Origin of the sequence: Faecalicatena faecalis, assembly GCF_012524165.2 — a bacterium.
Lineage (GTDB): Bacteria > Bacillota > Clostridia > Lachnospirales > Lachnospiraceae > Faecalicatena_A > Faecalicatena_A faecalis.
Genome location: NZ_JABACJ020000010.1, coordinates 1 through 115,343, shown reverse-complemented (window position 1 = coordinate 115,343; position 115,343 = coordinate 1). Strand labels below are relative to the sequence as shown.

101 protein-coding genes are annotated in these 115,343 nt (G+C 43.0%); 90 read left to right on the top strand and 11 right to left on the bottom strand.

Features of this window, described 5'->3' with window-relative positions; all coding sequences use genetic code 11:
• Positions 1-4: 4 nt before the first annotated feature.
• The 18 genes from HGO97_RS11990 to HGO97_RS11905 all read left to right on the top strand — a co-directional run bounded on the left by HGO97_RS11990 (position 5) and on the right by HGO97_RS11905 (position 15,749).
• Positions 5-274 (top strand): hypothetical protein, encoded by a 270-nt coding sequence (locus HGO97_RS11990; RefSeq protein ID WP_216241945.1) that lies wholly within the window; start codon positions 5-7, stop codon positions 272-274.
• A gap of 112 nt (positions 275-386) precedes the next feature.
• The gene (locus HGO97_RS11985) at positions 387-2,402 is read left to right on the top strand and encodes a glycosyl hydrolase family 18 protein (RefSeq protein ID WP_216241943.1); all 2,016 of its coding nucleotides are present in this window, start codon (positions 387-389) and stop codon (positions 2,400-2,402) included.
• Positions 2,403-2,522: 120 nt separating this feature from the next.
• Positions 2,523-3,224: an N-acetylmuramoyl-L-alanine amidase gene (locus HGO97_RS11980; protein ID WP_246597424.1), complete on the top strand. Its 702-nt coding sequence runs from the start codon at positions 2,523-2,525 to the stop codon at positions 3,222-3,224.
• A gap of 96 nt (positions 3,225-3,320) precedes the next feature.
• The gene (locus HGO97_RS11975) at positions 3,321-4,847 is read left to right on the top strand and encodes an L-threonylcarbamoyladenylate synthase (protein ID WP_216241941.1); all 1,527 of its coding nucleotides are present in this window, start codon (positions 3,321-3,323) and stop codon (positions 4,845-4,847) included.
• Entirely contained in the window at positions 4,847-5,476 is a 630-nt protein-coding gene (gene upp / locus HGO97_RS11970; RefSeq protein WP_216241939.1) for a uracil phosphoribosyltransferase, read from the top strand. The genes HGO97_RS11975 and upp overlap by 1 nt, the downstream gene beginning before the upstream one ends.
• Before the next feature lie 20 nt (positions 5,477-5,496).
• On the top strand, positions 5,497-5,985 hold the full coding sequence (locus HGO97_RS11965; protein ID WP_216241937.1) for a deoxycytidylate deaminase: 489 nt from the start codon (positions 5,497-5,499) through the stop codon (positions 5,983-5,985).
• Between the two features lie 215 nt (positions 5,986-6,200).
• On the top strand, positions 6,201-6,410 hold the full coding sequence (locus tag HGO97_RS11960; protein ID WP_216241935.1) for a pro-sigmaK processing inhibitor BofA family protein: 210 nt from the start codon (positions 6,201-6,203) through the stop codon (positions 6,408-6,410).
• Positions 6,411-6,683: 273 nt separating this feature from the next.
• On the top strand, positions 6,684-7,607 hold the full coding sequence (locus HGO97_RS11955) for a P-loop NTPase family protein (RefSeq protein WP_216241932.1): 924 nt from the start codon (positions 6,684-6,686) through the stop codon (positions 7,605-7,607).
• On the top strand, positions 7,607-8,818 hold the full coding sequence (locus HGO97_RS11950) for a CpaF family protein (RefSeq protein ID WP_216241931.1): 1,212 nt from the start codon (positions 7,607-7,609) through the stop codon (positions 8,816-8,818). Before HGO97_RS11955 ends, HGO97_RS11950 begins: the two co-directional genes overlap by 1 nt.
• On the top strand, positions 8,784-9,524 hold the full coding sequence (locus tag HGO97_RS11945) for a type II secretion system F family protein (RefSeq protein WP_330654250.1): 741 nt from the start codon (positions 8,784-8,786) through the stop codon (positions 9,522-9,524). Before HGO97_RS11950 ends, HGO97_RS11945 begins: the two co-directional genes overlap by 35 nt.
• A 59-nt stretch (positions 9,525-9,583) precedes the next feature.
• Positions 9,584-10,828 carry a secretion protein F gene (locus tag HGO97_RS11940; RefSeq protein WP_216241928.1) on the top strand — a complete coding sequence of 415 codons (1,245 nt, stop codon included), beginning with the start codon at positions 9,584-9,586 and terminating at the stop codon, positions 10,826-10,828.
• A 145-nt stretch (positions 10,829-10,973) separates the two neighbouring features.
• A complete protein-coding gene (locus HGO97_RS11935) occupies positions 10,974-11,138 on the top strand; it encodes a Flp1 family type IVb pilin (RefSeq protein ID WP_246597423.1) in 165 nt (54 codons plus the stop codon).
• 1 nt (position 11,139) lies between these two features.
• Positions 11,140-12,513: a DUF5702 domain-containing protein gene (locus tag HGO97_RS11930; RefSeq protein ID WP_216241924.1), complete on the top strand. Its 1,374-nt coding sequence runs from the start codon at positions 11,140-11,142 to the stop codon at positions 12,511-12,513.
• Positions 12,514-12,635: 122 nt separating this feature from the next.
• A complete protein-coding gene (locus tag HGO97_RS11925; RefSeq protein WP_216241922.1) occupies positions 12,636-13,433 on the top strand; it encodes a pilus assembly protein in 798 nt (265 codons plus the stop codon).
• Complete coding sequence (locus tag HGO97_RS11920; RefSeq protein WP_216241920.1) at positions 13,421-13,852, top strand: prepilin peptidase; 432 nt, start codon at positions 13,421-13,423, stop codon at positions 13,850-13,852. Before HGO97_RS11925 ends, HGO97_RS11920 begins: the two co-directional genes overlap by 13 nt.
• Positions 13,853-14,320 carry a TadE/TadG family type IV pilus assembly protein gene (locus HGO97_RS11915; protein ID WP_216241918.1) on the top strand — a complete coding sequence of 156 codons (468 nt, stop codon included), beginning with the start codon at positions 13,853-13,855 and terminating at the stop codon, positions 14,318-14,320. It abuts the gene before it with no gap.
• Between the two features lie 10 nt (positions 14,321-14,330).
• Positions 14,331-15,116: a DUF6382 domain-containing protein gene (locus HGO97_RS11910; protein WP_246597422.1), complete on the top strand. Its 786-nt coding sequence runs from the start codon at positions 14,331-14,333 to the stop codon at positions 15,114-15,116.
• Positions 15,117-15,149: 33 nt separating this feature from the next.
• Entirely contained in the window at positions 15,150-15,749 is a 600-nt protein-coding gene (locus HGO97_RS11905; RefSeq protein ID WP_216241916.1) for a rhomboid family intramembrane serine protease, read from the top strand.
• A gap of 48 nt (positions 15,750-15,797) precedes the next feature.
• Here the strand turns inward: HGO97_RS11905 and HGO97_RS11900 are convergent, their stop codons facing one another.
• Positions 15,798-16,529, bottom strand: a complete 732-nt coding sequence (locus HGO97_RS11900) for a sensor histidine kinase (RefSeq protein WP_216241914.1) — start codon at positions 16,527-16,529, stop codon at positions 15,798-15,800.
• A 342-nt stretch (positions 16,530-16,871) separates the two neighbouring features.
• Here HGO97_RS11900 and HGO97_RS11895 point away from each other — a divergent pair, with 342 nt between their 5' ends.
• Both HGO97_RS11895 and HGO97_RS11890 read left to right on the top strand, forming a co-directional pair.
• Entirely contained in the window at positions 16,872-17,279 is a 408-nt protein-coding gene (locus HGO97_RS11895) for an HIT family protein (RefSeq protein ID WP_168866616.1), read from the top strand.
• Between the two features lie 13 nt (positions 17,280-17,292).
• On the top strand, positions 17,293-17,838 hold the full coding sequence (locus HGO97_RS11890; protein ID WP_168866617.1) for an RNA polymerase sigma factor: 546 nt from the start codon (positions 17,293-17,295) through the stop codon (positions 17,836-17,838).
• A 53-nt stretch (positions 17,839-17,891) separates the two neighbouring features.
• Here HGO97_RS11890 and HGO97_RS11885 read toward each other — a convergent pair whose 3' ends face one another.
• A complete protein-coding gene (locus tag HGO97_RS11885; protein WP_216241912.1) occupies positions 17,892-18,959 on the bottom strand; it encodes an undecaprenyldiphospho-muramoylpentapeptide beta-N-acetylglucosaminyltransferase in 1,068 nt (355 codons plus the stop codon).
• Between the two features lie 151 nt (positions 18,960-19,110).
• Here HGO97_RS11885 and HGO97_RS11880 point away from each other — a divergent pair, with 151 nt between their 5' ends.
• Positions 19,111-20,130 carry a DUF4367 domain-containing protein gene (locus HGO97_RS11880; protein WP_216241910.1) on the top strand — a complete coding sequence of 340 codons (1,020 nt, stop codon included), beginning with the start codon at positions 19,111-19,113 and terminating at the stop codon, positions 20,128-20,130.
• Between the two features lie 65 nt (positions 20,131-20,195).
• Positions 20,196-20,702, top strand: coding sequence for a DUF6147 family protein (locus tag HGO97_RS11875; protein WP_168866421.1), 507 nt, complete (start codon positions 20,196-20,198; stop codon positions 20,700-20,702).
• A 244-nt stretch (positions 20,703-20,946) separates the two neighbouring features.
• Here HGO97_RS11875 and HGO97_RS11870 read toward each other — a convergent pair whose 3' ends face one another.
• A complete protein-coding gene (locus tag HGO97_RS11870) occupies positions 20,947-21,189 on the bottom strand; it encodes a TIGR03905 family TSCPD domain-containing protein (protein ID WP_168866420.1) in 243 nt (80 codons plus the stop codon).
• A gap of 358 nt (positions 21,190-21,547) precedes the next feature.
• On the opposite strand from HGO97_RS11870, the gene HGO97_RS11865 reads away from it, so the two are divergent.
• The 16 genes from HGO97_RS11865 to HGO97_RS11790 all read left to right on the top strand — a co-directional run bounded on the left by HGO97_RS11865 (position 21,548) and on the right by HGO97_RS11790 (position 39,654).
• A complete protein-coding gene (locus HGO97_RS11865; RefSeq protein ID WP_168866419.1) occupies positions 21,548-22,315 on the top strand; it encodes a hypothetical protein in 768 nt (255 codons plus the stop codon).
• 62 nt (positions 22,316-22,377) lie between these two features.
• On the top strand, positions 22,378-23,727 hold the full coding sequence (locus HGO97_RS11860; RefSeq protein WP_168866418.1) for a glucose-6-phosphate isomerase: 1,350 nt from the start codon (positions 22,378-22,380) through the stop codon (positions 23,725-23,727).
• Between the two features lie 226 nt (positions 23,728-23,953).
• Positions 23,954-24,283 (top strand): hypothetical protein, encoded by a 330-nt coding sequence (locus tag HGO97_RS11855; RefSeq protein WP_216241908.1) that lies wholly within the window; start codon positions 23,954-23,956, stop codon positions 24,281-24,283.
• A 57-nt stretch (positions 24,284-24,340) separates the two neighbouring features.
• The gene (locus HGO97_RS11850; protein ID WP_168866416.1) at positions 24,341-25,195 is read left to right on the top strand and encodes a C-type lectin domain-containing protein; all 855 of its coding nucleotides are present in this window, start codon (positions 24,341-24,343) and stop codon (positions 25,193-25,195) included.
• A 143-nt stretch (positions 25,196-25,338) separates the two neighbouring features.
• Positions 25,339-25,893 (top strand): FHA domain-containing protein, encoded by a 555-nt coding sequence (locus HGO97_RS11845; RefSeq protein WP_216241906.1) that lies wholly within the window; start codon positions 25,339-25,341, stop codon positions 25,891-25,893.
• Between the two features lie 183 nt (positions 25,894-26,076).
• Positions 26,077-28,344 (top strand): hydratase, encoded by a 2,268-nt coding sequence (locus HGO97_RS11840; protein ID WP_216241904.1) that lies wholly within the window; start codon positions 26,077-26,079, stop codon positions 28,342-28,344.
• A gap of 229 nt (positions 28,345-28,573) precedes the next feature.
• On the top strand, positions 28,574-29,086 hold the full coding sequence (locus tag HGO97_RS11835; protein WP_216241902.1) for an RNA polymerase sigma factor: 513 nt from the start codon (positions 28,574-28,576) through the stop codon (positions 29,084-29,086).
• Positions 29,087-29,101: 15 nt separating this feature from the next.
• Entirely contained in the window at positions 29,102-31,231 is a 2,130-nt protein-coding gene (locus HGO97_RS11830) for a beta-propeller domain-containing protein (RefSeq protein ID WP_216241899.1), read from the top strand.
• 107 nt (positions 31,232-31,338) lie between these two features.
• Positions 31,339-32,103, top strand: a complete 765-nt coding sequence (locus HGO97_RS11825; protein ID WP_216241897.1) for a TatD family hydrolase — start codon at positions 31,339-31,341, stop codon at positions 32,101-32,103.
• Positions 32,104-32,238: 135 nt separating this feature from the next.
• Positions 32,239-33,114 carry a 16S rRNA (adenine(1518)-N(6)/adenine(1519)-N(6))-dimethyltransferase RsmA gene (rsmA, locus tag HGO97_RS11820; RefSeq protein WP_216241895.1) on the top strand — a complete coding sequence of 292 codons (876 nt, stop codon included), beginning with the start codon at positions 32,239-32,241 and terminating at the stop codon, positions 33,112-33,114.
• A 244-nt stretch (positions 33,115-33,358) separates the two neighbouring features.
• Positions 33,359-34,738: a citrate/2-methylcitrate synthase gene (locus HGO97_RS11815; RefSeq protein ID WP_216241893.1), complete on the top strand. Its 1,380-nt coding sequence runs from the start codon at positions 33,359-33,361 to the stop codon at positions 34,736-34,738.
• Positions 34,739-34,746: 8 nt separating this feature from the next.
• Complete coding sequence (locus HGO97_RS11810) at positions 34,747-35,682, top strand: alpha/beta fold hydrolase (RefSeq protein ID WP_216241891.1); 936 nt, start codon at positions 34,747-34,749, stop codon at positions 35,680-35,682.
• Between the two features lie 172 nt (positions 35,683-35,854).
• Entirely contained in the window at positions 35,855-36,001 is a 147-nt protein-coding gene (locus HGO97_RS11805; protein ID WP_216241889.1) for a hypothetical protein, read from the top strand.
• A gap of 461 nt (positions 36,002-36,462) precedes the next feature.
• Entirely contained in the window at positions 36,463-37,119 is a 657-nt protein-coding gene (locus tag HGO97_RS11800; RefSeq protein ID WP_216241887.1) for a GntR family transcriptional regulator, read from the top strand.
• A gap of 218 nt (positions 37,120-37,337) precedes the next feature.
• Positions 37,338-38,453, top strand: a complete 1,116-nt coding sequence (locus tag HGO97_RS11795; protein WP_216241885.1) for an MBL fold metallo-hydrolase — start codon at positions 37,338-37,340, stop codon at positions 38,451-38,453.
• 19 nt (positions 38,454-38,472) lie between these two features.
• A complete protein-coding gene (locus HGO97_RS11790) occupies positions 38,473-39,654 on the top strand; it encodes a substrate-binding domain-containing protein (protein WP_216241883.1) in 1,182 nt (393 codons plus the stop codon).
• A 259-nt stretch (positions 39,655-39,913) separates the two neighbouring features.
• Here the strand turns inward: HGO97_RS11790 and HGO97_RS11785 are convergent, their stop codons facing one another.
• Positions 39,914-40,876, bottom strand: coding sequence for a LysM peptidoglycan-binding domain-containing protein (locus HGO97_RS11785; protein WP_216241881.1), 963 nt, complete (start codon positions 40,874-40,876; stop codon positions 39,914-39,916).
• A 155-nt stretch (positions 40,877-41,031) separates the two neighbouring features.
• Between HGO97_RS11785 and HGO97_RS11780 the strand changes: the two genes are divergently transcribed.
• Positions 41,032-41,715, top strand: coding sequence for a YczE/YyaS/YitT family protein (locus tag HGO97_RS11780; RefSeq protein ID WP_216241879.1), 684 nt, complete (start codon positions 41,032-41,034; stop codon positions 41,713-41,715).
• A 141-nt stretch (positions 41,716-41,856) separates the two neighbouring features.
• On the opposite strand, the gene HGO97_RS11775 is transcribed toward HGO97_RS11780, so the two are convergent.
• Both HGO97_RS11775 and HGO97_RS11770 read right to left on the bottom strand, forming a co-directional pair.
• A complete protein-coding gene (locus HGO97_RS11775; protein ID WP_216241877.1) occupies positions 41,857-42,327 on the bottom strand; it encodes an ImmA/IrrE family metallo-endopeptidase in 471 nt (156 codons plus the stop codon).
• Positions 42,328-42,382: 55 nt separating this feature from the next.
• Complete coding sequence (locus tag HGO97_RS11770) at positions 42,383-42,709, bottom strand: helix-turn-helix domain-containing protein (RefSeq protein WP_216241875.1); 327 nt, start codon at positions 42,707-42,709, stop codon at positions 42,383-42,385.
• A 422-nt stretch (positions 42,710-43,131) separates the two neighbouring features.
• Between HGO97_RS11770 and gp17 the strand changes: the two genes are divergently transcribed.
• The 17 genes from gp17 to HGO97_RS11685 all read left to right on the top strand — a co-directional run bounded on the left by gp17 (position 43,132) and on the right by HGO97_RS11685 (position 65,939).
• Positions 43,132-43,521, top strand: coding sequence for a tail completion protein gp17 (gene gp17 / locus HGO97_RS11765; protein WP_216241873.1), 390 nt, complete (start codon positions 43,132-43,134; stop codon positions 43,519-43,521).
• A gap of 87 nt (positions 43,522-43,608) precedes the next feature.
• Positions 43,609-44,127, top strand: coding sequence for a phage major tail protein, TP901-1 family (locus tag HGO97_RS11760; protein ID WP_216241871.1), 519 nt, complete (start codon positions 43,609-43,611; stop codon positions 44,125-44,127).
• 72 nt (positions 44,128-44,199) lie between these two features.
• On the top strand, positions 44,200-44,583 hold the full coding sequence (locus HGO97_RS11755; protein WP_216241869.1) for a tail assembly chaperone: 384 nt from the start codon (positions 44,200-44,202) through the stop codon (positions 44,581-44,583).
• 83 nt (positions 44,584-44,666) lie between these two features.
• A complete protein-coding gene (locus HGO97_RS11750) occupies positions 44,667-44,933 on the top strand; it encodes a hypothetical protein (protein WP_216241867.1) in 267 nt (88 codons plus the stop codon).
• The gene (locus tag HGO97_RS11745) at positions 44,934-47,555 is read left to right on the top strand and encodes a hypothetical protein (RefSeq protein ID WP_216241865.1); all 2,622 of its coding nucleotides are present in this window, start codon (positions 44,934-44,936) and stop codon (positions 47,553-47,555) included.
• A gap of 10 nt (positions 47,556-47,565) precedes the next feature.
• Entirely contained in the window at positions 47,566-49,095 is a 1,530-nt protein-coding gene (locus tag HGO97_RS11740; RefSeq protein WP_216241863.1) for a distal tail protein Dit, read from the top strand.
• Complete coding sequence (locus tag HGO97_RS11735; protein WP_216241861.1) at positions 49,095-52,433, top strand: phage tail spike protein; 3,339 nt, start codon at positions 49,095-49,097, stop codon at positions 52,431-52,433. Before HGO97_RS11740 ends, HGO97_RS11735 begins: the two co-directional genes overlap by 1 nt.
• Before the next feature lie 7 nt (positions 52,434-52,440).
• Positions 52,441-54,279, top strand: coding sequence for a DUF859 family phage minor structural protein (locus HGO97_RS11730; RefSeq protein WP_216241859.1), 1,839 nt, complete (start codon positions 52,441-52,443; stop codon positions 54,277-54,279).
• 26 nt (positions 54,280-54,305) lie between these two features.
• Entirely contained in the window at positions 54,306-54,620 is a 315-nt protein-coding gene (locus HGO97_RS11725; RefSeq protein ID WP_246597421.1) for a hypothetical protein, read from the top strand.
• Positions 54,610-54,885 carry a phage holin gene (locus HGO97_RS11720; RefSeq protein ID WP_216241857.1) on the top strand — a complete coding sequence of 92 codons (276 nt, stop codon included), beginning with the start codon at positions 54,610-54,612 and terminating at the stop codon, positions 54,883-54,885. The genes HGO97_RS11725 and HGO97_RS11720 overlap by 11 nt, the downstream gene beginning before the upstream one ends.
• A gap of 43 nt (positions 54,886-54,928) precedes the next feature.
• The gene (locus HGO97_RS11715; protein WP_216241855.1) at positions 54,929-55,669 is read left to right on the top strand and encodes a peptidoglycan recognition protein family protein; all 741 of its coding nucleotides are present in this window, start codon (positions 54,929-54,931) and stop codon (positions 55,667-55,669) included.
• A gap of 103 nt (positions 55,670-55,772) precedes the next feature.
• On the top strand, positions 55,773-56,981 hold the full coding sequence (locus tag HGO97_RS11710; protein ID WP_216241853.1) for an S-layer homology domain-containing protein: 1,209 nt from the start codon (positions 55,773-55,775) through the stop codon (positions 56,979-56,981).
• A gap of 50 nt (positions 56,982-57,031) precedes the next feature.
• Complete coding sequence (locus HGO97_RS11705) at positions 57,032-58,507, top strand: S-layer homology domain-containing protein (protein WP_216241850.1); 1,476 nt, start codon at positions 57,032-57,034, stop codon at positions 58,505-58,507.
• 254 nt (positions 58,508-58,761) lie between these two features.
• Positions 58,762-59,457, top strand: coding sequence for a response regulator transcription factor (locus HGO97_RS11700; protein WP_216241848.1), 696 nt, complete (start codon positions 58,762-58,764; stop codon positions 59,455-59,457).
• Positions 59,458-59,468: 11 nt separating this feature from the next.
• Positions 59,469-62,054, top strand: a complete 2,586-nt coding sequence (locus HGO97_RS11695) for a sensor histidine kinase (RefSeq protein ID WP_216241846.1) — start codon at positions 59,469-59,471, stop codon at positions 62,052-62,054.
• A 239-nt stretch (positions 62,055-62,293) separates the two neighbouring features.
• The gene (locus HGO97_RS11690; protein ID WP_216241844.1) at positions 62,294-63,445 is read left to right on the top strand and encodes a class I SAM-dependent methyltransferase; all 1,152 of its coding nucleotides are present in this window, start codon (positions 62,294-62,296) and stop codon (positions 63,443-63,445) included.
• A 58-nt stretch (positions 63,446-63,503) separates the two neighbouring features.
• Positions 63,504-65,939, top strand: coding sequence for a C39 family peptidase (locus HGO97_RS11685; RefSeq protein WP_216241843.1), 2,436 nt, complete (start codon positions 63,504-63,506; stop codon positions 65,937-65,939).
• A gap of 116 nt (positions 65,940-66,055) precedes the next feature.
• On the opposite strand, the gene HGO97_RS11680 is transcribed toward HGO97_RS11685, so the two are convergent.
• Positions 66,056-66,553 carry a QueT transporter family protein gene (locus HGO97_RS11680; RefSeq protein WP_216241842.1) on the bottom strand — a complete coding sequence of 166 codons (498 nt, stop codon included), beginning with the start codon at positions 66,551-66,553 and terminating at the stop codon, positions 66,056-66,058.
• A gap of 334 nt (positions 66,554-66,887) precedes the next feature.
• Here HGO97_RS11680 and HGO97_RS11675 point away from each other — a divergent pair, with 334 nt between their 5' ends.
• From HGO97_RS11675 to HGO97_RS11635, 9 genes are all read left to right on the top strand, one after another.
• Complete coding sequence (locus tag HGO97_RS11675; protein WP_246597420.1) at positions 66,888-67,865, top strand: Gfo/Idh/MocA family protein; 978 nt, start codon at positions 66,888-66,890, stop codon at positions 67,863-67,865.
• A 125-nt stretch (positions 67,866-67,990) separates the two neighbouring features.
• Positions 67,991-69,382 carry an asparagine--tRNA ligase gene (gene asnS / locus HGO97_RS11670; protein WP_216241840.1) on the top strand — a complete coding sequence of 464 codons (1,392 nt, stop codon included), beginning with the start codon at positions 67,991-67,993 and terminating at the stop codon, positions 69,380-69,382.
• A 113-nt stretch (positions 69,383-69,495) separates the two neighbouring features.
• Complete coding sequence (locus HGO97_RS11665) at positions 69,496-70,548, top strand: metallophosphoesterase family protein (protein WP_216241838.1); 1,053 nt, start codon at positions 69,496-69,498, stop codon at positions 70,546-70,548.
• 28 nt (positions 70,549-70,576) lie between these two features.
• Positions 70,577-72,187 (top strand): ATP-binding protein, encoded by a 1,611-nt coding sequence (locus HGO97_RS11660; RefSeq protein ID WP_216241997.1) that lies wholly within the window; start codon positions 70,577-70,579, stop codon positions 72,185-72,187.
• 115 nt (positions 72,188-72,302) lie between these two features.
• Positions 72,303-73,637, top strand: coding sequence for a CCA tRNA nucleotidyltransferase (locus tag HGO97_RS11655; protein WP_216241836.1), 1,335 nt, complete (start codon positions 72,303-72,305; stop codon positions 73,635-73,637).
• Positions 73,638-73,701: 64 nt separating this feature from the next.
• Positions 73,702-74,724 carry a CotS family spore coat protein gene (locus tag HGO97_RS11650; protein WP_216241834.1) on the top strand — a complete coding sequence of 341 codons (1,023 nt, stop codon included), beginning with the start codon at positions 73,702-73,704 and terminating at the stop codon, positions 74,722-74,724.
• A gap of 48 nt (positions 74,725-74,772) precedes the next feature.
• Entirely contained in the window at positions 74,773-76,503 is a 1,731-nt protein-coding gene (locus HGO97_RS11645) for a phospho-sugar mutase (RefSeq protein WP_216241832.1), read from the top strand.
• 239 nt (positions 76,504-76,742) lie between these two features.
• A complete protein-coding gene (locus HGO97_RS11640) occupies positions 76,743-77,018 on the top strand; it encodes an HU family DNA-binding protein (protein WP_216241830.1) in 276 nt (91 codons plus the stop codon).
• 95 nt (positions 77,019-77,113) lie between these two features.
• Positions 77,114-77,353 (top strand): RNA-binding S4 domain-containing protein, encoded by a 240-nt coding sequence (locus HGO97_RS11635; RefSeq protein WP_216241828.1) that lies wholly within the window; start codon positions 77,114-77,116, stop codon positions 77,351-77,353.
• A 152-nt stretch (positions 77,354-77,505) separates the two neighbouring features.
• Here HGO97_RS11635 and HGO97_RS11630 read toward each other — a convergent pair whose 3' ends face one another.
• Positions 77,506-78,792 (bottom strand): ABC transporter substrate-binding protein, encoded by a 1,287-nt coding sequence (locus HGO97_RS11630; protein WP_216241827.1) that lies wholly within the window; start codon positions 78,790-78,792, stop codon positions 77,506-77,508.
• Positions 78,789-81,719: an ATP-binding response regulator gene (locus tag HGO97_RS11625; protein ID WP_216241825.1), complete on the bottom strand. Its 2,931-nt coding sequence runs from the start codon at positions 81,717-81,719 to the stop codon at positions 78,789-78,791. Before HGO97_RS11625 ends, HGO97_RS11630 begins: the two co-directional genes overlap by 4 nt.
• Before the next feature lie 221 nt (positions 81,720-81,940).
• Here HGO97_RS11625 and yabP point away from each other — a divergent pair, with 221 nt between their 5' ends.
• The 4 genes from yabP to HGO97_RS11605 all read left to right on the top strand — a co-directional run bounded on the left by yabP (position 81,941) and on the right by HGO97_RS11605 (position 84,539).
• Complete coding sequence (gene yabP, locus HGO97_RS11620) at positions 81,941-82,225, top strand: sporulation protein YabP (RefSeq protein ID WP_216241823.1); 285 nt, start codon at positions 81,941-81,943, stop codon at positions 82,223-82,225.
• Between the two features lie 8 nt (positions 82,226-82,233).
• Positions 82,234-82,566, top strand: a complete 333-nt coding sequence (yabQ, locus tag HGO97_RS11615) for a spore cortex biosynthesis protein YabQ (protein WP_216241821.1) — start codon at positions 82,234-82,236, stop codon at positions 82,564-82,566.
• A gap of 86 nt (positions 82,567-82,652) precedes the next feature.
• The gene (locus HGO97_RS11610; protein ID WP_216241818.1) at positions 82,653-82,991 is read left to right on the top strand and encodes an FtsB family cell division protein; all 339 of its coding nucleotides are present in this window, start codon (positions 82,653-82,655) and stop codon (positions 82,989-82,991) included.
• Positions 82,992-83,141: 150 nt separating this feature from the next.
• Positions 83,142-84,539 carry a SpoIIE family protein phosphatase gene (locus HGO97_RS11605; RefSeq protein ID WP_216241816.1) on the top strand — a complete coding sequence of 466 codons (1,398 nt, stop codon included), beginning with the start codon at positions 83,142-83,144 and terminating at the stop codon, positions 84,537-84,539.
• Between the two features lie 105 nt (positions 84,540-84,644).
• On the opposite strand, the gene HGO97_RS11600 is transcribed toward HGO97_RS11605, so the two are convergent.
• Positions 84,645-85,754, bottom strand: coding sequence for an ROK family transcriptional regulator (locus tag HGO97_RS11600; protein ID WP_216241814.1), 1,110 nt, complete (start codon positions 85,752-85,754; stop codon positions 84,645-84,647).
• A 275-nt stretch (positions 85,755-86,029) separates the two neighbouring features.
• Here HGO97_RS11600 and HGO97_RS11595 point away from each other — a divergent pair, with 275 nt between their 5' ends.
• The 9 genes from HGO97_RS11595 (at position 86,030) to HGO97_RS11555 (ending at position 98,505) form a co-directional block, all read left to right on the top strand.
• On the top strand, positions 86,030-87,562 hold the full coding sequence (locus HGO97_RS11595; RefSeq protein ID WP_330654249.1) for a sugar ABC transporter ATP-binding protein: 1,533 nt from the start codon (positions 86,030-86,032) through the stop codon (positions 87,560-87,562).
• 1 nt (position 87,563) lies between these two features.
• A complete protein-coding gene (locus HGO97_RS11590) occupies positions 87,564-88,544 on the top strand; it encodes an ABC transporter permease (RefSeq protein WP_168866307.1) in 981 nt (326 codons plus the stop codon).
• A 73-nt stretch (positions 88,545-88,617) separates the two neighbouring features.
• Positions 88,618-89,694 carry a sugar ABC transporter substrate-binding protein gene (locus HGO97_RS11585; RefSeq protein WP_168866309.1) on the top strand — a complete coding sequence of 359 codons (1,077 nt, stop codon included), beginning with the start codon at positions 88,618-88,620 and terminating at the stop codon, positions 89,692-89,694.
• A gap of 185 nt (positions 89,695-89,879) precedes the next feature.
• Positions 89,880-90,929 carry an NAD(P)-dependent alcohol dehydrogenase gene (locus HGO97_RS11580; protein ID WP_168866311.1) on the top strand — a complete coding sequence of 350 codons (1,050 nt, stop codon included), beginning with the start codon at positions 89,880-89,882 and terminating at the stop codon, positions 90,927-90,929.
• Between the two features lies 1 nt (position 90,930).
• On the top strand, positions 90,931-92,394 hold the full coding sequence (gene xylB, locus HGO97_RS11575) for a xylulokinase (protein ID WP_168866313.1): 1,464 nt from the start codon (positions 90,931-90,933) through the stop codon (positions 92,392-92,394).
• A gap of 217 nt (positions 92,395-92,611) precedes the next feature.
• Positions 92,612-94,042 (top strand): tRNA lysidine(34) synthetase TilS, encoded by a 1,431-nt coding sequence (gene tilS, locus HGO97_RS11570; RefSeq protein ID WP_246597419.1) that lies wholly within the window; start codon positions 92,612-92,614, stop codon positions 94,040-94,042.
• Positions 94,026-94,553 carry a hypoxanthine phosphoribosyltransferase gene (hpt, locus tag HGO97_RS11565; protein WP_168866317.1) on the top strand — a complete coding sequence of 176 codons (528 nt, stop codon included), beginning with the start codon at positions 94,026-94,028 and terminating at the stop codon, positions 94,551-94,553. The genes tilS and hpt overlap by 17 nt, the downstream gene beginning before the upstream one ends.
• Before the next feature lie 16 nt (positions 94,554-94,569).
• On the top strand, positions 94,570-96,417 hold the full coding sequence (gene ftsH / locus HGO97_RS11560) for an ATP-dependent zinc metalloprotease FtsH (RefSeq protein ID WP_216241813.1): 1,848 nt from the start codon (positions 94,570-94,572) through the stop codon (positions 96,415-96,417).
• A 30-nt stretch (positions 96,418-96,447) separates the two neighbouring features.
• Positions 96,448-98,505 carry a glycoside hydrolase family 13 protein gene (locus HGO97_RS11555; protein WP_216241811.1) on the top strand — a complete coding sequence of 686 codons (2,058 nt, stop codon included), beginning with the start codon at positions 96,448-96,450 and terminating at the stop codon, positions 98,503-98,505.
• 99 nt (positions 98,506-98,604) lie between these two features.
• Here the strand turns inward: HGO97_RS11555 and HGO97_RS11550 are convergent, their stop codons facing one another.
• Positions 98,605-99,444 (bottom strand): AraC family transcriptional regulator, encoded by an 840-nt coding sequence (locus tag HGO97_RS11550; RefSeq protein WP_216241810.1) that lies wholly within the window; start codon positions 99,442-99,444, stop codon positions 98,605-98,607.
• Positions 99,445-99,639: 195 nt separating this feature from the next.
• Between HGO97_RS11550 and HGO97_RS11545 the strand changes: the two genes are divergently transcribed.
• From HGO97_RS11545 to HGO97_RS11490, 12 genes are all read left to right on the top strand, one after another.
• Positions 99,640-100,491, top strand: a complete 852-nt coding sequence (locus tag HGO97_RS11545; RefSeq protein WP_216241808.1) for an MFS transporter — start codon at positions 99,640-99,642, stop codon at positions 100,489-100,491.
• 214 nt (positions 100,492-100,705) lie between these two features.
• A complete protein-coding gene (locus HGO97_RS11540) occupies positions 100,706-101,656 on the top strand; it encodes an aldo/keto reductase (RefSeq protein ID WP_216241806.1) in 951 nt (316 codons plus the stop codon).
• Between the two features lie 45 nt (positions 101,657-101,701).
• A complete protein-coding gene (locus tag HGO97_RS11535) occupies positions 101,702-102,727 on the top strand; it encodes a hypothetical protein (RefSeq protein ID WP_216241804.1) in 1,026 nt (341 codons plus the stop codon).
• Positions 102,690-104,165 carry a serine hydrolase domain-containing protein gene (locus HGO97_RS11530; protein WP_216241802.1) on the top strand — a complete coding sequence of 492 codons (1,476 nt, stop codon included), beginning with the start codon at positions 102,690-102,692 and terminating at the stop codon, positions 104,163-104,165. The genes HGO97_RS11535 and HGO97_RS11530 overlap by 38 nt, the downstream gene beginning before the upstream one ends.
• 134 nt (positions 104,166-104,299) lie before the next feature.
• The gene (locus tag HGO97_RS11525; protein WP_216241800.1) at positions 104,300-105,523 is read left to right on the top strand and encodes an amidohydrolase family protein; all 1,224 of its coding nucleotides are present in this window, start codon (positions 104,300-104,302) and stop codon (positions 105,521-105,523) included.
• An 11-nt stretch (positions 105,524-105,534) separates the two neighbouring features.
• Positions 105,535-106,866 carry an ABC transporter substrate-binding protein gene (locus HGO97_RS11520; RefSeq protein WP_216241799.1) on the top strand — a complete coding sequence of 444 codons (1,332 nt, stop codon included), beginning with the start codon at positions 105,535-105,537 and terminating at the stop codon, positions 106,864-106,866.
• A gap of 79 nt (positions 106,867-106,945) precedes the next feature.
• Positions 106,946-107,836 carry a carbohydrate ABC transporter permease gene (locus HGO97_RS11515; RefSeq protein WP_216241797.1) on the top strand — a complete coding sequence of 297 codons (891 nt, stop codon included), beginning with the start codon at positions 106,946-106,948 and terminating at the stop codon, positions 107,834-107,836.
• A gap of 1 nt (position 107,837) precedes the next feature.
• On the top strand, positions 107,838-108,671 hold the full coding sequence (locus tag HGO97_RS11510) for a carbohydrate ABC transporter permease (protein ID WP_216241795.1): 834 nt from the start codon (positions 107,838-107,840) through the stop codon (positions 108,669-108,671).
• Positions 108,672-108,717: 46 nt separating this feature from the next.
• Positions 108,718-109,716 carry an aldo/keto reductase gene (locus HGO97_RS11505; protein ID WP_168866775.1) on the top strand — a complete coding sequence of 333 codons (999 nt, stop codon included), beginning with the start codon at positions 108,718-108,720 and terminating at the stop codon, positions 109,714-109,716.
• Positions 109,717-109,728: 12 nt separating this feature from the next.
• Positions 109,729-110,892 (top strand): iron-containing alcohol dehydrogenase, encoded by a 1,164-nt coding sequence (locus HGO97_RS11500; RefSeq protein ID WP_216241793.1) that lies wholly within the window; start codon positions 109,729-109,731, stop codon positions 110,890-110,892.
• A gap of 16 nt (positions 110,893-110,908) precedes the next feature.
• A complete protein-coding gene (gene gnpA / locus HGO97_RS11495) occupies positions 110,909-113,065 on the top strand; it encodes a 1,3-beta-galactosyl-N-acetylhexosamine phosphorylase (protein WP_216241790.1) in 2,157 nt (718 codons plus the stop codon).
• Positions 113,066-113,288: 223 nt separating this feature from the next.
• On the top strand, positions 113,289-115,091 hold the full coding sequence (locus tag HGO97_RS11490) for a glycoside hydrolase family 2 protein (protein WP_216241789.1): 1,803 nt from the start codon (positions 113,289-113,291) through the stop codon (positions 115,089-115,091).
• The last annotated feature ends 252 nt before the right edge of the window (positions 115,092-115,343 follow it).

The following is a 115,343-nucleotide window of genomic DNA, read 5'->3' as shown; positions in this document are numbered from 1 at the left end:
AACCATGGAAAGCAGCAGTACAGTATATAGTTACAGAGAGTTATACACCGAATTGGAGGATTATGAAAGAAATGGGATATGCATGTTGATGGATGGAGGTAAAGTCAGTCCTCTGCAGATTGTCACGGCACATATGATTCAGGAGGAAGGCAGCTATATGCGGGATTATATCATCGATCCGGAAGGATACATAAAATCACTTGTTTTTGTGAACATTAATGAAGATAACCAGGCGGAAAATCCCCTCATACTGCCGGACAGCCCATATTTATAGAGCATTTAGCAGAGCAGGAGATAAGCAGTGCTGACAGATAGAAAAAATATATGATATTTATTGAACTACCAATGCCTCATAAGGTATAATAGGGTCTAATAGGAGGTGCGGCATGGACGAAAGAGAAAGAAGAGCTGCGAATGTCCAGAGGACAAGACAGCAGAATGCACAGAGAAGACGCCCAGGCAGCAGTGCTTTAGGAGCGGGAAATTCCCGGACCAAAAGTGCAGGAACAGAAGGACCCGGAGCAAGTAATCCAAGATCAGGAGGTCCAAGACCAAGTGGTTCCAGACCAGGCAGCCAAAGACCAGGCGGGCAGAATCCGAGAAGAAGAAGCAGCCGTGCAAGGAGAAGAAGAAGGAATATGATCATCCGAGTCATTCTTCTCGTTGTTTTGATTATTGTAGTATTAGGCGGATTATTATTTTGGAAAAGATATGGCTCATCCAAAGAGAAAGCCGATTTGAAACAATATTATGGGATACAAAGTGATGATGATCTTGCTGTTGTAGTAAATAATCAGGTAATTGGCGCATTGGAGAACAGCTCAGCCGGAGGAAAAGTATTTGATGGAGTTCCATATATAGAATATTCTGTTGTGCGCGATTATATCAATGAGCGCTTTTACTGGGATTCCAACGAAAGTGTCCTGTTATATACACTGCCGAATGGCAGCGTATCAGTAAATGTGGGCAGCAAAGAGTATTCGGATATTAAAGAAAAGAAAAGTGAAGATTATGTAATCTTAAAGACTGAAGGGAAGACAGCATATATTGCTCTTGCTTTTATCCAGGAATATACGAATATGGAATATAAGGTATATGAAAGCAAGGACAAAGCAGTACCGGACAGGGCTGTGATTGAGAGTGACTGGGGCGAGCATACCGTCGCTTCTTTAAAGAGAGATACTCAGGTCAGAGTACTGGGCGGTGTAAAGAGCCCAATCCTGACGGAGGTCAAGAAGTCTGACAAGGTCAGGGTGCTGGAAGATGAAGATGACTGGATGAAGGTACGTACCAGTGATGGTTTTGTTGGTTATGTGAAGACAAGCTCTTTGAAGAAACAAGAGAAGGAAGTGACAAGCCGGAAGTTCGACGAGCCGGTATATACGAATATATCAACCGACTATAAGATCAATATGGCATGGCATAATGTGGAGAATGACACGGCCAACGGTTATATGCTTGAGACCATAGCAGGTACGAAAGGCCTGACGACAATTGCACCAACATGGTTTAATATTTCTGACACAGATGGTAATATTTCATCTATTGCCAATTCTGATTATGTAAACTATGCACATCAGTCCAATTTGGATGTATGGGCTGTGCTGAGGGATTTTCATGGGGGAATCAACTCCTATGACGAGACATATGAAGTATTGAGTTATACCTCAAAGAGAGAGAACCTGATCAACCAGGTGATCGCAGAGGCACTGCAGAAAAAAATTGACGGAATCAATCTGGATTTTGAATTGATTTCCCAGGAGTGCGGAGAGCACTATATTCAGTTTGTCAGGGAATTATCTGTGAAGTGCAGACAGAATGACCTCGTATTTTCTGTAAATGATTATGTACCAATGCCGTATAATGAGCATTATAATCTGAAGGAACAGGGAATTGTAGCCGATTATGTTATCATCATGGGATATGATGAGCACACGGATGGTTCTTATGAGGCTGGTTCCGTTGCTTCCTATAATTACGTGAAGGACGGAATTGAGAATGCATTGAAGGTGATTCCAAAGAAGAAGCTTGTTGATGCCATTCCATTCTATACAAGATTGTGGCTTGAGACGCCGAAGACTGCCTCCGAATTGGAAGAAGAGGCTGGGACAGAGGCGGCTGAGTACCCAGACAAGGTGACCAGTACAGCTATGGGAATGGAAGAGGCCGAAGAGACCGTCAAGTCTGCCGGAGCAGAGGCAGTATGGGATGATAAGACAAGGCAGAACTACGCTGAATGGGAGACTGACGACGGGACCTATAAGATTTGGCTTGAAGACAGTAAGTCAATAGAAGAGAAGTTAAAGCTGATCAAGGAGAATGATCTTGCCGGAGTAGCCGAATGGAGACTTGGATGGGAAAAATCAGGTATCTGGGATCTCATCCTTCAATATGTAAATTAAGATACTGCAGGTCACTGGAGGTATTCTGATCAAGACACTGCTGTATCGTGTGAGTTTCATGAAAGAAACATCCTTTTTCCGCATATATTAGCAATAGTATATGGGAAAGGGGATGTTTTTTTGCGCCGCAAATTAGGAATACTGGCACTTATGGTGCTGTTGGGATGTGCAGTTGTAGGCAGCCAGAAGGCAGGAGAATATCTGTATCAGAATTACATGGCGGATGAGGGAATCCAGACAGCAGCACAGGCAAAAGCAGAGGGAAAGCAGGTCATAGTCGTGGATGCAGGGCACGGAGGCAGCGATCCCGGAAAGGTGGGTATCAATCAGGCACTAGAAAAGGATGTAAATCTTCAGATTTCAAAGAAAGTAAAGGCAAATCTGGAAAAGCAGGGATATGTTGTTGTTATGACGAGGGAGGATGAAAATGGAATTGCAGATTCAAAGGCAGAGGACCTAAAAAAGAGGGTATCCATCATTAATGAGACAAAGCCGGTTTTAGCTTTGAGTATCCATCAGAATAGTTATCCAGGAGAGAGTATTCACGGTTCACAAGTATTTTATTATACGCATTCCAAGGATGGAGAAAACATAGCAAAAACAATGCAGGAAGCGCTTCTTGCCGCAGATCCCGAGAATAAAAGACAGGCGAAAGCAAATGATACATATTATGTACTGAAAAAGACGGAAGTACCTGTCATTATTGTGGAATGTGGTTTTTTAAGTAATTCACAGGAGGCGGAAAAACTTATTAATGATGAATATCAGGAGACACTTGCAGAGGCAATTTGTAACGGAGTTCAGAAAAGTCTGGCGAAATAGGTGAATAACTTACAGAAATCAGGCGTGGGATGTGAATAAGTTTTATCGCTAAAAAGAGAGTTTTTTTTTAGAGTGAAAAATGGTATAATGGACCCTATGAAAACTATTATAAAAAAAATTGATGTAAATCAAATTGACGAAACAGTCATATCAGAAGCAGGAAGCATTTTAAAACAGGGCGGTCTTGTTGCATTTCCAACGGAAACAGTCTATGGGCTGGGAGCGAATGCCTTGGATGAGGAGGCGGCAAAAAAGACTTATGCAGCAAAGGGACGTCCATCAGATAATCCATTGATCGTGCATATTGCTGATATACAGGCGCTGGAAGAGATTGCCGTGAATATTCCGCCGGAGACAGAAGAATTGGCATTTCATTTCTGGCCGGGCCCATTGACCATGATATTTGAAAAAAGTGAAAAAGTTCCATACGGCACCACAGGAGGGCTGGATACTGTTGCAGTAAGGATGCCCAGCGACCTGATCGCGCGGGAGCTGATCCTTGCAGCAGGAGGATTTGTCTCCGCGCCGAGTGCCAATACCTCTGGTCGTCCAAGCCCTACAACAGCAGAACATGTAAGGGAAGATCTGGACGGAAAGATCGAGATGATTCTGGATGGAGGAAGTGTGGATATCGGTCTGGAATCCACCATTTTGGATATGACGGTCACACCGCCTATGATTCTGCGTCCAGGTGCGATTACCGCTGATATGCTGGAAAAGGTGATTGGACCGGTCAGTGTGGATGAGACCATCCTGGGAAGTGAGAGCGAACAAGCTCCAAAGGCTCCGGGAATGAAGTACCGTCACTATGCCCCAAAGGCAAAGCTGACGATTGTGGAGGGTACCCTTAGAGAGGAGGTCCTTGCAATCCGCCAACTTGCATATGCAGCATTTCGTGAGGGGAAAAATGTGGGAATTATTGCCACGAATGAGACGGAAAAATTTTATACACATGGGCTTGTGAAAAACATTGGAACTCGTGAGAATGAGAAGACAATTGCAAGGAATCTTTATGCGGTGCTCCGTGAATTTGATGAGGAAGAGGTAGAAGCAATCTACAGTGAGTCCTTTGCGATTCAGGGAATCGGTAACGCTATTATGAACCGTTTAGAGAAAGCAGCAGGACATACACGCATTGCCGCCGCACCCATTGTAGAGCAGCAGAAATACCGCAGGGTCATATTTTTAAGCAACACAGATACAAGCAGAGGACCAATGGCGGCGGAGCTTTTAAAGCATCAGGACTTGGTGCAGGAGTATGCAATTGACTCCCGCGGCCTGATCGTTCTGTTCCCCGAGCCTGCCAATCAGAAAGCGGAAGCGATTATGAAAAGCGGTCAGATGACTTTAGAGGGGCATTCTTCTGTTGCTTTTGCGGAAGAAGATATGCAAGAGGATACGCTGATTCTGGCAATGGACGAGGGGCAGAAAAGCAAGGTGGTCTCTGAGTATGAAAACACAAAAAATGTCTATACTTTAAATGAATTCCTGGAGGATGACACCCAGATTCCCAATCCATATGGTCAGCCACTGACTGCATATGGAGAATGTTATGAGATACTTATGAAGTTAATAGAAAAGCTAACAAATAAACTAAACGCATTTACAAAAGGAGGAGAATAATGTCAAAAGTACATGTTATGGATCACCCACTGATTCAGCACAAAATTAACCACATCAGAAAGGAAGAGGTGGGGACAAAGGAATTTCGTGAGGTAGTCGGAGAGATCGCCTGCCTGATGTGCTACGAAGCGACCAGGGATTTAAAGCTTGAGGATGTCAAGATTAAAACACCGATCTGTGAGATGACTGGAAAAGAGCTTGCAGGGAAAAAGTTGGCTGTTGTACCGATTCTGCGGGCAGGCCTTGGTATGGTGGATGGGATGTTGACCCTTATTCCAGCAGCAAAGGTCGGACATATTGGTCTTTACCGTGACCCAGAGACATTTGAACCAGTTGAATATTACTGCAAGCTGCCGGCAGACTGTGATGAGAGAGAAGTATTTGTCGTAGATCCAATGCTGGCCACCGGTGGATCCAGTACAGCAGCGATTCAGATGCTGAAGGATAAAGGGGTAAAAAGAATCCGCTTTATGTGTATAATTGCAGCACCAGAGGGTGTAAAACGTATGCAGGAGGAGCATCCAGATGTGGATATCTACATTGGTGCATTGGATGATCATCTCAATGAGCATAAGTATATTGTGCCGGGGCTTGGAGATGCGGGGGACCGTATTTTTGGAACGAAATAATTCGAAAGGGGCAGATGTAAATGTCAAACAAAAGAGAGGATTATTTATCGTGGGATGAGTATTTTATGGGGGTGGCAATGCTCTCAGGAATGCGTTCCAAAGATCCGAATACACAGGTTGGATGCTGTATCGTCAGTCAGGATAATAAGATTTTATCCATGGGTTACAATGGATTTCCAATCGGCTGTTCTGACGATGAATTCCCTTGGGATAGAGAAGGGGATGACCCGCTGGAGACAAAATATGTCTATTCGACCCACAGTGAGCTCAATGCGATCCTGAATTATAACGGAGGCAGCTTGGCTGGTGCAAAACTGTATGTATCCCTGTTTCCATGCAATGAGTGCGCAAAAGCGATCATACAGGCTGGAATCAAGGAGGTCATATATGATTGTGATAAATACGCGGACACTCCGGCAGTACTGGCATCCAAGAGGATGATGGATGCAGCGGGAGTACGCTATCATCAGTATCACAGGACGAATCGGGAAGTGACGATCAAGCTGTGATCAAAGCGGTCAGATGTGAATAACCAGATATGAAAATGTAGTTTAAAGTTGAAAAGTAAGGCAGGTTCTTGGAAGGGAATCTGTCTTTTTTGTGTGAAAAAATTCAAGAGGTCTGCCCCCTTGAATTTTTATTGTGTGAATATAAAATGGGCCGTATAAATCAGGAACCTGACGAATAAAATATCATATATGCAAATGGTGGAGGATATGTGATTATGGAAAATAAATTGGCGTCTGCGGTTGTAAATTTTGTAGTCCGCGCAATTCTGGGGATGGGGTTAATTTACTTCATCAACCAGTATCTTCTGCCGGGAGATAACACATTAAATGTGGGTCTGAATGCAGTCTCCTTTTTGACAACCGGAAGCCTTGGTATTCCTGGGGTCTGCCTGCTTTATGGGATTTTGTTCTACCAAAATTTGTGACATTTTCACAAAAAGAGAAGATTTTAAAATTGGGTATAGACTTTTGGAAAAAGCGTGTTTATAATACGAGTCACACAGCAGTTGTTCGAGCCGCTGTCTCATTCAGGCACAAGGGAAAGTGCCGGATGTATCTTAGGTTAGGCGAATAGGGAAGTTCTAACCATCATCATCGAGTCATGCTGCATGGTTCGCAGCAGTAAATTCAATTCATTGATTTGTAAAAAGATAAGTTTAACAGATTTCACACATTGATAACTGAACAGGAGGGATACGTTGCATCCAAAGAATTTTGTGATTTGTGATGTGGAGAAAGAGTATGCCAGGAATCTGATGCAGGCGGTGGGAGCGCGCAGGGAATTGGGATTCCAGATGCATTTGTTCCAGAGCTTGGAGCATTTGGAGGCATTTTCGAAGAAAAAGAAGATTCACATCTTGTTGTTGGGAGAGGAATTCCCAATAGATAAACGGCAGGAAATCTGCGCAGATGAGCGCTATGTTCTTGTGAAAGGAAAAGAAAAGGAACTCCTTTCTGGTGAGAGGGGGATATATAAATATCAGTCTGTTGATGCCATTTTGGCACAGATTCTGGAAGAATCTATGGACAAAGGAGAGCTGGGATACGGAAGAGACACAAAGGATGGGCAGTTGATCGGGATTTATTCGCCCATACATAGGATTGGAAAGACTAAATTTGCGTTAGAACTGGGAAAGGAACTTTTGAAGGACGGCCCTGTATTGTATCTGAATCTGGAGGAATATTCAGGAGGAGGTTTTTATTTTCCAGAGCAGACAGGACAGAATCTGGGCGATTTGCTGTATTATATCCGCCAGGAAAAGGGCAATCTGGGATTGCGAATCAGTACTATGGCAGGACAGATCGGGGAGATGGACTATATTACACCGATGCCCGTCATTCAGGATTTAAGGGAAGTGGAAGAGGAGGTGTGGCTGAAATTACTAAGAGAAGTATTTTCAAACTGCATTTATAAAACTGTCATCCTGGACTTAGGGGACGGTATAAAAGGGTTGTTTCCAGTTTTGAGGAATTGTCAGACCGTCTATACACTGTATACAGACGATCCTGTATCTCTGGCAAAGCTTCAGCAGTATACAGAGAATCTGCGGTTAATGGGATTCGAGGATGTCTTGGAGCATACCGTACAGAAAAAGGTTCAGATGAAGGCAGGTGATGCTTAATGGATACGATGGAACAGATGTATGACAGAGTTCTTAAAAAAATGGATATGGGGCATGAGATGACAGATGAGGAATTGTTAGATCTGATTCACATCGCCCTCAACGAAGCGGGACAGGAGAAGTACATGCCTCTGCAGGAAAAAATCCAAATAAGCAGAGAACTGTTCAATGCATTTCGGAAGCTGGATATCTTACAGGACCTTGTCGAAGATGAAGAGATTACGGAGATCATGATTAATGGAACGGAAAGTATTTTCCTGGAGAAAAGTGGTCAGCTATTCCAGTCAGATAAGAGATTTGTATCGGGAACTAAGCTGGAGGATGTGATTCAGCAGATTGTAGCAGGGACGAACAGATATGTAAATGAGGCCTCTCCTATAGTGGATGCCAGGCTGGAAGATGGGTCCCGTGTGAATGTGGTGTTAAAGCCAGTTGCACTGAACGGCCCAATTATGACGATCCGTAAGTTCCCGAAAGAAAAAGTGACGATGGAACAGTTGATTCAGTGGGGGAGTATTAGTCAGGAGGCCGTAGAGTTTTTAAAGACACTGGTATGTGCAAAATATAATATTTTTGTGAGCGGCGGGACCGGGTCAGGGAAGACGACATTTTTGAATGCACTGTCAGATTATATTCCAAAGGATGAAAGGCTGATCACGATTGAGGATAATGCGGAATTGCAGATCAAAGGAGTCCCGAACCTGGTCAGGCTTGAGGCAAGGAATGCCAATCTGGAAGGGGAGGGAGCAGTGACGATACGTGACTTGATCAAATCAGCACTCAGGATGAGACCGGACAGAATACTGGTGGGAGAGGTCCGGGGGGATGAGACGGTGGATATGATTTCTTCTGCGATGTTAAATGGACACAGTGGTTCTATGTCTACAGGCCATGCAAATAATCCGATGGACATGCTGCATCGTTTGGAAACCATGATGATGATGGGAATTGATATGCCGTTGACCGCAATACAAAGACAGGTCGCTTCTGCAATAGATATCATCATTCATCTAGGAAGACTGCGGGATAAGAGCAGAAAGGTCCTGGAGATCGCGGAAGTCCTGGGATATGCGGATGGGGTGATACGGATACAGAGCTTATACGAATTTCGGGAGGAGGGGATGGAGAATGGGAAGATTAAAGGATGCCTTGTGAAGGTGGAAGAACTTACTCATTGTGAAAAGCTGCTGGCAGCAGGATATCAGACCTAAAGAATATCTGTTGGCATTGGGAAGAGGAATCTTGTTAATGGGAATGGCGGGCTATCTGTTCTATGACTCTTGGCTGGCGGTATTTCTTGTAATTCCAGGCGTGTGCGTATATCTGGTTCAATGGCAGAAGGAGCAGTGCCATAATAAGGAACAGGAATTCCGCGAACAATTTAGGACCGGGATTCAGGCGATGGCTGCAGCTATGAATGTAGGATATTCCGTAGAGAATGCTATTCGTGAAGCAGCCAGGGATATGAAACCTCTTTTTCAAAAACAATGCAGGATACAGAAAGAGTTTAACAGGATGATCTATCAGCTTGATATGAATCGGACGGCAGAACAGGTGCTGGATGAATTTGCAAGAAGGGTCGGCCAGGAGGATGTAGATAGCTTTGTAACTGTTTTTATCACTGCAAAACGGACTGGCGGAGACAGCATAACTATTATTCGGAATGCGGTCCACGATATCGGTGAAAAAATAGAGGTAGAGAAGGAAATACAGACCCTCTTAGCAGCAAAAAAGCTGGAATTTAACGTGATGTGCATCATTCCATTTGGAATTATCCTTTATATGCGGCTGGCCTTTCCGGAGTTCATGGGCGTCTTGTATGGCAACGTGCTTGGAGCCGCGTTGATGAGCGGATGCCTTGGAATTTATGCTGTGGCCTATAAATTAGGGAAAAATCTGGTGGATATTGAGGTATAGAGGACGAAACTCTGCTGCAGTAAAAAGATGGGACAAAAAGGAGTAGAGGAGGGAACAGCATGGGAAGGATAAGGTGGAATTCGCTATCGGTATATGGAAGGATGGGAGTGGTATTTCTGTCGGCGAGTGCTGTCACGCTTCTTGTATTTTTGGCCGATAATAACCGGGCACCGGATCAAAATAAAGCAGGAAAGAGCATTCTTGAACGAGGGGAATATGGCTCCGGGAAACAGGAGATTGACCTAGAGGCTCAGATCGATGGAGAAAAGGAGCCTTTGACGGTGACTGTTTCGGGGAAGGAATTCAGCAAGGAGAAGCTTCCAGAGGTCTTTGAACAGGCAGGAAGTCAGTTGGAGACTCTCATACTTGGGGAAAATACCAGTTTGGATGAAGTCAGATATGACCTGAAGCTGATTGAAAAAATTCCCGATACTGGAATTCAGGTATCCTGGGAATTGGGGGACTATTCTGTTCTGAATCTAATGGGTGAAATTCAGGAGGACAAGCTAAAAGAGGAGGGGACTCTTGTAGAACTTCGGGCAATTCTTTCCAGCGGAGAGGAAGAGGCAGTACATACATTTTATGCAAAGATACTTCCGCCTAAGCTGAGTAAAAAAGAAAAAATGGCACAAAAGCTGGCACAGCAGGTTCAAAAGAATGAGGCCGAAAGCAAGGAGAAAAAATATCTGGTACTTCCAGATACTCTGGATGGAAAGCCGGTGAAGTGGAAATATGCAAAAGATGCCCGCTCGGCAGGTCTATTTGTACTGGGAATTGCGGCAGCCGGAGCAGTTTTTGCACTGGATAAGCAGAAGAAAAAGCAGGCGAAGGAGATGCGGAATAAACAGTTGACTGCAGATTACCCTCAGTTGATCAGCCAGTTCACCCTGTTTTTGGGCGCGGGAATGACGGTTAGAAAGGCATGGTTTAAGATTGCCCGGGATTATGAAAGGCAGAAGGCAGAAAGAGGAGAGCGGACAGCCTATGAAGAAATGGTCTATACAATGCATGAGATTCAGGGAGGTGTATCTGAAGGAGAGAGTTATGAAAGATTTGGAGGAAGGTGCGGACTCATTTCTTACCGGAAATTCGGCGCAATGCTGTCCCAAAATCTGCGAAAAGGAACAAAGGGACTTACAGATCTATTGAAAAAAGAGACTGTAGATGCCTTTGAGGACAGAAAAAATCAGGCCAGGAAACTAGGGGAAGAGGCGGGCACAAAGCTGTTAGGCCCTATGTTCATGATGTTAGCGGTAGTATTAGTGATTATTGTCGTTCCAGCGTTTTTTACGATACAAATATAACGTCATCAAGAAAGCGGCAAAGCGGATTTGGAATATCTACTTTGACAGAGAATATTGGGAGCAGCAGGAGAAAAGAAAAAGGAAAGGGAAAGAGAATATGAAAGAAAAAGCAAGAAGGATTAAATATAAGGTGCTGCAGAAATTTATGCATATAAGATATGTATTGGAAGACAATTCGGGGCTGTCTGTGGTCGAGATGATCCTGATTTTAGTCGTGATCATCGCGCTCGTCTTGATTTTTAAGAATCAGCTCATTAGTCTCGTAAATTCAATTTTTGACAAGATTACGAGCGAAAGTGCAGGAATTTAAGATGAAACGGGGAGAAGTCACAGCGTTTTTAAGTCTGATTTTTGTTCTCCTCATATCGTTTATCACAGCGATGCTGGAAAGTACCATGCTGCAGGTCTCAAAAAATCAAAAAAGGCTGGATGTAGATCGTGCTATATTTTCAATATTCGGTGAATATCAGAAGAATCTTTTAGAGGAGTATGAAATTCTTGCAATCGATGGAAGTTACGGTACAAAGACATACAGAGAAGACAACCTGCTTGATCGAATGAGGTATTACGGAACTTTGGGAATAGAGCACGAAATGGAAGGAATTCAGTATCTGACCGACAAAAACGGCAGTGCATTCAGAGAACAGGTACTGGATTATATGGAGCGGACTTATGGAATCTCAATTGTACGTGATCTGGCTGGAATGGCCGGAATCTGGGAAGAACAGGAGATGCAAGGGGAAGAGGTGAAACGGCAGGATGAAGAATGGAATCAGGAATTGGAGAATGTCCTGGAGGAGGGAGAGAGTATGCTGCCAGCGGAGAATAATCCTCTTCCCAATGTATCAAATCTGAAGCAGTCTAATATCCTGCAGCTTGTACTGCCGGGTGAATTCCAGATATCCAATAAGCGGATATCGGCAGGTGATCAGCCAGGAGGCAGACACCTAAGGAGCGGAAGAGGAAGTTTCTATACCCGACAAGGAATGAATGGTTTGGAGGAGCGGCTTTTATTCCATGAATATCTTTTGAAGAAGTTTGGAAATGCGGTCGAGCCAAAGGGAGAAAATAGAAGTTTGTCCTATGAGCTAGAGTATATGATTGGAGAAAAGGAGTCGGATATGGAAAATTTAGAGTCTGTAGTCAAAAGGCTCATTGGAGTTCGTTTCGGTATTAATTATCTGTATCTGCAGACGGATGCTGCGAAACAGGCTGAAGCCGAAACGTTAGCACTAACCTTGTCTACCTTGGCCGCATTGCCGGCTGTAGCAGAAATTGTGAAACAAGTGTTGATTGCTGCCTGGGCATTCGGTGAGAGCATCATGGATCTTAGGGCTCTGATGTCAGGAAAAAAGGCTGCCTTAATAAAAAATAGTGAAAACTGGCAGTTGTCCCTGTCGTCCCTTATGACGCTTGGAAGCCAGGATGATACACAGGATGGTATGGATGCAGAAGGTGGACTTACATATACAGATTATATGAGAATCCTTCTCTTCCTAAAGGATGAAAAGAACTTGACCATGAAGGCTTTGGACAGGGTTGAACAGAATTTGAGATTAGAAAAGGAAAACCCGTCATTTTGCATTGATGCTTGTGTTGTAAGGCTCAGACTTCAGAATAAGGCAGTCATCCGTGAGGGGCTGACTTATGAATTCCCTGTGTATTTTGGTTATGAAACCATATAGGATAAGATTTGTTCCATTTGAACCCAATATAGATGCCCTTTCTCCTATGTATCTTCCGGGCTCCCTACCGGAGATAGAGTATATTCCCATAACGAAACTTTAGAAAGGATAAAATGACTGCGATGAAAAAATCAAATACAACCCTAACCAATTCGAACAAGGAAAGGGCATCTATATTGGGTTCAAAAGCAAGTGTAACAGTAGAGGCAGCTCTTACAATCCCCATCTTTCTATTTGCGATATTAAGCTTGGTCTATCTTTTAGAAATGCAGTCCATACGGACAAGTATTCGAGCAGCAGCCCAAAGTGCGGCTAAGACTGCCGCGGAGGATGTAGTGACACTCCCTGCCGTGAATATCATAAAACTAAAAAGTGATATTGTAAATAATATCGGTGCAGAAAGAATTGAAAGAAGTATTTTATCTGGAGTCAGTTCGGGAATACGGTGTGGGAAAACTTATATGTCTATTTTAACAGGGGAAATTTACGTTACAGTGGAATATTCTGTTAGGCTTCCATTTCCTAAATTTTCGAATTTAACAGCTAAGTTTAAGGAGACGATGAAAGTAAAGGGGTGGAATGGGTACACAAAACGGGAGGGCAATTCTGAGGAGGATCAGGTCGTTTATATAACGGATCACGCGCTGGTATACCATGAGAATTATCAATGCACCTATTTACAGCTCTCTGTGCAGTTCATCCCAGCTTCCCAACTGTCAACGATTCGGAATGAAGATGGAGGAAGATACCACAAATGTGAAAAATGTGTACATGGTGACACGATGGCAGGAGTTTATGTAACGAATACAGGGGGAAAATACCATAACTCTTTAAATTGCAGCGGACTTAAGAGAACAGTTCATGCTGTAAAGAAATCAGAAGTAAGTATGTTAGGAGGATGCAGCAGATGTTCGAAATAGGTCAGGTAGGATGTGGTGTTTATTTATGTATGCTTTCCATAATTGATATCCGTATACGGAAGCTTCCAGTGTGGATACTCGCAGCAGGAGGGATTGCAGCAGGAGTATTGTGTGTATATCAGGGGGCGATTCCGCTTGTTCTGGCAGTGGCAGGAGCTGCCGTAGGAATCGTATTCAGCGTGGTGAGCAAGATGACGGATGAGGGATTTGGATATGGCGACAGTATCTTGATATTAGTCCTGGGTATTTATCTAGGATTTTGGAATCTTCTTGGTGTTTTAGCTTCGGCGTTTCTACTGTCTGCAATCTTTGCAATGTTTGCTCTAGGCTTACATAAATTTGACAGAAGTATCGGGTATCCGTTTGTTCCCTTCTTATGTATTTCTTATACTCTCTGGTTGTGCCTGGGAGGATTTTAGATGGCCAGTCAGATTAAGGGCGGTTCCAGAAAGTGGATATTGGGGAGGAATGTAAAAGTCGGTGGTGCCAGGGGCAGTATTACCGTAGAAATGGCTTATATACTGCCTGTAGTCTTTCTGGTCTTTTTACTGGTGGTCTACACAGTGTTTTATTACCACGATAAAAATATACTGAATGGTGCAGCAGCAGAAACAGCGGTTGTCGGAACCCAGATGGCGAGACAGAAAGGGAAGGAAGACGTAGACCTGCAGAATTTTTATAGAGAGCGGGTGAAGGGAAAGCTGATCCTACTAAGACTGACGGGAATTGAGATAACGAAAAGTAAAAAAAGTATTGAAGTATCTGTACATGCGGGAAAAGGATGGATGCAGGTTTCGGCTGTCCAGAAGGCTGCGCTTCCCAGGCCAGAAGATAAAATAAGAAAAAAGAGACAGTTAGAATCGATCGGGGATGCAGAGGGCAGGTAAGGAGGAAAAAATGAAAATGAAAACAGGATATGAAAAAGAACTGAATAAGGTCTGCCTGCATATAGATCTGCCCCAGGGATATGAAGAGGATTATCAGATACATATGCTGACGGAAAATAATATTCCCGGGCTATTAGATATTACAGGCTGTGGGATAGATCAGAAAAGTAGATATAGTTATGTGGTGACTGGAATGATCTCGATGAAGACAATGTTTGAGACCGCTCCTATCAAGAAGGATGACATGATTCTTTTTGTAAACCGTCTGATGGAGGTGGTCAAATCCTTGAGACGCTATATGCTCAGTCCTGACAGTCTCCTGCTTTATCCAGAGTTTATGTTCTTCGGCAGCGGTACATGGCATTTTTGCTATCTTCCGGCTAGAAAAAAGCCGCTTTGTGAAGCCTTTCATATTATAACAGAATACTTTGTGAAAAAACTCGATTATGAGGAGACAGAAGGGATTCTGCTTGCATATGAAATCCACAAGGCCACTTTACAGGAAAACTATGATTTGGAAAAAATAATGGATGAATACCGGGAGCATGAGGAAAAAAGAAGAGGGGAGGAAAGAAACGAAATGATAGAAGAAACAGGAGGCATACCGGATGATCATCTTTTTTCATTGGAGGAGGAAGAATATGTACAGACGCCTGATGTGGAAACAATTCGCGAGATCGGTGGACATTGGAAGCCGTGGAAAAAGGCTGCTGATAAATTAAAAAAAGGCCGTTGGGGAAATTGGCGGGATTTGATTTTAGAAACCGATGGACAGCAAGATAATGACCCTTTATAATATGAATCATATGATAAGAAAAGGGGAATTGAATTGGAAAATAATAAGAAGGCAGTCTGTACGACAGTATTGATCGTAATCAATGTCGGTGTGTTTTTTATTCTATCCTTTATGGGAATGACAGAAGACAGTATGTTCATGTTGGAACATGGTGCAATGTACCAGCCATACATTGTGGAAGGTCATGAGTATTATCGGATTTTTACCAGCCTTTTTCTTCATTTTGGAATCAACCATCTGTTGAATAATATGGTCATGCTGGGGGCATTGGGATGGAACTTAGAATTGGAGACAGGCAGAATCAGATTCCTGATTATTTATTTTATATCTGGTCTGGGAGGAAATCTACTTTCTTTATATATGAATACAAAAGCAAGTGAGATGGTCGTTTCAGCGGGGGCCTCCGGTGCGATTTTTGGTCTTATGGGAGCTCTGGTATGTGTTGTATTGAAAAATCACGGAAGGGCAGGCCGTATTACGAATCGAGGGATTCTGTTCATGGTTGCCCTGAGCCTGTATTTTGGATTTACAAGCTCAGGGGTAGACAATGCTGCGCATATAGGAGGACTTGTCTGTGGATTTATGACTGCTGTTCTGATATACCGCAGACCGCGTGCAGATGCAATATATTGATTTTACCTTACAATTGATGAATATAAAGTATCAGCGGCTTCGCAGATGTTAGATTGGAAGCTTTATTGTAAAGCAAGAACCTTCGTCAACTTTTGATTCTACAGAGATCGAACCGCCATGAGATTCAATGATTTTTTTTGAAAGTGACAGGCCAAGTCCTGTGCCGCCTTCTTTGAAGGTCTTAAAAGGTTCAAAAATATAGTCTATTATCTCATCAGAGATTCCACAGCCGGTGTCCTGGCATTGAATCGTGAGAGTGTCATGTTCCCGGCTTGCTGTCAAGCGGATACTGCCTTCACCCATAATGGATTCTTTGGCATTTTTAAGAAGGTTAAGGAAGACTTCTTCTAACTTCACTTTATCGCCTGTGAAGTCGCCCAGGCCGGAGGGAATTTCGGAAGTGAATTCGATATCGGAATCTTCGGAGTCTAAAGAGATTGCGAAAGATACGGCAATATTTTTTAGAAGCCGTTCAATGGAAAATACTGAATAGCGGAGTGTATCGCCATTGTTAAAAGTGGAAAGTTCGTTTAAAAGCTGACACACAAAACCAATATCTTCCATAGTCTGTTTCCAATGAGGAAAATCTTTGACTTCTGGATGTTGTATTTCCATAACTTGAAGTGAAGATGAAATAAGTGTCAGCGGGTTACGTACTTCATGTGCAATCGTCGATACCGTCTCATGGTGGTTGTCGAGTAGCTGGGTGATAATCTGTTTTGCGTCATGATCTGCCTCCATAAGCGCATTCATCTTATTGATGTCAATATTATGTAGCATTATCTTAAGTCCCTCCTTTATAGTATACCTGATCCGCAGATTGTTGTGGATCTGCCCTGTTGGGCGTTTATTATGGTGTACCCCTAGGGTCTGTCTTATTGTATATTAGTTAGTCCAATAAGTATATGCAGCTCTGTAGTTCTGCATCCGTCAAATCCTTAGGGCATGTGCTTAGGTGTACCTATTTGGTAAACCTTAATTGTAGTCTAGCACGATGAATACGGGGGTTCAACAAAATCCGGCAGACAAGTTTCGACAGCATTCCGTCGACAAAAACCCCTTCTCATTTTGGAAAAAATAGGATATACTACTATTAAATAAAAAAAGAAATGGGGAAAAGCTATGAAAGATGAAAACTGCATTTTTTGTAAGCTGGCATCCGGTGAGATTCCATCGGCGACGCTTTATGAAGATAACGACTTCCGTGTGATATTGGATCTGAGCCCGGCATCAAAAGGACATGCATTAATTATTCCTAAGGAGCATTATCGAAATCTGTATGACCTGGATGAGGAATTGGCAGCAAAGGTAATGGTATTGGCCAAGAAGATGGTATTGAAGCTTAAAGACGTGCTTGGATGTGATGGATATAACATTGTACAGAATAATGAAGAGGCAGCAGGGCAGACTGTCTTTCATTTTCACATGCATCTAATCCCTAGATATAAAGATGATGGTGTAGGACTGGGCTGGAAGATGGGCGAACTTTCAGAGGCTGATAAAGAAGAAATATTAGGTAAATTAAATTAAACCCGGGGAAAAAATGTTGACTGAAAATCGTGAATTTGATGAGATTTATGGAAAATATAAAAATCTTGTCTTGAAGGTAGCGTATAATTATTCAGGTAATCGCGATGTAGCAGAAGATATTACTCAAAGTACATTTCTCCAACTATACATTTTCTATGATGATATGAATCACAGTAATATCAAGTCATGGTTATTTACAACTGCGAAAAATTATGCTTTAAATTACAAGAAGAAAATGAAACATGAGGTACTTGAAAATGGAATCATGGATGATTCTGTCATTCAGGAGTCGTCTGAAAGTGCAGAAGACCAAGTGATGGAAGAACTTTTGGATTTGGATCGTGCTGAACTTCATGAACGTATATTTGAAGCATTGATGATGAAGAATCGCAGATGGTATGACGCGATTACGTTGTCATATTACTTGGAGATCCCACAGCCCAAAGTTGCCGAACAAATGGGAATACGTCTTGAGGTGCTGCATAGTTTATTACATAGAGCCAAGGATTGGATAAAGAAGACATTTGGTGTTGAGTATGACGAATTGAACCGGTTATAAAAAACAGGTGTCTGTTCGGCACCTGTTTTCTTGGATTTGTGATAAACTGGAATTTATTTTTTACGTATTTCTTCTATCAGCCCAACAATTGTATCTATTGAATCTTGTTGCCTGGAATCACGCATAGCGTCCATATATTTTGCGCGGTTCTCATAAAGATTCTGTACTGCCTCAAGAAGTGACTCTTTCGTGAGTTCTTCTTCTTCCAATACCATACTGAAATTCTGACGTTCAAAAGAGCGGGCATTTAAAATCTGATCTCCACGGCTGGCATTTGCGGAGAGTGGAATCAATAGGTTAGGTTTGCGTAATGCAAGTAATTCACAGATTGCGTTAGCACCTGCCCGTGAGATGACAATGTCAGCAAGGGCGAATATGTCTCGGAGCTCATTCTTGATATATTCGAACTGAGCGTAACCTTTCATATTGCTCAGAGAATCATCGACTTTCCCTTTGCCGCACAAGTGGACAATCTGGAAGTGTTCCAGAAGTTCCGGCAGGGCAAGGCGGACAGCATTATTAACAGCCACAGAGCCAAGGCTTCCTCCAATGACGAGGATAACTGGCTTATCAGCGGAAAATCCACACAAGTCCAATGCAGCAATCTTATTGCCGGACAAAAGCTCCTGGCGGATTGGTGATCCAGTCAGGACAGCCTTCTCCTGAGGGAGGGAATCCAGGGTCTCCGGGAAATTACAGCAGACCTTGCTGGCAGATGGAATGGCAATCTTATTAGCCAATCCCGGTGTCATGTCGGATTCATGGATAATAGTTGGAACTTTACAACGCTTTCCGGCTAATACGACCGGAACAGAGACGAATCCGCCCTTTGAAAAGATGACATCCGGCTTTAATTCTTTAATAATAGAATGAGCCTCACCAAAACCTTTGATTACACGAAATGGATCAGTAAAATTCTGTACGCTGAAATAGCGGCGTAATTTACCTGATGAAATCCCGTGATATGGGATTCCGAACGGTTCGATTAGTTCCTTTTCGATTCCGTTATAAGATCCTATGTATTGGATATCATAGTCTAATTCCCTCAGACGGGGGATCAGGGCAATATTGGGGGTGACATGCCCGGCTGTTCCACCGCCGGTGAGTATAATTCGTTTCATAAATATAAAACCTCCAAACTTGAAATGTACAATTGCTGATAAAGTGTTCAATTATAGTTGCATATAACTGACAAAACACATATAATTTCATATTAAACTTATTTAATAAAAAGTCAAGAAAAAGTAGTAGCCAAAAATAAGGGGAGCAAGCATGGAACAAAACAAGAGACTGTCGTTGCAGGAAGAAATGGATAACGAGGCCAGAAAGATAGAAGAAGAGATTGCGAAGAATCCCGACCTTAAAGGTATAGAAGTGTCGGATGAGATGGAAGCATCCCTTCTGGCTGCGATCCATAAATATGAGAAAGAGAATGCAAAGGTGCATGAAAAGAATAAGATTACGGCTGATGGTGCGGCAGAAGAACTCTCGGAGGAACTTGTGCCGGATTTTTCTGTACGTACAAATGATGGCAATCTGGTTCAGCTTTCAGAAGAGGATTTGGAAGCATTGCGTCTCGGCAGAGAGATGTTAAAGAAGAAAAATGCAGAGGAAAAGGAACTGTTCGAAGTGAACACAAAGTATCATGAACATCTGAACAGAGACAAAAGCGGAAAGGAGGGCAGAACAGGCAAGGGCAGGATATTTCGTATGCCTAGGAAGAAAAAGCTTGCTATTGCGTTGATTGCAGTGTTTGTTCTAGTGCTTGGAACGGGTATGACTAGCGTGGGGAGTAAGTCATATCTGAAAGAATTACTTGATGGAGTATTAGGTAATCAGAATACTAAGAAAATGAATGTTAAAGATATGAATATACAAGAGACAGAAGATGGAGAGGAGTTGTCAGCATATAGAGAAATTAGACAAAAATTAGGATTTGTACCAGTACGATTAGGATACAAGCCAGAAGATATGACATTTAGTAAAGTCAGTATAGATAAAAATCAGGGAAGAGCACTTGTATTTTATCAATATAATAATCAAGTAATTAGATTTGCAATCTATGCAAAGAACGCAGATTCTTCGTTAGTTCAAAAGGAAGAAGATATCTTAATAAATACTTTTGAAGTAAAAAATACAGAGCAAGTAATAGAAGTGGAAGAATATAAAAAGAAGAATGCTAAACGGTACTTAACAAACTTTAAATATAATGGAGTAGATTATGAATTAAAAGGCGTGATGGATAAAGAGGAGTTTACAAAAATATTGAAGAATTTAATTTATTTTAATTAGAAGGCGTAAGTTTTATTAGACTTAATTGTTTAATTAGAGAAGGGCTGATTAAAAGGAGAACTATTATGATAAAAAAAATCTTATCAGTGCTATGTGTAATGGCTATTGTTTGTAATCTGTTTATTGTTTCAAGTATTGATGCAAAGGCAGAGGAAAGTAATAATGATGTTAAAATAGATGGTTCATATCTTATAAATGCCGAAACATCAACTGGATATACGAGTGATAAAGTGTTACCTCGTGGAGAACATTTGATGGATGGAGAATGTTCTATAACAAAAGCAGGTCGTGGTAAGATATATGTTTATGCATCGACAACTGCAGATCATGATGTTGACTATATTTCAACGGTTATTTATGTGGATAGATATAATAAAGAAACTGGAAAATGGGGACAAATTGATTTTTGGCAGGCTGAAGATACTAATACATACTATGTGGCTACATCAAAAATGTTGTCAGTAGATAGGGGCTATTTTTACAGAGTCCATGCAGACCACGTAGCTGGTATGAAATCTGATCCAGCATACGAAGAAGCAACCTCAGCAACCGACGGAATTTGGATCGACTAATTAAAACGACCTCTCTCCAACCGTAGCCTCGCCTCATCCTTGAGTGATTGAAGCAGCTGCCGATATTGTAACTACATAACAGGAGTAACTATTAACAAATTTTGATTATAGAAAAGACCTGTACCGAGAAAACACCACAAATTTTTTTAATGTACTACATACATCGGCTGCTGCTTCAATCGCTCAAGGATGGGCACTCAAATTAACTTGGTTCATGGAGATTCATATAAAAAAAGCAATCGGATTACTTTCCGGTTGCTTTTTTTAATGCGTTTGCAAGTTGGTCAGGACATGATGTTTTTTTGAAACCGCATCTGATTCCTTCTATTTTAGAAATGGCCTCATCTACATCCATTCCATCTATCAGGCGTGAAATTCCCTGGAGATTTCCATTACATCCACCATCAAATGAGACATTTCGTACTTTATTGTCTTCGATATCAAAGTTGATCATTCTTGAGCAGACGCCTTGTGGTCTATATTCCATTATAAAATCCTCCTTATTCAATTAATAAAAGCTATGAGCATTATAGCAGAAGAAATTTAAAAATTCCAGTCTATTTTCGTGTGTCATTTTTCGAGCCATTTTTCGATAAAATGACAGGAGTTTTCTTAAGGGGAAGTACATGGATGGATTTGGAGTATTTTGTTAAATTGAAGGATTGATGCCATAGTTTTATTCTATGTTTCTGAACTCTCATATATTCCGGTCTAAGGTTAAAAATAAGCCGCTGTGCCGAATTATGTAGAACGGTTTTTAAGGCAAGTCCTGAAAAGTTGGGCTATAATAGGCTCACACCAAAAAAATGGTAGTTGTGGCACAACCAAAAACAGGAGGTCTAATTATGTTTAAAAACGTAGCAGCCGACACAAACATTATTCTCTATTTAATGATTGCGGTAGGCGTCATCGGGGTAGTTGCAAAGATAGTAAATCATCTTACCCTTCGCCGTATGGTAAAAGCGGCATGTAATATGTCAAAGAGTACACACAAACTGATGAAACTTGTGCGGGCAAAATATGAACACGCATGTATGATACACGATAAAGTAGAAAATGTTGGAGCATTTGTGGAGAAATACATATATGAATACCGCGGATTTATTTTCCGGGTACACACATGGAGACAGATAGAGCTACAGGCAATTTGGTTTTCAGGAATTCTTGCCTTACTGGGAGCAGGCGGACATTATCTTGCACATGGATTTTGCGAAGGAATGTTCCAATATCTTGCCGCAGGCGCAGCAGAAATGATGGCGCTGTTCGTAATCAGACAGTTGTCCGATGAACCTTATAAAATGAATGCAGCTAAAGTATATATAGTCGATTACCTTGAAAATGTCTGTGCACATCGTTATAAGAAAGTAAAACAGACAGAAAAGGAAAACATAGATGTAATCAGTCCAGAGAGCGTTGGGGCAGCAAGGACAGCCACACAACGGGAGGAGCAAGAATTGTCCATTAATATAGAGGGTGAGCCGCGCAGAGTAGAAAAAGGCGAGGCCGCAAGACAGGTAATCAGACGTACAGTAAAGGAAAAGTTGGAGGAGGATGAGCAGCCTGCACTAAAAGAAGAGGCAATTCGCCAGATATTAGAGGAGTTTTTAGCTTGATTAAGGAAGGCTTATTTGGTAGAATTAGTTTGTAAAAAACGTTTAGAGAGGAAGGATGAACAATGGCTAATAAAGTTACATTTGATTATTCGAAAGCAAGTAGTTTTATTCAGGAACATGAGATGGAATATATGAGCGAACTGGTTGCGCAGGCGAAGGACAAGCTTGTTGCAAAGACAGGGGCGGGAAATGATTTCCTGGGATGGATCGATCTTCCGGTTGATTATGATAAAGAAGAATTCGCACGTATCCAGAAGGCAGCAGAGAAGATTCGTGAGGATTCCGAAGTATTGTTGGTTATCGGAATTGGCGGCTCTTATTTGGGAGCAAGAGCTGCAATTGATTTCCTTGGACATTCATTTGCTAATGTCGTTGACAAAGATGTCAGAAAGTCTCCGGAGATTTATTACGTGGGCAACAGCATCAGCAGTAAGTACATAAAAGATTTGATGGATGTTGTAGGCGACAGAGACTTTTCCATTAACATGATTTCCAAATCCGGTACGACAACCGAGCCAGCCATTGCCTTCCGTGTATTTAAAGAGATTTTGGAAAATAAATATGGAAAAGAGGGAGCAGCAAAGAGAATTTATGCTACGACCGATAAAGCAAAAGGTGCTTTAAAGAATCTTGCAACAGAAGAAGGATATGAGACTTTCGTAGTGCCGGATGATGTTGGCGGACGTTTTTCTGTACTTACGGCAGTAGGTCTTCTTCCAATCGCAGTCAGCGGTGCTGATATCACCAGACTGATGGAAGGTGCAGCAGCAGGAAGAAAGGAAGCCCTGGAGAATGATTTTGCAGAGAACGGAGCACTGCAGTATGCAGCAGCACGTAATATTCTGCTTAGAAAAGGCAAGGCAGTTGAAATTGTAGCGAACTATGAGCCAAGCCTGCATTATGTATCTGAGTGGTGGAAGCAGTTATATGGAGAGAGCGAAGGTAAAGACCAGCGGGGTATCCTCCCGGCATCTGTAGATTTGACGACCGATCTGCACTCCATGGGACAGTTCATTCAGGATGGAAGCAGAATTATGTTCGAGACGGTTCTGAATGTAGAGACTTCACCAGCAGAGATTGTGATAGGAGAAGAACCGGTTGACCTTGATGGATTAAATTACTTAAAGGGCAAGACCGTAGATTTTATAAATAAGAGTGCCATGAACGGAACAATCCTCGCCCATACAGATGGTAATGTACCGAATCTGATGGTGACGATTCCAGAACAGAATGAATTCTATCTGGGACAGTTGTTCTACTTCTTTGAATTTGCATGTGGCATTAGTGGATATTTACTCGGCGTTAATCCATTTAATCAGCCAGGTGTAGAAAGTTATAAGAAGAACATGTTTGCACTTCTGGGTAAACCAGGATTTGAAGAAGAAAGAGAAAAGTTGTTAAAGAGATTATAATAGTTTCTTAGAGATTATATCGTATTTTTAGAAGTAAAATAATTGTAGGAAGTTCTAAAAACAGGAATCTTAGAATCAGAGATTCCTGTTTTTTTCATATGTACAACACCATAATCTAAGATATCTTGCGGGATTGCATCCTAATCCCACTTGACATTTATAAGGATTACAAGCAAAATAAAAATGTGGAAACAAATTGAATGCATGGTGCAGGAACATTGAGGGAGTGATGAAGATGTTTTCAGAGGAATCGCTTGAGCTGGACAGGAACACAGTACAGTATAAAATTGAAGAACAGCAGGCACAGTTAGATGCATTGAAGAAAGAAGTTGAAGAGGTCAAGGCGGCAGCGTATAAAACAGAACGTATGAAGGAAGATGCCGAACGTGCAAAGGAAATTGCAGAACGCATAAAGGAGGAAGCGAAAAAGGAGGCCCGTGCGGCACAGAGGGAAGTAGAGAGACTGAAGAAGGAGGCCGCTGAAAAGGCTGTTTTAGAGAAGCAGGTTGAGGATCTAAAACGCCTGGTGGCGGATTTGCTGGATAATAGAAGATAAATGTTGTGGATAAGTTTGCCGCAATGTGGATAACTAATCAAGAGGAGGAATAAGGGGTTGAAAAAGTCTAAAAATCATAAGAATGTAAAGGTGATCATTATTGTTGCGGTCTGCCTTGCCTTTGTGGTAGGAATCGGTGCAGGAGTGGGTGCCGGACGTTATTTTCTGGATAAGAAGGGGCAGAAGACGGACGCAAAGACGGAGAATGCGAAGCCAGAGCATACATCACAGAATGGAAGCGATGTGGTCAAAGGGGAGGCTGACTCGAAGGATGATGGAGAGAATGCAGATGCGAATTCTTCTAAGGGGGAGAGTTCTAAAGGAGATAATTCCAAGGACAGGGCAGATTCTACAGATCCAAACCAGAATGACGGCAAGGCAAATGAACAGAATCAAGGAACGGATAATCAGGGTCAAGCTGCTGTCACCAGCACATATGATGCCTCTGTTCCGGCAGATGATAAGGCTGTCCATAGATATGAATATATTATTAGTGATGCGACTTGGCAGGAGGCTTTTCAAGATTGCCTGAATCGGGGCGGATATCTGGTAAGGATTAACAGCTCTGACGAATATGAGGCAATCAGGAAAGAAATCAGCAGGCAGAAGATGACGGATATTTATTTTCGTATCGGAGGCAGAAGGGACAGTCAGTCTAAGGATTATTACTGGGTAAATGAAGAGAATAAGTTATTTGGCGAGAAACTGAATTCTGACAGCAGTTGGTGTTCAGAGGAATGGATGAAGGGTGAGCCAAGCTTCCAGGATGGAAATCTGGAAGAAAAGTATATGGATCTCTTTTTCTTCGACGGGGAAAAACGTTTTGTCTGGAATGATGTACCGGATGATATGCTGAAAGCAGAGCCGGCCTATTCAGGGAAATTGGGATATATTTGTGAGTATGAGAATTAGGCGGAAGGTGAATCAGAACAATATATTCCAGCAATGAACAATATATGACAGAAAAATTAAATAAGTATGACAAAAAAGCTACATTTGCTTGCTTCGATAAGAAAAATATAGTACTATAAACTCTTGAAGGAGTTGATTAACCAATGATGTACTGGATTATACTGATCGTCCTGGCAGTTTTAATTTTGGTCACCATTATTGCAACGATTGTGACAATTGTTAAGGAACGAAAAGACTATAAGAGCTATGAGCTTGATGAAGAAGACGACGATATAGATGATGACATAGAAGAGGAAGATTACGAGGTCCGGCCGCCTAAGAGACGTAAAAAGCAGGTTCAAGAGGAGGCTCCTTCTTCTGGCGGAAGAAAAAGACGATGGAAGATCATCCTTGAGAATACGGATACTGGGGAACAGTATGACTTTATTTTTTATGATGCACTTGGAATAGGCAGGACTACGAAAGAGGTTGCCTTTGAGGAGTTCCTCCCATTGCCGGATGACAGAAAGGTTTCCAAGGTTCACTGTTCGATTGTGAGAAGCAAGGATAAGCTGTATTTGAGAGATGAAGGATCTAAGAATCATACATATCTGAACGGAAGAAAGATTCAGAAACCGATTCTGCTGCAGAAGCAGGATATCATTTCCATTGGTGAGACAGATTTGGAAGTGATTAAGATTATGAGAGAAGCTAATTAGTGTCTATAGCAAGGAAAACAGTTCTGTCTGAAGTTTGTAAATGAGTTTTGAAAGGCGGTATCCAGCGGGGTACTGCCTTTTTTGAAGTCTTTTTTTATAAGTCCGCTTATTTACATCCATTCTTTATCATGCTAAAATGATAAACAGTAACGATTAAAAACAGAAAGTTTAGGAGGGTATTTCATGATAAAGCTATATGAGAATGGTGTTTATCTGTTAAATGGCACCGAGATAGTTGAAGATACAGGTAATGTGCAGGTTCCTTCCACCAAGGAAGAGGCAGCGAAGAACACAATTGCCTATGGAATCCTGGAAGCGCATAATACTTCATCTGATATGGAACATCTGCAGATTAAGTTTGATAAGCTGACTTCCCATGATATTACATTTGTCGGAATCATTCAGACGGCCAGAGCATCAGGACTTGAGAAGTTCCCGGTTCCTTATGTGCTGACGAACTGCCATAACAGTCTGTGTGCAGTGGGGGGTACCATCAATGAAGATGACCATATGTTTGGACTGACCTGTGCGAAAAAATACGGCGGGGTCTATGTTCCACCTCATCAGGCAGTTATCCACCAGTTTGCACGTGAGATGCTTGCAGGCGGCGGGAAGATGATTCTTGGTTCTGACAGCCATACTCGTTATGGTGCTTTGGGAACAATGGCTATGGGCGAGGGTGGTCCTGAGCTTGTAAAGCAGCTTTTGAACAAGACTTATGATATTAAGATGCCGGGCGTGATCGGTATTTACCTTGATGGCGAACCTATGAAGGGCGTGGGTCCTCAGGATGTTGCACTTGCAATTATTGGAGCAACATTTGGAAATGGTTATGTGAACAATAAAGTAATGGAATTTGTCGGTCCTGGTGTCAGCAGATTGAGTGCAGATTTCCGTATTGGAATCGATGTCATGACGACAGAGACGACATGTTTATCTTCTATTTGGAGAACGGATGAGAAGATTCAGGAATTCTATGACATTCATGGAAGAAGTGGAGAGTATAAGGAACTGAATCCAGGAGCAGTTACTTATTATGACGGAATGGTCTATGTGAACTTAAGTGAGATCAAACCGATGATTGCTATGCCGTTCCACCCGAGTAACGTGTATACGATTGATGAATTGAATGCAAACCTTGAGGACATCCTTCATGACGTGGAGAAGAAGGCACTGGTAAGTCTGGATGGTGCAGTAGACTATTCTCTGCAGGATAAGATCGTGGATGGAAAGTTCTATGTAGAGCAGGGAATCATCGCCGGATGTGCAGGCGGCGGATTTGAGAATATCTGTGCTGCTGCGGACATTATTAAGGGAAGAAATATTGGCCATGACGAGTTCACATTCAGTGTTTACCCGGCAAGTACACCGATTTACATGGAACTTGTTAAGAATGGTGCAGTTGCAGATCTGATGGCAGCAGGAACTATTGTCAAGACAGCATTCTGTGGACCTTGCTTTGGTGCAGGGGATACACCAGCTAATAATGCATTTTCTATCCGTCATTCTACAAGGAATTTCCCGAACCGTGAAGGTTCTAAGCTTCAGAATGGACAGATTGCATCTGTTGCACTGATGGATGCTCGCTCTATTGCTGCAACGGCTGCAAATAAAGGTTTCTTAACACCAGCTACGGCAATGGATGTAGAATATACAGGACAGAAATATCATTTTGACCAGAGTATTTATGCAAATCGTGTCTTTGACAGTAAGGGAGTCGCAGATCCGAGCGTTGAGATTAAATTTGGACCGAATATCAAGGACTGGCCGGCTATGTCAGCACTGCCTCAGAACCTGGTTCTGAAAGTGGTTTCTGAAATTCATGATCCGGTCACGACAACAGACGAGCTGATTCCGTCCGGTGAGACATCCTCTTATCGTTCAAATCCGCTTGGTCTCGCAGAATTTGCTCTTTCCAGAAAAGATCCTGCTTATGTGGGACGTGCAAAAGAAGTGCAGGCTGCTCAGAAGGCAATTGAAGCGGGAACCTGTCCTCTGGATGCTCTGGAAGAATTAAAGCCGGTGATGGCAAAGATTCAGGAGACCTTCCCAGAGGTCGGTGAAGGCAATATCGGAGTCGGAAGTACAATTTTTGCTGTGAAGCCAGGAGATGGTTCTGCCCGTGAACAGGCCGCATCCTGTCAGAAGGTGCTTGGCGGTTGGGCAAACATTGCCAACGAGTATGCAACAAAACGTTATCGTTCGAACCTGATCAACTGGGGAATGCTGCCGTTCTTGACAGATGAGGATCATGAACATCTTTCCTTTAAGAACGGAGATTATATCTTTGTGCCTGATATCAGAAAGGCAGTTGAGGAGAAGGCAAATACAGTGAAGGCTTATGTGGTTGGAGATTGTTTAAACGAAGTCAGCTTCCGCCTTGGTGAACTGACAGATGCAGAACGCGAGATTATTTTAAAAGGCTGTCTGATCAACTATTACAGAGGATAATTAAGGCAGACATCAATGGGACAGAGACTTACAAGAGCGCATCGGGCAACCGGTGCGTTTCTTTTCAGACAGAGACGAAAAGAGAAAGCAGTGAAGGTTACTTCTGACCTGTTGACGGAAAAAGAAAAGTTGATTAAAAATAATGATTTTAGATGCAACAAAACGAATGGAATTATACTCTTATATACAAAGGTTAAGATGTACATCGAACAAGAGAGGAGGGGTGCAGATGTATGATTATGAGCATAGTTCGGAACTGGCATTGATCAGACGTGCACATAAGGGAGATGTAAAGGCATTTTCAGAGCTTTATGCCAGGATCTATGTGGAATTATATAAGTTTGCATTGTATACGATGAAGCATCCTCAGGATGCAGAAGATGCAGTGAGTGAGGCTGTGATTGCCGCTTATGAGAATATAGGCAGCCTTAAGAAGGAAGAGTCCTTCAGAAGCTGGATCTTTCAGATTCTAAGCAACCAGTGCCGGAAGAAGTTCCGTGATGCAAAGCCATCGGAAGAATTGGAGCCGAATATAGAAGCCGCTGAGGAGGACTATGCGGCAGTTCATGATGTGCGTGAAGCATTCTTTCTTTTGAATGAAGAGGAGCGTATGATTGTTGCGTTTTCTGTTTTCGGAGGATATCACAGCGATGAGATAGGCGGTATGCTGGAGCAGAAGGCTGCGACTGTCCGATCGAAGAAGACACGCGCACTGGAGAAGATGAGGCGGGTTCTGGAGTAGAAAGGAGTGTAATACATGAGTTTGGTTGGGGCAGATAACACACAAAAGGGAGATCAGATAGAAACACAGGCAACAGAGGAACAGTTAGAGGAAAAATTAAAAGAAAAAATGGCAGCAGAATCTGAAGATGTAGAAATCCCGGATTCTTTAAAGCCTGAGAATATCGAAAAGATGTTACAGGAAAAGTCTGAGAATCAGTCTGTGCAAAAGCGAAGATGGAGACCTTTATATACTGCCGCTGCAGCCGCGGCGTGTTGTGTTCTTATCATAGGCATCGCAGTAGTCGGAAATCGCAGCGGGCAGAAGCAGGCGGATCTGATGTCGAAGAAGGATGTTAAGACAGATCATGCAGGAGAGACAGCAGATACAGGAAAGCATACGAAGGATCAGGCCATGCCGGCGGATATGAGGATTGCATCAGCAAAGGACTATGATGAGATATATCAGTATATTAAAGCCGAGAAGGAAAGCCAGGAGGCTGCAGCCAGAAGTTATGAAGGCGGTCAGTTCGACGAAAAACGGTCAGACGACAGTGCAGTGAGTGGGGAAAGTTCTGAAAAGGCGGTTATGGATGCGGCGGCTGGTTCTGCGGAATCCGTAAAAAGTGATTTGAATGTTGCTGATACAGGTTCCTCTTATTCCGATACGAATATTCGTGAAGAAGGTGTCGGAGAAGGGGATATCGTTAAGACAGATGGAAAGCATTTATTTATATTAAATGGCCAGAAGATTCAGATTGTTGATATTCAAAGCAAAGAGATGAAAGCGCTATCGACGATTCGTCTGGATGATGACCAGTATATTTCGGAACTTTATGTAAAAGATGACCGGCTCATCATTGTGTATACAAAGTCTGAGTACGAAGAGGGTGACAATGAGTATAATGGTATTTACAAACAGTATACCTCAGCTTTGACGTATGATATCAGCAATCCAGAGAAACCAAAGGATTTAGGTGAGATTACGCAGAGCGGTAACTTTTATACGATGCGTCAGGTCGGCGATTATGTATATCTGTTCAGCAATTTTTATGCCGATGTTCAGGCGGCAAGGAAGGATACGGGGGCGTATATTCCAGAGATCAATGGAAAGATATTAGACAGCGGGAATATCCTGCTTCCGCCATACGCGAGGGGAAACCAGTATACGGTAGTGTCCTCCTTCTCGTTGAAGGACCCGGATAAGAAGACAGACAGTAAGGCAGTTTTCGGAAGTGCAGGACTGATTTATGTGAGCAATGATAATATCTACGTCTGCGAAGCATACTATGATTCCAAGGATTCAGATGTCACCCAGACCTGTATCAGAAAAGTTGCATATAAGGATGGGAAGCTTGAGGCTGTTGGACAGACCCGAATCGATGGTACTCTGAATGATTCTTTTAGTATTGATGAATATAAGGGGAATCTAAGACTGGTCACAACGGTGAGTTCAACAGGAGGCGGTGCGTTCCCGATTGTAATCATGGATGATGTGGCTAAGATTGGGGATATGGCATCAAAAGACAGCAATACACTGTATATTCTGGACGAGAACTTAGAAGAATTAAGCAGGCTTGAAGGCCTGGCAAAGGATGAGCAGGTATATTCTGCCCGGTTCATGGGAGATACCGGGTATGTTGTGACTTATAAACAGGTAGATCCTCTTTTTTCCATCGATCTGTCAGATCCGAAGAAGCCGGAAGTATTAGGAGAACTCAAGATACCTGGATTTTCCGATTATCTTCATCCATATGGGGACCATCTTCTGCTTGGTATCGGTATGGATGTGGATGAAACAGGAACGACTACAAATGGAGTGAAGCTCTCGATGTTCGATAGTTCTGATCCGGAGGATGTAAAGGAGATTCAGAAATATGTGATGGAGGATACGTATTCCACAAATGTATCCTATAATTACAAAGCGGTATTGATCAGTACAGATAAGAATCTGATTGGTTTTTCTGCATATGGGAAGGGGCAGTATTACTATCTTTTCTCTTATGACGAAAAGAAGGGATTCGAATGTATATTTGAAAGAGAATTGAACGGTTATTCGGAGGGGCGTGGAATTTATTCGGGAGATACATTCTACCTGATAGCTGGAAATACAGTCGAATCCTATACGATGGATAAATTTGAAAAGATAGATGATATTGTTCTATAATCAGAGAACAGTTTCACATGATAACTTGATTCTGCAAACAGAGGCTACCGTGTATTTGGGAAATACGCATCATAAAAGAGGCAGAAAAGTTTACAGGAGGCAGAAGGATGATTTTTGATACACATGCTCATTATGATGATGAGCAGTTTCAGGAGGATAGAGAGGAGTTGTTGAACTCCATGCATGAGGGAGGTGTCGGGACTATTGTAAATGTAGGGTCGGATATTGCCTCATGGGAGGATATCCGCTCACTTGTGAGAAAGTATCCTTTTATTTATGGGGCAGCAGGTGTACACCCGGATGATGTGGGAGAATTGAATGAAGAGAATTTTGCACGCCTTAGGGAAATTCTTAAGGAGGATAAATTCGTAGCAGTTGGGGAAATCGGGCTGGATTACTATTGGGATCATGAAAGCCACGACATACAGAAGGAATGGTTCATCAGGCAGCTTGGTCTGGCACGGGAACTGGGTCTTCCGGTCATTATTCACAGCAGGGATGCGGCTCTTGATACCTTTGAGATTATGAAGGAATACGCGGATGGTCTGGATGGCGTGATTCATTGTTTTTCGTCTTCTGTAGAGATGGCGAGGGAGTACGTAAAGAGAGGTTTTTATATCGGAGTTGGTGGTGTCGTTACTTTTAAGAATTCAAAGAAATTAAAAGAAGTGGTAGCTGATATTCCGTTAGAATCTATTGTGTTGGAGACAGATTGTCCATATCTGGCTCCGGTGCCGAACCGTGGTAAGAGGAACTCTTCACTGAATTTGACTTATGTAGCGCAGACGATTGCAGATTTAAAAGGCGTGAACTATGATGCTGTAGTAAGTCAGACAGAAGCGAATGCAAGAAAACTTTATCACATGGATTAGAGAAATGGGAGAACCTTAAGCTGTGACTGCCCCAATATAAATTTTATTTTACATTGTCGGGAAGAGAAAAGTATATTATACTGTTTAGGTAGAAGTGAGAAATAAAAATTATGGAACTTAGACAGGGAGGAACTTATGAAGGAGCCGACATTAGGCAATCCGCAGAATACAATTGCTGTTTTGCAAAAGTATAATTTTGTATTTCAGAAGAAGTTTGGACAGAACTTTTTAATAGATACTCATGTATTGGACAAGATCATCCGTTCCGCGGAGATTACATCAGAGGATAAGGTGCTTGAGATTGGACCCGGAATTGGGACGATGACTCAGTATCTTGCACAGGCGGCAGGAAAGGTCGTTGCTGTGGAGATTGACAAAGCATTGATTCCGATTTTGGAGGATACCCTGGACGGATTCGAGAATGTAACAGTTCTCAACGAAGATATTTTGAAAGTAGATATCGCGGCTCTCGCAGAGAAGGAGAATCAAGGAAGACCGATTAAGGTAGTAGCCAATCTGCCATACTATATTACGACACCAATTATTATGGGACTGTTCGAGAACCATGTTCCTGTTAAGAGTATCACGGTCATGGTACAGAAAGAGGTCGCTGACCGTATGCAGGTAGGGCCCGGAACAAAGGATTATGGTGCATTGTCATTGGCGGTACAGTACTATGCGAAGCCATATATTGTGGCGAATGTTCCTCCGAACTGTTTTATGCCGCGCCCCAAAGTGGGATCTGCGGTCATACGGTTAGAGACATATGAGAATCCACCGGTGCAGGTCGAGGATGAAAAGCTGATGTTTAAAATTATTCGGGCATCCTTTAACCAGAGACGGAAGACCCTTGCGAACGGTCTGAAGAATTCGCCGGAGCTTCATTTTACAAAAGAACAGATTGAAGCAGCTATTGATCGTCTCGGCAGAGGCGCAAGCGTTCGGGGCGAGGCCCTGACTCTGGAAGAATTTGCAGCTTTGAGTAATGATCTGGGACGCAGCACAGTGTAAGACTGGCAGCGTCCCAGTCTTTTTTAAGAAAAAAATGCAGGCTCCTATATCCTAAAAAGCCCTTCGGCAGGTGACACAACATGAAGGTCAAGCAACAAATTAGGGCCCATGATTCTATTGGAACTTTCTTTCTTTTTTGGCAGTTCATAAATATTTAATAGACATTTCATTGTATAAAACCCACTTTTTTAGTATAATAGAGAAGTCAGACAAGTGAATTAGTGAAGAGGAAGGGAGAGGTTTTATGGCGAGAGTACCTAAAGACATTGACAACATCTTTTTTGAAAACACTCCAAAGATTGAAGAATTAGCCCGGATATGTGAGGAGAACAATGCAATTGAAAAAGAGCTTTACACGAAATATGAGGTGAAGCGCGGCCTGCGTGACCTGAATGGTAAAGGCGTTTTGGCCGGACTTACGAACATCTCAGATGTGTGTGCAACAAAGATCGTGGATGGAAAAGAAGTTCCTTGCGCAGGAAACCTCTATTATCGCGGTTACAATATTAAAGACTTAGTGAAGGGATTTTTGGATGCGGGTCATCCTGGATTTGAGGAGACAGCATATCTTCTTTTGTTCGGTAGTCTTCCGAATGAGAAGCAGTTAAAAGAATTCCAGGAGATGATAGCAGAGCGAAGAATGCTTCCTCCGAACTTTGTACGGGATGTCATTATGAAAGCACCAAGCAAGGATATGATGAATATGATTTCCCGGTGTATTTTGAACCTTTACACATATGATGAAAAGGCAGATGACACATCGATTCCGAATGTGCTGCGCCAGTGTATGAATCTGATCAGTCAATTTCCGATGTTAATGGTCTATGGCTATCATGCATACAACTACAGGCGGGGACAAGATTTGTATATTTATGCACCGTATCCAGAGTTATCTACTGCAGAGAACATCCTGATGATGCTGCGAGAGGACCGCAAGTACACAGAATTGGAAGCAAAAATCTTGGATATGGCACTTGTGCTCCATATGGATCACGGCGGTGGTAACAACTCTACATTTACCACACATGTTGTTACATCTTCTGGAACAGACACATATTCCACAATTGCGGCTGCGATGGCTTCTCTGAAAGGACCGAAGCACGGTGGCGCGAACGTGAAAGTGACACAGATGTTCGAGGATATGAAGAAGACCCTGACAGATTGGAAGGATGAGGATCAGATTCGCCAGTATCTGACTGATCTGTTGGATAAGAAAGCTTTCGACCAGAAAGGTCTGATTTATGGAATGGGCCATGCCATTTATTCGGTTTCTGACCCAAGAGCTGATATTTTCAAGAAGTTTGTGAAACAGCTTGCTACAGAAAAAGGATATGAGGAAGAATATGCGCTTTACGAGAAGGTTGAGCATATGGCACCTGAGATTATCAGTGAAAAACGTAAGATGTACAAGGGCGTTAATGCGAATGTCGACTTCTACAGCGGTCTTGTGTATGGCATGCTTGATCTTCCGCCGGCATTGTATACTCCGATTTTTGCGGCGGCCCGTATTGTAGGTTGGAGCGCTCATAGACTAGAAGAGCTTAAGAATGTGGATAAGATTATCCGTCCGGCATATAAACCGCTCGCTCCTTACCGTGATTACATAAAATTAGAGGACAGGTAGAGGATAACATGAAAGATGAATTTTACTTCCCATCAAAAGATGGTAATACTGAAATCCATACAATTGAATGGAAGCCGGAAGGCGAAGTAAAAGCGGTTCTGCAGCTTAGCCATGGCATGGTGGAATATATTGACCGTTATGATGAATTTGCAAATTATTTGTGTCAGCAGGGTTACTACGTAGTTGGAAACGACCACCTTGGGCATGGCAAATCCATTCAGAGCAAGGCTGAATATGGTTATTTTAATGAAAAGTACGGCAATGCCTGTGTGCTTGGTGATATGCATACGCTGCGTCAGCGGATTTCCAAGAAGTATCCTGATGCTCCATATTTTATGCTTGGGCACAGCATGGGTTCCTGTCTGTTGCGCCAGTATATTCAGAAATATGGAAATGGTTTAAGCGGTGCTATTATCATCGGAGTCGTTGCCGATCAGAAGCGTGCGGCTCTGCGTATGGGCAAGCGGCTCTGTAGAGTAATGGCGGCTTTTAAAGGCTGGCATTACCGCAGTAAACTTATTGACGGTATGGCGATTGGCAGCTATAACAAGAGGTTTAAGCCGTCGAGGACCAGAGCTGACTGGGTGACGAGCGACCAGGAGAAGCTGGATGCGTATGTTTCAGACCCGTTGTGCTCATTTGTATTTACTGTGAATGCGTATTATCATATGTTCAGCGGGATGCTGCAGATGCAGAAAAAGGAAAGTATTTATATGATTCCAAAGAATCTGCCTGTCTTAATGGCAGCAGGTGCAGAGGACCCTGCCGGGAATTTTGGAAAAGGCGTCAGGAAGATCTATGAGCAGTATAAGGCAGCAGGAATTAAGGATATTACACTGCGGCTTTATGCGGGAGACAGACATGAGCTTCTAAATGAGACGGACAGGAAGCAGGTATATCAGGATTTGTATGACTGGCTGGAAAGTAAAAGGATATCTGGATAAGAGTGAATAGAGTAGAAGAGAACAGACGGTAATGAGGCCTGTTCTCTTTTTATGTCAAGATACTAGAAACGAATAGGGAAAGTAATAAAAAATGTGTAGTATTTAAAGTAGTGGGCATACTAAACAAAAAATGCAGGACAGAATATAAATCGCTGTCTGGAAAGGTCAGGAAATGAATCAAAAACAACAGGAAGAATTAAATAGTCAAAAGAATCGGAATGAATTTAATAGCATTACAGAAAAGAAAAAGCCGGAAAATCAAAATCAGGACCATAATGTGCGCAAGGAAGCTTTCGATGTGAAGATGAGACAGGTGTAAATACTTTGGAAAGTAAATTCCAGTGAGGGAGGCTACCATCTTGTACACGATTATTCCATACGAAAATAATAGCATATGCTGGATGACAGCACAATGATAAAGAAAATATAAAAGTTATAAGAATATAATTCGCGGACACGCAGAAGGCCCGGATAGTATCGGCTATCCGGGCCTCTGTTGTCTTTATAGTTATCTAAAGGAATGAGAGTAAAGTGCGACATCTTGGGTCTCCCCAAGATGTCTTTACTTTATGAGGGGGGAGATAGTTGTTTATCAACTATCTAAATACAAGTATAAGAGATAAATGTGACCAAAGTATGTTATAAGTATTAAAGAAATCGAAAAATTATTATGAAATTCTTAAAATAGAGTGCGTTCGCTATACTTATTCCCACTAATTGCAAAAATGGTAGATTAATGGTAATATAAGGATAAATTTATTGTAGATTAGGAGAATGATTTTGACCAGGAAATTTACCGGCGGTATGTCGGAAGAGATTTATCAGCATTTATTTGATATGATTCTTTCTTTGGAGATCAAGCCCGGAGACCGGGTCCCAGAGGCGGAGATAGCCAAGAGGTTTGGGGTGAGCAGGACTCCGGTCAGGGATGCGCTGCGCGATCTGGCAAGTGAAGGGATTTTGAATATTTATCCCAATCGCTATGTAGAGGTCGCCTCATACGATGAGCAGAGAGTTAGAGAGATTGGTCTGACGAAGATTGTGCTGGACCGTTTTGCAATTAAGGCAGCAGCATATTTTGGAAGCCGGGCAGAATATGACGGTCTGTATGTCTATGCCCAGAACTGTCTGGACGCAGCGAAGAATCATGACATGGCTAACCGCATCAAGGCAGACTCAGACTTCCACTATGAATTGTGCAGATTAGGAAAGAACGGGACTCTGATGAAGATGGAGAAGACGATGCTGCTCCAGTCAGAGTTTTTGCAGGCAGCACGTTATCTGGAGGCGGATGACCCGGACTGCCAGTATCAGGTACATATCGGTGTAATAGAGGCACTTAAGGATGGAAATGTAGAAGAGGGATTGAAGCTGATTACAGAGCCTACCATTAAGTTCTATGAATTGGAGAATGTGCCTCCGTCGATATACTTATAAGTCAATATTTTTATAAATAATAGAAAGTAAAACGAAAGTTTACGGATTTTGTTGAAAACAAACAAAATCCGTATTTTTTTTGCCCTAAAAGCGATTGAGAAATATACAAAATAACAAAATGGTATACAATCTATATAGATTGTATTGACTTTGCACAAAAATGTGAGTATGATACAACTATAGACAAACAAGTTGCACAAATGAAGGGAGGAATCAGTTTGGCAGAAAAAGTAGAGAGAACGGACGGAAGAGGAATCCTTGCAGGGGATTACCTGAATCAGAACAGAACACTTACCAGACAGGATTGGCTGGAGGATTGTTTCCCGGAATGGGGAACTCTGCTCAATAAGGAGATCGAGGAGATTGAGCTTGAGAAAGGTACAGTTGCTATCTGGTGGCTGGGCGGGCCATCTTGGGTATTGAAGACAGATGAAGGAGGTATTTTTTTCATCGATGTATACTCTGGGCCATCCCATTATACACAATATTATTACTGCGGAGTATGCAAACAGGCCGGAGCAGAGACAATCAATTGGATGAGGCTTAACCCGCAGTTGATCGATCCATGGAAGTTCCATCGTTTGGACGGAGCTTTCAGTACACATAAGCATCAGGATCACTGCGACCTGTATACGGTAAAAGCGGCTTTACAGACGACAGATTGTATGTTTTACGGACCACCGACAACGGTGGAAAAACTCAGATCCTTTGAGGTGCCGGATGACAGAATTACTACAACAATTGTGGGAGAGTCAGTAAAGGTTCCGGGAGCAGAGGTTGAATTTTGCATGAACTATGATGAAACTGTCATTAAGACAGGCGAGGGGAGTGTACCGGATCGTTATGAGAACTGTGCGACGAGCTTTCTGTTTAAAACATCGGCAGGAAATATTATGTTCCTGGGTGACACATGGTACCATGACGGATATAAAGCAGTAGGTGATAATTATGATATTGACGTGGCAATCTTTGATATGGGCATGAATGCTCCGGGTGCCACTGATAAGATGTCACCTTATGATTGTGCAAGACTTGGAGAGACGTTAAAGGCAAAAGTTCTGATTCCAGACCATTATGATAACTGGGCGAATACAGCCAGTGACCCGGATCTTTTGGTGAGTCAGTTCGAGCGGATCGTAAGTGAGAATACCCCGCAGATCAAGACGGTGATCCTAAAGCCGGGTGCACGTTTTATTTATCCGAATGATCAGGATATTAAGAGATACCGCTATCCGAATCAGGGAGATGGATATGATGCAGCGAAATCCATTACATATGGTGAATATGCGAGAAAATATGGAAACAGCAGGAAACCAGAAGATGGGAATGTTTAGTATTTAGGAGGAAAAGGATATGAAAAAGAAAGTATTGATTTTCGCATTAGGACTGACAATGGCTGCTGGTATGTTAACAGGATGCGGGGGTAAAAAAGAAAACGCAGATACAAATACAGAGAAGAAAGCAGCGGATGATGCTGATAAAACGGACCAGAAGAATGAACCCTCCGGGAAGTCTGCTTATGGAGACGTGAAAGCAGATGGAAAGTATAAGTTCCATATCATCGTTAAGAGTTATAGCTCAGATTTCTGGCAGGCAACGGTAAAGGGTGCACAGGATGAAGCAGAACTGTTGGGCGTGGAGGTGCAGTGTGATGGACCAAATACAAGCTCTGACATTGCAGATCAGGTCCAGATGCTCAATAGTGCAATCAGTGGTAAGCCAGATGGAATCGGTATTGCGGCGAGTGACCAGGATGCATGTCTGGATTCTCTCCAGACGGCTTTGGAGAATGAGATTCCAGTCGTATGTTTTAATTCAGGTATCCCGGATGCGCCAAAAGGCAGTGTCTATGCCACAGCAACGACAGATAACTATGCGGCAGGAGAGATTGCAGCAGAGCATATGTATGATGCCATTAAGGATGAGATCGCAGAGGCAAAAGCTCCGGTGAGAATAGGGGAAGTCAATCAGGATTCGACCAGTGAATCTGTAATCCAGAGAGGATTAGGATTTATCGATAAGATGTCTGAGCTTTGTGCGGCTGATGGTAAAAAATTAGCTGTCATCGGAAATGATAAGTTTGTTGCTGACTGCAAGGATTCAGGAGATGAATCTACAGCAGATGTCATTATAGAGGTAAGGGTTCCTGCACAAGCTACGAATGAACTTTGTGCAACGGAAGCTTCCGCATTATTGAATGAAGAGGATCTGGTGGGTCTTATGGGAACCAACCAGGAGACAACAGAAGGAATTTTAACAGCAAATGAGAATCTGAAGAAGCTTGGAAAAGATGTCAGTAAGGGACAGGTGATTGGATGCGGGTTTGACTCTGGTGCAATTATCGTAGCTGCTGTGGAAAATGATATCTTATATGGCGCTGTGACACAGGCTCCGAGATATCAGGGACAGGTAACCATTGACCTCCTGACAATGGTTGCAAACGGTGAAGAGGTAACAGATGTTGATACTCCAGCTTATTGGTATGATTCTGCGAATATCAGCGACCCGGAGATTGCACCGAACCTGATTAAATAGGTGTACACTGCATCCGTTTTTCTTAAACAGCGAAAACCCGCTAACCTTTCGGCTAACGGGTTTCGTTGTTTTTATAGTTATCTAAAGGAATGAGAGTAAAGTGCGACATCTTAGGTCTCCCCAAGATGTCTTAACTTTATGAGGGGGGAGATAGTTGTTTATCAACTATCTGACTCTTAGTATACGAGGAAAATGTGCATAAAGTGTGTCGTAACTATAAAAGAAATAGAAAAAATATTATGAAATTATAAACTTCTTATTATGAAATTCGTATCGTGCTTCCTGCATAGATTAAATTGGGGTCTGTTATACCATTCAGACGCTGCAGTGCACCGACTGTGGTGCCGAAGCGTGCCGCGATTCCACTCAATGTATCTCCCGGCTGTATCGTATAATAGCGGGCGGAAGGGGCACCTCCTTCCGGGATGCGGATTGTTTGACCCGGATAGATTAGGTTCGGATTGGAAAGCTGGTTTAATGCGGCCAGAGTCTGATAAGTCGTTCCATAACGTGCTGCAATCCCACTTAGGGTGTCTCCGGGCTGTACAACATAGGTGATATAATTCTGTGCAGGAGGTTTTGGTATGCTGCCATTCAGATGATTCAATCCTGCTTTGCGGATGATAGAGGGATAATCTTCAAAGGATTCATCTAAATCCACATTTCCACTGATCCCGGGCACATTTCCCTGATTGGTGTACTGCCACATACCACATCTGGTGTTGTCAAATTGACTATTATAATATGCATACCATAGGGCATATCGTTGGGACAAGTCTTCAGGAAAATATTGATTCAGGAAATTTCGATTGCTGTAGAACATTGCAAAGTATCCTCTGGCCTCTATTCGGCTGCAGAAGTTTTGAACGAATTGGGTAGCGAGATTTTTGGTAACTGTGACACCATATTCGGCGGCATAGTTGATCGTGGCCTGTTCAATGTCATAGCAGATTGGATAATCCAGACGATAACCCGATATTGCATTGATACAGCCATCAGCTTCCTGACGCGCGGTTTCCGGAGTCAGTGCATAACAGAACCAATACACTCCAATGGGAAGTCCGACTCTGTTGCATTCTGCTGCATTTCTTTGAAATTGTTTGTCTAAAGTGCCGAAACCATATCCTGCACGAATCATTGCGAATTGATATCCTGCAGCTTTTACCTGGTCCCAGTCGATGATTCCTTGGAACTCACTGACATCAAGTCCTTTTATACTCATAATAAACTCCTTCACCATAAAATGGAGAGCATGATCATTTTATTATATGAAAATCAGGGAAAAACAGTTCACAGAGTGGAATCAGCGATTGAATAATCCTTTGTGGAAAGCTATAATATCTATATTAATACGCTATTTAAATGGGGGATATCAAAATGGAGAATGTAAAGGAAAAGAAAAAGGAGCAGTTTGCCTCGGATACTTCGCAGAGGGATGCGAAGGGATGGGCAAAAGCTCTGATTATTCTGCTGGTCGGACTGACCATCGCACATCTGGGCGTGACGCTGTTTCTGCTGTCTGAGCTGGGGACTGATACATTTACTGTCTTTATTCAGGGCTTGTCAAGGACGGTACACCTGACAGTCGGGACGGTACATGTGATTGTGCTGTGCATTTTGATGGTGCTCATGCTGGCAACGACCAAGGGATATGTGAAGCCGGGGACCGTAGTATGTGCTTTTTGCGGCGGACCGATCATCGATCTTTTTACCTGGCTGTTCGGCGGATATATCAACGCAGATGCAGCGATGTTAATCCGGGTGGTCAGTATGGTTGCCGGATGTGTGATTCTGTCTGCAGGGATGTCGATCGTAATTAACAGTAATGCAGGGACAGGGCCGAATGATCTGGTAGCGATTATTTTATCGGATAAGATTCAATCCGTAGAATTCAGATGGGTCAGAGTCGGATGCGACTTGTTCTTTGTTGTGCTGGGATTCCTGCTTGGCGGGACTGTAGGGGTCGGAACCATCGTGGCTGTCTTTCTGACCGGACCGCTGGTACAGTTCTGGCTGCCTAAGACAAAAAAGGTGATTCAGGGGATCTTGAAGGAAGAGTAGATCTATCATGGATATGTAAATGCAAAGCATAGAAGGTTCCTAATAATATCATGAGATAGAAAGAGTGGGAGACCTGGCTGTTAAGGGACTGGCCTGATCTTCCACTCTTTTCTGTTTTATGATATGGTCTTATGAAGGGCATTACTTTAAAACCTTACCGATAGCCAGATGTGGGATGAACATGATGCAATAACTATCTAATGTTGCAGCGACCCCATATTTTTCACGATAACAGCAGATGCATTCCTGTAGAAACTCCTCTGTTACTTCCAGGTATTCCGCTATCTCAAAACTATTATGGCAACCATGCTCGTAGGCCGCTATTAAGCCTTTTAACCCTATATGTTCATTGTAGGCCCACAATCTGGCCTGATGCTCCTGTTTTCTATTCTCTGTTTTGGACAGGTCTGTAATATCTCCGGCAGTCGTATAGTGATGTCCCAGTTCTTCTACCATAATGCAGCCTTTTTCCACTGAAGTCTCCAGTTTGTCTGACAATGCAATGTTACCGTCCACGTATAGACCGGACAGCTTTCCGTTAAATGGATAGCCTTCATCCACATCAATACCGGCTTTATAAGCCTTGTCTAATAATTTTTCGTACTTATTCATTCAATCAACTCCTGTTTATTTATTATACAAAACCGCATGTACAATAATCAGGACTTTACTTATTTCTCTTGTTTTTTATAAATGCAATGTAGTTGGCAACATCGTCTAATTCATCCTGAGTCAAGTCTTCAGTATCGAGATGAGCAGCAATTGTAACTGGCTCTGTAGAATGTGATGCCTGGGTGGTCCGACCCAATAAATAGTCTAAATCTACATTAAAGTAATCGGCAATCAGCTCCAGTGTTTCAAAATTAGGCTGTCGTTCTCCCCGTTCGTACATGTTGACTGCACTCTTAGAAATTCCAAGTGAATCTGCAAGCTCCTGTTGTGAAAATCCTTTTTTGTTTCTTAGTAAACGTAATACCTTTGCAAAATCGGCCATTTGTACACTTCCTTTCCTTGATAGTTGTATTATATACGAAACGTGTTTGAATGTAAATAAAAAAGTGCACAATTAGTGCTTGACATCAGAGCACGAATCGTGTACTATATAGGTGAGCACAAGATGTACTCAAAATCAAGACGAGAATTAAATATGTTCAAAACTATATGATTATAGTGGATTTAAAACTATATAAAGATTGGAACGTATATTTTTTTACCTTGATTGAGCACAAATAGTGCACAGATGCAAATGGACTTTAGTATCTGCATTTTATCCCACTTGTCCAGACGTGGATCGACATAAAAAGCTACGCAAAGAAAAGGGGCAGGCGCGCAGTCCCGATAAAATCCATGGAGTGAACAGGGGCAGACGTGGAATCCCGATAAAAGCTACGAAAGGAAAGGCAGGGAGGTGATTAGGTGAGAACAGCAGAGCAGGCTATACATGACAGTTTATGGGAACTGTTATCTGCCCGGCTATCAGAAAGAGTCTATGAGAGCCGGCCCGAAACGGGGGCTGAATATCCACTCGCAGATTTTGGAGACTTCGAGACAGAGTACATAGGAACAAAGGATGGGAATCTATCAAAAGTTTCTGTCAGTCTCAACATCTGGGATACCGAGGAGAACCGGAAGAAAGTGTCAGATTTATGCGGAGAAGTCTTAAATGAGGCCATGGCAATATCTGATTCATATGGATTCAGGGTGTCGCCTGTAATCAATCATTCAGGCATTAAGATCACCCAAGACAGAACAGGTACCCCTCCGCTTTGGCGGGGAACCGTAAAATTAGTATTCGATATTTTATGATACCAGAGGTAGAGATATGGAGAAATCCGCAGGTATCATGGGCAAAAAAATTTTGAACCAAACATCATTTTATTAGGAGGATTTAACATGAGCGTAATTAAAGGAAAAAGAATGGTTTACTTATACCGTATTTTAAAGGATGCAGAGACAAGCACAGCAACGGCAATTGCTTTCACAACAGAAAACAGCCGTTCTAAATCAAGGGATTCAGACACTGTAGCGACAAAGGATGGAGTCATTCGTGTTCCGCAGGAGGCAGAGGTTGAACTCAGTACAACAGCTCTTTTTGCAAATGAGAATGATGAAATGATTGGGAAACTGGAAGCTGCACTCGATTCAGGCGAGAAGGTAGAAATCTGGGAAGTGAATCTGGATAATCCAGGGACTGGAGAGGATGCCGGAAAATATGCAGCGAAGTATTTCCAGGGATTCGTGACAAGTTTTGAGTTAGCATCCAATTCAGAGGATCATGCAGAGGCAACTCTTGAGTTCGGGATTGAGGGAACCGGAGTAAAAGGATTTGCAACAATCACGGATGCACAGCAGGAACTTGCATCCTATGTATTTAAGGATACTGCGAAAGATGCAGCACCAGCAGACAAATAAAGAAGATAAATCAGACAGGGGATTCTAAGGTCCCCTGTCACAAAGAAGAACTTAAAAATGGAGGACAGGCAGATGTATGAATTAACAATAAACAATGAGGTTGTACAGTTTAACTTTGGAATGGGATTTCTTCGTGAAATGAACAGGAGGGTTTCTGTTCCAGTTGAGGGGATGCAGGGAATCAAACAGAACATCGGACTACGATATAGTGTAGCCAGATTATTGGACGATGATGTGGAGGCATTAGTCGAGGTGCTGGATGCTGCTAATTTAGGCTGTGAACCGAGGGTTACGAGAAAGACACTCGACGAATATGTGGATGATGCAGATACGGATATCGATGAGGTTTTTGAAAAAGTGCTGGGTTTCTTGAAGACAGCCAATGCTACCAGAAAGGTAACGAACAGTGTACTGGAAGCAGTGGAGAAGGAAATGAAGAAGACAGAGAAAGCATAGAAGACTTTGAGGAAACCTACCACCGGATCGCAATAGACTGCTTTCGCTATCTTGGATTACAAAGCTTGGCTGAGGTGGACAAAATGACGATTCGGGAGTATGAAATGCGCATGGAGGCATTCAGGCTCGGGATGGTCGACCGGGATTATTATATACATTGGCAGGCCTATTTGAACTTTGCAGTTCAGGCAGAACGGCCTGTTGGAAAGGGAAGAACAAAGCCAGTGTATAACCGTTTTGATAAATTTTATGACTATGAAAAGGAATTGAAAAGGATTTCCGGGAAAAAGAAAGAAAAGAGTGGAAGGTTTTCAGGTATTGGTAAGCTGCTGAGAAAGGAGGGCACATAAATGAGCGATGCGGATGTAATGACGAAAGCAGTGATAGAAATTGATGCAAAAGTTCTATCCGAAGTCGTAGCGAAAGTGAATGCAAAAGATGATAATTTTAGTAAGGTTATGGGAAGTGTCCTCGGAAGCGCAGAAAAATTAAAAGCAGTCATGACCAGTGGGCTGGGATTTCAGACATTTATGTCTATAGGAAAGACTGCAATGTCTACAATTAATAAAGGAATTACCGGAATTATTGGAGATATGCAGAAAACAAGTGCTGCATGGGGAGAATTAAATCAAGCGATGGACGGACTGACGAAGACAGTCAGTGCGAAGCTTCAGCCGGCATACGATGAAGTGGCCACTTTAGGCATAAAAGCAGTCGGTAAGCTGACGGATTGTTTCAGCCAGATTGACGGAGACGCTCTTGCATCAGGAATTGGAAAAGGGGTAGAGACCCTGTCCAAGTATCTGGATGCATTTACAGAGAACATGGCAGGTGTACCCGAGGAGTTTGGCGGTGCATTCAGCGCGATTGGCAAGGAATTGGGTAAAATAGTAGGAAAATTTGGGTCGGATAAAAGCATCGAGAGTTTTGGGGACGCTGTCCATACGGCTGCCGGATATCTGAAAACATTTGCCGGATTCTTGAAAGATAATGCTGATAAAGTAGTTGGATTGCTGAAAGGGCTGCCCATATTGTTGGCGACTGTCAAGGGATTTAAGATGTTTCGAGCTGTAACCCCCCTTATTGAGACATTGACGGGCGCATTTTCCGGGCTGGGAAAGAGTAGTCTTGGAAAACTGGGAAGAATGTTCCTTGGTCTGTCAGAAGGGGAAAAACAGGCTGGCGATGCAGGAAAAAAGACAAGTGAGGCAGTAACCTCTTTAAAGACAGGATTTAATTCGTTTCAGAAAAGTGCTGGAATTGCGTTGATTATTGGCGCACTGGCTGGTCTGGCCCTGGCATTACAGCCACTGGCGGAGCTGGGAGTTACAGCGGTCGTACCTCTCCTTACATTTGGAGCGGTCGTAGCTGGTCTGGGAGTTGTTCTGTCAAAAGTGGGAGCAGATCTTGAGGAAAGTATGCTGGGGATCGTTGCCTTTGCAGCAGCGGTATCCATCATGGCACTGGCTATGGTGCCGATTGCTGCAACAGGAACCGAAGGTGCGGTTGCGATGGGGATGTTTGGAATTGCTGTGGCAGCTCTTGCCATTGTGTTTGCACAATTTGGGGGTCTGCTAAATGAAGCGATACCCGGAATGCTGTCGTTCGGAGCAACTGTTTTAATGGTAGGGGCAGGCATGGCCCTGGCCTCTGTCATGATTGAGGCACTTACACCTTTCCTCAGTCAGTTGGGAATTACGGTGACACAGGTGGCAATGGCAATTGCAATGGCCGTTACAATAATTATTGCAGCATTTGCAAGCCTGGTACCGATAATAACTGCTGCAGTGACTCAGATTGTAAATGCCATCGGAACTACACTTGTAAATGTTATGCAGACGGCAGGGGAGATTATCACCCAGATCGTAGAGTCTATCAGTGAGGGATTCTCAACAATAACGGAGGGAGTCTCCGGGGTAATCGATTCCATCAGCGGAGGCTTTACAAGTATATTGGAGGCCATTGCGGATATCATTACCGCGATTGGCGAATCAGCATTAAATGCAGGACGTGGCTTCCAACTGGTTGCAAAAGGAATCAAGATGATTACTGAATTATCCATTATAGATGTAGGGGCAGCACTACTGGCAGTGGCTACCGGACTCGGTGAAATTGCTGGAAAAGGCGAAGGCCTTCAAAATGCGGCGGAAGGAATGACAGGAATCAACCTTGCGATTACCACGGCAGCAACAGCGGCGTCACTGCTAAATGGATTACTGATGCAGTTGGCAGTGCTTTCATTGAATGTTGCCGCAAGTATTGCAGTTGTAACGGCTGCGTTTAGTGGTTTTGTGATTCCACCATTAGATATCGGGCCTATGCTGGCAGGATTTGCAGCAATTACAATTGCGGCCATGACAATGGGAATGCAGTTAACAGTGGTAGGATTACAGGCAGGAACAGGTTTCACAAGCATGTTTTCTAATGGCATCATACAGGCCGTATTGATTGCAGTTAATGTCGCGACGGCTATTATTTCCGCACTGCGGGCAGCAGAGTATGGGGCATATACCTGCGGCTGGTTCATCGGAATGGGGCTTGCAAACGGCATGCGTGCCTCTTTAGCTGAGGTACAGGCTGTTGCGGAACAACTGGCAGTAGCAGCAGAAAAAGCTGTGATCGCTAAATCCAAAATTGGAAGTCCTTCAAGGGTATTCAAAGAGCTTGGAGGTTTTATAGGTGAGGGCTTTGCAATCGGAATCGAATCCATGGGAAATCTGATCAGGCATGTAAGTGAGGAAATGGTATTCATTCCAGATGTACCTGCGTTTGAAGGAATGTCCATGGGAAATTATTCATTTGGAAACCAGGAGCTGCAAAGTGACTATTCTTATCATCCTGCTATCTATGTAAATGCAGAGGTGAGAAGTATTATGGATGGAAAAGAGGTCGGCTACGGCAGTGCAAGATATGTTAGAGAAAAGAACGAAAAAGAAGAAAAAGTAAGAAGATATGTTAGCGGTGTAAGGTAAGGAGGGACATATGTATAGTTTTGTAGATACCATAGAATACGGCAGAGGCAAGGGATCCCTCCCTGCCGAAGCTGTAAGTATTAATGACAAATATATCGAAAATGAAATTGAGGGATACCGGACCCTGCATGTTGTGGGAAGGGAATTATTAGAATCTGAAATCACGGACCGCCAGATCGGTAATGTAGACGGGACTCAGTTTCAGAGTAAGAGAAATACGCCAAGGGTCATAACGGTGACCTACAGCCTTGCGGCTAAAACGCCGGAAGAATTTCGGGATAAATTTAATAAATTGAATTTGATTTTAGACCAGGAGCAGTCCAAAATCGTGTTCTATGATGAGCCGGATAAATATTTTATCGGGACAAAGAGTTCGGTGGAGGAGGTTCCGGCGGGGCTGCTAAATGTGGTCGGAAGTTTTGAAATCTACTGCGCGGACCCATATAAGCATTCTGCGGTCGAAAAGACCTTTCAGGCTGCTGTCAATAGTGACGGGGTGCTGGAAGCTGTGATTGTGAATGAAGGAACAGAGGCGGTGCCGGTTGACTATACGATTACACATAATCATGAGAACGGGTATATTGGAATCGTGAGTGAACATGGGGTGATAGAGCTTGGATCGCCGGACGAAGTAGATGCCGAGATACGCCAGAAATCCCAGGTTCTTGTTCATTACAGGAATGCACAGGAGATGGGCGCGATGGTGGATGGTCAGGGCATTTTGACAGAAAATTTTCCGAAAAATGGCTCGTTCAAAACGGTAACTATAAATGGTCAGAAGGTTCTGGCATTGGATAATGTGGGGAGCGGCAGCAATTGGCATGGAGCTAGTAAAATGGTGTCATTGCCTGCGGACTCAAATGGAGAAATTGGGGCAGCCAATTTTTTGGCACAATCACATGTCTGGTTCGAAACAGGAAGAGTTCCACAGACAGGTCTGCTGGAGTTCGTAGTAGGGGATGAGAACGGACAGCACCTGGCATCTATCCACATTTTTAAGAAATCTACGAACACAAATTTGGCGAATGCAATCATGCAGATACAGCTTGCAGAAAAGAAGCGGATTTTATATGAACCGAATTACAAATCGGTTACAGCAAAAGGGACTGGAAGCAATATATACATTCGAAAAAGTGGAGAGCTGTTTGAATTTTATTTTGGTGGAGGAAAGTATCAATTTCGAGTTCCTTCGCTTGCAAATAAAAAGGCTGCGACACTGACTATTTTTCTTGGACAATGGGGGACAAGAGGCGCTGGAAATCTGGTTTCCAGGATGTATATCCATAATGTCTTGTTTCAAAAAGACCATGTGAAATACTGGTATGATATCCCCAACCGATATCGGGCGAATAGTACAGTTTATGTAGATGGCTCAGCCTCTAAGGTATACGTAGATGGAGTAGTCAGCCTGGATGATGAGCAGGTAGGAAGCACCTATTTTCTCGCACCGCCCGGCGAAATGAAGGTACAGTTCTACTATTCTGATTTTAGTAACCCTGGGCCTACAGCAGAAGCGAAGATAAGGGAGGCATATTTGTAATGGAAAATATAAGGATTGCAGTGTTAAATACATATGACAAGGTATGCACCTTTTTAGATAATACAGTCCCAGATGCTATGCATTATTACGAGGATGAATTACATCAGTATTTGAAGGGGTCTGCTAATACATACACCTTTAAGACAGATTCTAAACATACGGATGCAGAGTATCTGGCAGAAGGAAATAAGCTGGCATTCAGATATCGGAACCAGGATTATTATCTTAATATCATGCGTGTAACTTGTACAGAATCTGAGATTGAGGTAGAAGCATATTCTTTGAATTTTGAGCTTCTAAACGAACAAAAAGAAGCTTATAAGGCATCGTCTGCTATGACCTTTCAACAGTATCTAAATATTTTTGATTATGAGAAGGTTGTGACACTGGGGATTAACGAGGTTTCAAATCAGTCTGTAAAGTATGAATGGACAGGAACAGAGACCATGCTGGCAAGAATTTTTTCGCTAGCAGAAGTATTTCATGCTGAGGTAGAGTTTGTACCGAAACTTAATGCAGATTACTCTCTTAACAGTATTGTACTGAACGTTTATAAAGAGCATACAGATACGGTGCAGGGAGTAGGGACAGACCGTACGGATACAATTCTCCGCTATGGGAAAAATGTGTCGGGGATTACGAAAACGTCTGATATTACTGAGTTATATACGGCCATCCGCCCAACTGGGAAGGATGGCCTCACAGTAAGCAGTATCAATAGGACGGAATATGATTCCCAGGGGAATGTAGAGTATATCTGCCCAGCAGGGAAAAGAAATATTTACGCGGTTCAGGCAAGAGATCGTTTTCCTTCAAATTTGTTGGCTAATGAGAATGAAAGATATATTGCCCAGATCTGGGACTGTGATACAGACAATGTGAATGACCTATACGAGCAGGCACTTGCTGAATTGAAGAAAAACTGTGTTCCTCAGGTCAGTTATGAAGTGGATGGATATTTTGACACAAATATCGGTGACACGGTGACGATTGTCGACCAAGAATATACACCGGAACTATATTTAGAGGCCAGGGTAACGGAGCAGCAGAGGAGTTTTACAGATCCTTCGAATAATAAGACCACATTCAGCAATTTTAAAGAGCTCCAGAGCCAGATAGATCCAGCTTTGGTTCAGAAAATGAATGAGATAATTGCTGCCAATAAGGTATATACCTGTTCTATATTGTCAGATAATGGGATTGTTTTTAGAAATGGGGAAGGAATTACCACTCTGACAGCGTTGGTTATGGATGTAGGAAAGGATATGACAGACAGCCTTACGATCCGTTGGATGAAGAATGGGGCAGAAGCGGCAGATGGGAAGAGTATCACGATCCATGCCAAGGATATAGAAGGAAAGGCAGTCTTTAGGTGTGAAGCATCTGACAAGGCAGGAACACTTCGGGGAACCTGTGAAGTGACTGTGGCAAATCTGGTGGATGGTGTAGATGGCCGGACACAATACCTGCATATTAAATACTCAAATGACGGCGGAAAAACATTCACAGAAGAGAATGGAGAGACACCAGGGGATTACATTGGTGTTCGGACAGATGAGGTTGAAACCGCTTCGATGAATGTCAAGGATTACAGGTGGTGCCGTGCAAAAGGAGATCAGGGAATACCGGGGCCGTCAGGGAATCCGGGAAGATCATCTTATTTTCATGTGATGTACAGCCCGGTGAAAAATCCGTCTTCTGCCCAGATGACGAAGATTCCAGATAAATATATCGGGACCTACGTTGATTTTAACGTGGAGGATTCCACAGATCCAAAAGTTTATCAATGGCAGCAGTTAGAAGGGACACAGGGGCCCCAGGGAGACCGGGGAATTCCGGGAGAGAATGGAGAAGATGGTAATACTTCCTACCTTCATATCAAGTATTCAAATGATGGAGGAAATACATTTACAGATAATTCTGGGGAAACACCAGGAAGCTGGATTGGAATGTATGTAGATTTTTATCAGCCGGATTCGGACAAAACGTCAGATTATAAATGGCATAAATTCGAGGGTGATGCCGGAAAGAAGGGCGAGCCTGGAAAAGGAATACAGGAGAGGAAAGCATATTATCTAGTTTCTGCAAAGGATACAGGAATCACAACGGAGACTGCTGGATGGCAGACCACGATTCCGACGATGACAGAGACGAATCGTTTCCTGTGGATTTATGAGGTTTATATATATACCGATGGAAGTAAAGATAATACGACACCACGTGTGACAGGAGTGTTTGGAGGCCGGGGAGAGCAGGGACCAAAAGGTGAAAAAGGCGATTCAGGAGAGCGCGGCCTGCAGGGACTGCAGGGGCCGAAAGGTGACCAGGGAATACAAGGGCCGAAAGGTACAGATGGGAGGACCAGCTATACCCATATCGCTTATGCAAATAGTGCGGATGGTACGAAGGACTTTTCTGTTACAGACAGCGGCCGCATGTATATCGGAATGTATGTAGATTTTGCACAAGCAGATAGTTCTGATCCTAAGAAATATGCATGGAGCAAGATAAAAGGCGCGGATGGTTCACAAGGGATTCAGGGGCCGAAAGGAGCAGATGGTAAAACCCCTTATCTGCATATTGCCTATGCAAATAGTGCAGATGGAAAAACGGGGTTTTCTACAACAGATAGCACGAATAAATTATTTATCGGTCAGTATACAGATTATACATCTGCTGACAGTACAGATGCTGCTAAGTATTCCTGGACGAAGATAAAGGGGGAGGCAGGGAAGGATGCGGCAATTGTAAGTAATACAGAACCAGCAGATAAGACAAAGCTGTGGTGTGACACGTCCATCAGCCCGCCGCTGATGAAACATTATAATAGTACTACATCAGCTTGGGAAATTGTGAATGACCAGTCTCAGGTAATCGAGACAATCTATCAGAGTGTATATGCAGAAATTGACAAGGCATATGACAAGGTCGTAATTGAAGTCGGCGAGAAGACTTATTCTAAAGATGATATTGAAAATATGCTGGGAAATGTAAATACACAATTTGAACAGACTAAAAATGCATTTAATTTTAACTTTGAACAGTTGACAAAAAATATGAATGCACTGGTGGGTGAGACTGATTCAGGGTTTAGTGAGATCAAAAAATATATTCGCTTCATTGATGGAGCAATTGTAATCGGAGAGGAAGGAAACCCACTGATTCTGAAAATGATCAATGATAGAATATCATTTCTGGAAAATGGAAATGAGGTTGCTTATATCAGCAATCGGAGGATGTATATTACAGATACTGAAATCCTGAATTCTCTATCAATTGGTAATTTCGCATTTAAACCAAGGGAAAATGGGAATCTCTCATTTGGAAAGGTAAGGTGATGAGTGAATGGGAAATTATGAAACACGAATGCGGCTGATTAGTGAAACAAATGTGAATGTTGCGAACAATACAAGTTATGTAACGGTTGCATTTGATTTTAGACGGACTGATTATTCATATTATGGTTATAACCTGACAGGCGATGCCTATTGGAATATTAAAGTGGATACGCAGTCAACAGGGAACGTTAAATTTACATATAACTGGAACTTTGGACAGAATGTCTGGAAAGAAGTTGCGCGGCGGAGTTTTACAGTTACACATAACGCAGATGGTAAAAAAACAATCAATATGTCTGGTACGCTCTACTTTGGCGCAGGAGTGTCGCCAGGAACGCTTACCGCTTCCGGCAGTGCTGCATTAACTACGATACCGAGGGCAACGACACCGACACTGTCACCGGCTAGTCAGGCTGTAGGCAGTGCGATCACTATAAATTTGCCCAGGGCCAGCAGCTCATTTACACATAAATTGACATATAAATTCGGCAGCGCGTCAGGAACGATTGCGACAGCTGCAGGAGCGTCACAAAGCTGGACATTGCCCGCCTCTCTCGCAGCGCAGATACCAAATGCGACAAGTGGAGCTGGTACAATTACATGCGAAACCTATAACGGGTCTACATTAGTCGGGACCAAATCAATTGGATTTACGGCAACAGTGCCTTCTAGTATGGTGCCTTCTATAGGGACGGTATCTATATCGGAGGCGGTAGCAGGATTGAATGCACAATTTGGGGCATACGTACAGAATAAGAGTAAACTAAAGATATCAATTTCTGCTAGTGGGGTACAAGGAAGTACGATTACATCTTATAAAACAGAGGTAGGCGGGAATGCATATACTGGAAGCAGTATTACAACAGGGCTTCTTACTTCTGCTGGAAGCCTGCCTATAAAGGTTACAGTAACAGACAGTAGAGGGCGGACCGCTTCTAAAACACAGAACGTAAATGTAGTCGTATATACAAACCCGTCAATTGTTACTTTTTCAGCAGTAAGGTGCACTCCTTCTGGAACATTTGATGAACAGGGAACATCAATGAGTATTGCAATGAATTTCAATGTAGCAGACGTAGGCAGCAAGAATACCAAAAGTTATATAGTAGAACTTCTGAAAAATGGTAGTACAACATGGACAAAAGTAGTAAATGGAAGTGTTTATTCTTATAACAGCACCTATATAGCAGACGATGCCATCAGTGTAGATTCATCTTATACGCTGAGGTTAAAAGTTACAGATTATTTTACAACCTCCACTGCAACAGTGGATATCAGCAGTGGATTCACACTGATGGATTTTCGGGCAACTGGAAAAGGGATTGGGATAGGGAAGGTTAGTGAGAAAGATCAGCTTGAAGTGAATATGATTGCTGAATTTTATAAAGCACTGATACTTCACGGAAATGGAAGTCAATATAATCTATTTGATAAAATATCAGCATTATCAACACAGATTTCAAATAATGCTTCACAGATTGCTACCCATACTACTCAAATAGCCGGAAAAGCTGCGTCATCTCATGGACATGGTGTGGCAACACAAGGGGCAAATGGATTCATGTCAGCGGCTGATAAGAAGAAATTAGATGGGATTAATTATGCATACGGAAGAACTGCGTTGATTACAATAGGGGGAGGATCTTACAAAGATGTGGGCATTAATTTTGGACGAACATTTAGTAAAATTCCAATGGTATTTCTTTCATTTTATGCTTCATCACAGAATACAAAATATCTTGGACTAGCGTATTTTAATGAAAGTACAACAGGTGCGACCATAAGGATTACGAACGGGGGAGGAGCGGGCTATAGCGTTTATGTAAATTGGCTTGCAATTATATAAAGAAAAGAAATTGAGGAGTGATATTGATGAATGATTTCTTTATGCAGACCTACATTGTCACATTACCTATCTTACTAGGCTACATCGTATGGCTCCTAAAAAGGCAGAAAATGGACAGGGATGCAAATGCAAAAGGGACAATGCTTCTCCTACGTGTGCAGTTAATCGAATATCATGATAAATATATGTCTCTTGGGTGCATTCCATCTTACGCTTATCAGAATTTCTGTGAGATGTATGAGGCTTATCACGCACTTGGGGGAAATGGTATGATTACAAAGATGTATGAAGAAATCCAGGCTTTGCATATTAGAAAGGGAACGGTGACAGATGAGGAATAAAATTAATTGGACAGTAAGAATAAAAAATAAGGCTTTCTGGGCAGCACTTATCCCGGCTGTCCTATTATTACTACAGGTGGTGGCTGCGGTCTTTGGCCGTACACTTGATTTTGGTAATCTTGGAGACAGGCTTCTTTCTGTAATAAATGCGTTATTTGCGGTGCTGGCAATTCTGGGTGTTGTGGTAGATCCGACAACAGAGGGGGTAACAGACAGCCGTCAGGCTCTTACATATAGGGAACCAAAGAGGAAAGAGGGCGAGTAATACCGTCCTCTTATTATTTTCTATTATACTAGGAGGAATAGTATTGAAATACAATTATTTTGTAAATCATACAACGATTAACTTTACATCTGGTAACGCTGGAAGGCATTATATAGTGTTGCATTATACCGGTAATATAACGGATTCTGCAAAAGCAAATGCCAATTTTTTTAAAACTGTTTATAGAGGGGCATCTGCCCATTTATTTGTAGATGATAATGATGTGTATGAAGTGGTAGCATTGGATGACACAGCGTGGGCAGTAGGGGTGGATTATGGCGGTCCTCTTTTTGGAGTATGTACTAATGAAAATTCAATTAATGTTGAGATGTGCTCTGTTAATGGGATAATCCCCCCTAAGACAGTGGATAATGCTGTAGAACTTGTTCGGGGATTAATGGAAAATTATGAAATTCCATTAGAAAGGGTGGTCAGACATTGGGATGTATGTGGTAAAAGGTGTCCTGGATGGGAGGGGTGGTTACCTGAGAGTGATACTAAATGGATAGACTTTAAAACTAGGATTAAGAGGGATGAAATAACAAATGCAAATTTGAAAGAAAGGAAGGGAACAACAATGCAGTGCTTTTATACAGTAGACGGGAAAGGTCCGGTTATTTATTTTGATGGTAAAGACTTCCACCCATTAGCGCATAAGGATGAAATGTCTGTATTAAACACAATTTATAAGGCAAACAATGGTAAGGATATGCCATGCTTTAATTGGTCAAGTAAAGCGCCCTGGTATACAAGACTTAAGGCGGCTATGAAAAGAATACAGTAAGGAAAGAAGGTGATTGGTAATAATGATGAAAAATAATACTAAACTGGGAAAAAGTTTGATGATATGTTACAATTTATATAAATAAAAGAAAGGGTGGGAAAATATGAAAAGAGTAAAGTATTTAATTGTGTTGGTATTGAGTTGTTGTCTTCTATCAGGACAGGTGGTTTTTGCAGAAGAGTTATCAGATTCGGTAGTAGATGAGGTAAAGCTGACAGATGAAACAGAAGAAGTAGGGGAACCTGAGCAAGCAGAAGTGCCAGAGGTTGATTCTGCGCAAGTTGAAGTGCCAGAGGTTGATTCTGCACAAAATGAGGTAGAGACGGAAGGGCTAAAAGAAGTGGCTCCGAGAGAAAATAACGAAATCAGCGCACAGGCAGAGAGTCCACAAATAATAGTTGATACCGATTCTATCATGCTTAGTACGTTTATTGTGCATGTAGATGAAAGATTTATAATGTCTTTTAAATTAGTAAATAAAACAAATATTTTTGATGGAACTGACTCAAAAATCATATTAGAAAACGCAGATGGAGGGGAATTTAATTTTCCTATTTATTATGATAATAGAAGCGATACATATATAGGGACAGGTTCTTTGGAAAGTTGGTCAGTAGGAGAAGAAGTAGATATTTCTGTCAAAAGCATTAATCTTTCTACTTCTACAGGTAAAAGCTGTACCATAGTTAATAGTCAGATAGAAAATATGGAAGGTGAAAATGTACAGGACTTATCAGGATTCGATTTCATATTTGTAAATAAAAAATATCCATTTAGAGATGTAGCACCTGGAGTGTGGTATCAGGGAACGGTAGATTTGGTTAATTATTTGGAAATTATGACAGGAACTAGAGAAGACAAATTTGCCCCTACGTCTGTATTAAGCCGAGCACAGTTTGCTACTATTATTTATAGAATGGAGGATTGTCCTGCAGTAGAATATAACACATCATTTAGAGATGTACCAAAAGGCCAATTTTATACAGATGCGGTAATATGGGCAAATAAAGCAGGTATAATAACTGGTTATAATAGCAGAACATTTGGTCCGGTAGATTCAATTACTCGTGAACAAATGGCAACAATGATGTATCGTTATGGGAAATATAAAGGATTCGATGTTTCCGGTCAAGCTGATTTGTCAGGTTTTCCAGATTACCAGTCCATTACGAATTATGCTAGAGATGCTATAAGTTGGGCAAATTATGAAGAAATTATTACTGGTGATGGTGGGAAAATTAATCCCCATGGAAAAGTAAGCCGGGCTGTATGCGCAACAATAATTGTAAGATTTTTAAATGCATATTTATAGTCCAGCAATAAAAGAGAAACGCTATGTTATGAAAGAAACGTTTATATCAAATGGAGGAAGATTTAGTGAAAAAAGGTATGAGAGTGTTCGTATCAAGTATACTTACTATAGGGATTCTTTTTATAAATACTATGAATACAGAAGCTTCTCAATATCCTGATGTGAAAAAGGGAAGTTGGTATTATTCATATGTAATGGATGTTTCTGACAGGGGCATTATGACTGGATATAATAATGGTAGGTTCGGGGCCACAGATCGGATGACGCGAGGGCAGTTCGCAACTATTCTTTGGAGAATGAGTGGTGCTCCAAATGTAGGATATGATGGGCGATACCCAGATGTTTCGGGCTCAGTATTTTATGCTACAGCATCAAAGTGGGCTAGTGATACAGGTGTTATAACGGGCTTTAAAAATGGTAAATTTGGTGGTAACGAAGCTATATCAAGGGAACAGGTGGCTACTATTCTTCATCGTTACACAAAAGGCGAAGCTAGTGGAAATATATGGTCGTTCCCAGATGGTGGCAGAGTATCTGAATTTGCGAGGGCGGGGATGTCCTATGCTGTGGGCAATAACATTATAACAGGAGATAAAGGATGTTTAAATCCACAAGGAAGTGTATCAAGAGCAGTAGCAGCAACGATGATATCCCGTCTTTCAATAAACACAGGGAACGGTGGAGATGGTGGCAATACAAATGGTGATAATTTGGGTGACGGGGATGTTAATAATAATATAAATGGTGGTAACACAGATGATCAGAAGCCTGAAGTTAGTGAATATGAAAAATGGGAGTTTTATGATGGTGGTGCATTAACAGAACGAAATAGATGTTTAGATGGTCTTACCTATTGTGGGGGATCAAAATATCCAGTTGTTGCACCGACCCAAGGAATTGATTGGGATAATGATATTAAGTTAGACCATATTTGGAGAAGTAAAAATACAGATGTTACAGTTTATAACTCATTTGCGCCATGGGAGGGCGATTTGGATGGTGCTGAGCCGCCAGATCAATGGGGGAGTCCGTCCTGGCAATGGAGCATAAATAATCAAGGTCTTTCATTACAAGAGTGGATAAATACCTATTTGGAATTAGAATACTATTATGAGCTGCATGATCCCTATGTAAGAGATAGTCATATACGCCTTGGTATTGATGGTGAATATGAAGGACCTAATGGAGAAGCAATTTATTTTAAACCAGGGGAGCATCCTTTTATTCATGATCAACAGATATCGGATGAAGAGGTTGCGAATCGACAATTAAAGAGCGGAAGCGGATATCCATCGGTCACTTTATCTGATGTTACAAACCCGCCTGTAGAAGGTGCTGTTTTAGTCAGAAATTTTGATGATGGTTATGTTGAAGCATATACGGGAGGATTTCTTGTTTCGTATGATATTTATGGAGGAACAGGACAATGGGCTAATTATATGCTATCTAGTATACCCGACTCAAATGGTAATGTACATGGAGGGTCGAGATTAAACTGGGCAGTAAAAAATCCATACTATTGGTAATCCACGTATTGGTATAAACCAGCTATACAAAGTGAACAAAAAAGTCCTGATTGATGATTCATTCAGGACTTTTTACTGTGATAAAATGTAATATGAAAATTCAGGATTTTTAGAAACCTAATGATTCAAAGTGTGGGATGGATTAGATTCAAGTTTAGAATAGAAATTATGAATTAAGGATTTCATAAGAATTTCCCCCAATGAGTTTTAAAATTTCTCAGATATCATGTATACTGTAGGGGAGGTGATGAAGAATGTATAATATTTTAGTTTGTGATGATGACAAGGAAATCGTAGAAGCAATCGAGATATATTTAACCCAGGAGGGCTATCATATACTCAAGGCATATGATGGTGCAGAGGCACTTAAGATTCTGGAGAAGGAGGAGGTGCACCTGCTCGTGCTGGATGTGATGATGCCAAAACTGGACGGAATCAGAGCCACCCTTAAGATTCGTGAGAATAACAGTATTCCAATTATCATTCTGTCTGCAAAATCAGAAGATGCGGATAAGATTCTGGGACTGAATGTCGGTGCAGATGATTACGTTACAAAACCATTTAATCCGTTAGAACTTGTAGCAAGGGTCAAATCTCAACTGCGCAGGTATACCCAGCTAGGCGGAACTGTGAAGGAGAAGTCAGATCAGATATATGAGGTCGGAGGCCTTACGATCAATGACGATTTAAAAGAGGTCACAGTGGACGGGGAGATTGTGAAACTGACACCGATCGAGTACAACATTTTATTATTATTAATGAAAAATCAAGGAAGAGTTTTTTCTATCGATCAAATCTATGAATCCATCTGGAATGAGAATGCAATCGGAGCGGATAATACGGTTGCTGTGCATATCCGCCATATTCGGGAGAAGATTGAGATCAATCCAAAGGAGCCCAGATATTTAAAGGTTGTCTGGGGGGTAGGTTATAAGATAGAAAAAGGCTAGAAAGGAGTTTTATGAAGAACTGGTATAAAAAGCCGGTGACCAAAGGAATTCTTCTTTTGCTTGCACATATTACAGTGGTAACTGCTGTTTTAAGTACTGTCGTGCTCATGTTTTTTTCAGGCGGTGTCTGGACCGGGCATTTCCTTGAGACCTCAGGCAAGCCTTATGAAGAATCCAAAAGCTTTAAAAACATGGTCTATGATGCTACCTGGCAGGTAATGGAAGGCATCGCCATGAAAAATAATTTTGAATCTGATGGGAAGTATAATCCAAATAAGCTTGTAGATGTGATGGACCTGGGAAGAAACGGGGAGATCACCGGAGAGAATATCAATGGTCTGGCCTATGAACTGGAGGACCTGGTCAATTGGAGCAATGAATACATTGAGGATGGTATAGATTATGACGAGGCGAATGTCGTTGTCTGTGAGCAGCCGGATGGGAAGTATTATTACTACTATATGAATGAGTTCCAATCTCTGATTCAGGAAAAGAAACTGAACATTGAAGTAGCAAATACAAGTTCCGAGAGTTTTTTGAATGAACTGGAGCGGGGAAATTACACTTCTGGATATTATGATACCCTTGCGATCAAGAATGAAAAGGGTGAAACACTCTATACAGACTGCTGGACATTTAACAATGCATTGAGGGAAAAGTATACACCTGTAGGAGCAGCGAACATCCTGGAGGTGGTGAATAAAAATCCCGCATTAAATGGAAAACTGTCACGTGTATATGGATATCTGCAGAATATTTTGACTTCCCTTGGGCCACAGGTGGATCGTTACCTCTATACTGGAGATACCTGGGAAGAGGGGAATACCAATTTCACCTATATGTATGTAGATGAAAGCACAAAGAAGGTCTATACCAATAACAGCCATTACAAGAATTATGATGATGTAAAAGAGAACCTGGACGAAATGAAGTCCAACAGCAAAGGGCGTTATCTGATTGTACGGCCGAAGCTTGCGGAATTTGAGACGAACATGGATATCTCAGCCAGTGAATGGCGAACTATGGTGAAGTCTTATAATTACAGCCAGAAAGTAGATTGTATTTTTGCTGCTGTTGTTGATACCAGATTCCCCATCCAGGATGCTTTTTATACGGATGCAAAGGAATATGATACTTATGCACCATATCTAAAATTTGCGGCAGCAGGAAGCGTTGTATGTACAGTATTATTTCTTTTGATTTTAATCTGGATGACACTGATTGCAGGAAGAAATGGCAGGGATGAAGAGATACATCTCAATGTATTTGACAGATGGAAAACAGAAATTGCAGCAGCGTTCGTGTTTCTTCTATGGATGATTCCAGTGTTTGTTGTTGGAATCAGTTGGGGAGGATCTTCAATACAGAGAATTTCTTCTTATGCTGCAGACAGCTATAATACGGCATTATATTCAGATGCTTATACAATGGCAGTTCGGGATTACCTGAACATATCGGATATGATATACATTGGAATCTTAACGGCCTATACTGTATTGTGCTTTTTGTTTGGTTATTTGAGCCTTGTACGCAGGTTAAAAGCAAAAACGGTGTGGAAGAACAGTCTGCTAAGGAGTATTTGTCTGTTCCTGAAAGAGTTCTGGAATAATCGAAATGTGACATTTAAGGCGATTCTGCTGTTAGGAGTGTTTCTCGTGGCACATTGGATGGGACTCATGTCATACGATTCCGGGATATTCCTTATTCCGATGCTGATTACAGAGGCGGGAGCTGTCTACATTGTTGTAAAAAGTGCGGTTGCAAAAAGCCGGGTGAAAAAGGGAATCAAGGAGATTGCATCAGGTAATGTAGATTATCAGATACCACTAGATTCTTTAACTGGTCAGAACCGTCAGATGGCGGAGATGGTCAATAATATCGGAAATGGATTGCAGCGGGCAGTGGAAGTCGGGATGAAGAATGAACGGCTTAAGACTGACCTGATAACCAATGTTTCTCATGATATCAAGACACCTCTGACATCGATCATCAATTATGTCGGCCTGTTAAAAAGGGAGAACTTTGAAGATCCTAAGATTCAGGGATATCTGGATGTTCTGGAGACGAAGGCCCAAAGATTGAAAACGCTGACAGAGGATGTCGTCGAGGCTTCCAAGGTCAGCAGCGGTAATATCACACTTGAGATGATGGATGTCAATCTTGTAGAGATGATCAATCAGACCGAGGGCGAATTTACAGAAAAATTTGCTGCCAAGAATCTGATAGTGGTTCAGAACCTTCCAGATGAGCCGGCAATGATCCATGTGGATGGACGCAGGATGTGGCGAGTCTTGGAGAATATCTATAACAATGCTGCTAAATATGCCATGCCGGGGACCAGAGTCTATGCGGACCTCTGGTTGGAGGAAGAGAAGGTTATCTTCTCATTAAAGAACATTTCAGAGCAGCCATTGAACATTTCAGCAGATGAACTGACAGAACGGTTCATCCGCGGGGACATCTCAAGGAGCACAGAAGGAAGTGGATTGGGATTGTCCATAGCCAAGAGCCTGACAGAAATGCAGGGTGGAGTTTTCAGACTATATTTAGACGGAGATTTGTTTAAAGCAACGATAGAGTTTCCACGTGTAGGATAAAGACGTAGGAATGACAGAGGGGCCGGACCTTTTTACAAAAGGGTCAGGCCCTTTTGCTGTCCATTTTTCAGAATGTTTAGATTATTTATGGTCTGAAATCGTAACTGTGCACAGGATACCTGTGAACAGTTACTTGAATTGCCCTGGCAGATGGACAATCTGTAACTGAATCTTGCACCATTGTTGGTTTTGCTTTACAATAGGTAGGAAGCCAGAATGAAGGATTCAAGGAGCGGTTTATGGAGACAATACAGCAATTATTAAATGAGATTTTGGATATAGATTTTATTCAGGGGATTATCAGTAATCCACGTACGAAGGATGGGATTCTGAAGATGAAGGTACGTCCGGTGGAGATGAAGGACGGGCTTTATTTTCAATGTGAATCGTTTACGAAGACGCAGGCCTTTCATGAGAATCTGAAAGCAGAGGAGGCGGCAGAACGGCTTGCGAATTCTATGTCGGAGTTCAGGCAGATGCAGCTTTCAACAAAGACAATGAATTATACGGTTCTAATCAGCAAGAAAGGAAAAGTGACGATCCAGAAGAAGCGTCAGCAGGGAGAAGTGAGGGCAGCAGAGCTTTCCCATAACCGGAGTAAGCGGTATATCCTGCAAGAGGGAATCGCAGTTCCGTTTTTACAGGATCTAGGAGTTATGACAGCGGAAGGGAAGATCGTAAAGTCCCGGTTTGATAAGTTTCGGCAGATCAACCGTTTTTTGGAGTTTATTGAAGATATCCTGCCCCAATTGGATAAGGGACGTGAATTGACCATCCTGGATTTCGGATGTGGAAAGTCTTATCTTACTTTTGCAATGTATTACTATCTTCATGAGTTGAAAAAGTATGACATCCGTGTAGTGGGGCTTGACCTGAAAAAGGATGTAATTGAGCATTGCAGCAGGCTTGCCGAGAAATATGGATATGAGAAGCTGACATTTTTGGTGGGAGATATTGCGGATTATGAAGGGGTTCAGGAAGTAGATATGGTTGTGACTCTCCATGCCTGCGATACGGCTACGGATTATGCACTGGCGAAGGCAATCGGTTGGAATGCGAAGGTAATTCTGTCTGTGCCGTGCTGTCAGCATGAGCTGAATGGGCAGATTCAGGCAAAGGAATTGGCCCCGATTATGGATTATGGCCTTTTAAAGGAACGTTTTGCAGCGTTAGTGACAGATGGACTTCGTGCAAAATATCTGGAGGCATCAGGATATGACACACAGGTATTGGAGTTCATTGACATGGAGCATACACCAAAAAATATTCTGCTTCGTGCAGTGAAGACGGGAAAAGCAGACCAGGAAGCAGGGGAGGCAGTGAAACAGTGCGAAGCTTTTCTGGGAGCGGATCCGACACTCGGGAAATTATTAGGCTTCGACCGGGAATGATACAAAGGGCTTTGGTGATATACTATTAGGGCAGATTCATAATAAAGGGGACAGATAGATGAAAAAAAAGAGGTGGATAAAGGTCGGAGTTCTGACCGGTGCTTTTTTTCTGGCACTTGTGGTCAGCAGTCTGATAACAAATAGAGGGACAGCGGATCTGACCGTTGACTTGGGCGATCCTACGTTGCCCAGGATTTCATTTTCAGTGGCAGATAAAAATGTGAATACACTTGCAGGTTTTGTGAATGATATGGACATCACTGCGATGCGGGATACGATTACTCCTGTGGAGAAGAATGGTACCTTAAAGATGAACCTGGAAAAGGATGGAAACGACATCAAAGAAGTTCATTATGAGCTGTATTCTCTGGATGGCGAAGAGATTTATGAAAAGAGTGAAGTGAAAGACTTGTCCCAGGATACGCTGACCCTGGATTTGAACAGGGCTTTGAAAGAGGATGTTTCGGAGGCTGTGCTCAAGGTGATCTTAAAACTCGATAAGAAAGAGGTATATTATTACACAAGGGTCGTTAGACCAGATGAGCTTGCAGTGAAGGAATGTCTGAAATTTGCGGAGGATTTCCATACAAAGACATTCAATAAAAAGAATGCCCAGGATCTTTTGACCTATCTTGAGCCAAATGAGGAAGGGGATAATACAACATACCAGACAGTGACCATTCATTCGGATACCGCACACGTTACATGGGGAGATTTAAAGCCGGAGGTATCCAGTGATGTAGAATGGAGCATCAAGGAGAGTAATACCGTATATACCTCTCTGCTTGCCACGTATCAGGTGACCTGTAAGGGAGATGCGGATGAGGTAGAGACTTATAATATCAAGGAATTTTTCCGGGTTCGTTTCAGCGAGGATGAGGTGTATCTGCTGGATTATAACCGGAGCATGGATCAGGTCTTTAATGGAAACAAAAAAGTATTAAATGAAAATGGTGTGTTGCTTGGAATTGCCCCATCCAATATTTTGTATGAGACAAATAACAACGGCACGATCGTATCGTTTGTACAGGAGCGGGATCTTTGGACGTATAATAAAGACGCTGATGAATTATCCCTTGTTTTTAGCTTTGCGAACAGGGAAGGCCATGACGTGAGAAGCCGTTACGACCAACATGCTGTGCGTATCATCAGCATGGAAAAGAACGGAAGCACGGCCTTTGCAGTATATGGTTACATGAACCGGGGCAATCATGAGGGTGAAGTCGGTGTTGCAATTTATTATTTTGATATTGAGAAAAATGCTGTAGAGGAAAAAGCATTCATCCCAAGCAATAAGTCATTTGCTATGGCAGAGGATGAGCTTGGTAAGATGGTATATTACAGCCATGAGAGACAGATGCTTTATGTTCTGGCAGGTGGAAAGCTGTATCAGGTAAATCTGGAGAGGGATAAGCAGGAGATTCTGGCAAAGAATCTGGAAGAGGGACAATATGCCGCTTCTGATGATGGACACCTGCTTGCTTACCAGACAAGCGGTACCTTGGAAGATGCGAAAGAAATTACGATCCTTAATCTGAAGACCGGGAAGGAGCAGAAGGTAGAGGCAGAGGAAGGGGAGTCAGTCAGACCTCTTGGATTTGTGGTCAATGACTTTATTTACGGATGCCAGCGTGCCTCGGATAAAGGGAAAACAACAGCAGGTGAGGACATCCTGCCTATGTATAAGGTGGAGATCAGGGACAGCAAGAATAAAGTGGTAAAAACTTATCATGATAAAGATGCTTATATTTCCGATATCTTTATAGAGACGAATCTGGTAACACTCAACCGGGTCGTTAAGTCCAAAGATGTGTATACAGGTACAAAGCAGGATTATATCAGCAATAATGAAGAGCGTAAGGAGAGCAACATTTTCCTGGAGTCTTATACCACGGAATTAAAAGAAAAGCAGATGAGGCTGACTTATGCGGACGGTATTTCCGACCAGTCACCGAAAATCCTAAGGCCAAAACAGGTGATGCTGGATGAACCGGTCACGATTGCATTTGACGGAAAAGTAAAGAATGACAGGTACTATGTGTATGGAATGGGCGAACTGGTAGCGATTTATGACAGAGCTTCATATGCGATTCAAAAGGCAGAAGAGGTATCAGGCGTTGTGATTTCTGCAAACCAGTCTTATATCTGGGAAAAAGGAAACCGGGATCTGGTATACTATACGGATATGGAGGCCTTCAAGAAAGCGGATGGACAGAGCTCCTTTGAAGCCTGCGAAAAGCAGATGGAAGCCTATAAGGCAAAACGAGTCAACCTGACCGGCTGCACACTGGATCAGGTACTTTATGTAATCAATAAGGGCATCCCTGTAATCGCCATGACGAGTCAGGACCATGCAATTCTCCTGACAGGATACAGTACGACAGATGTGACGTATATTGATCCCGACAGTGGGGAGGAGAATACGGTCAGTGTAAACGACATGGAAAATATGGTCGGGAAAAGTGGGAATACATTTATCGGCTATGTGAAATAAAAAGAATGAGACAGCATAAAAACAGGTGGGAAGTCCGCCGCAGAACTCTTACTGCGGCAGGCTTCCCACCTGTTTTATAGAAGGCTCTTTTCCTTTAGAGCAATCTTATTTTGAAATTATGCTGTTTTGAAAATGGCATGCTTATAACGGCTGAGTGCTGCATAAACAATCATTCCCAGGACTCCGCAGGAGATGACTTCTCCAATTCCGACCGTCAGCATCATGAACGGAATCGGCAGCGGGACCTGATATCCATAGCGCAGGACAAATGGTACGATAATTGTGTTCGCTAAGATTGGAGGCAGTGGTGCAAGGAACTTGCTCTTATTACGTAACTGCCATGTGCAAATGGCGCCGATTAAGGTTGCAAGACTTCCAAAAATAATATCCGGGAGGATACATCCGCCGAGGATATTGCTGATGATACATCCGATAAATAAACCTGGGATCGCTGCCGGAGTGAATACCGGGAGGATGGTCAGTGCTTCGGAAATACGAACCTGCACTTCTCCATAACTGAACGGTGCGAAAACAATTGTGAGCACCACATAGATCGCAGCAATCATAGCTGCCTGTGCCATAAACAGCACTTTGTTGTTTCCTGAATTCTTCATTTTTCAATTCTCCTTTAGTTTTGTTTTACGTGTGGAAGGTCTCGAACACACGATTCATTTAACGGCGGAAATCGCCGGATGCCCTTAAAGACCTTATTTTTCAGGGCTTTGGAACGGGTCTTAGTATAGCACAGTAGGTGGGGAAAATCAAGAAGAACAAAGAGATCAGAATTCGTAACTGTTCACAGGGTACCTGTGCACAGTTACCAGGATTCAAATGAATGGTATGAACATACCTAATATAATTGCGTCTTGTCCCATCAGATGGTACAATATGGATATTCGAGTCGGATACATGATATATGCATAAAAGTGAAACAAAGGAGGATGAACCTTGAAGCTTGGAATGATTGGAACGAATTTTGTCAGTGACTGGCTGGCTGAGGCGGCTAAGGCCGTACCAGATGTGGAAGTCCATGCGGTGTATTCCAGAAAGCAGAAGACTGGAGAGGCATTTGCCGGGAAGCATTGTATTTCTCATGTCTATACAGATTATGAGGAGTTCCTTAACTCTGATATTGACGCAGTGTATATTGCGACGCCTACTTATGTACATTGTCCACAGGCGATGGAAGCGATGTGCCATAAGAAGCATGTCCTCTGTGAGAAAATCATGGCGGTCAATGAGCGGGAGGCAGCAGAGATGTTTGCCTGCGCCAAGGAGAATCAGGTAGTGCTGTTGGAGGCCATGAGGCCGGATTTTGACCCTGCTCTGGATCTGGTGAAGGAATATCTGCCGAAGATCGGAAAGCTGCGCAGGGTGACGATGGAATATTGTCAGTATTCTTCCCGTTATGACCGATTCCGGGAGGGAGAGATTCTGAACGCATTCAATCCTGAGCTTTCGAATGCGGCAATCATGGATATCGGTGTTTATTGTATTCATACTTTAGTCAGGCTGCTGGGGATGCCTAAGGATGTCAAGGCATTTTCCACAAAGCTGCATAATGGTTTCGAAGGAAACGGAATTGTGTTAATGCAGTATGGGGGCTTGACTGCGGAGGCAGTATATTCTAAAATAACAGAATCCGTAAATAAAAGTATATTCGTCGGAGAAGAGGGAAGTATTCTTATAGGAAAGATTTCCATGCCTGATTCTGTGGAAATTATATATCGGGATGGAAAAAGAGAGGTGCTCCCTTATGTGCCTGCTGAGAATAATATGGTATATGAAGTACAGGAATTCGCAAGGCTTGTGAGGGAAAATCGCGTAGAACATCCTTATAAAAAGTATTCTTTAGATACTTTACGAGTGACAGATGAAGCCAGAAGACAGAATGGGATTGTATTTCAGGCGGATTCAGTGCTATAATATGGCTAATGTGCAATAAAGGATGCCCCATGGGCAAAATCTACAGTGCAGCAGCATATCCGCCCCCAGGGCATGCGCTGTGAAGGACTTTGGGTATAAAAAAGATGAAGTGAGGAGTAGTTGTTATGGACCTAGTTACAATTCGGGAATTATTTAAAAACAGTGCAGAATATCTGGACAAGAAGGTGACTGTTGGAGGATGGATCCGCAGTATCCGCGACTCCAAGACATTTGGTTTTATCGTAGTGAATGACGGTTCTTATTTTGAACCATTACAGATCGTATATCATGATAATATGGAGAATTTTGGAGAGATTTCCAAGCAGAATGTAGGGGCAGCTATCATCGTGACAGGTACACTTGTTGCGACCCCGCAGGCAAAGCAGCCATTTGAGATTCAGGCAGATGAAGTGACAGTAGAGGGAGCATCCGCGCCGGACTACCCACTGCAGAAGAAACGCCATAGTTTCGAATATCTTAGGACGATTTCTCATCTGCGTCCGAGAACAAATACATTCCAGGCAGTATTCAGAGTGCGCTCTTTGATTGCCTATGCGATTCACCAGTTCTTCCAGGAGAGAGGGTTTGTCTATGTGCACACACCGCTGATCACAGGAAGTGACTGTGAGGGTGCAGGAGAGATGTTCCGCGTGACTACTCTGGATATGGACAATGTGCCGAAGAACCCGGATGGAACGGTAGATTACAGTCAGGATTTCTTCGGGAAAGAGACGAACCTGACCGTAAGTGGACAGCTCAACGGTGAGACATTTGCACAGGCATTCAGAAGTATTTATACTTTTGGACCGACCTTCCGTGCTGAGAACTCCAATACGACACGTCATGCGGCAGAGTTCTGGATGATCGAGCCGGAGATCGCATTCGCGGACCTCAATGATAACATGGACCTGGCAGAGGATATGCTGAAATACGTGATTTCTTACGTACTTGAGAATGCTCCGGAAGAGATGAACTTCTTCAACTCTTTTGTAGACAAGGGGCTTCTGGACAGACTGCAGAATGTTGTGAACTCTGATTTTGCAAGAGTGACTTATACAGAGGCGGTAGAACTGCTTGAAAAGAATAACGATAAGTTCGAATATAAAGTAACCTGGGGAACAGATCTTCAGACCGAACATGAGAGATACCTGACAGAGGAGATCTATAAGCGTCCGGTATTTGTAACAGATTATCCGAAGGAGATCAAAGCATTCTACATGAAGATGAACGAGGATGGTAAGACCGTAGCAGCGGTAGACTGTCTGGTACCTGGAATCGGGGAGATCATTGGAGGCAGCCAGAGAGAAGATGACTATGATAAGCTGCTTGAGAGAATGAAAGAGATGAACTTAAAGGAAGAGGATTATAAGTTCTATCTGGATCTTAGAAGATATGGTTCTACAAGACATGCAGGATTTGGACTCGGATTTGAGAGATGCGTCATGTATCTGACTGGAATGTCCAACATCCGTGATGTTGTGCCATTCCCAAGAACAGTGAATAACTGTGACCTGTAAATACAGCGAACTGTGACATATTGATTGAGGACGTAACACACCTGAAAAGGGTTACGTCCTCAATTGACTTTATGCAGGATTCATACATAAAAATAGAGATGTTGGAGGACAGAATGAGATTTATCCACATAGCGGATGTGCACCTGGGAGCACAGCCGGACGCAGGAACTGCCTATAGCTCCGGGCGCGCGCAGGAGATATGGGACAGCTTTTCAAGAGTGATTTCCCTGTGCGAGGAGGAGAAGACAGATCTCTTATTGATTGCGGGGGATTTGTTCCACAGACAGCCTCTTCTGCGTGAATTAAAAGAAGTGAATTACTTATTTTCTACATTATCACATACACAGGTCGTGCTGATTGCAGGAAACCATGATTATATTAAGAAAGGCTCCTATTACCGTACCTTTCAATGGTGTGAAAATGTGCACCCTCTGTTCGGGAGCGAGATGGGATATGTCATGCTTAAGGAGTATGACCTGGCGGTGTATGGTCTGAGCTATCATACGCGGGAAATTCGTGAGGAACGATACAGTATCAAGGCGCCGTTAGCGGCGGCTCATGAGATTCTCCTGGCACACGGAGGGGATGAAAAGCATATACCGATCAGGAAAGAAATCTTGGAAAGTTCAGGGTTTGATTATATTGCTTTGGGACACATCCATAAACCTCAGGCAGTGATCAGAAATATGGCGCTCTATGCAGGAGCGCTGGAGCCAGTCGATCGGAATGATACAGGCGGGCATGGGTTCGTGCGGGGAGAAATCACAGAAAACGGGGTAAATGTCGAGTTCATCCCGTTTGCTTCACGCGAATATATCCATCTGGCACTGCGTGTGAATGAGAAGATGACAAACGGAAGTGTGAAGAATCACATTCAATCTACGATCGAGAGCCGGGGAACGCAGAATATCTACAAATTTATACTCCGTGGTTACCGGGATGCGGATGTGGAATTTGATACAGAGCATATGGACATTTATGGAAACATTCTGGAAATCGAGGATCAGACCCGGGCCGCATATAATTATGAAGAACTCTACGAGCAGAATCGGGATAATCTGATTGGAAAGTTCATCGAGCAGTTTCAAGGATATGAAGAAGACAGCATGGAATATCAGGCCCTGCAGGAAGGGGTACAGGCGTTGTTAGAGAACTGTCTGAGATAAGGCTGTCTGAGGAAGAAAGTTGGAGAACATGGTAATTAAGGAACTATATATAAAGAATTTCGGGAAATTTTCAAACCGTCAATTCCTTTTAAAAGATGGAATTCAGATTTTTTATGGTGAAAATGAATATGGGAAGTCGACGATTTATGCGTTTATCAAGGCCATGCTGTTCGGTTTGGAGCGAGGCCGCGGAAGAGCGGCTCAGAATGATGAATTCAGCCGTTATGAACCATGGGAGAATCCGAACTATTATGCAGGAGTCATGCGGTTTACGAGCGGTGGCAAGACGTTTCGGCTGGAACGCAGTTTTGACAGGTATACGAAGAGCGCGCTTTTGATCTGCGAGGATGATGGCGAAGAGTTGTCAATAGAAGATGGTGACCTGGAAATGCTCCTGGGCGGGATGACGAAAGAGTCCTTTGAAAACACAATTGCAGTCGGGCAGCTTTTGGCAAGACCGGGACAGGAATTAGCGGAAGAGTTGAAAAATTATGCGGCTAATTATTATGAGACGGGCAGCAGTACGGTCGATTTAGGAGGCGCATTGGAGACTCTGCAGAATAGAAGAAAGTCTGTGGAGCAGGAGATAAAGGGCCTGATTGACAGACAGGAAGAGAAGAAGGAAATCGTAAGGCAGGAATGCCGGTATGTGACCAATGATGCACAGCGGCTGCAGACAGAGTTGGAAGTGAATCAGGAAAAACTACAGAAGCTTCGTTTGGTTCAGAAAGAAGAATCCCAAGATAAGAAAGCAGAAGATGTGGAGAACATAAGGGGAAGAAACGTTGTTGAGGAAGCTGGTCCGGGGGCAGATACGGACAATGCAAAAAGCTGGATCGCGTTAGGGGGATTAGGAATAGCAGCAGGAATAGCGGGCCGGATATGGAGTGCATTTACCTCATCTCAGGGCGTTTTTTCAGGAGGAGCTATATCTGTGTTGGCCTGGATTTTTCTGGGAATAGGTATCCTGTTGGTATGTCTGGGAGGCATAAAGTGGCTGAGAGGCCGGAGAGATGGACGCAAGTATCAGGAACCTGTGCAGGAGAAGACTGTGGTTGAGCTAAGGCCGCAGACCCGGACTGAGCTGCAAAGGCTGGAGTGGGAAAATGACCGCATTAAAGCTGAGTTCAAGGAAAAGCAGATTCGCTTCCAGAACCTTCAGGAACAGTTGTCTGAACTGGATATGCCCGGTGGAAAGCTGAAAAGTCTGAGGACGTCTGCCCAGGCTCTTAAGCTTGCAGAGGAGAAACTGTTGGAGGCCTCCCGGAATATGACTCAGGGATTTGGAAAGCTCTTGAACAAGAAGGCCTCCCACATTTTAGAGCAGATAACACAGGGACGCTACACAAAGCTTCTGGTGGATGAGCAGTTGAATATGACCCTTTTTGAGGATGGGCGCAGGATTCCCATCGATCGTGTATCCTGTGGAACGATAGAGCAGGTGTATTTTGCACTGCGCATGGCGGCAGCAGAAATGCTCTGTGAAGATCCTCTTCCGATTATATTTGATGATGCATTCGCATTTTATGACGAAAAAAGATTAAAATCTACCTTAAAATGGTTGAGCGAACAGCAAAGACAAGTTATAATATTTACTTGTCAAAAACGTGAACAGGAAATTTTATCGCGTATCGTATAGACGGAAAAAGTCCGATGGGACGGCATGCAGACGCGGTAAATTGTAAAACAATTCTGAAAATGGCGGGCAAAAGGGCCAGACCCCTTTGCAGTCACCTTTTGAAAGGAAGATTTACATGAAGATAGAGTTACCTAGAAAAGTGATTATGATTATTAACAATCTTCAGCTGCATGGCTATGAGGCGTTTGCTGTGGGAGGCTGTGTGCGGGATTCTATCCTCTGCCGCAGACCGGAGGACTGGGATATTACGACTTCTGCGAAGCCGGAGGAGATCAAGAGGCTGTTTAGAAGGACCGTGGATACCGGGATTGAGCACGGTACGGTCACGGTCATGATTGGGAAGGATGGGTTCGAGGTCACGACTTATCGGGTCGACGGGGAGTATACGGACAGCCGTCATCCTAAGGAGGTCACCTTTACGACTAATCTGGAGGAGGATTTAAAACGCAGGGACTTTACGATCAATGCGATGGCCTATAATGATGAAGTACGATTGGTGGATGTGTTCGGCGGGATGAAGGACCTCAACCACCATTTGATTCGGTGCGTAGGTGACCCTATGGAGCGTTTTTCAGAGGATGCACTGCGGATTTTGAGGGCGGTACGGTTTTCTGCACAGCTTTCATGTTCGATTGAAAAAAATACGGCAGAAGCAGTACGTGCCCTGGCACCTACATTAAAGAACATCAGTGCAGAACGGATTCAGGTGGAGCTGGTAAAGCTCTTGACCTCTAATCATCCAGAACTGATTCAGGATGCTTACGAGCTGGGAATCACAAAGGTGATTCTGCCTGAGTGGGATGCGATGGTCGGTGTGCAGCAGAATACGCCTCACCACAAGTATGACGTGGCGGACCACACGCTCCATGCGCTGAAGAATGTGAAGAAGGACAAGATCCTGCGCCTGACCATGCTTTTCCATGACATGGGCAAACCGGCCATGAGGACGACAGATGAAAAAGGCAGGGATCATTTTAAGGGTCATGCACTCGTCAGTGAAGAGATCGCAAGGACGGTCCTTCGACGTCTGAAGTTTGATAATGAGACTGTGAAGAAGGTGACTCGTCTGGTATGTTATCATGATTACCGGATCGAGGCCACGCCGCAGAACGTCCGACGTGCCATGAACCGGATCGGTGTAGAGCTGTTCCCGTATTATCTGGCAGTACGTATGGCGGATGTGAAAGCACAGAGTCCTTACAAGCGCCGTGCGAAGATTGAGAATATTGTGGCGATGAGAGAGCTGTATCAGGAGGCTCTGCTCAATGATCAGTGTGTGACCTTGAGACAGCTCAAGGTCAGTGGAAGAGATTTGTTAAAGCTCGGCATGCAGCCCGGAAAAGAGATGGGCGACATGCTAAGTGAGCTGCTGGAGCTTGTCATTGATGATCCGGACATGAATGATAGAGAGAAATTGTGTGATTATGTAAAAGAAAAGCTCGGCATTTAGCATACTCGGGCTGCCCCTTTCATAGATTAGAAAGAGTTATGAATCGTAGAAGCAGGGGGCAGCCATGAGAGATTATGAGTTAGAAGTATTAGAGCAGTATGACATAGAAGTGAAAGGCACCCGCAAGATCAGGGGTGCGTTTTTTTGCGATACCAAAGAGGGCACGATGCTGTTGAAGGAAGCGGATGTTTCAGACAGGCGTGCCCCTTTATTGTATCTGGTTTTAAAGAATCTGGAAGATGACGGCTATCCGAACGTAGATACTCCTATCCGCAACAGAGAGGGCAATCTGACCAGTGTATCAAAGGATGGAACCAGGTATATGCTGAAAAAATGGTTTTCCGGCAGGGAATGTGATGTGAAAAGAGAATTTGAAATTCTCCAGGCATCCAGGAACCTGGCACAGCTCCATCAAAAGATGCAGTGGCATGAAATTTGCGGGAAGCGGGATAATTTCGAAGAAGAAATCGTAATTCGTCCGCCTACGGGGCGGCACCTTAGAGATGAATTTCTGCGCCATAACCGAGAGCTCAAAAAGGTGCGTACATTTATCAGGAATAAAGTTTCCAAAGGTGCATTTGAGTTTCTGTTCCTCGAATATTTTGAAAACATGTATACTCTGGCAGAGCAGGTGACAAAACGCCTGGAAGCCTCACAATATGACAGTCTGTATCAGGAAAGCATTGAGAATCAGAGGATGATCCATGGCGATTATAATTATCACAATGTCTTGTTTACCCAGGGTGGAATCGCATCGACAAATTTCGAGCATTTTCGCGTAGATGTACAGGTACAGGACCTCTACTACTTTTTGAGGAAAGTAATGGAAAAGCATCAGTGGGAAGAGAACTTAGGACTCTCTATGCTGGACGCATACCAAGGGGTACGTCCTTTGGATTCCCGGGAACTGGAATATATCGCACTCTGCCTGGCCTATCCTGAAAAGTTCTGGAAGACGGCTAATACTTATTATCATTCAAATAAAGCCTGGATTCCTGAGAAAAATGTAGAGAAATTACAGACTGCAATTACGCAGACGGAAGAAAAACTGCGGTTTTTAGAGAATATATTTACTTTTAATTTATAGCCGCCTGTTGTATAATAGGAACATACTATTAAGGCAGGAGGTACCAGTATGGAATACAAAGTAAGATACGAGGAGTGGTTATCCAATCCATATTTCGACGAGGACACGAAGGCAGAGCTAAAAGGGATCGCAGAGGATGAGAACGAGATCAAAGAGCGTTTTTATACAGATCTGGAATTTGGAACGGCAGGACTGCGCGGTATCATTGGAGCAGGAACCAACCGTATGAATATTTATACCGTTAGAAAAGCGACACAGGGTCTGGCGAACTACATTCATAAGAGCGGTAATGCAGGCAAGGGAGTCGCAGTTGCATATGATTCCCGCCGTATGTCACCGGAATTTGCAGATGAAGCGGCATTATGCCTGGCTGCGAATGGAATCAAAGCATATGTATTTGAATCCTTACGTCCGACACCGGAGCTGTCCTATGCAGTGAGAAAGTTAGGATGTGTTGCAGGAATCAATATTACAGCCAGCCATAACCCGCCGGAGTACAACGGATACAAGGTATATTGGGAAGACGGCGCACAGATCACTCCGCCTCATGATAAAGGAATCATGGATGAGGTAAAGGCAGTAGAAGATTACACGACCATGAAGACTATGGGCCTTGAGGAAGCAAAGGCAGCAGGACTTTATGAGGTGATCGGGGCAGAAGTGGATGATGCGTATATCGCAGAGCTGAAGAAGCAGGTGCTCCACCAGGATGCGATCGATGCAGTCGGCAAAGACCTTAAGATCGTATACAGCCCTCTGCACGGTACAGGTAATATTCCTGCCCGCCGTATTTTAAAAGAGCTCGGATTTGAGAATGTATATGTGGTAAAAGAACAGGAGCTGCCGGACGGAGAGTTCCCGACCGTATCTTATCCGAACCCGGAAGCAGCAGAAGCATTCGATCTTGGATTGAAGCTGGCGAAGGAAGTGGATGCGGATATCGTACTTGCTACAGATCCTGATGCAGACCGTCTTGGCGTGCGTGTGAAGGACAAGGACGGTGTATACCATACTCTGACAGGTAACATGTCAGGATGCCTGCTTGCTGATTATGAGATTGGACAGAGAAAAGAGCTCAAAGGACTGCCACAGGATGGATATCTGATCAAGACGATCGTTACCTCTAACATGGCAGATGCAATCGCGAAGTATTACAATGCCGGGCTGATTGAAGTACTGACTGGTTTTAAGTTTATCGGACAGCAGATCCTTGGATTTGAGACAAGTGGTAAGGGCGAGTACTTATTTGGATTTGAAGAGAGCTATGGCTGCCTCATCGGAACTCATGCAAGGGACAAGGATGCCATCGTTGCGACTATGGCGCTCTGCGAGGCTGCTGCTTACTATAAGACAAAGGGCATGAACCTGTGGGATGCTATGATTGCAATGTATGACCGTTATGGATATTACAAAGACGATATCCAGTCCATCACATTGAAGGGAATTGAAGGTCTGGCTAAGATTCAGGAGATTTTAGAGACGCTGCGTAAGAATCCTCCGATGGAGATCGCAGGATACAAGGTGCTCAAGGCAAGAGATTATAAGGCAGATACGATTAAAGACATGGCAACAGGTGAAGTAACTGGGACAGGCCTTCCGAACTCCAACGTACTCTATTATGACCTGACAGATGACGCATGGTTATGTGTAAGACCTTCTGGAACAGAGCCGAAAGTGAAGTTCTATTATGGAGTCAAAGGAACATCGGTAGAAGACGCAGATACCAAATCTGAGCAGATGGGAAAAGAAGTTCTTGCAATGATTGACAAGATGATGTAATATAATCCAACCGGCAAATACTGGAATAAATTTCCAATCGGAATTTCCGATTGGAAATTTCTTAAAAAACCCTAAAAAAGTGCCGAAAACCGCGTAAATACGGGAAAAATCCTTGACAAAAATAAGCGGAACAGTTATAACAGTACATAAGGGCTGATCATGTGAACGCCAGTACATGAGTGCCTTTATTAAACTGTAGAATGTTATATTCTAGTACAATAAAGAGGAGGAATTTATCCATGAACAAAACAGAATTAGTTGCAGCTATTGCAGAACAGGCAGAAATTTCTAAGAAAGACTCCGAAAAAGCATTAAAGGCTTTTATCGATGTGGTATCCGAGCAGTTAAAAAAAGGCGATAAAGTACAGTTAGTTGGATTTGGTACATTCGAAGTAAGCGAAAGAGCAGCAAGAGAGGGAAGAAATCCTCAGACAGGTAAGACAATGAAGATCGATGCTTGCAAAGCTCCTAAATTCAAAGCTGGTAAAGCATTAAAAGACGCTGTTAACGCTTAATTGGTATTGAATCAATCAAGATAGACACACGAAAAAGCACTTATGATGTTCCGCATTGTAAGTGCTTTATTTATGTAATAGGAAGGGAAGAAACGATGCGTTTAGATAAGTTTTTAAAAGTTTCACGGCTGATTAAGCGCCGCAGTGTTGCCAATGAGGCATGCGATGCAGGGAGAGTCCTGGTCAATGGAACTGTGGCCAAGGCATCTGTGAAGGTAAAGCCGGGTGATATTATTGAGATTCAGTTTGGGACAAAGACGGTGAAGGCTGAGGTTTTGGATATCCAGGATACGACGAAGAAGGAAGAGGCCAAGGACCTGTTCCGATACTTGTAAGAGAAGAACTATACCAAAAGCCTTAAACTGCCTATAAAGGCGGCAGTTCTAGATAAGAAAAAGGGGATGCTGCAGATTCATCCGATGATAAATCGGTTAGTTGAATCTGCAGCATCTCCAGTCTATTCTTAGGAAAATTCTGAATGGGTGGATTATTGCCCATATGTGGCAATCTCTGTTTTCTGTCGTTCGTCATATTCTGCAGCGGCATCCTGAGCATTAGTTCCCTGGCAGACCTTAAGAGCCAGTTCTTTGACATTATTCCACACATTAAAATGGAGTCTGAAATCCTGGTTCGGAATCTGCCTTCCATGCGCCACATAGGAGATGATTTCTTCAGATTCAGGGATATCAGGAGCAGTTACATTTTTGGAAGAGGAAATCTTACCAAGCTCGTTTGCGATAGAGTCCAAAGTCGAAGTCTTTCCCATGTATTCTAGAATCGTGAGCGCATCATCAAGCTGTTTGGAATTCGGATTCACAGCAAGCCGCTGATCTGCGCCTACTACGCAGATTTTACCTTCTTCCAAAACGGGAAGAGGAGTCATTTCGATTTCAAAGGAGTATCCTTCAAACGTCTTTGCGCGGTACAGTGCACTGATGAAGGCACATTTTCCATCTGCAAAATATTGCGTTTCTTCTTCGGAAAAGGGAAGCGTATTAATTGCCTGCTCCGGGTCCATATATCCTTGGGCAATCATCTCTTCTATCAGAGAGAACCCGTCCTCCATATAGGTGCTGATTGGTGTGGTACCATCGGAGAGATCAGTAAGGAGCTGGTCGGAGTCATCACTCTGATATACATCATATAGTCCAGCGCACATAGCAGGGAGTCCCAGCCCGAAGTCACAGTTCGCTCCATATGGAACGATTCCATTTTGCTTTAGCTTCTCACAGACTGTCCAGAATTCCTCAAGGTTGTTCGGAAGCTCTAGTCCGTACTTACGAAGCATGTCCATATTCCAAACAAATCCAAAGCAGGTATAGGACAGGGGGATAGAGAATATCTTACCGTCATAAGTGCTCTGTATTAGTGCATCATTCGAAAGGTTATTCACACATTCCAGATCGGACAGGTCATAGATATATCCTTTGCTGCTGAAATCCAGCACATCCTCTGCAGGAATTAGGTAGATATCATCTGCTTTACCTGAGGCCAGACGTTTGGCAAGCAGTTCGCGGTAAGACAGCCCTTCATCGTCATAGTAATCAGCAGAATCGGTGTATAGGACAATGCTCTGGCCCGACCTGCTCTTTAGGTTATGACAGTATTCCTCGATTGCATCGGAAACATTCATTCCCTGTGTAAATAGAGTGATGATACTTTTTTCGGAATCTTCTGCAATATAGACATCATCTTTTTTACTACATGCAGTACATGTGATGATGCAAAGAAGAACCGATATAAGTATTGCAGAAAGCATTCTTTTTCTTATCATTCTTTTTCCTCCACGCCCTTGCGGCCCTCTTTAAATTGATTGATAATTGCAAATAATTCTTCTAAAACAATTGGTTTGCTCAGATGTCCATCCATTCCGGCCTCTCTGCTCTTGTGGATGTCCTCATCAAATACATCGGCAGTCATGGCGATGATCGGAATGACCGAAGCATCTGGATGGGAGGAGCTTCGGATGGAACGGGAAGTCTCCAGGCCGTCCATGACAGGCATATGGATATCCAGGAGTATCATCTGATAATCACCGGCAGCGCTTTTTTCAAACTCTTCCAGGGCCTCTTTTCCGTTCTCAACACACAACACCTGCACATTCTTTGCTGTTAATAGTTCGCAGATAATCTCACGGTTCAATTCGTTATCCTCTGCAGCCAGTATTCTTAATCCTGATAAATGTGGTGCCAGACGGTGAGAGACATAAGATGGGGGTTGAAGAGTAGGGAAATCTTCGGTCGGCATATAGTTCATCAGGGTTTCCAGCAGCTCGTTTTTGAAATATGGCTTTGTAAGGAAACCGTCTATACCAGCAGAACTTGCATCTTCTTTTATCTCTTCTTCGTCATACGTGGATAAAAGAATGATCGGGTTGCTGCCTCCCTTCAGAGACCGGATCTGTCTGGCGGTCTCAATCCCAGATAGCGGGGTCAATCTGTTTTCAATGATGATGATAAAATAATCCTCCTGGTTTTGGTGGGCTTCCGCTACCTTTGCTGATGTCTCGAGGCTGGATGCTGCCCAATCGGTCTTAAGGCCTGTACCATCCAGAATTTGGCTGATACTATCGAGGGCTTCAGTGTCTGTACTTGCAAGCAGGACAGGGTATCTGCCAAAGAACGGCGGTTTCGCAGTGCTGTCAGGCGGAAGTTTGAGCGGAATCTCTACGGTGAATCGGGACCCCTTATCAATCTGACTTTCAATTTGGATATGTCCGCCCATGGAATCAATGATTCCCTTTGTGATCGACATGCCTAAGCCGGTCCCCGTGGTCTTGCTCATCCTGCTGTCTTCAGCCCTCTCAAATGGCTGAAAGATCCGTTTCATAAAATCCTCGCTCATACCAATTCCGTTGTCTTCAACGATAAAACGGATATCAGCAATATCCTGGGAGTGCTTTAATTCTTCAATACAAAAAATGATATGGCCTCCATCAGGAGTGTACTTGACTGCATTAGACAGTAGGTTGAGGAAAACCTTCTGCAGGTTCAGTGCATCCCCGATAAAGGTATCGTGTTCAAGGACAGAGGATTTCATCATCAACTCATGGTGCTTGCGCTGTATTTCAGGCTTGATAAAGCTGAGTATGTTCGATATCAGTGTGGGAAGTTCTATCTGCTCCTCCTTAAGGTTGATTTTACCGCTCTCTATGCGGGACATATCCAATATTTCGTTGATCAATGCAAGGAGGTGATCGGAAGCAGTCAAAATCTTCTGCAGACATGCAGAGACTTTTTCCGGGTGGTCCAGGTTCGACATCGCGATATTGGTCATCCCAATAATTCCGTTCATAGGTGTTCTGATATCATGAGAAATAGAAGAGAAGAACAGTGTCCTGGCCTGATTAGTATTACGGGCCTGTTCCAGCGCATCTGCCAGAGTTTCCCTCATATGGTGTTCCTTTGTAGTATCATGAAAAACAGCAAGGTATTGGTTATAATCGGCTGGAATCATATGGACTGCGATCCAACGTACAACTTCATCCGGGCCATCCCCAATCTTGCATTCCTGTAGACATTGTGTGGTAAGGCGCCCATTTAAAAAGGCATCCCCCATTTCTTCCATCTCTGGTCCAAAGTACTGAAAGATGATTTCTGGGCTTTTTAAGGCCTGCTTTACCGGAACCCCGATAATTTCTGAAATATTATTAGAAAGAAGTTCTGTCTTGTGTGTAGCAGGAGTATAGAGCATGAAGGCAAAATCAATATTGGTAGAAAGGTTTTCAAATAGCTTTTCCCGATACTCTCTTTCCCGGGACCTGGCCTTTAGGGACTGCCTTCCGGCAACCAGCAGGGAAATGAGGATTCCGGCAGCAAGCAGTACCAGAAGCAGTACCTTAAGTATATCAAGGAGGTCAAATGCCTCGTGTTGGATGATAGATTTGGGAATCGTAGTTATAAGACAGCTTCCATACGGTGTGTCCAGAGGAAGAAAGCAGAGCAGGTACTCTGTCTTATGATACTGGATGGTGATTGTACCGCTTTTACCTTCGGATATGGCGTTCTGCAATGCGAGCAGGGTACTCTCCTGATTGCCCCCATCTTTCAGAAAGCCATAAAGGGTGTCAGATCCTCTGTCACCCTTGCAGGTAATGAGCCACTCTCCGTTATCTGAGTCAATAACATAAGCAAGTCCCTGCCCATTATGAAACATAAATAAGGACTGGCTGTTGAAATCCTCCAGGATTCTCTGTGCATACAATGCTCCAATCTGGGTATCGTTCTTCATGACAGGAGTCTGGTATGCAATTTCCAGCCATCCGCTGTTTCCGTGGTAAGCAGGAGAATTACTGTGTTGTCCATTGGTCAATGCAGTATCAGTGAAAGGCAGCTCCGTTAGATTGGCCGGATTTCCGGTACTGTCAATCCCTTTTCCGTTCATATCCAGATAAGTTATTTTATAAAAACCTGAGGAATTTATATAATTTTGCAGGGTATATTCTAAATGTGATGTGGGTTCAGATGCAATTAACTCTGAGAACGTGATTAGTATTTCTTCATCCAAACTGATCTTATTATTTAACCCTTCCTTTATAATCCGGCTTGATGCAAGGAATGTTTCACTCGTGCTGTTGTTCATCTTTGTGGTAATCCGCGCTAGAAGTACGCCTGTCAGAATAGTGACAAGAATAAAAAAGATAATTGTTATTATTAAAATGATTATGGCTTTTCGTTTCCGAATTTCGCTTATCTTCATCATATGCTTATCCTGCCATTTCCAGAATAAATCACAACTTAGGTTAGTCTTTATTATATTATAAAAAAAGTGGAAAGTATATACTGGTCACAGCAAAATTTGGCAGTTTATGGAAATGCAGGTTGCAAAAAGAAGGAGCGTTTGGAAATAAAGCAGAAAAAAGATACATATTTTAAAACACCCTTTCATATATATAGAAGAGCACAGTTGAAGGGGGAAAGTGTATGGAAGAGCGGCAAATGCCCAAAGCGCATAAACTGGTTGTGAATAACAGAAAGACAAGTATGGTCACCGGAGTCCTGGATGTTCTTTCTTTTGACTTAAATGAAATATTATTGGAGACAGAACAGGGGATGCTGATGGTGAAAGGAACGGACCTGCATGTGAACCGGCTCAGCGTGGAAAAGGGAGAGGTCGACCTGTCTGGAAATATTGACAGTATCGCTTATTCCAGCGTAAATCAGGCAGCCCGGTCGAATGAGAATTTTTTTGCAAAATTGTTTAAGTAGGCCCGCCTATGATGTTGGGAATCGGAAAAGAGGCGCTTATTTTTCTCTATGCGGGACTGTCAGGTATTGTTGTTTTGCTGTGCTATCAGCTCCTAAGATTGTTTCGGAGGCTGGTCGGACATCATATTATAGTCGTGAATTTGGAAGACCTGCTGTATTGGCTTGGAGTCAGTGTATACTTATTTAGACAGATGTATAGAACGACATATGGTAGTATCCGTTGGTTTTTTGTACTAGGTGTGGTATGCGGTATCATACTTGCAAATTCCGCGCTTTCTCTGGCGAAAAAAATGTATGAAAAAATCAAGAAAGGCCTTGAAAAAAGAGGAAAAAACCGCTAGAATAATTTTATTAGACAGGGGTGTTTAATGAATAATCTTTGGCTCAACGGGGGATGGTTAAGCCAGGATAAGCAGGGTGAGTATAAATGACGAATAAGAAAAGAACCACAGCCGGACGGCGCAGAAGCCGCAGGCGTAGTTCTGCTTTTGGTTATCATCGCAGGAGCATTGGCATCATTACATTTGTATTAGTGATGCTGATTTGTGTATTGACGGTGAATGCAGTGAAGCTGCAGGCCAAGAATCAGGACTATAAACAGCAGGAGGCTGAACTCAAGGCTCAGATCAGCGAGCAGAAGGAGCGCTCCAAAGAAGTCAAAGAATTTAAGAAGTATGTGAAGACAGACGAATACATAAAAGAAGTTGCCGAGGAAAAGCTTGGTCTCGTTGATCCAGACGAGATTATTTTTAAACCGGCGGGATAGAGAAGAACGATGAATATACACTACGAAAGATAAGCTCCAGGAGGATTCCTGGAGCTTTTGTTGTTACGAAAAGGGTGGATTCACATATCGTGCCCGGATGCCGTAAGTAATGATGCCGGCGGAAGTATACGGAGAATAGGAGGGGTGAACATGGACGATGGACAAGCTTTACATGCCAGTCCTTATGTGGCCCAAATCGAAAAATTTGCAGATTCTTTAAAACAGTTGTCTCATACATTTTTAAAACTGGAAGAGAAGAAGAAGTCCTTCAGCAATGAAGAGATTGAAGATATGTTCGAGCGGGTAAAAGGCAAGGTATGTACAAATTGTGAGAAGTGTGACTGGTGCTGGGGGGAGAATTTTGTACATACGTACCAGATGGGATATGAAATCCTTTCTGCAGTGGATAATTATGGAAATGAGCTCAATACGGAGACGAAACGGAAGCTGCAGCAGAGATGCATTATGGCGCCGCGTTTTCTCAGGGAGATGTTGGAGGCATTCCATGATGCACGGCAGAATATGATGTGGATCAATCGAATCGCGCAGAGCCGGGAGGGGTGCGCCGTGCAGATGGATACTTTTGCGGATATGATTCGGAGTACAGCAAAGGAGCTGGAGGACAGCATGTTTACGGACGAGCGTCTGGAGAAAAAGCTCAGCTCTCATCTGAAACGAAAGGGAATCCGTGTCCTTTATACCAACTTTTTTATGAATAAGGAGGGAAAGTATGAAGTACATGTAACGGCCAGAGCGATGCAGAATGAATGTGTGACCACGAAGGAACTGGTACGCGGGCTTTCAGAGGTGATGGGACGCAGGTTCGTTCTGGATGGAGCACACTGCCAGATGCTGGGGAAAGATTATACCACGGTCGTCTGCATGGAAGGACCTGCATTCTACACGCTTCAGGGGGTTGCCCGGATAGGGAAGGGATGTAACCAGATTTCTGGAGACAATTTTATGATGCTGGAGCTTCCGGGCGGCAGGCAGGGTGTCGCTCTGTCCGACGGAATGGGGTCAGGAGAGAAGGCCTGCAGGGAGAGCACGCTCGTTATCGAATTGTTGGAAGAATTATTGGAAGCAGGTTTTCCCGAAAAGACAGCAATCCAGATGATTAACACGACTCTGGTCATGGGGCGGGAAGAAATCCATTTTTCCACCATAGATATGAGTGTGTTCGATCTGTATACCGGCACCTGCGAGATCATAAAAGCAGGGGCTTCCTCCACCTTCATCAAAAAGAAGGATAAAGTAGAACATCTCAGCTCCACCAGTCTGCCCATTGGAGTACTCCACACCATTGAAATCGATTCTGTAAAGCGTAAGCTGGAGGATGGCGACTTCGTCATCATGGTCACAGATGGCATCATGGACGCGCTCCCCGTAGGCGAGCAGGATATCGTATTGGAGACCATCATACAGGGAACCGTGATGAACAATCCCAAGGAAATGGCACATCATATCCTGGAACAGGTGCTGAATTGGAATAACAGCCCTCCGCTGGATGACATGACAGTACTGGTCGTAGGATTATGGGAATGTTAAAAAATGAGAATATTTCGACAATGGAGAGCAAAAGGGTCAGTCCCCTTTGCTCTTGTATTTTAAGAATATTCTGAATACGGTGAGCAAAAAGGCCTGCCCCTTTTGTTAAAATTCCTGAATGAACTGATTGATAAAGTGGATCGCCGCCCCCACCGCTGACGCTTCGGTACGGTAATGGCAGACTCGTATGAAGGACCCATCCTGTTCGAACGGGTTGAGTGCGACGGCTTTTTTGCGGAAAGTATCGATATATTCTGTCATATAGGCTCCTACATAACCTCCCAGGACGATGTTACAGTCGTAGCACATGCGGAGAGTATTCACGGCGATGGCAAGGTGATTCATGTATTGGTCGAACACGTTCTGCAGTCCTTTGTTGTGGGGAAGTTCTGCAAAAAACTTTTTTAAGTCCCCTCCTGTAAAGTCTGACAGGACATTGGAGGAGCAGTATGCATCGAGACAGCCGTATCTTCCGCAGTAACAGCGCTTTCCGTGGGGGACGATTGTCATATGTCCGAACTCGCATCCGCGCCAGTTATCTCCGGTATAAATATTCTGGTTATTCATATTCGCGCCGCCGACGCTGCTGCTTAAGGAAAGATAGACCATGGGCTGCGTATAGTGTGCCCTCCAGCTCTCTGCAAGTCCGGCGGAGTTGGAATCATTGAATAGAAGAATGGGAACATCAATATGGGCGGTCAGTTTATGGTAAATATCGGGGGAGGCCTCAATTACCGTCGCATAGGTCACGGATTTCTGATCCGAGCCGATGATGACGGGCATGGAAATCCCGGCTCCTAAAAGCTTGGAACGGTCGGCAATATGGTTCTGTATGATTTCTTCTGTTTCTATACGGATGGAATGGAAATATTCATCCGTCTCATCATAGGGAATACGGATTCTTTTATCTGCAATAATGTTCAAATCTAAATCAATCAAAACAATGGAAAGGTGATTCCGGGTAATATCAATGCCCAGTGCATATCTGGCATCCGGGACACAGCGAAGGATCGTCGGCTTCCTGCCGCCTGTGGATTCAAAATTACCAGCATTATAGATAAATCCCAGATTGCGGAGCTTATTAAGATTCTGGGTCACTGTCGGCAGACTGATACCGAGCTGCCTGGAAATCTCCTGCCTGGAACATTCCTTGTTCTGATAGATCATTCGATAGATATCACCTAAGCTTCTCGAATTAATATTATTTTCATCCATAATAAGTCCCCCTATAATCACAAATTTGATTGATTCTATCTTAACTTATGATAACCCATTTTTGAAAGTTGGTCAAGAATTTAACAAGATAAGAAAAGAATTTTACTTTAGATATTGTGAAAAAAATATCTAAATCGGCTTAAAAGCGTGCTTATTAGTGAAATGTGCACAAATATTTCGAATAAATTTGTTACACTAATTACAAACTTAAAGAAAATAATTGACAAAAGTAAACGGACGGTATTATACTTTAGAAAACAAAGGAAAGAAGTTTTATGAAAGTGGGTGAAGTGATGGACGAAATCAAGATGCGCGTCAGCGGAGTTGAAAAATCATTCCCTGGAGTAAAAGCGCTGAGCGGAATTGATTTTGCAGTGCGCAAAGGAACTGTGCATGCACTCTGTGGGGAGAATGGAGCCGGCAAGTCAACTCTGATGAAGATTATCATGGGTCTGTATCAGGCCGATAAGGGCCAGATCTATCTGGATGAAAAGCCTGTTGAGGTGAAGAACCCGATACAGGCGAGGGAGCTTGGTATCTCCATGATCGCTCAGGAATTAAATTATGTTCCTGAACTGTCTGTGGAGGAGAATCTCTTTTTGGGACGCCTTCCGATCAATAGGTTTGGAAAGGTCGACTGGAAAAAGGTGAGGAGTGAGGCGAAGAAGTTTTTGGAGGAGGAGCACCTTCCTTATACTCCTGAACAGAAGTTAAAGACACTGACTGTTTCCGATATTCAGATGCTGGAGATCATTAAGGCGATCACGAATAATGCGCAGGTCATTATCATGGATGAACCCACTTCCTCTATCACACAAAGAGAGGTAGAACAGCTATTTGACAAGATTGAACAGTTAAAAGCGCAGGGTGTTTCGATTATATATATTTCACATAAAATGGAAGAGGTATTCCGCATTGCCGATGATATTACAGTCTTAAGGGACGGTGCAGTGGTATCCACGGACCGGGCACAGGATCTGGATCTGGATACAGTCATTGCAAGGATGGTCGGCAGGAAGCTGGATAATGTTTATCCAAAGGAACAGGTGGAAATCGGTGAAAAAGCTTTGGAGGTCGAGCATTTTACACAGAAGGATCTGTTCGAGGATATCAACTTCTATGTCAGGAAAGGCGAGATCGTAGGCTTTGCAGGATTGGTCGGTGCCGGTAGGACGGAGACGATGCGGGCCGTATTCGGATTAGATCCTCACGATTCAGGAACCGTTAAGATCGATGGAAAAGAAGTGAAAATAAAAAGTCCCAGTGACAGTATTTCTCACAAGCTGGTCATGTTATCAGAAAGCAGGCGTGATGACGGAATCGTTCCGGTCAGAAGCGTAGCGGAAAATGCAAGTTTGGCGAGCCTGAAACGTTTTATCTATGGCGGTTACACACATCGGGCAAAAGAGCGTGAGGATGTGAAGCAGAGTTTTGCGAAGATGAATGTCAAGACGCCGACTCTCGACACTGCCATATCCACACTGTCAGGCGGAAACCAACAGAAGGTCCTTCTGTCCAGATGGATGCTCTGTGAGCCGGATGTCATGATATTGGATGAACCGACCCGTGGAATTGACGTGGGAGCTAAGTTCGAGATCTATAAACTGATTACAGATATTGTAAAAGATCAAAAGGCGGTCATCATGGTTTCCTCAGAGCTGCCGGAGCTGATCGGCATGTGTGACAGGATCTACGTCATGTGCCAGGGAAAAATCAGCGGCTGCATCCCAAGAGATGCATTTACACAGGAAACAATTATGAAACATGCGGCCGGATTAGTGAATGAGGAAACGTTGGGAGGAGCTTAGAATGAAATCAAAAACATCGCACTATTTACAAAAGTTAAGTATTTTTATTGTACTGATCGTACTCTTTATCATCTGCAGTATTATAAGTCCTTATTTTCTGCAGTACAGCAACCTGATCAATGTAGCAAGGCAGTTGTGTGTGGGCATCCTGATCGCCTACGGTGAAATGCTCCTGATCATCAGTGGTTTTTTGGATCTGTCCGTTGGTTCAGTACTGGCGCTGGCCGGAGTTTTCTCGGTTTCCGTATACAAATCCACACAGTCCATGGCGATGGCGTTGATCGTTGCACTGATTACAGGAATTGTCTGTAACCTCATCAATGCAGTGTTCGTAGGACACTTCAATGTTCCAGCTTTCATCGCAACATTGGGCATGCAGCAGGCAGCCAGAGGATTGGCACTGTATTTTACAGGCGGTCAGAACATCCTGCAGCTTGGTAAATTCGTGAAAATCGGCCAGGGCATGGTAGGACCAATTCCGGTGCCGGTAATCATTATTGTAGGAGTCACGATTGTCGTCTGGTATCTGGTCAATAATACGAGGTACGGGCGCAGCCTGTATGCGATCGGAGGCAGCAGAGCAGCGGCAGAGGCGAGTGGAATCAATGCAAAGAAGAGTATTTACATATCTTATATTCTAAACGGAATTATGGTCGGACTGGCTGGAATGATCTTTATGGCACGTAACAATGCAGGTCTTCCGAATGGAGCAGTCGGATATGAAATGACAGGACTTACAGCAGCTATCGTCGGAGGAACCTCCTTCACAGGCGGAATCGGAACCGTAAGCGGTACCATCGCAGGTGCGTTCATCATCGGATTTTTGGAGAATGTCATGAACCTGTTGGGAGTAAACTCATATATTCAGCAGATCATCGAGGGTGCCATCATCGTCCTTGCGGTCGCATTTGATGTGGTCAGCAAATCTAAGAAATCACGGAAGGTGATCATTGTAAAGGAAACACAGGAAAGCGGGAAATAATTTTGTACCTGATCTGTCTGCAAAGTGTGCAGCCGGATAAGTAAATAAATTCATTTTTAGGAGGAAATGTATTATGAAAGCAAAGAAAATCGGAGCAATGTTATTGGCAGCAGTTATGACGGTTTCGCTGGCAGCATGCGGCGGAGGCGGGAAGGGCGATTCAAAGGGAGATTCTTCTTCCGGCTCTTCGTCAGATAAGAAACGTGTCTGCTTTGTGGCTCGTGCCAGTGCGGATACATTTGCAGCATGGCTCACAACAGAGATGAAAAATGAAGCAAAAAATTATGACAATATTGAACTGACCTGTGTCAGCGGTGAAGGCGATGACAATAAAGAAAATGGACTGCTGGAGGATTGTGTGACAAAGAATTACGACCTTGTTATCGTGCAGTCTAACAACAATGGCGCACAGGCTCCTTATGTACAGCAGCTTGTAGATGCAAAAATCCCGGTCATTACAACAAATCCGACGACCCACCAGAGCGACTTAGACGGCAGCGATGACGACTCTGTTATGGAAGGAACAGGAACTGTGGATGCAGATCCGATTGCACAGGCTAAGGTAAGCGCAGACAGAGCAGTAGAAGAGGTTCCGAAGAATGCGAATGTTGTTGTTCTGAACGGCCCGTCTGGAAACTTCCATGCAGATAAGAGAAGAGAGGCTTGGACAGAGTATTTCTTCGACAAACGCCCTGACGTAAAGATCCTCTATGAAGATTATGCTAACTGGAACAGTGATGAGGCTCTGACATTGATGGAATCCTGGGTACAGTCAGGTACACACATTGACGCGATCATTTCTATGAATGATAACATGGCAGCAGGTGCGATCGAAGCAATCAGAGATGATAAAGAGTACATCGCAGCAGACGGAACACCAAGCTTCCTGGCATACGGCGTGGATGGTACAGCGCAGGGATGTCTGCTGATCAAAGAAGGTCTTTTGACTTCAACAGCACTGCAGTCCGCAGCTGACCTTGCTAAGAAGAACATGGAATATGCTGATAAAGTCGTAAGTGGAGAAATGAAGGTGACAGATGTAAACGACTATGTTGATGCACCAGAAATCAACAAGGATAATGTTCAGGAATATATTCAGATGTATATTGACAATGGTGAAATTACGGATGATGGTTCCCTCAGTGAATAATCAGGTGACTCCATCCGTGCCCTGAATGGGCGGCTGATCTGTAAATGATAGATAAATAAAGAACTGGCTGCCTGGTAAATTTTATTACCAGGCAGTTTTACTAAAAGGAGACAGCACGGTATAAAGCCTGCCGAATACAGAAAATGGAAGTGAAATTGATTTTAATATGAAAGGAGATTATAAAAATGAAAATGCAGAAGGGTGCTTTTATGAGAGGAACGGACCATATGGTCCTCAAAGAAATCCCGGTTCCAGAGGTGGGGGAGAAGGAGGTCCTGGTTTCTCTCGAATATGTTGGAATCTGCGGCTCAGATGTCCACTATTTCCACAGTGGAAACTGCGGAGCGTACAAGGTAGATCTGTCTGAGGACTTCATGCTGGGCCACGAGTGCGCTGGTACAGTAGTTGAAGTGGGAGCAGGCGTGGAGGATTTAAAGGTCGGCGACAGAGTGGCCCTGGAGCCAGGTATCACATGCGGAAAATGTGAGGCATGCAAGTCCGGTCATTATAACCTCTGCCCGGATGTTGTGTTCTTGGCAACCCCGCCGGTACAGGGCTGCAATGAGGAATATATTGCTTTCCCTGCGGATATGTGCTTTAAGCTGCCGGAAAATGTTTCTACGAAAGAGGGAGCCCTGATCGAGCCTTTATCTGTAGGTTTCTACGCAGCAGAGCAGGGCGCTGTCAATACAGGGGATACAGTCATCATTCTGGGAGCAGGCTGTATTGGTCTGGTGACTCTTCTGGCATGTAAGGCTCACGGCGCCGGACAGATCATTGTAGCGGACCTGGTGGATGCCCGCCTGGAAAAAGCAATGGAGCTGGGGGCAACGGCTGTTGTGAATAGTGGAAAAGAAGATATTTTTGAAAAAGTACAGGAACTGACAGGCGGTCGTGGATTTGATGTTGTATTTGAAACGGCAGGCTCTGCAGTTACGATCGCACAGACTCCATTTTTCGTAAGACGCGGCGGAACGATTACATTAGTAGGTATTTCTGCACAGGAAGAGATCAATTATAATTTCGCACAGATCATGGATAAAGAGGCGACCATCAAGTCTGTATTCCGTTATAAAAATATTTATCCGAAGGCAATCGCAGCAGTAGCAGGCGGTGCGATTGATGTGAAAAATATCGTAACCCATGAATTTGATCTGGAGCATATCCAGGAGGCTTATGAGGAGGCTGTCAACAATAAGACAGACCTTGTAAAGGCAGTCATAAAGGTGAAATAGTATGATTTATATAGGGATTGATTTGGGAACATCTGCTGTCAAACTGTTGGCGATGGATGAAAAAGGTGTGATACAGAAGGTCGTGACAAAAGAATATCCGCTGTATTTTCCGCATCCGGGCTGGTCGGAGCAAAATCCGGCTGACTGGTATGAGCAGACGATGGAAGGGCTTAAGGAACTAATTTCAGGTATTGATGCCTCCAAAGTTGCAGGAATCGGTGCGGGCGGTCAAATGCATGGGCTGGTGGCCCTGGATGAAAAAGACCAGGTAGTGCGGCCTGCAATCCTGTGGAATGACGGAAGGACCGGGAAACAGACAGATTACCTGAACAAAGTCGTTGGGAAGGAACAGCTTTCTAAATATACCGCAAACATCGCATTTGCAGGGTTTACGGCCCCAAAGATTTTGTGGATGAAGGAAAATGAGCCAGAACTTTTTGCAAAGACTGCAAAAATCATGCTGCCAAAAGATTATATTAACTACCGTCTGTCAGGTGCCTTTTGTACGGATTATTCCGATGCATCGGGTATGCTGCTTTTGGATGTGGAGCACAAGTGCTGGTCTAAGCAGATGATGGAAATCTGCGGAATCCGGCGTGAGCAGCTTCCCCGGCTTTATGAGAGCTATGAGGTGGTCGGGACCTTAAAACCAGAATTGGCTGCGTTTTTAGGCCTGTCCCCGGAAGTAAAACTCGTTGCAGGAGCGGGAGACAATGCTGCGGCCGCAGTCGGGACAGGAACAGTAGGCGAAGGACGCTGTAATATTTCCCTTGGAACGAGCGGGACAATCTTCATATCCAGCCGGAACTTCCGTGTGGATGATAATAATGCACTGCATTCCTTCGACCATGCGGATGGATATTATCATTTAATGGGCTGCATGTTAAGTGCAGCGTCCTGTAATAAGTGGTGGATGGATGAAATCCTGCGGACAAAGGATTATGCAAAGGAGCAGGAAAAGATAGAAAAACTGGGTGAAAACCACGTATTTTTCCTTCCATATCTGATGGGAGAGAGATCCCCTCATAATGATCCGGATGCACGTGCAATGTTCGTGGGAATGACCATGGATACGACCCGCGAGGACATGACCCAGGCAGTTCTGGAGGGAGTCATCTTTGGGCTGCGCGACTCTCTTGAGGTAGCAAGAAAATTAGGGATTCAGGTCGAGAGGACAAAAATTTGCGGCGGCGGTGCGAAGAGCCCTCTCTGGAAAAAAATGACCGCAAATATCCTCAACATGGAAGTCGATGTCATCGAGACCGAGGAAGGTCCTGGTTACGGTGGTGCGATCCTGGCCGCGGTCGGCTGTGGAGAATTTCCAGATGTTGAGCAAGCGGCTGGACAATTAGTAAAAGTAGTAGATACAGTAAAGCCAGAACCAGAATTAGTGGCCAAATATGAGGAAAAATATCAGCAATTCAGAAAATATTATCCGGCAGTGAAAGAACTGTTTCGAGAATAAAGAATCGGTGCTCAACTGTAAAAACGGAGCCGGGATGCGTCAGAGTAATGTAGGACGCATCCCGGCTTTTGGTGTGTAGTGATTAAAACTTGAGAATATTCTGAAAATGTTGAGCAAAGGGTCTGACCCCCTTTGCAGAACCCTTGCAAATTGGAGTGATTTTGAGTATAGTTGATATATGATGGAAAAAGTAATCAAGTTTATTAAAAAGTATCATATGATAGTAAAAGGGGACAAGGTCATCGCAGGGATATCGGGCGGAGCGGATTCGGTATGCCTGCTTTTTGTGCTTCTGGAACTGAGGAAGAGGATGGGAATCGACATCGTGGCCGTGCATGTGAACCATGGAATCAGAGGCGTTGCTGCTGCTGCGGACGAAAAGTTCACCCTGAATCTCTGCGAGGAGCACGGGGTAAAATGTGTGGTTTATCATGAAAATGTAGAATCAATTGCCAAAAAACGGAAACAATCTGTTGAGGAGGCAGGAAGAAATGTAAGAAGGGAAGCCTTTGAGGAGACATTTCGGGAGGAACAGGGAACGAAAATAGCGATGGCCCATCACCAGAATGATAATGCGGAGACCTTGCTCATGAATCTTGCACGGGGGGCGGGAATCAAGGGGCTGGGAGGCATTCGGCCCGTGAATGGCAATATCGTTCGGCCTCTTCTGTGTCTGACAAGGATGGAGATTGAAGGATATCTGGTGAAGAACGCACAGGACTGGTGTCAGGATGAAACAAATGATGAGGATGACTATACAAGGAACCGTCTCCGCCATCTGGTGATTCCGGTTCTGGAAGAGCAGGTGAATGCACAGGCCGTGCGTCATATGAATGAGGCCATGGAACAAATCCGCATGGTCCAGGAGTATTTAATGCAGCAGACTCAGGCAGCTGCATCTGTGTGTATACAGGAGAAGGAATCCGGGGAATTCCTGATTCAAAAGGAACTATTTAGTAAGCAGCCGGAGGTCATCCAGAGGATGCTTGCCAGGGAATGTCTTTCAAAAGCAGCCGGAGTTCAAAAGGATATTTCCATCGTACATGTGGATGCCCTTTTGAGTTTATTTGAGAAACAAAGCGGAAAAAGCAGGAATCTCCCTTATTTCCTGAAGGCAGTCAGGACTTATGAAGGGGTTGTGCTAAGAAAAGTTCAAGCCGGGTATGCAGATGGAAATCCTGTAGAACGAAAAAAGACTTTGGGAACAAAAGGCAGCGTGGATGGGGCTTTCAGGCCATGTGTGCTGAAAGTTCCGGGGATTACAGAGGTGAAAGAGCTGAATCTGACGATATGCTGTAGTATTCTGGAAAAATCCAAGGATTTTTCTGTAAATCAGATACCGCAAAAGACCTACACGAAATGGATGGATTATGATATAATAAAAGGTAACCTGATTGTCAGAACAAGACAGAGCGGTGATTCTCTTGTGATTGACAAAAAGGGACGAAGTCAGAAGCTGAAATCCTACCTCATTAATGAGAAAGTACCGGCAGAGGAACGGGACAGCCTGCCGCTGATCGCAGACGAGGATCAGATTTTATGGATACTGGGGCACCGTATGAGCAGTGCCTGCCTGGTCACCGAGAATACGGACCGGGTGTTAGAGATAAAAGTAACGGAGGAGAAAAATAATGTCAGAGAAGATTAAAGTTTTAGTATCAGAAAAAGATGTAGATGAAAGAATCGAGGCATTGGGAAAACAGATTAGTAAAGATTACGAAGGAAAACAGGTTCACTTGATCTGCGTATTAAAAGGCGGTGCATTTTTCATGTGCGAGCTTGCAAAGAGAATTACGGTACCGGTCTCACTGGATTTTATGAGTGTTTCCAGCTACGGAGACGGGACAGCTTCAAGCGGTGTCGTACGTATTGCTAAGGACCTGGATGAGTCCATCGAGGGGAAGGATGTACTGATTGTGGAGGATATCATCGATTCCGGAAGAACATTATATTATCTGATGGACATTTTGAGAAAACGCAATCCTAGCAGCCTGCATTTATGTACGCTTTTGGATAAGCCGGAGAGACGGGAGAAGGACGTAAAAGTAGATTACGTCGGATTTGAAATACCAGATGAGTTCGTAGTAGGCTATGGCCTTGACTATGCTCAAAAATATAGGAATCTGCCATATATCGGTGTGGTGGAAGGAGTAGAATAGGAAGGAGTACACACCATTGAACAACAAAAAGTATAAGGGCGCGGGCGGTGCGACATTTCTTACATTTATCGTCATAGTGTTTCTCGCACTCTGGTTGACGAACCGTATGCAGGTCAGAGACCAGGATATGACATATCAGAGCTTTGTACAGGAAGTAAAGGATCAGAATGTTAAGGATGTCAACATTAAGCAGAATAAGACAGTACCTACCGGGGTCGTGACCGTAACGCTCAAGAACAGTGACACAACAAAGCAGGTCAATGTATCGGATGTGAATGCAGTACAAGAGCTTTTGGAAAAGTATAAGATTGACTATCAGATGCCGAATGTCCAGGAGGATTCTTGGCTGACGACGATTCTGATGCCGCTTTTGTTCACATTCCTGGGAATCACGTTGATCTTCATGTTCATGAATCGTCAGGGAGGCGGTGCCAATGCAAAGGCAATGAATTTCGGCAAGAGCCGGGCCAGGATGACGACAGATTCTGATAAGAAGGTGACATTCGCAGATGTGGCCGGATTAAAGGAAGAAAAGGAGGAGCTGGAGGAAATCGTTGATTTCTTGAAAGCACCTAAGAAGTATATCCAGGTCGGAGCAAGGATTCCGAAGGGCGTCCTTCTTGAGGGACCTCCGGGAACAGGTAAGACTCTGCTTGCCAAGGCAGTCGCAGGAGAAGCAGGAGTTCCATTTTTCAGTATATCTGGTTCTGACTTCGTAGAAATGTTCGTCGGAGTCGGAGCATCTCGTGTACGTGATCTGTTCCAGGATGCAAAAAAGAATGCTCCGTGTATTGTCTTTATCGACGAGATTGATGCAGTCGCAAGACGCAGGGGAAGCGGACTTGGCGGCGGTCATGACGAGAGGGAGCAGACACTCAACCAGCTGCTTGTCGAGATGGATGGTTTCGGAGTAAATGAAGGAATCATCGTGATGGCAGCGACCAACAGAAAGGATATTCTCGATCCCGCAATTTTACGACCAGGACGTTTTGACAGGAATGTCATCGTTGGAAGACCTGATGTGGGCGGAAGGGAAGAGATTTTAAAGGTCCATGCCAAGAATAAGCCTCTTGGAGATGATGTAGATTTAAAGCAGATTGCTCAGACGACTTCTGGCTTTACAGGTGCAGATTTGGAGAACCTGTTGAATGAAGCGGCTATTTTAGCGGCAAAGGAAGGCAGAGTATACCTGCAGCAGTCAGATATCCGCCATGCATTTGTAAAGGTAGGAATCGGGCCGGAGAAGAAGAGCCGTATCGTATCTGAAAAAGAACGTAAGATCACAGCCTATCATGAAGCAGGTCATGCGATTCTGTTCCATTTACTGCCAGATGTAGGACCTGTTTACAGTGTTTCCATCATCCCGACAGGTGGTGCGGGCGGTTACACAATGCCACTCCCTGAGAATGATGATATGTTCAACACGAAGGGCCATATGCTCCAGGAGATTACAGTTTCACTGGGCGGCCGTGTGGCAGAGGAAGAAGTATTTGATGATATTACGACTGGGGCATCCCAGGATATCAAACAGGCAACTGCGATTGCCAAGTCTATGATCACAAAATTTGGTATGTCAGAGCGCCTCGGACTGATCAATTACGATAATGACAGTGATGAGGTATTCATCGGACGTGATTTTGGCCATACATCAAGGGGATATGGTGAAAAAGTGGCAAGCACGATCGACGAGGAAGTGAAGAGAATCATTGATGAATGTTATCTGAAGGCAAGATCAATTTTAAGAGAATATAATTCAGTTCTTCAGAAATGCGCAGAATTACTTCTGGAAAAAGAGAAAATTACAAGAAGTGAATTTGAAGCATTATTCGATGACAATGAGAAATTGGGCGAGGATCTCCAGTAAAGGAGGTCCTTGTCCCAAAGGAGGTTTTTTATGAACAAGGACGCACTATTTAGTGATGGAACGTCCAGTTATGTGATTCCTGCAGAACCAAAGGAAAATGAAAAGGTAAGAATCAGGTTCCGTACAGCTAAAGATGATGTAGACGAGGTGCGGATCTCCACAAAAATCGACGGAGAACAGAAGTCAATTTTGATGGAAAAATCAGTTTCCGGCGATGTGTTTGATTATTATGAAATCGAGTGGCAGTTAAGTGATGAACCGTTTTCCTATTGTTTTGAAATTCGGAAAGGGGAAGAAGTATGTTATTATAACCGCTGTGGTGTCGCTGGGGAAATTGTGGATTACTATGCGTTTGTAATCGTTCCGGGTTTTTCTACACCGGAATGGGCCAAGGGCGCAGTGATGTATCAGATTTTTGTGGACCGTTTTTATAATGGTGATCCATCCAATGATGTTGAAGATTGGGAATATATTTATATTGGGGAACCGTGCCAGAAGGTAAAAGACTGGAATCAACTGCCTCAGTCCATGGATGTCCGCAGATTTTATGGCGGCGACTTAAGGGGCGTTTTGGAAAAACTGGACTATTTGGAAGAACTCGGGGTGGAAGTGATTTATTTCAATCCACTGTTTGTATCTCCGTCGAATCATAAGTATGATATCCAGGATTATGATTACATTGACCCACATTATGGAGAGATTGTTGTGGATGGGGGGCAGACCCTGCCGGAATGGGCGGCAGATAACATAGGTGCGACGAAATATCAGAATCGTACAGGCTTGAAGGCAAATCTGGAGGCTAGTAATGCTCTGTTTGCCAGGTTAGTAGATGAAATGCATAAGCGAGGGATGCGCGTGATTTTGGACGGTGTGTTCAATCACTGCGGTTCTTTTAATAAATGGATGGACAGAGAACGAATTTATGAGCAGCAGGAAAGCTATGCTAAGGGTGCATTTGTCAGTGCATGGAGCCCTTATCGTTCCTTCTTTCATTTCTTCAACGAAAGCGATTCGGCATGGCCGTATAATTACGAATATGACGGCTGGTGGGGACATGACACACTGCCGAAGCTGAATTATGAAGATTCACCGATGCTGGAACAGTACATCATGGATGTCGCGAAGAAATGGGTGTCACCTCCGTATAATGTGGATGGATGGCGCTTAGATGTGGCAGCTGATTTAGGATACAGTAATGAATATAACCATATGTTCTGGAAGCGTTTCCGCAAGGAAGTGAAGAAAGCCAGACCAGATGCACTGATCTTGGCGGAGCATTATGGAGACCCTGCAGAATGGCTGCAAGGGGATGAATGGGACAGTGTCATGAACTACGATGCGTTCATGGAACCTGTCACATGGTTTTTGACCGGTATGGAGAAACACAGTGATGAGAGGCGTACAGACCTTTGGGGCAATGCGGATAACTTTGTGAATACGATGCGCCATTATATGTCTACGATGCTCACACCATCTTTACAGGTCGCGATGAATGAATTATCCAATCATGACCACTCCCGGTTCCTGACCAGGACGAACCATATCGTAGGCCGTGTGGAGCAGCATGGTTCAAGGGCCGCGGAGGAAGGAGTCAATCCTGCAGTAATGCGAGAAGCCGTTGTGATCCAGATGACCTGGGTCGGGGCACCGACTATTTATTATGGTGATGAGGTCGGAGTCTGTGGATTTACAGACCCGGATAACCGCAGGACTTATCCTTGGGGAAGAGAAGACCAGATGATGCTTGGTTTCCATAAGGAGATGATCCGTATTCACAAAAGGCAGCATCCGCTGCGCCAGGGCTCTCTGCGAATACTGTGCTGGGATAACAATGTGCTTGCGTATGGCCGCTTCCAAGGGGATGATCAGGTCATTGTTGTATTGAATAACAGCAAGGATCTGAAAGAGATTACAGTACCGGTGTGGAAGGCAGAAGTTCCGATGAAGGGACGAATGAAGAGACTCATCTATACCTATGAGGAAGGATATACGACCGATTATGATGAGTACATTGTGGAGAATGGCGAAGTAGTATTAAATATGGGACGGCATTCGGCTGTTGTTATGAGGACGATTCGGGAAATATAAAGAAGAATAAGATAGTAGTTTAAGCCTCTCTTATGGTTTTAAGAGGGGCTTTTTGTTATACAGGAAAGTTCGAAGAACTATCCTATTACTGAATATAAGTCAGGAGTTTTCTGTAGGTTTTAAACGGGACCTGTAATCAGTAGGAGAAATTTGTTTGTATTTTTTGAACACTCTCGAAAAAGAAAATTGGTTGTCATAACCGACAGTCGCTGCTATTTCAGCAATTGTAAGTGTAGTCGTCTCCATGAGTTCGCATGCCCGTGAAAGACGGTAATTAATCAGGTATTCATTGGGAGACATCTGCAGCTCTTTTTTGAATATCTTAGAGAAGTATTTCCGGTCTAAGGATAAATTGGCCGAAATATCTGAGATATTAATGGGCTGACTGTAGTTCTTTTTTATATAAGTTATAGCTTCTTTAACATATTCTTTCGTATTGCTGTAGTTCATTGCTTTAGAAGATTTGTCTACAATGGAAGCGAGAATGAGATAAAGATATCCCATATAACTCAGATCTTTATTAGCAGCGGATTTTTCTGTTGCTAAAATCTTGTTAAATGCATTTTCTATAATGGGTCTATTCGGACAGTCTGACACTAGATTTGTCTTTGAAAATCCAGCTCTTTCCAAATAAAATTCTGAATTTAATCCGTCAAAAGCTACCCAGGAATATCTCCAGGGTTCCTCACAATCTGCACGATAATAAACAATTTCATCAGGATAACAGGCAAAAAGCTGGCCCTCTGTAATAATATATTCCCTTTGATTTGAACGGAGATAGCCTTTTCCACTATGTACAAAATGTAGTTTATACTGGTTTTTTATACCAGGCCCCCAAGATTCATTGGGAGTACATTGTTGTGTACCAAAATAGTATAGCTCTAAATCTGTATTCTTTTTTTTGTCTGCGCTTTCGTTTAATATAGAATTCTTTTTCATTTGATTACTCTCCCACCACTAGAAAGTAAATTTCGTAAACATATAACCATTATTATAGGGGAAAAGTATGTGTTTTGCAATAGTCAGTCTATAGGAAAAGAATGGAGACATTGCGACATCAAATGGAAACATATGGAAATAGTATCTGATTATGTAAAGATTATAATGAATATATAGATTCAAATGGAGGTGTATATGGAAGAAAAACTAACGTTAAAAGAAATTATGAGTTATGGAGCAGGTGATTTTGCGCAAAATGGAATGTTTACTTTTATATCATCCTATCTGTTATTTTTCTGTACAGATGCTGTAGGAATTGATTTAGAGGCAGCAGGACTGATTCTCCTGATAGGAAGGACAGCAGATGCGCTGCTAAGTCCATTTATTGGCAGTGTATTGGACAGATCACAAACAGTAAATGGGAAGTGCAAACCATATATACGCTTTTTCATTTTTCCAGAAATTCTTCTTCTTGTTCTGGTATTTGCTGTGCCCGAACTACAGGAGTCGGTAAAACTTCTATATTTGGGAACGGTATATCTATTATTCAGTATAGCCTATGCCATTATGAGTGTAGCATATTTCACATTGCTTTCTTTAATGACGAGGCGGGAAGACGAAAGGCTGCGTTTGAATCTGTTTAAAAATCTTGGTGCATCTATGGGCGGAACCTTGGTGACTGCGTCAGTCTTAAAAATTGTAGAGCGATTTTCTCCGAAGATAAAATATGGATTTTTATTTGCTGTGACAGGGTTTGCATTTGTATTTATGACGGCAGGGGTGCTATGCGCAAAAAATACCAAAGAGCGGGTGAAAGCAAAGAGAACGGAGAAACTAAATTTTATTCAGGCATTTGGTGTAACAAGGAAAAGCAGAGCCTGGATTGTTTTATGCTTGATACATTTTTCTGAACTTTTTTTCTATTCTATGAGGACACAAGGATTGATCTACTACTGCAAGTACTATCTTGGAAGGGAAAATATAGGAGCAGTTCTTCTGACTATGACCCAGATTGTAACTAAAGGTTCTGTTTTGGGGCGGATATGAGGCGGATATGCAGATTACATATACAGTCGAGAGAGTAATTTTGATTAATTATATCGGAATTCCCTTGGTTTTGTCAGTTGGAGTGATTTTGTTAGTAACTTTTTATCCTGTTGATAAATAGAGACAATGAGCCATAAACAACAATCTTCCGGCAATGGCTTCTCAAACACAGAGAATTATAATGATATTAAAAGAAAGCGGCGGAGGTGTATACATGGAATATAAAAGGCTGGGAAAGTCAGGGTTATGGGTAAGCAGACTGATTTTGGGGACGATGAACTTTGGGAGCAGAATAGCAGAAAAAGATGCTTTTGATATCATGGATGCTGCGTTAGATATAGGAATCAACTATTTCGATACGGCTAATAATTATGGAAAAAGCATACAAAAGGAGGGGATTTCAGAAACAATCATAGGGAAATGGTTTGAAAAAGGAGGAGGTAGAAGGGAGAAGGTTATTTTATCGACTAAGGTATATGAACCTATGCGGGAAAATAATCCCAATGATGTTCCGGGGCTGTCGGCCTATAAAGTCCGTCGTCATTTTGAGGATTCTTTAAAAAGACTTAAGACAGACCATGTAGAAATCTATTATATGCATCATGTGGATCGGAGCATTTCTTGGGATGAGGTATTGCCTGCATTTCAGGGGATGATTCAGAGGGGAGATATTGACTATCTGGCTTCAAGTAATTTTGCAGGATGGAATATTGCAGATGTACAGGCAGAAGCTAAAAAGGCAAATATGTTTGGTCTGATATGTGAGCAGCATAAATATAATCTACTCAGCAGAATGCCTGAATTGGAGGTTCTCCCAAGCGCAAAAAATCATGGGATGGGAGTTGTTACCTGGAGTCCTTTGGCAGGAGGGCTTTTATCTAGAAATGCAAGGAATAGAGAAGTAGAAGAGGAGGCTTTACAAATACAGTTACAGAAGTTTCATAACTTAAGTACAGAGATTGGGGAAAAAGAGGATACACTGGCGTTAGCGTGGATTCTTAAGAATCCTGTGATCACGGCCCCTATTATTGGTCCACGTACTGTCGAGCAGCTTTATGACACAGTCAGGGCTGTAGAAATCAGTATCGATGATGAAATTATGGAAAAACTGGACGAAATATTTCCTGGACCGGGGGGACAGGCACCAGAGGCTTATGCATGGTAGAGTTTGGAGAACACGAGAAAAAAATAGAAAGGACAAAGTGAACAAATGGATAATTGTTTCAGCCAATGGAGAAGACAGAAAATAAAGCCCGCAGGAGAGGTAGGGATTACTCAAACGTCAAAGGGTGAGATGTACATTATTGCGAGAGACCTAAAAGGCCAGCTTTGGGAAAAACAGGAAATACGAGGTGATTGGTCCCAATGGAAACTTGTTGAAGAGGCAGACAGAGAACAACTGGACATGGAATACGGCGTGCTGGCGGCTAACCATGCAAGGGATGGGAGAATTGCAGTCTTTGGAAAAAGCAAATACGGTGAAATTCTTTTTTCTTGGATAGATCCTTATGATGAAAATAAGACCATCCGCTGGAAGAATATGTATCAAGCAATTGCGGTAAATATTGCAGTGTGTGAGAGGTGTACAGGAGGAATAGAAGTATTTCGCTTGGATACAGCAAATCAGTTATGGCATAGTTGGACGAATCCGAAAGGGGAGTGGTCACAATGGCAGCCGCTAGGCGGACCTATATCAGGAGCTATGACAGTGACCAATAATAAAGAGGGATTTCCACAGGTGTTTGGTAAATTTTTAGATGGTTCGCTGGCTGTGAGAAGACATCATAGCGATGGTATGTGGGGAGAATGGGTGTATGTGAGAAAGGACAAGATACAGAAGTTCAAAAGTATGCAGGATTCAGATGGGAAGATATTACTGGCGGTCTTAGATATAGAAGGAAGAATACAGACCTGCAGACAGAAAGAAGAGGCCGATGCGTGGGAGGAATGGGAATTACTTTCGACAGAAGAGTACACTGACTTTTGTCTTGTGGAAAATGATCAGGGAGATGCTGTTTTCCTGGGAATCACGAATAATGGAACAATCGTGCGTATTGAAGAAAAATGTTTAGGACAGCTTCAAAGTTTAGAGGAAATAAAAGTAAGATGGATAGAGTCTGCCCGACTTATAGATGGAACTATCTGTTTTATTGCAGTGGGACTGGACGGTTATCTGCAGATGAAGGAGGAGTGTAAAGATGGAGCGGTTAGAGAGAGCAGCAGCGGCTGCCTGTAATGTGGATCCGCTAAGGTTGGCTGAAATGTATGAGGAATTGGGAAAATATAATGTACATTCGGTAATGGTTACCAGACATGGAAAGGTCATTGCAGAGGGGTGGTGGGCTCCTTATAAAGCAGAATATAATCATATTCAATATTCGGTCAGCAAAAGTTTTGTGGGGACTGCAATTGGCCTGGCGGTCTCAGAAGGACTTTTAACAGTTGAAGACCGAATCTTAGATATACTGGATGGAATTCTTCCATCCAGACCATGTGAGAACATGGAAAAACTGACAATCAGGCATGTGTTGACTATGAGTACCGGGCATCGTACAGAAAGAAATATGTTCCAGGAAGGCGAATCGTGGATTTATTCCCTGCTTTCTTCTTACATTGATGGTGAACCCGGTAAAGAATTTCGTTATATTAGTAGTTCTACTTATATTTTGAGTGCGGTAATCCATAAACTGACAGGACAGAATGTATTTGATTATTTAAAACCGCGGCTGTTCGAACCGCTTGGATTTTCAGAAAACATTTGGTGGGAGACCTCTCCAGAGGGTTTGAATACTGGATTTAATGGTCTTAATGCAACGGCAGAGGACATCACGAAATTGGCTTTGCTCTATCTGAATAATGGACAGTGGAAGGGACGGCAGATTTTACCAAAGGATTGGGTTCGTGAGGCGTCTGATATACAAATTCGGAACATACATAATGATAAAAACCAGAAGTTGGGATATAGGCAGGGATTTGGGAGATTTTCAGAGGATTGGAAAAGTGGTTATGGTTATTTGTTCTGGCATTGTGTCCCAAAAGGGGCATATCGGGGAGATGGAATTTATGGTCAGATGTGTGTTGTAATGCCAGAACAAGACATGACAGTTGCAGTTGCAGCGGGATGTAGTGAACCAGATCGTATTCTGGATATTGTGTGGAAATATTTGCTTCCGGCTGTTGATGTGGTTTGCACTAATGATGAGGCACAACATATCCTGGAGCGAAAATTAAGGGAATTAGAGATTCCAACAGTAAAAGGAGAGCAGTACCATCCGAACCAGGAATATCTGTCCGGGCGTGTATTCAAGGTCGCAAGAAATGGAGCTGGAATTTGGCAGATTGGTTTTTTGTTTCCTGAGAATGGTATGCCATCGGTCAGTATCGTCACGGAGAAAGGGATTTTTAAGGCATGGATCGGTTACGAAAAGTGGGTAGAGAATGAAACAGGGTACGATCCAGACGGCTTTAGCTGTGATAATGTCATATTTTTTAATGATGCATCTCTAAGTGGAGCATGGCAGGAAGATGAATATGTTATCAAATTGGTCTACACTAGAACACCATTTGTTGATACCTTGCGGGTCAGATTTTTAGATGGAAGAATAGCAGGAAGTTATACGCACACTGTAAAATATGGTCAGAAAAGCTATGAAATAATAGGAATTGAGGATTAACACAATTTGCTTCTAAATGGGAAAAGCGACATTGTGTCATATATGAAATCCTTTGGGTTATGTTAAAAATATACAGAAAAGTTATAATTTAAGTAAATGAATTATCGATAATTTATAAAGAACAGGAGGAAGTTATGAATTTTTCAAAAATACCTTGTTTTGACAATCATGCACATTCTGTTGATGGAAAGCAGACAACAATTACACCCTTTGAATTCCTGAAAGGTTATCAGGCATTAAAAGACAGAACCGATCCGCCAAGCGGAGATTTAAGAGACCCACTGTATGGAGGCTTTACTGAGGAACTGATACTCCATACAAGAAGTACAGGAGTCGTATACTCGACGATTTGTCATTTGGCACGACTTTTTAATTGTGAGCCTACACTGGAGAGTGTAATAGAACAAAGAAATCGTTATACAGAACAGTATGGGATACAGGCATATTCAGAGATGCTGTATAAAGAGGGAAATTTGATTGGCGGAGTACTAGAGACAGATAATCCTATTGGAGAAGATGTGGAGGATAAGATGCCCGAATTCCAGGTGTTCAGACTGTATTCTTTTGACCATCAGCTTTTCAGATTATTAAAAGAGACAAAAAGTTATCATGAATTATGGGAAAGGTTTTCAGAAGATGTAAGAAAGGCATTCTTAGACCCACATTATACAGGAATTAAATGTCATCTTTCGGAAGTTTTTTCACACAGCAGTGCACGACCGGTATATTCAGAGGAGGCAGAGAGTGTATTTGCAAGTGCTAAAGCATTGGTTCGCCAGGATCTTGAGACCGTATATATGGCGCTTTTAACAGATACCATGCTTTTATGTCAGGAGCTGGATGTGCCACTTCATATACATTCAGGAATTACCGGACATTCAACTTACTTAGGGGAACCAGGTATTGCAGGACAAGTAACCGTAAAAGCAGGAAGCATGTTTGATGGAGAACCATTTGCTTTAGCACGATTCCTGACAAAGCCGGAGTTTAGAAATACAAAGGTAGTCTTTCTTCATGCAGGATATCCCTGGCTTAGGAATCTGTCTATGATGGCAGCGTTTTTTCCGAATGTCTATATCGATATGTCCTGTGCATTGTCCTGGACTTCGTTAGCTAGTGAACGGACCTTAGAAGAATTGATGAGTTATGCACCTTTTACAAAAATTGTAGTTGGAAGTGGACAAGGCGGTATTCCAGAAAAGGGATGGATGGCAGCGAAGACGGCTAGAAATGCATTGACAGCAGTTCTGAACCGTGCAGTAGAAAATGGATTTATGTCGGAACAGCAGGCTCAGGAAACAGCAGAAAATATATTATATAAAAATGCAATGAGGCTGCATAAACATTTCACCGTATAGGAGGAAAAGAGATGAGAAAGGCAAGAAGGATTACAGCAGTTTTGCTAGGGATGGCTATGGTAGCTGGATTGACAGCTTGTGCCGGATCTGATGAAAAGAAGGATAGCTCAGCGAAAAGTAACACAGATGAAAAAGTGACAATTAAATTGATGGAATGGGACAGTGGAGTAGATAATGCTAAAACGGAATGGGAAGTATTTTTGGATACTTTTCCAGAATATAAAGACAAAGTTGAGATTGAAGTTATTACAGGAGGAAGCGGTCCAATCGACATTATGGAGACCATGAGAAAAATGGCAGCCTCTGGTGAACAGGAAGAGATGCCGGACATTATCACATGTAACTGGGCTCAGGTCCCAGAATATTATGATATGGGAATCATCCGTGATGTGACAGACGTGTATGATGAACACGGGGATGAAATTCTGCCTGGAGTTATGAGTCTGATGAAATACAAGGACCAGTATATGGGATTCCCGGCAGAAGTTAAAACAAAGATATGGGCATATAGAAAAGATATGTTTGAAAAAGCTGGGGTAGACCCAAATGAGTGTAAGACAGTTGATGATTTGATCGCGGCAGGAAAAAAGGTGCAAGAGGTCTATCCAGAATCTTATATTGAAAACTATACAGAGGTAGCTCAAGGGTATGATCTGTATGCTTATTTTACAGGAAATGGTGCTAGGCTGGCAGATGAAGAGGGAAATTATATTTGTTCTTCAGATCCAGGAGTAAGAGATGCTTTTGAGTTCTATGAAAAGATGCGGGAATCTGGTGTTGTAAGCACCACCATTCAGGATTTTTCAGAAGACTGGTATGCTGCGTTAAATGATGGAACGCTTTGTTCACAAGTATTGGCAGGATGGTTTACATCCAATCATCTGCCGAATGTTTGTCCAGACCTTGCTGGAAAGTGGGGATTGGCGTTATGGCCGGAGGATATTGCCAAGGGTTCAGAATCAGGTGCAAAGTTAATGATGGTAAATGATGCCAGCCCAAATGCAGATCTCTGTGTTGAGATGCTGACGAAGTTCTGTTATACAGAGGAAAGCGCAAGTGCACTCTTCCACAGTTCCAGAGGAATTATTCCTTACTTGAAATCCTGTGCTGAGAGTGAGGAGTTCTTAGTTGCAAATGATTACTATGATGTTGATAGAATGGAAACCGAATTTAAGGCTATGGACTTACTTTCAGTATATCCATATACACCGAATTCTTCTCTGGAAGAGACAATTATTGTCCGTTATCTCGGAGAATATCTATCAGGGACCATGGATTTAGATACGGCCCTTAAGTCGGCAGAAGATGAGATGAAAGCACAGATTGGAAATGCATACGAATAAAAAAGCAGCAGGGATTTATGAATATCGGCTTTGCACAATGTGCAGAGCCGATATTCATAACAATGAGGAGAGGAAATTAATGAAGAATACGAAAAAGAAAAATAAGAGTGGCAGCAGGGGATTTATCTTGTTTTTACTGGGCCCGTTCTGTGTATTGCACCTAATATTTACCATTTTTCCAGCGGTTTATTCCTTCGTTCTGAGCTTTTTTAAATACAGGGGATATGGTGAGGCAAAATTTATAGGTTTAGAAAATTATAAAAATCTGCTTGGAATGTCTTCAACATGGCGTCAGATGGGGAATACCATGATCTATTATTTTTCTCATCTGATTCCCTGCCTGATTATTGGGTTCATTCTTGCTTATGCAGTATACAATATGTTGGGAAAGCGGTCACAGCGTTTTTATAAGCCGATATTTTATCTGCCGCAATTGTGTGCGACAGTAGCAGCTTCTATGGTTTTTGGGGTGATTTTTGGGACGAATATTGGGGTCATCAATCAACTTTTAGGGACAAAGATTCCATTTTTAACGAATCTCAATTATATAAAGATTCCAGTTATCGTATTGATTATATGGAGGACAATGGGATGGTATTTTTTGATTCTTCTTTCAGGAATGAGTACAGTTAGTACAGATTTGCTGGAGGCTGCAAAGCTGGATGGGGCAAATAGGATAAAGCAGATCAGATATGTGGTGCTTCCAGTTATGAAACCGATTATTTCATTTTTGATTATAACGGAGACGATGTCCTCCATTAAAATATATACGGAACCAGCGTTGGTGACGAATAATGTAACCGCAACATCCATGCCGATTGCTGCGGCTCCCTTTGTAAATGTAATCGTGAGTAATCTGGATGGAGGACAGTTTGGCATGGCATCAGCAGCAGGCTGGATTTTATTTGGTGTAATTCTGATCTTTACGCTGATTTATATGGCAGTCTTTAATGAGAAGGGAGGAATATAGTATGAAGAAAAAGACAGGTAAAGTTCTTCTGCACAGCGTGTTGGTACTCTGTTCTTTTGTTGCACTCTATCCCTTTTTCATCATGTTTACAGGTTCTTTCAAAACTTCTTCCGAGCTTGGCGTAAATGCTGCCGGGTGGCCTATACATGCAACTTTGGAAAACTTTACAAGACTACTGAATTATAATTCACATATTATTTCCAGGACTTTTCTGAATGCACTTGGTGTTTCAGTTGTATCTACAGTGATTGTTCTTGTGTTAGCTTCCTGGGCGGGATATGCATTTGCAAAATTTAAGTTTAAAGGAAAGAAAGTCCTGTTTATTTTCTTCCTGGCGACAATGATGCTGCCAATGGAAGTGAATATGACCCCTTTATTTATAATGTTTTCGAAGCTGCACTGGCTGAATTCCTATCAGGTTCAGATTCTTCCAGGGATAGCGAATGTTCTGGCAATGTATATGTATAAACAGTATATGGAAAGTCTGCCGGATTCTGTCATGGAATCAGCCTATCTGGACGGAGCAGGGAATTGGACTGTATATAGGAAGATTGTAATGCCTATGGTAAAACCAGCTACAAGTGCATTGGCAATTATTATGTTTCTTGGTAAATGGAACGATTATTTGATGCCAAGGACAATGATTACAAAACAGGAATTCATGCCAATTATGGTTATTCTGCCAACCTTAAGTGATACAGGGACAAGCTATGTTATCCCTTGGGAATTAATTTTTGCAGGCTGCGTACTAATTACGATTCCGCTTCTGATTGTATTTTTTATTTTTCAGGATAAATTTATGAGCAGTGTGGTAATGGGGGCTGTAAAGGAGTAAAGAAGGGGTTGGTTAGAAAACGATAGGAGAGACGATTATGGAAAGAATGTATTTGGCAAATGAAAAACGATATCAGGGGATGATTTATAATAGATGCGGACAAAGTGGACTAAAGCTGCCACTTTTATCATTAGGATTATGGCATAATTTTGGGGCATGCAGCAGTTTCGATAATATGAGGAATATGTGTATCACTGCCTTTGATGAGGGAATCACTCATTTTGATCTGGCTAATAATTACGGGCCGTATTTTGGAAGTGCAGAGGAGAATTTCGGAAGGATACTCAATCAGGAACTGCGTTCTTACAGGGATGAACTCGTAATTAGTACCAAGGCTGGATATGATATGTGGGATGGACCTTATGGAAGCTGGGGCAGCAGAAAACATTTGATTGCAAGCCTGGAACAGAGTCTGAAGAGAATGAACTGCGATTATGTAGATATATTTTATCATCACCGTATGGATAAAACCACCCCATTGGAAGAGACAATGGACGCCCTGGCATATATCGTGAAGAGTGGAAAGGCACTATATATCGGTATTTCTAATTATGACAAGGAGTATACAAAAAAGGCTGCAGAATTATTAAATGAACGAAAATGTCCCTGCATTGTGAATCAAAGAAGATATTCTATATTTGACAGAACAATCGAAGAGGACGGGGTAAAAGAGTATGCACATCAGAATGGAATCGGTATAGTAGCATTCAGTCCGCTTGCACAGGGGCTTTTGACAGATAAGTATCTAAATGGTATTCCAGAAAGTAGCAGGATTGCTAGGGATCCACGGTTTTTAAAGCCGAGCAGCCTTACAGAGAAGAAATTATTTCAAATCAGACAGCTGAATGAAATTGCAAGGAAGAGGGGACAAACTCTTGCACAGATGTCACTTGCTTGGATTTTGAAGGATGATGAAATTTGTAGTGCTTTGATAGGAGCATCAGCCCCGTGTCAGATTAGAGAAAATTTAGAGATTATAAATAATCATAGTTTTTCAGAAGAAGAGCTGCGTAAGATTGACGAAATCAGTAAAGAAATTCAATAGTGAGGAAAAAATATGGCACATACATTTTTTATGCCCGGCATTATTTTATCGGGGGAAGATGCTGCAGTGGAAGGACTAAAGTACTTGCCAGAAGGAAAGGCCTTTATTATAACCGCGCACAGCAATATGCAGTTGGGGTTAGTTGAACAGTTTACAAAGCTTATGGATCATGAGAAGAGGTCATATAGTATTTTCGATAGCGTAGATTATGAGCCAACAGATAAAATTGTGGAAGAAGGCGTTAAACAATACCAGATGGGTGGCTGTGAATATATGATAGCAATCGGCGGAGGGAGTGTATTAGACGTCATGAAGGCTGTTGGTCTGTTAGTCTCATGCGGTGGCTGCATCTCAGATTATACAGGAAAGCGGTCAATTTCGAAAGCTCTGCCGTTCATGGCTGCAATTCCTACAACAGCAGGAACGGGTTCAGAAGCAACACAGTTTACCATAATTACAAATACTAGAAATGATGTAAAAATGTTGATTGGAATGCCAGCGATGATTCCTGATCTGGTCATGTTGATTCCAGAAATGACGCTTACTGTTCCAAAGAATATAACAGTATCCACAGGAATGGATGCATTGATTCATGCGGTGGAAGCTTATATCTCCAAAAAATCACAGCCGCTGACCGACAGCTTTGCCATTTCTGCAGTAAAGCGTATTTTCAAGAACCTTCCTATTGTATATGAACAGGGGGAAAATAAAGAAGCAAGACAGGAAATGGCATATGCAGCTTTGGAAGCAGGAATTGCATTTAGTAATTCATCTGTAACTCTGATACATGGAATGAGTCGTCCAATTGGAGCATTATTCCATATTCCCCATGGTCTTTCTAATGCAATGCTTTTGAATCATTGCATGGAGTTTATGGCGGACAGTGCAAGTAAAGAGCTTGGAAGACTGGCGGAGGCGGTCGGTCTTACAGAGGACAAGATGAGTGAAACAAAGAAAGCCAAGTGCTTTTTGGAAGGCCTTGCTCAGTTGTGTACAAAATGCCATGTCCCAACATTAGCAGAATATGGAATTGAAAAAGAAGAATTCCTACGGATGGCAGATAAGATGGCAGAAGATGCTCTTGCAAGCGGAAGCCCGCAGAATTTAAGAAAATGTGTTGAGAAAGAGGATATCATACTTCTGTATCATAAACTTTGGGAATCAGAACAATCATAAAAAGGGAGGTGTGGATATGGAAGGACATGGAAGTCAGGGAGGTTTCACGCTTCCAGGAGAAGCAGGATATGAGGCATTGACTTTGAGGCTCGCAGAGAAATGGGGAGCTGATGTAATCAGAGACAGTGATGGTACAGCACTATCTGCCGAGATATTGGAATCTGGATATGATATATATTCTACGATCTGTATCATTAGGAATCATAATGAGTGGGCAAAGAAAAACCCAGATAAACAGCAGCAGACTTTTTTGATGACTCCACCAGAGACAGCGGTTTCAGGAAAATTAGAAATTCATTTGTTAGGGAGTTTTTCAAAGGAGCAGTTTGCAGTGAATGATAGTCCAGAAGCGATGGTCTATTGGCAGGTATATGATAGGACCTTAAATAAGGAATTAGGCAGAAGAGAGTGGGATTATGATAGTGAAAGAAAGTCTGTCAGTATCAGTGCAGTCCCCTGGCATAAGTATACAATATCTTTTCTAGCTTACCGGATATGGGAAGAAATATCAATGTATAATCATAAGACGAATGATTGGGATACAGAGCATCTTATGCAGATCGATCCAGTACATCAGGAGGTACAGTCTTATATGCTGAATTGGATGCAAGAATGGTGCGAAAGCCATCCGCATACTAATGTAGTGAGATTCACGTCTATGTTCTATAATTTTGTATGGATATGGGGGAGTTCAAAGAGAAGGCAGAATATATATACGGATTGGGCATCTTATGATTTTACAGTAAGTCCTGCAGCTCTCGGACAGTTTGAAAAGGAGTATGGGTATGCGTTGACGGCAGAGGATTTTATTAATCAAGGAAAACTTCATGTGACCCATATGCCAGGAACCCGGAAAAAAGCGGATTGGATGGATTTTGTAAATAGATTTGTAGTCTCTTTTGGCAAAAAATTAATTGATATAGTTCATAGATATGGGAAAAAGGCGTATGTATTTTATGATGACAGCTGGGTAGGTATTGAGCCATACGGGAAACGGTTTGAGGAGTTTGGTTTTGACGGCATTATCAAATGTGTATTCAGTGGATATGAGGCCAGGCTGTGTAGTGGTGTAAAAACATCTACACATGAATTAAGAATGCACCCCTATCTGTTTCCAACTGGAGTAGATGGCTCGCCTAGTTTTTTAGAGGGTGGGAATCCGAAAGAAGAAGCGATGAGATATTGGCAGGCCGTGAGGCGCGCTATACTCAGAAGCCCAATCGACCGAATTGGATTAGGTGGATATCTTCATCTGGTAGAGGAAAAGCCAGATTTTGTAGAATATATTGCAGAAATGGCAGATGAGTTCAGAAATATCAGAGAGCTTCATAGAAGTGGAATACCATTTGTACTGAAGCCTAAAATCGGTATTCTGCATTATTGGGGAAGCCTGCGTTCCTGGTCGCTATCAGGACATTTCCATGAAACGTATATGCATGATTTGATTCATTTGAATGAAAGCCTTTCAGGGCTTCCTTTTGATGTTAATTTTTTTAGCTTTGAAGATGTTAAAAATGGTGCATTGGAAAGGGTAGATGTCATTATTAATGCGGGATATGCAGGTAGTGCCTGGAGCGGGGGTGATTCATGGAAAGATGTATCCGTGGTAGAGAAATTGACAGAATGGGTTTCAAAAGGAGGCTCTTTCATCGGGGTCAATGAGCCGTCTGCAGTAGAAGGATACGATACATATTTTCGTATGTCACACGTACTTGGAGTAGATGAGGACCGGGGCGAGAGGGTGTGTCATGGACGATGGGGATTTGAGACAAAGGAAAGCCTTGGAATCATACCTAAGGGAGCGGATGTTAAGAAGAAGGAAGGGATTTATCTTACCGATGGAAAGGCAGAAGTCTTATTGGAGAAGGAGGGATTGCCTGTATTAACTGTAAATAATTTTGGGAAAGGAAAGGGAATCTATCTGGGCGGCTATGAGATTACACCAGAGAACACGAGGTTGTTGCAGAACCTGATTTTATATTGCTCTGGAGAACCCTTACAACAGATGTATATTACCGAAAATTTATATACGGAAGCTGCATTTTTCCCAGATGAAAAGGCACTGGTGGTTGTGAACAATACGGCACAAAGACAGGAAACGGCCGTTATAGTTAAGAATGAGAGAATCTCTTTAGAGTTGGAAGGATATCAATGTAAAATTTTATGTGTATAAAAATAATGATAAATTTCAGATTATAATTATTGATACTGTGCAAGCAGATACAGAGTTGAAGAAAGGGTTCGGTTTGCTTTATTTAGTTTTGGACATTTGGTGATGAGATATGAGCGCGGTCAGAGTATATTGTATTTAGAAAAAAGATAGACTATACTTAATACATATTTAAATCGAGCCGTGGCAGTCTGAATAGTACTGCTCATAGAAAGGAAGTAAGCTTATGAAACAGCTTTATACCAAATGGGGCAGAGAACTTAATCCAGAACATATTTTAGAGGAGTACCCAAGGCCTCTTCTTGTGAGAGAAAGTTATATAAATTTAAATGGCCGCTGGGAGTATGCGTTCACAAAGACCTTCAGAAGGCCAGAAATGTTTGAAGGGACCATACTTGTTCCATTTTCACCGGAGAGTATTTTGTCAGGAGTTGGACGACAGTTAAAGCCGGATGAATATCTGTGGTATCGCTGCAGCTTCTCAGTTTCCCTACAAATTTTAAGGGAGAGTGCACAACATCGTCTGCTGCATTTTGGTGCAGTAGACCAGTCCTGTGTCGTCTATATAAATGGTCGCGAGGCTGTCCGCCATACAGGGGGCTATCTTCCTTTTCAGGCAGATATTACGGATCTGTTGATTGAGGGAGAGAATGAACTGGCAGTGGTGGTCAAGGATTTGAGTGATACTTCCTATCATGCCAGAGGTAAGCAGAAGCTGAAACGCGGCGGAATGTTCTATACGGCGCAGGGCGGTATCTGGCAGACAGTCTGGATGGAGGATGTGCCAAAGAATCATATCACAGAACTGATTGCAGAGCCTGATTTTGATGCAGGCCGGGTCAAAATGACTGTAAAGTCTGAAAAGCCCTCTGATATGCAAATTCAGATCTATCCGGCGCGGATGCAGCTTCGAGAGGAGCAAAACAAAGGAATGTCATATCGGGAGGAGCAAATGAATAAGAGCCCGACGCAGGACCCTCTAATTTGTGTGGAGGGGACTTCGAATAAGCCAATCGAGATTATGCTCCCAGAGGTTCACCCCTGGACTTGTGAAGCTCCATATCTCTATTATTTTACAGTAAAAATGGAGAAGGATGTGGCTCAGAGCTATTTTGCGATGCGGACTTTTACAGTTGAGAAGGATAAGGGGGGAATTCCAAGAATCTGTCTGAATCATCAGGTACAGTTCCAGAAGGGGGTACTGGATCAGGGCTACTGGCCTGATGGACTATATACGGCGCCAAGTGATGAGGCTTTGATTTTTGATATCCAGTCTATGAAGGACATGGGATTTAATATGATTCGGAAACATATCAAGATTGAGCCTCAGAGATGGTATTATCACTGTGACCGTTTGGGAATGGTAGTCTGGCAGGATATGGTGAATGGCGGAGGACAGTATAGATCTTGGTTTGTCACCTATGCAGCTACGGTCTTGTCATGGAGGAACGTGAAAGTAAAGGACGGTTTTACAAGACTTCTGGCCAGACAGGAGAAGGCAGGGCGTCTTGAATTTATCAGAGAAATGAAGGAGACGGTACGCCTCTTAAAGGGACATCCGAGTATCGCGGCCTGGGTGATTTTCAATGAGGGCTGGGGACAGTTCCAGGCGTCAAAGATGACAGAAATCTTGAGAAATGAGGACAACACCCGGCTCATCGATCAGGCCAGCGGCTGGTTCGATCAGGGCGGTGGTAATCTTCAGAGCATTCATAATTATTTCTTTAAGCTGAGGATTCGACCGGAGGAACACAGAGCTACAGTATTATCAGAGTTCGGCGGTTATTCAATGAGGAAAGAAGGCCACAGTGCCTGCCTGACTCAGTATGGCTATGGGATATTTACAGATGAGAGGCTGCTTAATAAGGCATATAGAAAATTAGAAAGGGATGTAGAGAAATTGATACCAAAAGGTCTTTGTGCCAGTGTATATACACAGCTTTCAGATGTGGAGGAAGAGGTAAATGGGATTTTTACCTATGATCGGGAGGTTCAGAAAATTCAGAATTCTGAGGCTATGGGGAAGTAATGAAGCGGACACCAATCATCCGCGCTATTTAAAAGGCGGAATGTAATGCGGAAAGCAGCGGGAAGAGATCACACCTCTTCCCGTAATTATTTAGTATTCATTTTTTGCATTAATGCTTCCTGTAATACTTTTGAGAAATTACGAGTCTGTGAAAGTTTTTCTGTAATTAAAGATTTATAAGGTCTTCTATGATAAAATAAAAATCATAGGAGGCCTTTTATTATGGCAAGAGAAAAGAAACCTGTACACAAA

Excerpts from the sequence above, each read along its gene's own strand:
- HGO97_RS11990 (WP_216241945.1), top strand. The coding sequence starts at position 5 with ATGGAAAGCAGCAGTACAGTATATAGTTACAGAGAGTTATACACCGAA.
- HGO97_RS11985 (WP_216241943.1), top strand. The coding sequence starts at position 387 with ATGGACGAAAGAGAAAGAAGAGCTGCGAATGTCCAGAGGACAAGACAG.
- HGO97_RS11975 (WP_216241941.1), top strand. The coding sequence starts at position 3,321 with ATGAAAACTATTATAAAAAAAATTGATGTAAATCAAATTGACGAAACA.
- upp (WP_216241939.1), top strand. The coding sequence starts at position 4,847 with ATGTCAAAAGTACATGTTATGGATCACCCACTGATTCAGCACAAAATT.
- HGO97_RS11965 (WP_216241937.1), top strand. The coding sequence starts at position 5,497 with ATGTCAAACAAAAGAGAGGATTATTTATCGTGGGATGAGTATTTTATG.
- HGO97_RS11960 (WP_216241935.1), top strand. The coding sequence starts at position 6,201 with ATGGAAAATAAATTGGCGTCTGCGGTTGTAAATTTTGTAGTCCGCGCA.
- HGO97_RS11950 (WP_216241931.1), top strand. The coding sequence starts at position 7,607 with ATGGATACGATGGAACAGATGTATGACAGAGTTCTTAAAAAAATGGAT.
- HGO97_RS11940 (WP_216241928.1), top strand. The coding sequence starts at position 9,584 with ATGGGAAGGATAAGGTGGAATTCGCTATCGGTATATGGAAGGATGGGA.
- HGO97_RS11935 (WP_246597423.1), top strand. The coding sequence starts at position 10,974 with ATGCATATAAGATATGTATTGGAAGACAATTCGGGGCTGTCTGTGGTC.
- HGO97_RS11930 (WP_216241924.1), top strand. The coding sequence starts at position 11,140 with ATGAAACGGGGAGAAGTCACAGCGTTTTTAAGTCTGATTTTTGTTCTC.
- HGO97_RS11925 (WP_216241922.1), top strand. The coding sequence starts at position 12,636 with ATGAAAAAATCAAATACAACCCTAACCAATTCGAACAAGGAAAGGGCA.
- HGO97_RS11920 (WP_216241920.1), top strand. The coding sequence starts at position 13,421 with ATGTTCGAAATAGGTCAGGTAGGATGTGGTGTTTATTTATGTATGCTT.
- HGO97_RS11915 (WP_216241918.1), top strand. The coding sequence starts at position 13,853 with ATGGCCAGTCAGATTAAGGGCGGTTCCAGAAAGTGGATATTGGGGAGG.
- HGO97_RS11910 (WP_246597422.1), top strand. The coding sequence starts at position 14,331 with ATGAAAATGAAAACAGGATATGAAAAAGAACTGAATAAGGTCTGCCTG.
- HGO97_RS11900 (WP_216241914.1), bottom strand. The coding sequence starts at position 16,529 with ATGCTACATAATATTGACATCAATAAGATGAATGCGCTTATGGAGGCA.
- HGO97_RS11895 (WP_168866616.1), top strand. The coding sequence starts at position 16,872 with ATGAAAGATGAAAACTGCATTTTTTGTAAGCTGGCATCCGGTGAGATT.
- HGO97_RS11890 (WP_168866617.1), top strand. The coding sequence starts at position 17,293 with ATGTTGACTGAAAATCGTGAATTTGATGAGATTTATGGAAAATATAAA.
- HGO97_RS11885 (WP_216241912.1), bottom strand. The coding sequence starts at position 18,959 with ATGAAACGAATTATACTCACCGGCGGTGGAACAGCCGGGCATGTCACC.
- HGO97_RS11880 (WP_216241910.1), top strand. The coding sequence starts at position 19,111 with ATGGAACAAAACAAGAGACTGTCGTTGCAGGAAGAAATGGATAACGAG.
- HGO97_RS11875 (WP_168866421.1), top strand. The coding sequence starts at position 20,196 with ATGATAAAAAAAATCTTATCAGTGCTATGTGTAATGGCTATTGTTTGT.
- HGO97_RS11870 (WP_168866420.1), bottom strand. The coding sequence starts at position 21,189 with ATGGAATATAGACCACAAGGCGTCTGCTCAAGAATGATCAACTTTGAT.
- HGO97_RS11865 (WP_168866419.1), top strand. The coding sequence starts at position 21,548 with ATGTTTAAAAACGTAGCAGCCGACACAAACATTATTCTCTATTTAATG.
- HGO97_RS11860 (WP_168866418.1), top strand. The coding sequence starts at position 22,378 with ATGGCTAATAAAGTTACATTTGATTATTCGAAAGCAAGTAGTTTTATT.
- HGO97_RS11845 (WP_216241906.1), top strand. The coding sequence starts at position 25,339 with ATGATGTACTGGATTATACTGATCGTCCTGGCAGTTTTAATTTTGGTC.
- HGO97_RS11840 (WP_216241904.1), top strand. The coding sequence starts at position 26,077 with ATGATAAAGCTATATGAGAATGGTGTTTATCTGTTAAATGGCACCGAG.
- HGO97_RS11835 (WP_216241902.1), top strand. The coding sequence starts at position 28,574 with ATGTATGATTATGAGCATAGTTCGGAACTGGCATTGATCAGACGTGCA.
- HGO97_RS11830 (WP_216241899.1), top strand. The coding sequence starts at position 29,102 with ATGAGTTTGGTTGGGGCAGATAACACACAAAAGGGAGATCAGATAGAA.
- HGO97_RS11825 (WP_216241897.1), top strand. The coding sequence starts at position 31,339 with ATGATTTTTGATACACATGCTCATTATGATGATGAGCAGTTTCAGGAG.
- rsmA (WP_216241895.1), top strand. The coding sequence starts at position 32,239 with ATGAAGGAGCCGACATTAGGCAATCCGCAGAATACAATTGCTGTTTTG.
- HGO97_RS11815 (WP_216241893.1), top strand. The coding sequence starts at position 33,359 with ATGGCGAGAGTACCTAAAGACATTGACAACATCTTTTTTGAAAACACT.
- HGO97_RS11810 (WP_216241891.1), top strand. The coding sequence starts at position 34,747 with ATGAAAGATGAATTTTACTTCCCATCAAAAGATGGTAATACTGAAATC.
- HGO97_RS11805 (WP_216241889.1), top strand. The coding sequence starts at position 35,855 with ATGAATCAAAAACAACAGGAAGAATTAAATAGTCAAAAGAATCGGAAT.
- HGO97_RS11790 (WP_216241883.1), top strand. The coding sequence starts at position 38,473 with ATGAAAAAGAAAGTATTGATTTTCGCATTAGGACTGACAATGGCTGCT.
- HGO97_RS11785 (WP_216241881.1), bottom strand. The coding sequence starts at position 40,876 with ATGAGTATAAAAGGACTTGATGTCAGTGAGTTCCAAGGAATCATCGAC.
- HGO97_RS11780 (WP_216241879.1), top strand. The coding sequence starts at position 41,032 with ATGGAGAATGTAAAGGAAAAGAAAAAGGAGCAGTTTGCCTCGGATACT.
- HGO97_RS11775 (WP_216241877.1), bottom strand. The coding sequence starts at position 42,327 with ATGAATAAGTACGAAAAATTATTAGACAAGGCTTATAAAGCCGGTATT.
- HGO97_RS11770 (WP_216241875.1), bottom strand. The coding sequence starts at position 42,709 with ATGGCCGATTTTGCAAAGGTATTACGTTTACTAAGAAACAAAAAAGGA.
- HGO97_RS11760 (WP_216241871.1), top strand. The coding sequence starts at position 43,609 with ATGAGCGTAATTAAAGGAAAAAGAATGGTTTACTTATACCGTATTTTA.
- HGO97_RS11755 (WP_216241869.1), top strand. The coding sequence starts at position 44,200 with ATGTATGAATTAACAATAAACAATGAGGTTGTACAGTTTAACTTTGGA.
- HGO97_RS11750 (WP_216241867.1), top strand. The coding sequence starts at position 44,667 with ATGACGATTCGGGAGTATGAAATGCGCATGGAGGCATTCAGGCTCGGG.
- HGO97_RS11745 (WP_216241865.1), top strand. The coding sequence starts at position 44,934 with ATGAGCGATGCGGATGTAATGACGAAAGCAGTGATAGAAATTGATGCA.
- HGO97_RS11740 (WP_216241863.1), top strand. The coding sequence starts at position 47,566 with ATGTATAGTTTTGTAGATACCATAGAATACGGCAGAGGCAAGGGATCC.
- HGO97_RS11735 (WP_216241861.1), top strand. The coding sequence starts at position 49,095 with ATGGAAAATATAAGGATTGCAGTGTTAAATACATATGACAAGGTATGC.
- HGO97_RS11730 (WP_216241859.1), top strand. The coding sequence starts at position 52,441 with ATGGGAAATTATGAAACACGAATGCGGCTGATTAGTGAAACAAATGTG.
- HGO97_RS11725 (WP_246597421.1), top strand. The coding sequence starts at position 54,306 with ATGAATGATTTCTTTATGCAGACCTACATTGTCACATTACCTATCTTA.
- HGO97_RS11720 (WP_216241857.1), top strand. The coding sequence starts at position 54,610 with ATGAGGAATAAAATTAATTGGACAGTAAGAATAAAAAATAAGGCTTTC.
- HGO97_RS11710 (WP_216241853.1), top strand. The coding sequence starts at position 55,773 with ATGAAAAGAGTAAAGTATTTAATTGTGTTGGTATTGAGTTGTTGTCTT.
- HGO97_RS11705 (WP_216241850.1), top strand. The coding sequence starts at position 57,032 with ATGGAGGAAGATTTAGTGAAAAAAGGTATGAGAGTGTTCGTATCAAGT.
- HGO97_RS11700 (WP_216241848.1), top strand. The coding sequence starts at position 58,762 with ATGTATAATATTTTAGTTTGTGATGATGACAAGGAAATCGTAGAAGCA.
- HGO97_RS11695 (WP_216241846.1), top strand. The coding sequence starts at position 59,469 with ATGAAGAACTGGTATAAAAAGCCGGTGACCAAAGGAATTCTTCTTTTG.
- HGO97_RS11690 (WP_216241844.1), top strand. The coding sequence starts at position 62,294 with ATGGAGACAATACAGCAATTATTAAATGAGATTTTGGATATAGATTTT.
- HGO97_RS11685 (WP_216241843.1), top strand. The coding sequence starts at position 63,504 with ATGAAAAAAAAGAGGTGGATAAAGGTCGGAGTTCTGACCGGTGCTTTT.
- HGO97_RS11680 (WP_216241842.1), bottom strand. The coding sequence starts at position 66,553 with ATGAAGAATTCAGGAAACAACAAAGTGCTGTTTATGGCACAGGCAGCT.
- asnS (WP_216241840.1), top strand. The coding sequence starts at position 67,991 with ATGGACCTAGTTACAATTCGGGAATTATTTAAAAACAGTGCAGAATAT.
- HGO97_RS11665 (WP_216241838.1), top strand. The coding sequence starts at position 69,496 with ATGAGATTTATCCACATAGCGGATGTGCACCTGGGAGCACAGCCGGAC.
- HGO97_RS11660 (WP_216241997.1), top strand. The coding sequence starts at position 70,577 with ATGGTAATTAAGGAACTATATATAAAGAATTTCGGGAAATTTTCAAAC.
- HGO97_RS11655 (WP_216241836.1), top strand. The coding sequence starts at position 72,303 with ATGAAGATAGAGTTACCTAGAAAAGTGATTATGATTATTAACAATCTT.
- HGO97_RS11650 (WP_216241834.1), top strand. The coding sequence starts at position 73,702 with ATGAGAGATTATGAGTTAGAAGTATTAGAGCAGTATGACATAGAAGTG.
- HGO97_RS11645 (WP_216241832.1), top strand. The coding sequence starts at position 74,773 with ATGGAATACAAAGTAAGATACGAGGAGTGGTTATCCAATCCATATTTC.
- HGO97_RS11640 (WP_216241830.1), top strand. The coding sequence starts at position 76,743 with ATGAACAAAACAGAATTAGTTGCAGCTATTGCAGAACAGGCAGAAATT.
- HGO97_RS11635 (WP_216241828.1), top strand. The coding sequence starts at position 77,114 with ATGCGTTTAGATAAGTTTTTAAAAGTTTCACGGCTGATTAAGCGCCGC.
- HGO97_RS11630 (WP_216241827.1), bottom strand. The coding sequence starts at position 78,792 with ATGATAAGAAAAAGAATGCTTTCTGCAATACTTATATCGGTTCTTCTT.
- HGO97_RS11625 (WP_216241825.1), bottom strand. The coding sequence starts at position 81,719 with ATGATGAAGATAAGCGAAATTCGGAAACGAAAAGCCATAATCATTTTA.
- yabP (WP_216241823.1), top strand. The coding sequence starts at position 81,941 with ATGGAAGAGCGGCAAATGCCCAAAGCGCATAAACTGGTTGTGAATAAC.
- yabQ (WP_216241821.1), top strand. The coding sequence starts at position 82,234 with ATGATGTTGGGAATCGGAAAAGAGGCGCTTATTTTTCTCTATGCGGGA.
- HGO97_RS11610 (WP_216241818.1), top strand. The coding sequence starts at position 82,653 with ATGACGAATAAGAAAAGAACCACAGCCGGACGGCGCAGAAGCCGCAGG.
- HGO97_RS11605 (WP_216241816.1), top strand. The coding sequence starts at position 83,142 with ATGGACGATGGACAAGCTTTACATGCCAGTCCTTATGTGGCCCAAATC.
- HGO97_RS11600 (WP_216241814.1), bottom strand. The coding sequence starts at position 85,754 with ATGGATGAAAATAATATTAATTCGAGAAGCTTAGGTGATATCTATCGA.
- HGO97_RS11595 (WP_330654249.1), top strand. The coding sequence starts at position 86,030 with ATGAAAGTGGGTGAAGTGATGGACGAAATCAAGATGCGCGTCAGCGGA.
- HGO97_RS11590 (WP_168866307.1), top strand. The coding sequence starts at position 87,564 with ATGAAATCAAAAACATCGCACTATTTACAAAAGTTAAGTATTTTTATT.
- HGO97_RS11585 (WP_168866309.1), top strand. The coding sequence starts at position 88,618 with ATGAAAGCAAAGAAAATCGGAGCAATGTTATTGGCAGCAGTTATGACG.
- HGO97_RS11580 (WP_168866311.1), top strand. The coding sequence starts at position 89,880 with ATGAAAATGCAGAAGGGTGCTTTTATGAGAGGAACGGACCATATGGTC.
- xylB (WP_168866313.1), top strand. The coding sequence starts at position 90,931 with ATGATTTATATAGGGATTGATTTGGGAACATCTGCTGTCAAACTGTTG.
- tilS (WP_246597419.1), top strand. The coding sequence starts at position 92,612 with ATGATAGTAAAAGGGGACAAGGTCATCGCAGGGATATCGGGCGGAGCG.
- hpt (WP_168866317.1), top strand. The coding sequence starts at position 94,026 with ATGTCAGAGAAGATTAAAGTTTTAGTATCAGAAAAAGATGTAGATGAA.
- HGO97_RS11555 (WP_216241811.1), top strand. The coding sequence starts at position 96,448 with ATGAACAAGGACGCACTATTTAGTGATGGAACGTCCAGTTATGTGATT.
- HGO97_RS11550 (WP_216241810.1), bottom strand. The coding sequence starts at position 99,444 with ATGAAAAAGAATTCTATATTAAACGAAAGCGCAGACAAAAAAAAGAAT.
- HGO97_RS11545 (WP_216241808.1), top strand. The coding sequence starts at position 99,640 with ATGGAAGAAAAACTAACGTTAAAAGAAATTATGAGTTATGGAGCAGGT.
- HGO97_RS11540 (WP_216241806.1), top strand. The coding sequence starts at position 100,706 with ATGGAATATAAAAGGCTGGGAAAGTCAGGGTTATGGGTAAGCAGACTG.
- HGO97_RS11535 (WP_216241804.1), top strand. The coding sequence starts at position 101,702 with ATGGATAATTGTTTCAGCCAATGGAGAAGACAGAAAATAAAGCCCGCA.
- HGO97_RS11530 (WP_216241802.1), top strand. The coding sequence starts at position 102,690 with ATGGAGCGGTTAGAGAGAGCAGCAGCGGCTGCCTGTAATGTGGATCCG.
- HGO97_RS11525 (WP_216241800.1), top strand. The coding sequence starts at position 104,300 with ATGAATTTTTCAAAAATACCTTGTTTTGACAATCATGCACATTCTGTT.
- HGO97_RS11520 (WP_216241799.1), top strand. The coding sequence starts at position 105,535 with ATGAGAAAGGCAAGAAGGATTACAGCAGTTTTGCTAGGGATGGCTATG.
- HGO97_RS11515 (WP_216241797.1), top strand. The coding sequence starts at position 106,946 with ATGAAGAATACGAAAAAGAAAAATAAGAGTGGCAGCAGGGGATTTATC.
- HGO97_RS11510 (WP_216241795.1), top strand. The coding sequence starts at position 107,838 with ATGAAGAAAAAGACAGGTAAAGTTCTTCTGCACAGCGTGTTGGTACTC.
- HGO97_RS11505 (WP_168866775.1), top strand. The coding sequence starts at position 108,718 with ATGTATTTGGCAAATGAAAAACGATATCAGGGGATGATTTATAATAGA.
- HGO97_RS11500 (WP_216241793.1), top strand. The coding sequence starts at position 109,729 with ATGGCACATACATTTTTTATGCCCGGCATTATTTTATCGGGGGAAGAT.
- gnpA (WP_216241790.1), top strand. The coding sequence starts at position 110,909 with ATGGAAGGACATGGAAGTCAGGGAGGTTTCACGCTTCCAGGAGAAGCA.
- HGO97_RS11490 (WP_216241789.1), top strand. The coding sequence starts at position 113,289 with ATGAAACAGCTTTATACCAAATGGGGCAGAGAACTTAATCCAGAACAT.